79 protein-coding genes and 2 riboswitches (1 of these 81 running past the window's edge) are annotated in these 85,956 nt (G+C 71.2%); of the genes, 40 read left to right on the forward strand and 39 right to left on the reverse strand.

Features of this window, described 5'->3' with window-relative positions:
* Nucleotides 1–32 carry the 3' end of a YciI family protein gene (locus ACZ6TB_RS34845; RefSeq protein ID WP_465561800.1) on the forward strand. The gene continues 397 nt to the left of window position 1, outside the view, so the window shows 32 of its 429 coding nt (coding positions 398–429); its start codon lies beyond the left edge, outside the window; its stop codon occupies nucleotides 30–32.
* Nucleotides 33–114: 82 nt separating this feature from the next.
* Nucleotides 115–288, forward strand: coding sequence for a DUF4265 domain-containing protein (locus ACZ6TB_RS34850; protein WP_465561967.1), 174 nt, complete (start codon nucleotides 115–117; stop codon nucleotides 286–288).
* Nucleotides 289–905: 617 nt separating this feature from the next.
* On the opposite strand, the gene ACZ6TB_RS34855 is transcribed toward ACZ6TB_RS34850, so the two are convergent.
* Nucleotides 906–3,584, reverse strand: coding sequence for an AAA domain-containing protein (locus ACZ6TB_RS34855; RefSeq protein WP_465561802.1), 2,679 nt, complete (start codon nucleotides 3,582–3,584; stop codon nucleotides 906–908).
* Nucleotides 3,585–4,361: 777 nt separating this feature from the next.
* On the opposite strand from ACZ6TB_RS34855, the gene ACZ6TB_RS34860 reads away from it, so the two are divergent.
* Nucleotides 4,362–4,814, forward strand: a complete 453-nt coding sequence (locus ACZ6TB_RS34860; RefSeq protein ID WP_465561804.1) for a hypothetical protein — start codon at nucleotides 4,362–4,364, stop codon at nucleotides 4,812–4,814.
* Here the strand turns inward: ACZ6TB_RS34860 and ACZ6TB_RS34865 are convergent.
* Nucleotides 4,811–5,143, reverse strand: a complete 333-nt coding sequence (locus ACZ6TB_RS34865; protein ID WP_465561806.1) for a cupin domain-containing protein — start codon at nucleotides 5,141–5,143, stop codon at nucleotides 4,811–4,813. The two genes, ACZ6TB_RS34860 and ACZ6TB_RS34865, sit on opposite strands and share 4 nt — an antisense overlap.
* 42 nt (nucleotides 5,144–5,185) lie before the next feature.
* On the opposite strand from ACZ6TB_RS34865, the gene ACZ6TB_RS34870 reads away from it, so the two are divergent.
* The gene (locus ACZ6TB_RS34870) at nucleotides 5,186–5,779 is read left to right on the forward strand and encodes a TetR/AcrR family transcriptional regulator (RefSeq protein ID WP_465561808.1); all 594 of its coding nucleotides are present in this window, start codon (nucleotides 5,186–5,188) and stop codon (nucleotides 5,777–5,779) included.
* On the opposite strand, the gene thpR is transcribed toward ACZ6TB_RS34870, so the two are convergent.
* From thpR to ACZ6TB_RS34895, 5 genes are all read right to left on the reverse strand, one after another.
* Entirely contained in the window at nucleotides 5,776–6,237 is a 462-nt protein-coding gene (gene thpR, locus ACZ6TB_RS34875) for an RNA 2',3'-cyclic phosphodiesterase (RefSeq protein ID WP_465561810.1), read from the reverse strand. The genes ACZ6TB_RS34870 and thpR overlap by 4 nt on opposite strands.
* 11 nt (nucleotides 6,238–6,248) lie before the next feature.
* Nucleotides 6,249–7,319, reverse strand: a complete 1,071-nt coding sequence (gene sepH, locus ACZ6TB_RS34880; protein WP_465561812.1) for a septation protein SepH — start codon at nucleotides 7,317–7,319, stop codon at nucleotides 6,249–6,251.
* Nucleotides 7,320–7,501: 182 nt separating this feature from the next.
* On the reverse strand, nucleotides 7,502–8,296 hold the full coding sequence (locus ACZ6TB_RS34885) for a dioxygenase family protein (RefSeq protein ID WP_465561814.1): 795 nt from the start codon (nucleotides 8,294–8,296) through the stop codon (nucleotides 7,502–7,504).
* 34 nt (nucleotides 8,297–8,330) lie between these two features.
* The gene (serC, locus tag ACZ6TB_RS34890) at nucleotides 8,331–9,458 is read right to left on the reverse strand and encodes a phosphoserine transaminase (RefSeq protein WP_465561816.1); all 1,128 of its coding nucleotides are present in this window, start codon (nucleotides 9,456–9,458) and stop codon (nucleotides 8,331–8,333) included.
* Nucleotides 9,455–10,561 carry a citrate synthase 2 gene (locus tag ACZ6TB_RS34895; RefSeq protein WP_465561818.1) on the reverse strand — a complete coding sequence of 369 codons (1,107 nt, stop codon included), beginning with the start codon at nucleotides 10,559–10,561 and terminating at the stop codon, nucleotides 9,455–9,457. The genes serC and ACZ6TB_RS34895 overlap by 4 nt, the downstream gene beginning before the upstream one ends.
* Nucleotides 10,562–10,762: 201 nt before the next feature.
* Here ACZ6TB_RS34895 and pdxH point away from each other — a divergent pair, with 201 nt between their 5' ends.
* The 7 genes from pdxH to ACZ6TB_RS34930 all read left to right on the forward strand — a co-directional run bounded on the left by pdxH (nucleotide 10,763) and on the right by ACZ6TB_RS34930 (nucleotide 16,637).
* The gene (pdxH, locus tag ACZ6TB_RS34900) at nucleotides 10,763–11,389 is read left to right on the forward strand and encodes a pyridoxamine 5'-phosphate oxidase (RefSeq protein WP_465561969.1); all 627 of its coding nucleotides are present in this window, start codon (nucleotides 10,763–10,765) and stop codon (nucleotides 11,387–11,389) included.
* The gene (locus ACZ6TB_RS34905) at nucleotides 11,386–12,723 is read left to right on the forward strand and encodes an MFS transporter (RefSeq protein ID WP_465561820.1); all 1,338 of its coding nucleotides are present in this window, start codon (nucleotides 11,386–11,388) and stop codon (nucleotides 12,721–12,723) included. Before pdxH ends, ACZ6TB_RS34905 begins: the two co-directional genes overlap by 4 nt.
* 18 nt (nucleotides 12,724–12,741) lie before the next feature.
* A complete protein-coding gene (locus tag ACZ6TB_RS34910) occupies nucleotides 12,742–13,662 on the forward strand; it encodes an aldose 1-epimerase family protein (protein WP_465561822.1) in 921 nt (306 codons plus the stop codon).
* On the forward strand, nucleotides 13,662–14,294 hold the full coding sequence (locus ACZ6TB_RS34915; protein WP_465561971.1) for a nitroreductase family protein: 633 nt from the start codon (nucleotides 13,662–13,664) through the stop codon (nucleotides 14,292–14,294). Before ACZ6TB_RS34910 ends, ACZ6TB_RS34915 begins: the two co-directional genes overlap by 1 nt.
* A gap of 63 nt (nucleotides 14,295–14,357) precedes the next feature.
* On the forward strand, nucleotides 14,358–14,654 hold the full coding sequence (locus ACZ6TB_RS34920) for a type II toxin-antitoxin system VapB family antitoxin (RefSeq protein ID WP_014687530.1): 297 nt from the start codon (nucleotides 14,358–14,360) through the stop codon (nucleotides 14,652–14,654).
* 18 nt (nucleotides 14,655–14,672) lie between these two features.
* The gene (locus ACZ6TB_RS34925; protein ID WP_465561824.1) at nucleotides 14,673–15,845 is read left to right on the forward strand and encodes an acyl-CoA dehydrogenase family protein; all 1,173 of its coding nucleotides are present in this window, start codon (nucleotides 14,673–14,675) and stop codon (nucleotides 15,843–15,845) included.
* A 39-nt stretch (nucleotides 15,846–15,884) separates the two neighbouring features.
* Entirely contained in the window at nucleotides 15,885–16,637 is a 753-nt protein-coding gene (locus ACZ6TB_RS34930) for a DUF4230 domain-containing protein (RefSeq protein WP_465561825.1), read from the forward strand.
* 50 nt (nucleotides 16,638–16,687) lie between these two features.
* Here the strand turns inward: ACZ6TB_RS34930 and ACZ6TB_RS34935 are convergent, their stop codons facing one another.
* Nucleotides 16,688–16,876: a PspC domain-containing protein gene (locus ACZ6TB_RS34935; RefSeq protein ID WP_465561827.1), complete on the reverse strand. Its 189-nt coding sequence runs from the start codon at nucleotides 16,874–16,876 to the stop codon at nucleotides 16,688–16,690.
* Nucleotides 16,877–17,068: 192 nt separating this feature from the next.
* Here ACZ6TB_RS34935 and ACZ6TB_RS34940 point away from each other — a divergent pair, with 192 nt between their 5' ends.
* The 6 genes from ACZ6TB_RS34940 to ACZ6TB_RS34965 all read left to right on the forward strand — a co-directional run bounded on the left by ACZ6TB_RS34940 (nucleotide 17,069) and on the right by ACZ6TB_RS34965 (nucleotide 26,328).
* A complete protein-coding gene (locus ACZ6TB_RS34940; protein ID WP_465561829.1) occupies nucleotides 17,069–18,928 on the forward strand; it encodes a DUF5941 domain-containing protein in 1,860 nt (619 codons plus the stop codon).
* Nucleotides 18,925–21,087, forward strand: coding sequence for a bifunctional glycosyltransferase/CDP-glycerol:glycerophosphate glycerophosphotransferase (locus tag ACZ6TB_RS34945; protein WP_465561831.1), 2,163 nt, complete (start codon nucleotides 18,925–18,927; stop codon nucleotides 21,085–21,087). The genes ACZ6TB_RS34940 and ACZ6TB_RS34945 overlap by 4 nt, the downstream gene beginning before the upstream one ends.
* A 134-nt stretch (nucleotides 21,088–21,221) precedes the next feature.
* The gene (locus tag ACZ6TB_RS34950) at nucleotides 21,222–22,523 is read left to right on the forward strand and encodes an ABC transporter ATP-binding protein (RefSeq protein WP_465561832.1); all 1,302 of its coding nucleotides are present in this window, start codon (nucleotides 21,222–21,224) and stop codon (nucleotides 22,521–22,523) included.
* Nucleotides 22,524–22,617: 94 nt separating this feature from the next.
* Nucleotides 22,618–23,070 (forward strand): ATP-binding protein, encoded by a 453-nt coding sequence (locus ACZ6TB_RS34955; protein ID WP_465561834.1) that lies wholly within the window; start codon nucleotides 22,618–22,620, stop codon nucleotides 23,068–23,070.
* 91 nt (nucleotides 23,071–23,161) lie between these two features.
* Complete coding sequence (locus ACZ6TB_RS34960; RefSeq protein WP_465561836.1) at nucleotides 23,162–23,902, forward strand: HAD family hydrolase; 741 nt, start codon at nucleotides 23,162–23,164, stop codon at nucleotides 23,900–23,902.
* A gap of 59 nt (nucleotides 23,903–23,961) precedes the next feature.
* The gene (locus ACZ6TB_RS34965) at nucleotides 23,962–26,328 is read left to right on the forward strand and encodes a glycoside hydrolase family 65 protein (RefSeq protein WP_465561838.1); all 2,367 of its coding nucleotides are present in this window, start codon (nucleotides 23,962–23,964) and stop codon (nucleotides 26,326–26,328) included.
* A 66-nt stretch (nucleotides 26,329–26,394) separates the two neighbouring features.
* Here the strand turns inward: ACZ6TB_RS34965 and ACZ6TB_RS34970 are convergent, their stop codons facing one another.
* Nucleotides 26,395–27,438, reverse strand: a complete 1,044-nt coding sequence (locus ACZ6TB_RS34970; RefSeq protein ID WP_465561840.1) for a coiled-coil domain-containing protein — start codon at nucleotides 27,436–27,438, stop codon at nucleotides 26,395–26,397.
* A 9-nt stretch (nucleotides 27,439–27,447) separates the two neighbouring features.
* Nucleotides 27,448–27,584: riboswitch (cyclic di-AMP (ydaO/yuaA leader) on the reverse strand.
* Nucleotides 27,585–27,793: 209 nt separating this feature from the next.
* A riboswitch (cyclic di-AMP (ydaO/yuaA leader) is annotated at nucleotides 27,794–27,929 on the forward strand.
* A 3-nt stretch (nucleotides 27,930–27,932) separates the two neighbouring features.
* On the opposite strand from ACZ6TB_RS34970, the gene ACZ6TB_RS34975 reads away from it, so the two are divergent.
* Nucleotides 27,933–28,937 (forward strand): coiled-coil domain-containing protein, encoded by a 1,005-nt coding sequence (locus tag ACZ6TB_RS34975; protein WP_465561842.1) that lies wholly within the window; start codon nucleotides 27,933–27,935, stop codon nucleotides 28,935–28,937.
* 22 nt (nucleotides 28,938–28,959) lie between these two features.
* Here the strand turns inward: ACZ6TB_RS34975 and ACZ6TB_RS34980 are convergent, their stop codons facing one another.
* Entirely contained in the window at nucleotides 28,960–29,736 is a 777-nt protein-coding gene (locus ACZ6TB_RS34980; RefSeq protein WP_465561844.1) for an ABC transporter ATP-binding protein, read from the reverse strand.
* A complete protein-coding gene (locus ACZ6TB_RS34985; protein WP_465561846.1) occupies nucleotides 29,729–30,625 on the reverse strand; it encodes an ABC transporter permease in 897 nt (298 codons plus the stop codon). The genes ACZ6TB_RS34980 and ACZ6TB_RS34985 overlap by 8 nt, the downstream gene beginning before the upstream one ends.
* Nucleotides 30,626–30,806: 181 nt before the next feature.
* Here ACZ6TB_RS34985 and ACZ6TB_RS34990 point away from each other — a divergent pair, with 181 nt between their 5' ends.
* Both ACZ6TB_RS34990 and ACZ6TB_RS34995 read left to right on the forward strand, forming a co-directional pair.
* Nucleotides 30,807–31,406 (forward strand): TetR/AcrR family transcriptional regulator, encoded by a 600-nt coding sequence (locus ACZ6TB_RS34990; RefSeq protein WP_465561848.1) that lies wholly within the window; start codon nucleotides 30,807–30,809, stop codon nucleotides 31,404–31,406.
* A gap of 150 nt (nucleotides 31,407–31,556) precedes the next feature.
* The gene (locus tag ACZ6TB_RS34995; RefSeq protein ID WP_465561849.1) at nucleotides 31,557–31,913 is read left to right on the forward strand and encodes an Atu4866 domain-containing protein; all 357 of its coding nucleotides are present in this window, start codon (nucleotides 31,557–31,559) and stop codon (nucleotides 31,911–31,913) included.
* On the opposite strand, the gene ACZ6TB_RS35000 is transcribed toward ACZ6TB_RS34995, so the two are convergent.
* Entirely contained in the window at nucleotides 31,806–33,218 is a 1,413-nt protein-coding gene (locus ACZ6TB_RS35000; RefSeq protein WP_465561851.1) for an MFS transporter, read from the reverse strand. The genes ACZ6TB_RS34995 and ACZ6TB_RS35000 overlap by 108 nt on opposite strands.
* A gap of 74 nt (nucleotides 33,219–33,292) precedes the next feature.
* Here ACZ6TB_RS35000 and ACZ6TB_RS35005 point away from each other — a divergent pair, with 74 nt between their 5' ends.
* A complete protein-coding gene (locus ACZ6TB_RS35005; protein ID WP_465561853.1) occupies nucleotides 33,293–34,300 on the forward strand; it encodes a LacI family DNA-binding transcriptional regulator in 1,008 nt (335 codons plus the stop codon).
* Here the strand turns inward: ACZ6TB_RS35005 and ACZ6TB_RS35010 are convergent.
* Nucleotides 34,242–34,820: a GrpB family protein gene (locus tag ACZ6TB_RS35010; RefSeq protein ID WP_465561855.1), complete on the reverse strand. Its 579-nt coding sequence runs from the start codon at nucleotides 34,818–34,820 to the stop codon at nucleotides 34,242–34,244. The genes ACZ6TB_RS35005 and ACZ6TB_RS35010 overlap by 59 nt on opposite strands.
* Before the next feature lie 270 nt (nucleotides 34,821–35,090).
* On the opposite strand from ACZ6TB_RS35010, the gene pnuC reads away from it, so the two are divergent.
* The 3 genes from pnuC to ACZ6TB_RS35025 are packed head-to-tail and all read left to right on the forward strand — an operon-like array spanning nucleotide 35,091 to nucleotide 37,352.
* Nucleotides 35,091–35,699, forward strand: a complete 609-nt coding sequence (gene pnuC / locus ACZ6TB_RS35015; protein WP_465561857.1) for a nicotinamide riboside transporter PnuC — start codon at nucleotides 35,091–35,093, stop codon at nucleotides 35,697–35,699.
* Nucleotides 35,696–36,781 (forward strand): AAA family ATPase, encoded by a 1,086-nt coding sequence (locus ACZ6TB_RS35020; RefSeq protein WP_465561859.1) that lies wholly within the window; start codon nucleotides 35,696–35,698, stop codon nucleotides 36,779–36,781. Before pnuC ends, ACZ6TB_RS35020 begins: the two co-directional genes overlap by 4 nt.
* 19 nt (nucleotides 36,782–36,800) lie before the next feature.
* Nucleotides 36,801–37,352: a hypothetical protein gene (locus ACZ6TB_RS35025; protein ID WP_465561861.1), complete on the forward strand. Its 552-nt coding sequence runs from the start codon at nucleotides 36,801–36,803 to the stop codon at nucleotides 37,350–37,352.
* Nucleotides 37,353–37,360: 8 nt separating this feature from the next.
* Here the strand turns inward: ACZ6TB_RS35025 and ACZ6TB_RS35030 are convergent, their stop codons facing one another.
* Both ACZ6TB_RS35030 and ACZ6TB_RS35035 read right to left on the reverse strand, forming a co-directional pair.
* Nucleotides 37,361–38,896 carry a GGDEF domain-containing protein gene (locus ACZ6TB_RS35030; protein WP_465561863.1) on the reverse strand — a complete coding sequence of 512 codons (1,536 nt, stop codon included), beginning with the start codon at nucleotides 38,894–38,896 and terminating at the stop codon, nucleotides 37,361–37,363.
* A gap of 81 nt (nucleotides 38,897–38,977) precedes the next feature.
* On the reverse strand, nucleotides 38,978–39,691 hold the full coding sequence (locus ACZ6TB_RS35035) for a TetR/AcrR family transcriptional regulator (protein ID WP_465561865.1): 714 nt from the start codon (nucleotides 39,689–39,691) through the stop codon (nucleotides 38,978–38,980).
* Nucleotides 39,692–39,778: 87 nt separating this feature from the next.
* On the opposite strand from ACZ6TB_RS35035, the gene ACZ6TB_RS35040 reads away from it, so the two are divergent.
* Nucleotides 39,779–41,446, forward strand: coding sequence for an MFS transporter (locus tag ACZ6TB_RS35040; RefSeq protein ID WP_465561867.1), 1,668 nt, complete (start codon nucleotides 39,779–39,781; stop codon nucleotides 41,444–41,446).
* Here the strand turns inward: ACZ6TB_RS35040 and ACZ6TB_RS35045 are convergent.
* The 4 genes from ACZ6TB_RS35045 to ACZ6TB_RS35060 form a co-directional block, all read right to left on the reverse strand.
* A complete protein-coding gene (locus ACZ6TB_RS35045) occupies nucleotides 41,443–41,850 on the reverse strand; it encodes a rhodanese-like domain-containing protein (RefSeq protein ID WP_465561869.1) in 408 nt (135 codons plus the stop codon). The two genes, ACZ6TB_RS35040 and ACZ6TB_RS35045, sit on opposite strands and share 4 nt — an antisense overlap.
* Nucleotides 41,844–42,317, reverse strand: coding sequence for a cysteine dioxygenase (locus ACZ6TB_RS35050; protein ID WP_465561871.1), 474 nt, complete (start codon nucleotides 42,315–42,317; stop codon nucleotides 41,844–41,846). The genes ACZ6TB_RS35045 and ACZ6TB_RS35050 overlap by 7 nt, the downstream gene beginning before the upstream one ends.
* A 242-nt stretch (nucleotides 42,318–42,559) precedes the next feature.
* On the reverse strand, nucleotides 42,560–42,910 hold the full coding sequence (locus ACZ6TB_RS35055; RefSeq protein WP_465561873.1) for a hypothetical protein: 351 nt from the start codon (nucleotides 42,908–42,910) through the stop codon (nucleotides 42,560–42,562).
* A 37-nt stretch (nucleotides 42,911–42,947) separates the two neighbouring features.
* Nucleotides 42,948–43,940 carry a magnesium transporter CorA family protein gene (locus ACZ6TB_RS35060; RefSeq protein WP_465561874.1) on the reverse strand — a complete coding sequence of 331 codons (993 nt, stop codon included), beginning with the start codon at nucleotides 43,938–43,940 and terminating at the stop codon, nucleotides 42,948–42,950.
* A gap of 276 nt (nucleotides 43,941–44,216) precedes the next feature.
* Here ACZ6TB_RS35060 and ACZ6TB_RS35065 point away from each other — a divergent pair, with 276 nt between their 5' ends.
* The 4 genes from ACZ6TB_RS35065 to ACZ6TB_RS35080 all read left to right on the forward strand — a co-directional run bounded on the left by ACZ6TB_RS35065 (nucleotide 44,217) and on the right by ACZ6TB_RS35080 (nucleotide 47,819).
* A complete protein-coding gene (locus ACZ6TB_RS35065; RefSeq protein ID WP_465561876.1) occupies nucleotides 44,217–45,539 on the forward strand; it encodes a neprosin family prolyl endopeptidase in 1,323 nt (440 codons plus the stop codon).
* A 129-nt stretch (nucleotides 45,540–45,668) separates the two neighbouring features.
* Entirely contained in the window at nucleotides 45,669–46,187 is a 519-nt protein-coding gene (locus ACZ6TB_RS35070) for a sigma-70 family RNA polymerase sigma factor (RefSeq protein WP_465561878.1), read from the forward strand.
* A complete protein-coding gene (locus tag ACZ6TB_RS35075; protein ID WP_465561880.1) occupies nucleotides 46,184–46,894 on the forward strand; it encodes a zf-HC2 domain-containing protein in 711 nt (236 codons plus the stop codon). Before ACZ6TB_RS35070 ends, ACZ6TB_RS35075 begins: the two co-directional genes overlap by 4 nt.
* 37 nt (nucleotides 46,895–46,931) lie before the next feature.
* Nucleotides 46,932–47,819 (forward strand): SDR family oxidoreductase, encoded by an 888-nt coding sequence (locus tag ACZ6TB_RS35080; protein ID WP_465561882.1) that lies wholly within the window; start codon nucleotides 46,932–46,934, stop codon nucleotides 47,817–47,819.
* Here the strand turns inward: ACZ6TB_RS35080 and ACZ6TB_RS35085 are convergent.
* The 6 genes from ACZ6TB_RS35085 to ACZ6TB_RS35110 all read right to left on the reverse strand — a co-directional run bounded on the left by ACZ6TB_RS35085 (nucleotide 47,816) and on the right by ACZ6TB_RS35110 (nucleotide 58,710).
* Nucleotides 47,816–48,829, reverse strand: coding sequence for an ABC transporter permease (locus ACZ6TB_RS35085; protein ID WP_465561974.1), 1,014 nt, complete (start codon nucleotides 48,827–48,829; stop codon nucleotides 47,816–47,818). The two genes, ACZ6TB_RS35080 and ACZ6TB_RS35085, sit on opposite strands and share 4 nt — an antisense overlap.
* Before the next feature lie 2 nt (nucleotides 48,830–48,831).
* Entirely contained in the window at nucleotides 48,832–49,800 is a 969-nt protein-coding gene (locus tag ACZ6TB_RS35090) for an ABC transporter permease (RefSeq protein ID WP_465561884.1), read from the reverse strand.
* Nucleotides 49,790–51,325, reverse strand: coding sequence for a sugar ABC transporter ATP-binding protein (locus ACZ6TB_RS35095; protein ID WP_465561886.1), 1,536 nt, complete (start codon nucleotides 51,323–51,325; stop codon nucleotides 49,790–49,792). The genes ACZ6TB_RS35090 and ACZ6TB_RS35095 overlap by 11 nt, the downstream gene beginning before the upstream one ends.
* 10 nt (nucleotides 51,326–51,335) lie before the next feature.
* On the reverse strand, nucleotides 51,336–54,074 hold the full coding sequence (locus ACZ6TB_RS35100) for an AbfB domain-containing protein (protein ID WP_465561887.1): 2,739 nt from the start codon (nucleotides 54,072–54,074) through the stop codon (nucleotides 51,336–51,338).
* A 102-nt stretch (nucleotides 54,075–54,176) separates the two neighbouring features.
* Nucleotides 54,177–55,262, reverse strand: a complete 1,086-nt coding sequence (locus tag ACZ6TB_RS35105; RefSeq protein ID WP_465561889.1) for an ABC transporter substrate-binding protein — start codon at nucleotides 55,260–55,262, stop codon at nucleotides 54,177–54,179.
* Nucleotides 55,263–55,413: 151 nt separating this feature from the next.
* Nucleotides 55,414–58,710: a BTAD domain-containing putative transcriptional regulator gene (locus ACZ6TB_RS35110; protein ID WP_465561891.1), complete on the reverse strand. Its 3,297-nt coding sequence runs from the start codon at nucleotides 58,708–58,710 to the stop codon at nucleotides 55,414–55,416.
* 224 nt (nucleotides 58,711–58,934) lie between these two features.
* Here ACZ6TB_RS35110 and ACZ6TB_RS35115 point away from each other — a divergent pair, with 224 nt between their 5' ends.
* Nucleotides 58,935–59,558, forward strand: a complete 624-nt coding sequence (locus ACZ6TB_RS35115) for a response regulator transcription factor (protein WP_465561892.1) — start codon at nucleotides 58,935–58,937, stop codon at nucleotides 59,556–59,558.
* A gap of 15 nt (nucleotides 59,559–59,573) precedes the next feature.
* Entirely contained in the window at nucleotides 59,574–60,596 is a 1,023-nt protein-coding gene (locus ACZ6TB_RS35120; RefSeq protein ID WP_465561894.1) for a S66 family peptidase, read from the forward strand.
* On the opposite strand, the gene ACZ6TB_RS35125 is transcribed toward ACZ6TB_RS35120, so the two are convergent.
* Both ACZ6TB_RS35125 and ACZ6TB_RS35130 read right to left on the reverse strand, forming a co-directional pair.
* The gene (locus ACZ6TB_RS35125; RefSeq protein ID WP_465561896.1) at nucleotides 60,593–62,083 is read right to left on the reverse strand and encodes an MFS transporter; all 1,491 of its coding nucleotides are present in this window, start codon (nucleotides 62,081–62,083) and stop codon (nucleotides 60,593–60,595) included. The genes ACZ6TB_RS35120 and ACZ6TB_RS35125 overlap by 4 nt on opposite strands.
* A gap of 51 nt (nucleotides 62,084–62,134) precedes the next feature.
* A complete protein-coding gene (locus tag ACZ6TB_RS35130; protein WP_465561898.1) occupies nucleotides 62,135–62,626 on the reverse strand; it encodes a response regulator transcription factor in 492 nt (163 codons plus the stop codon).
* 163 nt (nucleotides 62,627–62,789) lie between these two features.
* On the opposite strand from ACZ6TB_RS35130, the gene ACZ6TB_RS35135 reads away from it, so the two are divergent.
* The 3 genes from ACZ6TB_RS35135 (at nucleotide 62,790) to ACZ6TB_RS35145 (ending at nucleotide 64,686) form a co-directional block, all read left to right on the forward strand.
* Nucleotides 62,790–63,053: a helix-turn-helix domain-containing protein gene (locus ACZ6TB_RS35135; RefSeq protein WP_465561900.1), complete on the forward strand. Its 264-nt coding sequence runs from the start codon at nucleotides 62,790–62,792 to the stop codon at nucleotides 63,051–63,053.
* Between the two features lie 112 nt (nucleotides 63,054–63,165).
* Nucleotides 63,166–63,669, forward strand: a complete 504-nt coding sequence (locus tag ACZ6TB_RS35140; protein WP_465561902.1) for a GNAT family N-acetyltransferase — start codon at nucleotides 63,166–63,168, stop codon at nucleotides 63,667–63,669.
* A 3-nt stretch (nucleotides 63,670–63,672) separates the two neighbouring features.
* Nucleotides 63,673–64,686, forward strand: a complete 1,014-nt coding sequence (locus ACZ6TB_RS35145) for an NADPH:quinone reductase (RefSeq protein ID WP_465561903.1) — start codon at nucleotides 63,673–63,675, stop codon at nucleotides 64,684–64,686.
* On the opposite strand, the gene ACZ6TB_RS35150 is transcribed toward ACZ6TB_RS35145, so the two are convergent.
* The 6 genes from ACZ6TB_RS35150 to pseB are packed head-to-tail and all read right to left on the reverse strand — an operon-like array spanning nucleotide 64,673 to nucleotide 70,865.
* On the reverse strand, nucleotides 64,673–65,683 hold the full coding sequence (locus tag ACZ6TB_RS35150; RefSeq protein ID WP_465561905.1) for a PseG/SpsG family protein: 1,011 nt from the start codon (nucleotides 65,681–65,683) through the stop codon (nucleotides 64,673–64,675). The two genes, ACZ6TB_RS35145 and ACZ6TB_RS35150, sit on opposite strands and share 14 nt — an antisense overlap.
* Nucleotides 65,680–66,405, reverse strand: coding sequence for a cytidylyltransferase domain-containing protein (locus tag ACZ6TB_RS35155; RefSeq protein WP_465561907.1), 726 nt, complete (start codon nucleotides 66,403–66,405; stop codon nucleotides 65,680–65,682). Before ACZ6TB_RS35155 ends, ACZ6TB_RS35150 begins: the two co-directional genes overlap by 4 nt.
* Entirely contained in the window at nucleotides 66,406–67,926 is a 1,521-nt protein-coding gene (locus tag ACZ6TB_RS35160) for a methyltransferase domain-containing protein (protein WP_465561909.1), read from the reverse strand. It abuts the gene before it with no gap.
* A complete protein-coding gene (locus ACZ6TB_RS35165; protein ID WP_465561911.1) occupies nucleotides 67,923–68,753 on the reverse strand; it encodes a hypothetical protein in 831 nt (276 codons plus the stop codon). Before ACZ6TB_RS35165 ends, ACZ6TB_RS35160 begins: the two co-directional genes overlap by 4 nt.
* Nucleotides 68,754–68,757: 4 nt before the next feature.
* The gene (locus ACZ6TB_RS35170; RefSeq protein WP_465561913.1) at nucleotides 68,758–69,882 is read right to left on the reverse strand and encodes a DegT/DnrJ/EryC1/StrS family aminotransferase; all 1,125 of its coding nucleotides are present in this window, start codon (nucleotides 69,880–69,882) and stop codon (nucleotides 68,758–68,760) included.
* A complete protein-coding gene (gene pseB / locus ACZ6TB_RS35175; protein ID WP_465561915.1) occupies nucleotides 69,882–70,865 on the reverse strand; it encodes a UDP-N-acetylglucosamine 4,6-dehydratase (inverting) in 984 nt (327 codons plus the stop codon). Before pseB ends, ACZ6TB_RS35170 begins: the two co-directional genes overlap by 1 nt.
* A gap of 178 nt (nucleotides 70,866–71,043) precedes the next feature.
* Here pseB and ACZ6TB_RS35180 point away from each other — a divergent pair, with 178 nt between their 5' ends.
* The 3 genes from ACZ6TB_RS35180 to ACZ6TB_RS35190 all read left to right on the forward strand — a co-directional run bounded on the left by ACZ6TB_RS35180 (nucleotide 71,044) and on the right by ACZ6TB_RS35190 (nucleotide 75,327).
* Nucleotides 71,044–73,290: a hypothetical protein gene (locus tag ACZ6TB_RS35180; RefSeq protein ID WP_465561916.1), complete on the forward strand. Its 2,247-nt coding sequence runs from the start codon at nucleotides 71,044–71,046 to the stop codon at nucleotides 73,288–73,290.
* 71 nt (nucleotides 73,291–73,361) lie between these two features.
* The gene (locus ACZ6TB_RS35185) at nucleotides 73,362–74,654 is read left to right on the forward strand and encodes a sensor histidine kinase (RefSeq protein ID WP_465561918.1); all 1,293 of its coding nucleotides are present in this window, start codon (nucleotides 73,362–73,364) and stop codon (nucleotides 74,652–74,654) included.
* Nucleotides 74,655–74,682: 28 nt separating this feature from the next.
* Nucleotides 74,683–75,327, forward strand: a complete 645-nt coding sequence (locus ACZ6TB_RS35190) for a response regulator (RefSeq protein ID WP_465561920.1) — start codon at nucleotides 74,683–74,685, stop codon at nucleotides 75,325–75,327.
* Between the two features lie 116 nt (nucleotides 75,328–75,443).
* Here ACZ6TB_RS35190 and ACZ6TB_RS35195 read toward each other — a convergent pair whose 3' ends face one another.
* Nucleotides 75,444–77,096 carry a methyltransferase domain-containing protein gene (locus ACZ6TB_RS35195; RefSeq protein ID WP_465561922.1) on the reverse strand — a complete coding sequence of 551 codons (1,653 nt, stop codon included), beginning with the start codon at nucleotides 77,094–77,096 and terminating at the stop codon, nucleotides 75,444–75,446.
* Nucleotides 77,093–77,908, reverse strand: a complete 816-nt coding sequence (locus ACZ6TB_RS35200) for a hypothetical protein (RefSeq protein ID WP_465561924.1) — start codon at nucleotides 77,906–77,908, stop codon at nucleotides 77,093–77,095. The genes ACZ6TB_RS35195 and ACZ6TB_RS35200 overlap by 4 nt, the downstream gene beginning before the upstream one ends.
* A 177-nt stretch (nucleotides 77,909–78,085) precedes the next feature.
* Between ACZ6TB_RS35200 and ACZ6TB_RS35205 the strand changes: the two genes are divergently transcribed.
* Nucleotides 78,086–80,416, forward strand: coding sequence for a glycosyltransferase family 2 protein (locus ACZ6TB_RS35205; RefSeq protein WP_465561926.1), 2,331 nt, complete (start codon nucleotides 78,086–78,088; stop codon nucleotides 80,414–80,416).
* On the opposite strand, the gene ACZ6TB_RS35210 is transcribed toward ACZ6TB_RS35205, so the two are convergent.
* Genes ACZ6TB_RS35210 through ACZ6TB_RS35225 form a run of 4 tightly spaced genes read right to left on the reverse strand, consistent with a single transcriptional unit; the run spans nucleotide 80,370 to nucleotide 83,010 of the window.
* Nucleotides 80,370–80,804, reverse strand: a complete 435-nt coding sequence (locus ACZ6TB_RS35210; RefSeq protein ID WP_465561928.1) for a hypothetical protein — start codon at nucleotides 80,802–80,804, stop codon at nucleotides 80,370–80,372. The genes ACZ6TB_RS35205 and ACZ6TB_RS35210 overlap by 47 nt on opposite strands.
* Nucleotides 80,791–81,537: an SDR family NAD(P)-dependent oxidoreductase gene (locus tag ACZ6TB_RS35215; RefSeq protein WP_465561930.1), complete on the reverse strand. Its 747-nt coding sequence runs from the start codon at nucleotides 81,535–81,537 to the stop codon at nucleotides 80,791–80,793. The genes ACZ6TB_RS35210 and ACZ6TB_RS35215 overlap by 14 nt, the downstream gene beginning before the upstream one ends.
* Nucleotides 81,530–82,762, reverse strand: a complete 1,233-nt coding sequence (locus ACZ6TB_RS35220) for an AMP-binding protein (RefSeq protein ID WP_465561932.1) — start codon at nucleotides 82,760–82,762, stop codon at nucleotides 81,530–81,532. The genes ACZ6TB_RS35215 and ACZ6TB_RS35220 overlap by 8 nt, the downstream gene beginning before the upstream one ends.
* Complete coding sequence (locus tag ACZ6TB_RS35225; protein WP_433300138.1) at nucleotides 82,759–83,010, reverse strand: phosphopantetheine-binding protein; 252 nt, start codon at nucleotides 83,008–83,010, stop codon at nucleotides 82,759–82,761. Before ACZ6TB_RS35225 ends, ACZ6TB_RS35220 begins: the two co-directional genes overlap by 4 nt.
* Nucleotides 83,011–83,064: 54 nt before the next feature.
* Here ACZ6TB_RS35225 and ACZ6TB_RS35230 point away from each other — a divergent pair, with 54 nt between their 5' ends.
* Nucleotides 83,065–83,583, forward strand: coding sequence for a GNAT family N-acetyltransferase (locus ACZ6TB_RS35230; RefSeq protein ID WP_465561934.1), 519 nt, complete (start codon nucleotides 83,065–83,067; stop codon nucleotides 83,581–83,583).
* A gap of 71 nt (nucleotides 83,584–83,654) precedes the next feature.
* A complete protein-coding gene (locus ACZ6TB_RS35235) occupies nucleotides 83,655–85,838 on the forward strand; it encodes an MMPL family transporter (protein WP_465561936.1) in 2,184 nt (727 codons plus the stop codon).
* Nucleotides 85,839–85,956 lie beyond the last annotated feature (118 nt).

The following is an 85,956-nucleotide window of genomic DNA, read 5'->3' on the forward strand; positions in this document are numbered from 1 at the left end:
TGGCGAAGCGGGACGCACAGGGCGTCTGGTAGGCCCACCCACCCACGCGTGACCGGTTGGACACCACGCCGTGGTTGGCCGGTGTGATCTGTTCCGGGTCCGCCGCACTGCACGATTCGGATCATCCCGTTCCCCGAAGGTGCGCTGGGCGGGTCGCGACAGCGGGTTCTTGACGCTTTCGCGCCGCTCGGCGGCACCGGCGAGGGACTCCAGCAGTTCGACCTGGTCGCCTTGGACGTGCCGCCGGATGTCGACCTGGCGGCGGCCAAGCGGCTGCTGCGCCCGTGATGGCTGGTGGGAGTAGGAGAAAGCGTGCGTCGGTGAGGTAATGGCGGGAAGCCGCGCCGGCCGATCCGGGTCAATAGGGAGAACGCCGACATCACCCAGCGGGCCGTCGCGGTTCGGGCGTCCCGCCACGCCCAGCGTCCGTCACCAGCCGGCGGCACCTGTGGACGCCCGCCTCACCCTCGTCCACCCCGGCCGCAAATTGCCCTCAGTGTCAGGGTGTGCGTGGTGCGGGTACCGCCGAAGCTGGTGGCCGGTGCCCGCAGCGGCGCCCGAGCCCGCGGCAAGTCCGACCCATCGACGCCCTGGCCATCGCCCACGCCGCGCTGTGTCGACCCGGCCTGCCGGTCGTCGCGCACGATGACGCGCCTCGCGCAAATGCTCGAGGCCCCGCCGGCGCTCAAGGCCTCGCCGGCGCTCGAGGCCCGCCAGCGCTCGAGGCCCCGCCAGCGCTCGAGGCCCGCCAGCGCTCGAGGCCCGCCAGCGCTCGAGGCCCGCCAGCGTTCCCACTCGACAATCGACGACCAGGCCTCGGGGTGCACGCGCGCGTCGGGCTGCTCTTCGTGCTCCTCCTACTCTTCCCCACCCCCTTCACTGGGTGGGGGAAAAGTACGGGCCGCCTACGACGTTTTCTTCGGGTTGTCCACAGCCTGGGCCAACTCCAGCGCGGCGCGGCGGGGGTCGGCTGACCAACGGCTGGGGAAAGCGTCCAGTAAGCGCCAGCCGGCTCGGTGCAGGGCGCGCTGGCGGTTCAGGTGGGGCTGGGCGCCGTCGGGGTGGGGGGCGCAGAAGACGCCGGTGGGGAGGTCGCCGTCGCCTATGCACAGGTCGACTGTCCAGGGGCCGACTCGGTAGCCGGGACGGACGTGGACCTCCAGGGCGGTGAGCTCGTCTGACAACTCCTTCGCCCAACCGTCGGGCGAAATAGCTGATAAATCGGATATGGAGTGCGGGGCGGAGCCGTAGGTCAGGTAGTCGCCCACCAGGCCGTCCGCCGACTCCAGCGACGTCACCACGACCAAGCGGCGGCGAGCGCGCGTGATCATGACGTTGAAGAGGTGCGGGTCGGCCACGAAACGGCGCCGGCCGGCCGCGTCGCCGGGTAGCAGGCCGAGGGAGACGACCACGACCTCGGCCTCGCTGCCCTGGAAGGCGTGGACGGTGCCGACGCGCAGGCCGAACTCCTCGATCCGCTCTACCGGGTAGGCGGCCACCAGGGCGGCCTCCAAGGTCTCGGCCTGGGGGCGGAACGGGGAGATCACGCCGATGCCGCGGTGGCCGTCGGCGATCAGGTCGCCTACGACCTTCAGGACCGTGTCGGCCTCGCAGGCGAGCGTGGCCGACGGGACCCTCACCAGGTCGATGGCGTCGGTGGCCTCGGCGGCGGGGGTTCGGGTCATGATCTCGATGCGGTCGCCGTAGAAGCGGCGGGCCGAGAAGCCGATCAGGTGGGGCGTGCTGCGGTGGTGCTCGGCCAGCCAGGTGGCGGGGGCGGCGCCGGCGGCCAGGTCGTAGGTGCTCACCCGGCGCACGTCCAGGCGCTCGTCGGCGCCGTGGCGGGCGAGGACCTCGGCCACGTCGACGTCGCTCACGAACGAGACGAACCGGAGCTGCCGCGGGTCGCCGACGATCAGGGCACGGCGGGCGCGGGCCAGCACCGGCGCGGCGCGGACCTGGTCCACATGGGACGCCTCGTCGATCACCACGAGGTCGAACATGCCGGGGGCGGCGGGGAGCAGGTCTTCGACGTCGGCGACGGTGCCGATCCACAGCGGCAGGGCGCGGACCAGCGGCGGTGCGTCCAGGCTCGCGAGCAGCTCGCGGCGGCGGTTGCGGCCCGCTCTCAGGGCGGCCGAGAGGGAGGCGGCGCCGCGGCGGGCTTGGCGGTCCCAGCGCTTCTGGCTGCGGGCGGCGTTGCGCATGGCGGCGCCGACCGCGGTGGCCAGCTCGGCCTCGGCCGCGTGCAGGGCGATCCAGCGCGGGGCGAGGTCGGTGCCGCCGGTGGCGGCGAGGTGGGCGGCGGCACGCTGCGCGGTGGCCGCGGCGATTGCTTCGGTGACTCTATTTGCGGGTACGCCGGGACGCGCCCGCAATCGCCGACGGAACCACCACCCGGCGAGTCCCTTGCGGTCGAGCCGCCGTGGGTCGAAGTCGTCGTCGAAGGCGCCCGGCACGTCCCCGGCGAGGGCGGGTAGCTCCGGTTCCCAGTGAGAGAGCGTGGCGGCCTGACTCTCCAAAGCTAGTGCCTGCTCGACTTGGGAGCGCTTTACCCGTACGGAATCCTCTGCTTGATGGACGGCCGCGACATCCACTCTGAGGTCTCCCTCGCCCGGGCCTTGTTCCGCGCCCGCCGCAAGCTCGGCCGCCAGGCTCTCCCGACGCCCGGCGTCCCCGAAGAGCACCGGCGTCGGTCCCGGATAGCGCGCGAGCAGCGCCGCCAGCACCTCGGCCGCGTGCGGCGACTGCGTGGCCACCAGCACCGAACCGCCCCGATGCACCACTTCGAGCGCCGCCGCCACCACGGTGTGGCTCTTGCCGTTCCCGGGCGGCCCGGAAACCACCGTGATCGGCGCCGTCCGCGCCCGGGCGACCACCTCCTCCTGGGCCGGGGTCAGCGGCATCGGGGAGAGCACCGGCGAGTGGTCGGGCTGGTCGGCGCGTTCCTCGCCGTAGATGGCGGCCAGCGCCGTGCCGGTCAGATCGCGCCCGGCCCAGCTGCGCAGGCTGTCCTTGAGCCCGGCGCCGAAGACGTCGCGCGCCACGAAGAGGCCGGCCTTCGCGACCAGAACGATCCGGTCGTCGGGGAGGTAGCGGTGATCGTCGACCAGGGCGTCGACTGGCAGCCCGGTCGCCTCGGCCGCCGACATCAGCCACGCCTTGCTGCCGATCGCGTCGAGCCAGCCCGGCGCGGCCAGCCCGGGAGCGGCCTCGAGCGCCGCCGCCAGGTCACGATCGGACACCAGGGGCGTGACCTCGACGTCGCCGGCGGGCGCGACCCGGTAGCCGGTCAGGCCGCGTTCGAGCCGCACGGGCTGGCTGAGCAGCGGCAGCCGGATTTTTCGGGACTTGCCCTCGATCTCGGTCTTGCCGGCCAGAAAACCCCAGCCGCGGCGCAGCAGCCGCTCCTCGCGGTGCAGGGCGTCCAGCGCGGCGAGGCGGTCGAGCTCCTTGCGGCGGGGCGCGCGCTCGGCGTCGGCCAGCCAGACCAGCGCCTGGTTGCCCCGGGTCACGTCGAGCACCCGATCCCCGCCGGCGGGCGCCAGCTCCGCGAGCACCCCGAACACCGTCGCCGCCTGCATGGCGCTCGACGGTACCCGGTGGGCGCTCGCCTTGGCTCCGCCGTGTGGCGGGGATGAGTGGGTGTCGCCGCTGCGGCGCCGGTGTCGGTCGTAGGCGTGGCCGAGGGTGCCGGTCAGTCGGGCTTGGGTGACGGCAATGCGGTGGATGGCGGGGTCGAGTTCGCTGCCGTCAACGCCGGTGGTGTCGCGTTTCGAGGGCGTTGATGCGCAGGGTCAGGGCGCGGATGTCGGCCACCAGTTTCGGCGGCCAGCCGGGCTATCAGGGTGGCGGGATGGTTGGTCAGCCAGGCTTCGAGCGTTGCGTGGTTTCGAGCGTTGTGCGGCTTCGAGCGTTGCGCGGTTTCGAGCGTTGCGCGGTTTCGAGCGTTGCGCGGTTTCGAGCGTTGCGTGACTTGGAATGCTTGCGCGGCTTCGAATGCCGGCGCGGCGGACATGGACCGGCGGGGCGACCTGGATCCGTGGCGTCGATCTGGGCGTTCCTGTCGAGGTCGATCGCGCCGATCCCCCGCCCTTGGGTGGGGCTCACCATACGAGCACGGCCCGACAATTTCTGAGCGCCGTCCACAGGGGCCGCCGTCCAGACGGGCGGCATCCTCCCGGGCGGCATCCTCCCGGGCGGCATCCACCCGGGCGGCATCCACCCGGGCGGCATCCACAGGCGGCGATGGCGGCGGGTTGCGGGAGCCGGTCGCGCGGCCCGGGGGCGGTGAAGGTTGGCAGATCGGGTCGGCTGAACGGGTATTACGATCCTGCGGCTCGGCGATTTAGCGTCTCAACGTGGCCATCGCGCACATTGTCGTGCTTTCGGCGGCGTTCCTGACGCTGCTGTTCCTGCCGTGCGTCGTGGCGGCCGCGCTCTGTGCGGACGAGCACCTTCTGCGCCGGCTGTTGACTCGGGAAGGGCGCCGCGAGCTGCGGGCTCTGCGGCGGCTCGATCGTGCGCTGCGGTCGGACGATCCGGTGCCGTCGCTGGTGGCGGCGGACGTGCCGGCGATCGAGCAGATCGCGTACGACCTGCGCCGTCTCGATCTGCAACGGCGGAGCGGCCTTACCCAGCAGTCCGAGAAATGGCGGGCCGCGGTGCTCCGGGCGTACGACCAGAGGTTGTGTCTTGCCTGTCGCTGCCTCGGGCTGAGCGAGCACCTGGAACCGCTCGAGGGCATGGACCGCGACCTCGAGCGGCTGCGTGTCGAGAGCGAGCTGCAGGCCGCCGGTCTCGCGCTGCGCTAGGGAGTCGGGCCGAGCGCGGCGCCGTTGGGGGAGGCGTCGCCGCCCTTGAGCTCGATGAAGATCGAGACGGTCTCGGTGTCGCCGATGTTTTCGCCGGCGTGCTCCTGCGCGCCCAGCCAGCGCACCTCGCCCGCGCCCAGCTCGACCTCGACGCTGCGCTCGCCGGACGAGATGCGCCGCCGGAACGAGGACAGGGTGACCATCACCGAGTCGGGATGGGTGTGCGGGCGGGTCCGATCGCCGGGACGATCCCGGTACTCCAGGACGCGGACGCGATCGTTTTCCAGCACCACGCGGTAGAGCTCGGGGCTGACGGTAACGGGATCCATGACGTCTCCTCTTCTTCGTGGGACTACGGTACCATTATGGCGATGCCAGTACCATATGAAGCCACCGGACGGCGAGATCAAAAGGCGCGCACCCGCGAGGCCCTGGTCGCCGCGACTCGTCGTCTGCTGGCCGACGGCGTGAACCCGACGGTCGAGCAGGCGGCCGCGGAGGCCCGCATCTCCCGTACGACGGCCTACCGTTACTTCCCGAGCCAGCGGACCCTGCTGCTGGCCGCCCACCCGGAGATCTCCCAGCGGTCGCTGCTGCCCGACGATGCGCCGGCCAGCGACGTCGCGGCCCGGCTCGACCTGGTGCTGCGGGAGTTCGCCCGGGTCAACCTCGACTGGGAGCCGCAGCTGCGCACGTCGTTGCGGCTGTCGCTGGAGCCGGGCGCCGAGCAGCCGGTGCTGCGGCAGGGGCGGGCGATCGACTGGATCGAGGACGCCTTGGTCCCGCTGCGTGATTCACATCCCCATCTGGACGTACGCCGATTAGCAGTCGCGATCCGAGCAGCCACCGGGATCGAGTCGCTGATCTGGCTGACCGATATCGCCGGTTTGTCGAGAGTGGAAGCCGTCGAGCTGATGCGCACCTCGGCCCAGGCGATCCTGGCCGCCGCCCTCGCCGTCGCCTAGAACGTCTGAAGAGTCTCGTAAGCGCCGTGCTCGCTCTTCACCAGGGCAAACTCGCTGACCGTCCACTCTGGCCCGTTATATCCGTCCAGAGCGGACACAACCGACGCCGACGCCCGATATGTCACGGTCAAATGTGGCTGATAGGCCCGCGAATCCGACGAAAACCCGCCATCCTCCAGTGCGGCGCGAACCTTCCGCTGAAGAGCGGATAAATCGGAAATGTCGCCAGCGACCGCCGCCCAGACCGCGGTACCGAACCGACCGCCACCCGAAAGGCGCAGCGTGAACGGGTCAAAGGGCGGCACCCCGGAAAGGACGGCGGACACCTCGGAGACCCGGTCCACGTCACCGAGGAAGACGAGCGTGACGTGCCACTTGGCGGCCGCGGTCAGGCGAGCGTCAGCGGGCAGGACGGCGCGCAACGATTGCACGACCGGTGGAGGCGGAAAGACCGCCACGAACAACCGCGTCAGGACGACTCGCGCGCCGCGGGCCCGCCGCCGAAGAGGACGTCGTCCCAGCTCGGCAGCCGCTTGCGGGGCTTGGTCTCATCGGTCTCGGCCTGCTGCTGCCCGGCCTGGCCCACCGTGCGCCGCGGCCGCAGCACCGCCAGCGACGGCACGGCCGGGATCTCCTTAGGCAGGTCGGCGTCGTCGTCGAAGGCCGAACCGGAACCGCCGCCCAGCAGGGCCGCGGCGCCGCCGGCGACGGGACGGCGGGGCTGGTCGGCGGGCTCGATGCCGCGGCCGCCACTCAGCGGGCGGTCGAGCGAGGCGAGCAGCGCGTCGCGGCCGGCGCGGATCGGGTCGCGCGTCGGGCGCGCGGCCGGGGTCTCGGCGGCGGGCAGGCCGTGACCGCCGCGGGCCGGCTCGGCGGTGCGAGCGGGACCGGGCAGACCGTGGCCGCCGCGCTCGAGGAACGTGCGCTCGGGAACGGGCTCCTGGCCGAGGATCTGGGTGGGCCGCTCGGCGCACAGGTACTGAGCCATGTCGTCGTGCGGGGAGACGACCTGGCGTCCCTTGTCGAGATCCCAGATGGCCTGCGCGGTGGCCTTGCCGGACGGCCAGGTGGCGACGATGCGCCAGGTGCCGTCCTCGCGGCGGAACGCGTCCCACGAGATCTTCTCGGTGTCGATGCCGTGCTGGGCCAGGCGGCTGTCGACCACCTCGGCCAGCGGCGCGCCCGAGTCGGAAGTCTTGAGGCGGGTGCGGCGCGCGTGCTGGGCCAGCATGGCCCGCTCCTGCAGCACCGGTCCCGCGTAGCGCAGCACCCGGTCGACCGGCACACCGGCGACGCGAGCGACCTCTTCGGCGGACTCGCCGGATCGGATCCGCGCCTGGATGTCGCGAGGGGACAGGGTGGCCATCGCTTCGGGCACCAACACGGACAGCGCACTGCCGGGCAGGCCGACGTTGGGCTCGTGGGTGACCGCACCGCTGATGCGGTCGTCGATGGGGAGGGTCAGGAGTCGACCGACCTCGTCGGCGAGCACCAAAGCCTGACCATCCTCGGAAAGGGCGACGAAGCGAACCGGCCGCATGCGTTGCCTCCGTCCCGTCGCGTTGGCCTGTGCTCCCGAGAGTCCGTTACCCGGGCGCGTTCTGGAACACGGTACGCGCCCGACTCACCCAATGGGGGGAGACACGCGGTCGTGTCGGATCGGATCACGTCACTGACCTGCGAAGATGATCTTCAACGTCAGGCCGTGATCCACCATAGCGCTCAGCGCGGGGCGGACCCGCCGGAGGGATCGATCGAGATGGCCAGCGTCGCCCGGAAACCCGCCGCGACCGAGCCGGTCACGGTGGCCAGCTCGGTGACCGCCGAGTCGTCTCCGAACACGTTGTCGGACGCCAGCGAGACCTGCTTCAGGTTCGCCACGCTCTGCGCGTAGCCGTCGGTGGCGTAGACCGCGTGCGACACGTCCTCGGGCAGCGCGATCTGCGACGTCTTCACGATCGGGCCGACCCCGGCCGTGGCCTGCTCCGCCGACCCGTACACCTCGAAGTGGATGTGCGGCCAGCGCCCCGAGTAGCAGGCCGGGAAGATGCTCGTGAAGCCGGCGGTCCCGGTCGCGTCGGTGATCTGGATGCCGCGCAGGTAGTTCTGCTCGGTCACGCCGTCGGAGTACAGCGAGTAGTTCCCGTCCCGGTCGCAGTGCCACGCGTACACGGCCGCCCCGGAGATCGCCTTTCCGGCGCGGTCCCGAATCACCAGGGAGAACTCGAGCGGCACGCCCTCGGCCACGCCCGACGCGGTGCCGAACGAGGGCCGGATGTCCTTGCGCACGATGCCGTCGAGCGTGCGCACATCCGGCCCGTTCGACCCGTCGGCCGGGAAGGGCCCGGCCGTCTCCGAAGCCACCTCGGCCGAGGAAGGAGAAGCCGAGGAAGAGGAAGCGGTGGGAGAGGAAGCGGAGGAAGAGGAAGCGGTGGGAGACGTGCAGGCGCCGAGGGCGGCCACCCCGACCATGCCGAGCAGCCGCCGCCGATCGAAACGAAAACCCTCGTCATGCATACGAGCCAGTGAAGCCGGTCGAGCTGTGCGGACCCTATGAAAGGCGTTCGACCACGTAGTCGATGCACGCGGTCAGCGCGGTGACGTCGGTCGGATCCACCGTCGGGTAGAGCGAGACCCGCAGCTGGTTGCGGCCGAGCTTCCGGTACGGCTCGGTGTCGACGACGTCGTTGGCGCGCAGCACCTTCGCCACCGCCGCCGCGTCCACGGTCTCGTCGAAGTCGATGGTGGCCACCGCCGCCGACCGCAGCGCCGGGTCGGTGACGAACGGGGTCGCGTACGACGACTTGTCGGCCCAGCCGTAGATCGCGGCCGCGCTCTCGGCGCTGCGCTTCACCGCCCACGGCAGCCCGCCCAGCGAGTTCATCCAGTCCAGCTGCTCGGCCGCCAGGAACACGGTGGCCAGGGCCGGCGTGTTGTAGGTCTGCTCGAGCCGGGACTGCTCGATCGCGGTGACGAGATCGAGGAACTGCGGGATGTAGCGGCCGGTGGCCTTGATCTCGTACGCCCGCGCGATAGCGGCCGGCGACATGAGGGCGAGCCAGATGCCGCCGTCGGAGCCGAGCGCCTTCTGCGGGGCCAGGTAGTAGACGTCGGTCTCGCGCAGGTCGACGTCGAGGCTGCCGCCGCCCGAGGTCGCGTCCGTCAGCAGCAGCGCGCCCTCGTCGGCGCCCGCGACCCGGCGCACCGGCACGGCCACGCCGGTCGACGTCTCGTTGTGGACCGACGCGTACACGTCGACGCCCGCCTCGGCGGTGAGGAACGCCGCCTGCCCGCCCGGCGCCTTGTGCACGGTCGGGGTCGCGAGGAACGGCGCGTCGGCGACCGCCTTGACGAACTTGGCGCCGAACTCGCCGAACTCGGCGAACTGGGCCTTGTCGCGGACCAGGCCGAAGGCGGCGGTCTCCCAGAACGCGCTGGTGCCGCCGTTGGACAGGATCACCTCGTAGCCGTCGGGCAGCGCGAAGAACTCGGCCAGGCCCCGGCGCAGGCGGGCGACCTGGTCCTTCACCGTCTTCTGCCGGTGGGAGGTGCCCATGTAGGTGCGTGACACCGCGGACAACGCCTCGACACCCTCGGGGCGAACCTTGCTCGGGCCCGAGCCGAACCGTCCGTCGACCGGCTTGATCGTGTCAGGGATGCGAATGTCAGTCACGGTCACACATTATGCGCGAGCCGGTCCCAGCCCTCGACCTGCTGCGGCTTGCGGGCCGCCGGTCCCACATAGCGGGCGTTGGGCCGGAAGATGCGGCCGAGTTTCTTCTGCTCGAGGATGTGCGCGCTCCAGCCGGCCACCCGGGCGCAGGTGAACATCGACGTGAACATGTGCGCCGGCACCTCGGCGAAGTCGAGCACCACGGCCGACCAGAACTCGACGTTGGTGGCCAGCACCCGGTCGGGCTTGCGCTCCCGCAGCTCGGCCAGCGCGGCCCGCTCGAGCGCCTCGGCGACCTCGAAGCGCGGCGCGCCGAGGTCGTGGGCCATCTGGCGCAGCACCCGGGCGCGCGGGTCCTCGGCGCGGTAGACGCGGTGGCCGAAGCCCATCAGCCGCTCGCCGCGGTCGAGGACGCCCTTGACGTGCCCCTCGGCGTCGCCGCTGCGCTCGACCGCCTCGATCATGTGCAGCACCCGGGAGGGTGCGCCGCCGTGCAGCGGGCCGGAGAGCGCGCCGATGCCGGAGGAGATGCAGGCGGCCGCGTCGGCGCCGACCGAGGCCGCGATGCGGGTCGTGAAGGTGGACGCGTTCAGCCCGTGCTCGGCGGCCGAGATGAAGTACGCGTCGACGGCCTTGATGTGCCGCGGATCGGGCTCGCCCCGCCACCGCCGCATGAACCGCTCGACGATCGTCTCGGCCTTGTCGATGTCCTTCTGCGGCACGGCCGGCAGGCCGAGCCCGCGCGCGGCCTGGGCCACGAACGAGAGCGCGGTGACCGACACCCGGGCGAGGTCGCGCCGCACCTGCTCATCGTCGATGTCGAGCAGCTGGGAGAGACCCCAGTACGGCGCGAGCATGGCGACCGCGGACTGCACGTCGACGCGGATGTCGCCGGAGTGCACCGGGACCGGGAACGGCTCGGCGGGCGGCAGACCGGGCCCGAACTTGCCGTCGACCAGCAGTCCCCAGACGTCACCGAAGGAGACCGTGCCGATCAGGTCCTCGATGTCGACGCCGCGATAGCGCAGCGAGCCCCCCGCCTTGTCGGGCTCGGCGATCTCGGTCTCGAACGCGATCACGCCTTCGAGGCCCGGCTTGAAATCGGACAATTAAGACAGGGCTCCCTGCGAAATACTGCGAAGAAAGGCTTTGAGTCTTTCATATTGCCCGCTTGATAGGGCCGACGCGATGTGCTCTGGGCGACACCCATCCTCGCCGAGCTGACGTAAGGTCCGCGGCGACTTACGGTCGTTGTGGCCGAAAGTATCCAGGGAGCGCTCGTGACAGTGGAACCACCCTCGCCCGCGGACATGCGGCGCGACTACACCGAGCGCGGCGCCCTTCTCGAGACCGACCTCACACCGGCCTGGACCAGCCAGTTCGCGGTCTGGTTCGCGGACGCGGTGTCGTTCGGGCTGCCCGAGCCGAACGCGATGGTGGTGTCGACGGCGACCCCGGACGGCCGCCCGTCGGCCCGGACGGTGCTGCTCAAGGACTACGACGAGCGCGGCTTCACGTTCTTCACCAACTACGAGTCGCGCAAGGGCTCGGAGCTGGCCGCCAACCCGTACGCGAGCCTGGTCTTCCCGTGGTTCGCGATGCAGCGCCAGGTGCTGGTCGCCGGCGCCGTCGAGCGGGTGTCGCGGTCCGAGACCGAGGAGTACTTCGCGACCCGGCCGCGCGGCTCGCAGCTGGGCGCCTGGGCCAGCCCGCAGTCCCGGGTGCTGGCCGATCGGGACGCGGTCGAGGCCGGGCTGGCCGCCGCGGTCGAGCGCTTCGGTGACGGGCCGGTGCCGGCCCCGCCGCACTGGGGTGGCCTGCGCGTCATGCCCGAGACCGTGGAGTTCTGGCAGGGGCGGTCGAACCGTCTGCACGATCGACTGCGCTTCCGGCGTACCGGCGAAAGATCTTGGATTGTGGAGAGGCTGGCGCCGTGAGCCAGGACGCCGTCGAGGCGGCCGAGGAGATAGCCGAGGAGCGCGAGCGCAAGTCCTGGGTGATCGACACCCGGCCGTTGAAGGTCACCGCCTACCGGCGGATGTGGATCGGCAACGGGGTCTCGTTCTTCGGCTTCCAGTTCACCTCGGTGGCCGTGCCGGTCGAGATGTACGCGATCACGCACTCCTCGGCCTGGGTCGGCCTGCTCGGCATCGCCGGCCTGATCCCCCTGCTGATCTTCGGGCTCTGGGGTGGCGCCGCCGCCGACGTGATCGACCGGCGCAAGCTGCTGCTGATCAGCTCGACCCTGGCCTGGCTCTCCACCGTCGGGCTGCTGGTCCAGGCGCTGATCGGGGTGCACAGCGGCTGGCTGCTGCTGGCCCTGACCGCCCTGCAGTCGGCCGGTTTCGCGGTGAGCTCGCCGACCCGGCAGGCGATCATCCCGCGGATCGTGCCGACCGGACTGGTCCCGGCGGCGAACACGCTGAGCTACACGACCACGACGGCCGGCGGCGTGCTCGGCCCGCTGGCCGCCGGCCTGATCTTCGGCGTCGCCAGCACCGGCGCGGGCGTCACCGTCGCGTACCTGGTCGATGCCGTGCTCTTCACGATCTCGTTCTGGGCCACCTGGAAGCTGCCGCCGATCCCGCCGATCGTGCATGCCGAGGACGAGGAGAAGCCCTCGGCCGGCGTCCGCGGCATCGTCGACGGCCTGCGGTTCCTGGCCACCCAGCCGGTGCTGCTGCTCTCCTTCGCGGTCGACATCATCGCGATGGTGTTCGCCATGCCCCGGGCACTGTTCCCCGAGGTGGCGGCCGACCGGTTCGGCGGTGGCTCGGCGGTCGGCTGGCTGTACGCGGCGATCGCGATCGGCTCGGTGGTGGCCGGCCTGACCTCGGGCTGGATCGGCCGGATCAAGCGGCAGGGCGTCGCGCTGCTCGCCGCGGTGATGGCGTGGGGGATCGCGATCGGCTTCTCCGGCTTCGCGCACTCGCTGTGGCTGATGGTGCTGCTGCTCGCCGTCGGCGGCGCGGCCGACCTGGTCAGCGCCGTCTACCGGCAGTCGATGCTGCAGACCTTCGCGCCCGACCGGCTGCGCGGGCGGCTGCAGGGCGTCTTCATCGTGGTGGTGGCCGGCGGGCCGCGCCTCGGCGACCTGCGGGCCGGCGCCACCGCGGACCTGACCGGGACCACCGGCTCGTGGGCGGGCGGCGGCTTCGTGGCCGCGGGCCTGGCCCTGGCGCTCGGCGTGGCTTTCCCGGCCCTGGCCCGTTATCGGCCCTCGGCCGAACCGCCGTCCAACCGCCCCGCCCACCACCCAAAACCGGACTGAAACGCTAGCCTGCTAGCCATGACGAGTGTCGTGCCGGCGAAATCCGGAACCCAGTGGTCGATCGAGTCGGGCGGCACCCGGGCGGTCGTGGTCGAGGTCGGTGGCACGCTGCGCCACTTCGCGGTCGGCGACGTGCAGGTCCTGGACGGTTTCGAGGCCGACGAGCTGTCGCCCGCGTCGTCGGGGCAGATCCTGGCCCCGTGGCCGAACCGAATCCGGGACGGCAAGTACACGTTCGAGGGCGAGAGCCACCAGCTGCCGCTGACCGAGCCGGCCCGGCACAACGCCATCCACGGCCTGGCCAACTGGGCGCGCTGGACGCTGGTCGAGCAGGCCGACGACGCGGTCACCCTGGAGTACGAGCTGCCGGCCCAGATCGGCTACCCGTGGTGGCTCACGCTCCGGACCCGCTGGCAGGTGTCGGCCGACGGGCTGCGGTGCGACCAGGAAGTCGTGAACAACAGCACCACCAACGCGCCGTGGGGGTACTCGGTCCACCCGTACGTCCAGCTCGCCGGCGTCGCGGTCGACGACATCCTGCTGCACGTGCCGGGCAAGACCCGCATCCAGGCCGACAACCGGCTGCTGCCGATCGGCTACGTGCCGGTGGCCGGCACCGAGTACGACTTCGTCCAGCCGCGCAAGATCGGCGACCTGGTCATGGACGTCTCGTTCGGCGAGATCGAGCACGACGCGTCCGGCGTCACCGAGGTGACCATCGCCGACCCGGGCTCGGAGCGCAAGGTCGTGGTCTGGGCCGACGACAAGTGCAAGTACTGGCAGATCTTCACCGGCGACACCCTGCACGGCGAGCGGTTCCGCCGCTCGGTCGCGATCGAGCCGATGACCTGCCCGCCGGACTCGTTCCGCACCGGCCGCGACCTGACCGTGCTGGCGCCCGGCGAGAGCTGGACCGCCGCGTGGGGAATCCGCGGCTGATGGAGTTCTCCGAGGTTGTCCGCAAGCGGCGGATGGTGCGCAACTACGACCCCGACCGCCCGGTGGCGCCCGAGGTCGTCGACAAGATCGTCAAGCACGGCCTGCGGGCGCCGAGCGCCGGCTTCTCCCAGGGCTGGGGCTTCCTGGTGCTCACCGAGCCCGCGGACCGTGACCTCTATTGGGCGGTCACCACCGGCGGCGAGGCCGAGCCGGTGTGGCGCGGCGACTGGCTCACCCGGATGCGCAACGCCCCGGTGCTCGTCGTCTGCCTCGCCAACAAGTCGGCGTACCTCGACCGGTACGCGCAGCCGGACAAGGGCTGGACCGACAAGTCGGAGAGCCACTGGCCGGTGCCGTACTGGGACATCGACACCGGGTTCGCGGCGCTGCTCATGCACCTCAGCGCCGTCGACGACGGGCTCGGCTCGTGCTTCTTCGGCATCCCGGTGCAGACGACCGAGGCGTTCAAGGACGCGTTCGGGGTGCCGGCCGAGTTCAACCCGATCGGGACCCTCACCATCGGGTACCGCGCGGTCGACAAGAGGTCTCCGTCACTGAAGCGGGGGCACCGCCCGGTGGACGAGGTGGTGCATCATGGCCGATGGGCTGAGCCGCCGCCCCGGGCCGAGTGACCACGAGGCGGCTAGGCTTTGCGTTGACTTGGGTTCGTGGGCTGGATGGGGGTGCAACCCGACGTGATCTTCAAAGCGGTCCGGGACGGAGCCCCGTATCCCGATCATCACACCACCCTCAAGGCGTGGGCCGAGATCCCGCCGCGGCCGATCCGCCTGGCCGACCTGATCACCACCAAGCGTGAGCTGGCGCTCGACAAGCTGCTCGCCGAGGACTCGACCTTCTACGGCGACCTCTTCCCGCACGTCGTGGAATATCAGGGCGCGCTCTATCTGGAGGACGGGCTGCACCGCGCGCTGCGGGCGGCCCTCCAGCAGCGCAACCAGATCCACGCGCGAGTCCTGGTGGTCGAGGGCTAACACCGTTAGTTTTAGGGCATGGCCGTAGCCCCGCTTGACCTTCTCGACCTCGACACCCTGCTCAGCGACGAGGAGCGCGACATCCGCGCGCTCTGCCGGCGGGTGGCCGACGATCGCGTACGCCCATCCGTGGCCGACTGGTTCGAGAACGGCGCCACCCCCGTCCGCGACCTCGCCGTCGAGTTCGGCAAGCTCGGCCTGCTCGGCATGCACCTGACCGGGTACGGCTGCGCCGGCGCCTCGGCCGTCTCCTACGGCCTGGCCTGCATGGAGCTCGAGGCCGCCGACTCCGGCGTCCGCTCGCTGGTCAGCGTGCAGGGTTCGCTGGCGATGTACGCGATCTGGAAGTACGGGTCGGCGGAGCAGAAGCAGCGCTGGCTGCCGGGCATGGCGGCCGGCGAGTTGATCGGCTGCTTCGGCCTCACCGAGCCCGACCACGGCTCCGACCCGGGAAACATGGCGACCCGGGCCCGCCGCGACGGGCCGGACTGGGTGCTCACCGGCGGCAAGATGTGGATCACGAACGCGCCGCTCGCCGACGTGGCGGTGATCTGGGCGCGGGCCGAGGACGGCGTGCTCGGCTTCGCGGTCCCGACCGACACGCCGGGCTTCTCGGCCCGGGAGATCAAGCACAAGATGTCGCTGCGGGCGTCCTCGACCGGCGAGATAACCCTCGATGGCGTACGCCTTCCGGAAGCGGCCCGGCTGCCGTCGGCGGCCGGGCTCAAGGCGCCGCTCTCGTGCCTGACCGAGGCCCGATTCGGCATCATCTGGGGCGCCCTGGGGGCCGCCCGTGACTGCCTGGCCACGGCGATCGACTACGCCGGCAGCCGCGAGCAGTTCGGCCGGCCGATCGCGGGCTTCCAGCTCACCCAGGCCAAGCTCGCCGACATGGCCCTCGAGCTGCAGAAGGGCTTCCTGCTCGCGCTGCACCTGGGCCGGCTGCGCGACTCGACCGGGTCGCTGCGCCCGGAGCAGGTCAGCGTCGGCAAGCTCAACAATGTGCGCGAGGCCATCAAGATCGCTCGGGAGTGCCGCACGATCCTCGGCGGGAACGGCATCAGCGGGGAGTACCCGATCATGCGGCATGCCGCGAACCTCGAGAGCGTGCTCACGTACGAGGGAACGTCGGAGATCCATCAGCTGGTGATCGGCCAGAAATTGACCGGTTTGAACGCTTTCGCCGGCTGAGCGGATGCGACTGTCGTACCCGCCTCGTACCTTATGGGTATGGCCCAGTCACCGGATGTCGACGAACCGACCAAGGAGTACCCGTCGGTTCCCGACGAGCCTGTCTCCACCCCCGAGCCCGCCACCCCCGAGTCCGAGCCCGAGCGCCGGAGCATCGTCGCTCGCGTCCTGATCTTCTTCGGCGTGGTCTTCGCCGTGATGGTCGCGGCCTGTTTCGGACTGCGCTCGCTCAACGTGCTGCCCTCTTTCGACAACCCGTTCGACAAGCAGCAGACGGACCGCAGCCAGCCGGTGCTGCTCCAATCCATGCGCGACCTGAGCCGCTACGTGGCGGCCGACGGCACCTTCCAGGTGATCGTCGACATGCAGGAGGACCGGAAATACATCCCCGACTGGCTGATCAACCGGCGCGTCCTGTTCGTCGGCTCGGGCACCGTCGAGGAGTACGTCGACTTCGGCACCCTGTCCGACAAGGCGCTCGAGGTCGACAACGAGAAGAAGACCATCAAGATCACGCTCCCGCCGCCGCAGCAGGGGCAGGTCGCGCTCGACCTGCAGCGCAGCTACGTGGCCGACGAAGACCGCGGCCTGCTGACCAGCATCGGCGACGCGTTCAAGACCGACACCGACAAACAGCAGCGGGTCTATCAGTCGGCCCAGCAGCGGATCACCGAGGCGGCCACCGCGAGCGGGCTCGACCAGCGCGCCCGGGACAACACCCAGCACATGCTGGAGAGCCTGTTCACCCGCCTCGGCTACACGTCGGTGACGATCACCTTCACCAGTCCGTGAGGCGTGGCCCGGCCCGCACCCTCGAACGGGTGTGAGCCGGGCCTCCGGCCCTACTCGTTGGGCATCAGGGCCCACAGAATGAGGTAGATGAGGAACTGCGGCCCGGGCAGCAGGCAGGAGACCACGAAGATCAGGCGGACCATGCCGGACGAGAGTCCGAACCGGCGTCCGAGGCCGGAGCAGACGCCGGCGATCCAACGGTCGTTGCGAGGGCGGGAGAGGCGGCTGGACACGGTCATCGTCTCCTTAACGGTCAGTCACGGGGAGTTCTCGCGACCAAGCTCGACGGTAAGTGCGCCGGGAACGGCTTCCCTCGGTCGCGAGGGGGAGATCGGCGGTCCGGTTCCCGTAAGGGTGACCCGTACCCGAAGGACACTCACTGTTAACCTGAACGCCGACTCCGGGACCCTTGTCAAGGCGGTGAAAGCTCCGTGACGCTTGCCGTCCTTTCCGGCAGCGGCAATGCCCTCGAACCGGCCGACGCCACCCACCTCGCGGACGATCTGGTCACGGCCCTGCACGAGGCCGGCGCGGCCGACGTCGAGCGCCTCGGCGACGACCCCGGCCGGCTGCGTGAGATCTCCCGGCGCGCGCACGACGCGGGCGAACGCCTGCTGATCTGCGCCGACGACCTGGTCGCCCACGCCGGACTGCTGCGCATCCTGGCCACCGAGCCCGGCGGCCGCAGCACCGCGCTGGTCATCGCCGACCCGGCCGGCGACCTGCGCGACGACCGCGGCAAGCTGGTGCCGGCCGAGCCCGGCGCGGGCACGGTCCGTTACCTCGGCGCCCTCTGTCTCGCCCCGGCCGACCTGGCCACGCTCGACAAGGTCGCCGACCGTCCGGACCTTTTCGCCGCTCTGCTCGACGCCGGCCTGGTGCCGGTCGCCACCCCGGTGCGGCTGCTGGCGGCCGAGCAGGTGCACACCCACGCCGAGTTGGCCCGCGCCCGCGCCGAGCTGGCCGCCGTCGACGAGGACAAGGCGCTCCTGCGGCTGGCGGTCAAGGAGAAGGACGACTTCTTCACCACGTACGCGGTGAGCTCGTGGTCGCCGATCGTGACCCGTGCCGCCGCCCGGCTCGGCCTCTCGCCCAGCGCCGTCACCTGGATCTCGGTGCTGTTCGCCGTGCTGTCCGCGCTCGCCTTCTGGCAGGCGTCCCGGCCCGCGATGATCGCCGGCGGCGTCCTGCTCTACCTCGGCTTCGTGCTCGACTGCGTGGACGGGCAGCTGGCCCGCTACACCCGCACGTTCGGCGCGTTCGGCGGCTGGCTCGACACGATGGCCGACCGCGCCAAGGAGTACGCGGTCTACGCCGGTCTCGCGGCGGGCGCCGAGCGCATCGGGCTGCCGTACGCGTGGCCGCTCGCCGTGGCCGCGATCCTGATCCAGACCGTCCGCCACATGACCGACACCTGGTACGGCGCGCTGCACGACGAGGCCGCCTCGCGACCGCGCCCGCAGGCCTCCGGCGGGGTCGGCGCCCGGCTCAGCGCCGCGTCGACCCGCGTGCAGGGCGAGACCGGCTCGGCGGCGTACTGGCTGAAAAGGATCGTGGTCTTCCCGATCGGCGAGCGCTGGGCCCTGATCGCGGTTCTCGCCATGATCTTCAACGGCCGGGTGACGCTGGTCGCGGTCGTGGCGTGCGGGCTGCTGGCCTTCGCGTACACGGGTGCCCTCCGCTCGCTGCGCTCGCTCTCGATGCGCGTCGGCGTGCTGAACACCGTGGACACCGCCCGGCACCGCGACGACGGCCCGCTGGTGCGGCACGTGCTCGCCCGGGCCTCGCTGCCCGGCCCGCTGGCGTTCGCCGCGCTCGGTGCCGCCGCCGCGCTGGCCCTGGTCGTCTCCCTGCTGACCGGGTGGCTCGAGGCGCCGGCCAAGCCCGCGCTCGCGGTCGCCGCGCTGCTCGTGCTCGGGGCCGGGCTGCCGGCCCGCGCCCGGCACGACGGCCCGCTCGACTGGCTGGTCCCGGCCGCGCTGCGGGCGGGCGAATACCTGCTGGTCGTCGCCGCCGGCCTGAGCGGCTCGGTCCCGCCGCCGGTGGTCTATCTGCTGCTGTTCACGCTGGCCCTGCGCCACTACGACCTGACCGCCCGGATGGAGAAGGGCGCGCCGGCCGGAAAGGCGGTGGGCGCGCCGATCGGCTGGGACGGCCGGGTCGTGCTGCTCACCGCGTTCGCGCTGGCCGGGGTGGCCACCGCGGGCGAGGTGCTGCTGGCCGTGGTGACCGGCGGCTCGTTCCTGTACAACGCGATCGCCGACTGGCGGGCGGGCGGCCGGAGCTCGTGACCCTGCTGAGCATCGTCCTGCCCGTCTACCGGGTGCAGGGCTACCTGCGACAGTGCCTCGACTCGGTGCTGAGCCAGTCCTTCGGCGACTTCGAGATCGTGGCCGTCGACGACTGCTCGCCCGACTACAGCGGCGTGATCCTCGCCGAGTACGCGGCCCGCGACTCCCGCGTCCGGGTGGTCACCTCGCCGGAGAACGTCGGCCTCGGCCGGGCCCGCAACCTCGGCCTCGAGCACGCCACCGGCGAGTACGTCTGGTTCGTCGACAGCGACGACTGGCTGGCCACCGGCGCGCTCGCCGCGGTGGCCGCCCGGCTGCGGGAGAGCGACGCCGACGTGCTGGTGGTGGGCTGGGACCGGGTGCACTGGGACGGCCCGGTACAGCCCGGCTCGGCGCGCACCCTGCTCGGCGACGCGCCCCGGCTGTTCTCGGTCGAGGACTGGCCCCAGGTGATCGACGTCCTGCACGTGGCGTGGAACAAGGTGATCCGCCGCGAGCTGCTGGTGCGGCTCGGCCTGTCCTTCGAGACCGGCTGGTACGAGGACGTCTCGTTCACGTTCCCGCTGCTGGTGGCCACCAATCGGATCAGCGCCCTGCCGCGCACCTGCGTGCACTACCGCCAGCGGCGGACGGGCGCGATCACCCGTACCGTCGGCGACCGGCATTTCGAGGTCTTCGACCACTGGGAGCACGCGCTCGCGCTCTGCGCCAAGTACGCCCAATCCGGCGACCTGGTGCGCGGGCTGCTGTTCCGCCGGATGCTCTGGCACCTCATGCGGGTGCTGCGGAACGACACCCGGGTGCCGCGCCGGTCGCGCCGCCGCTTCTTCGCCCGGGCGACCGAGATGTATCACAAGCACCGGCCCCCGGCGGGCTTCCCGTCGCCGGGTGGTGGCGAGGGCCTGCGCTACCGCTTCGTGGCGCACGGGTCGTACGCGCTGTTCCGCCTGGCCGAGGTGGCGATGTCGGCGATCCGGTCGGCCCAGGAGGCGTCGAGCGGGCCGCGCCGCCGCCTGTCCGAGCGCTCCCGGATGGTCGTGGGCCACCTGTACTACCGGCTCCACCTCCTGTTGCCGGTCGACCGGTCGCTCGCGCTCTACGCCGCGTATTGGTTCCGGGGCGTCGCCTGCAACCCGGCCGCGATCGCCGACAAGGCCGCCGAGCTCGCGCCCGGGGTGCGGCCGCTGTGGGTGGTCGGGCCGGCCCGGGCGGCCGCGCTGCCGCCGGGCACGCCGCACGTGGTGGCCGGCACGTTCCGGTACTACCGCGCGCTGGCCCGGGCCGGCTATCTGGTCAACAACGTCAACTGGCCGGGCTGGACGGTCAAACGCCGCGGCGCCACGCACGTGATGACCCACCACGGCACCCCGCTCAAGATGATGGGGATGGACCAGCTCGACCATCCCGCCGCGGCGCGCGGGGCCGACCTCCCGGGCCAGATGCGCCGGGCCGACAAGTGGGACTTCAGCGTGACGGCCAACGCGCACAGCACGATCGCCTGGGAACGGGCCTACCCGTGCGCGTACGAGACGCTCGAGGTCGGCTATCCCCGCAACGACCGCCTGGCCACCGCGACCGCCGAGGACGCCGCCGCGGCCCGCGAGCGGCTCGGCATCCCGCCCGGCCACCGGGTCGTCCTCTACGCCCCCACCCATCGCGAGTGGCTGCCGGCCGGCACCTTCGTGCTGGACGTCGAGCGGCTCGCCGGCGCGCTCGGCCCCGGCACGGTCCTGCTGGTGCGGGCGCACTACTCGCACGTCGGCGCCGACCAGGCCGGCCGCGCGCCCGGCGGCCCGGGCCGGCTCGTCGACGTCTCCGGCTACCGCTCGGTCGAGGATCTCTACCTGGCCGCCGACGTGCTGCTCACCGACTACTCGTCGGCGATGTTCGACTTCGCCGTGCTGGACCGGCCCGTGGTGATCTTCGCGCCGGACTGGCCGGTCTACCGCGACCTGCGCGGGGTGTACTTCGATCTGCTCGCCGAGCCGCCCGGCCCGGTCGCCACGGAGTTCGACGAGGTCGTCCGGATCCTGCGGACGGACGAGCGGGACGATGCCGCCCGCGCGGCGTTCCGCGCCCGGTTCTGCTACCTCGACGACGGCCGGGCGGCGGAGCGGGTGGTTCGCCGGGTCTTTCTGGACGAGCCTAATCTGCCGTAATCGGTCCGCTACTGTGCGCAAATGGCACGTTCACCCGATGGCGGCATATAGATACTCCTCGTCAAAGTGAGCTAGATCGCCGACCATCGTGGGATCGGGGTCATTGCGCACATTCCCGGCAGGAGGTAGAGACGGTGTCCACCGTCTTGCTCAAGGACGTCACCAAGGTTTGGCCCGATGGCACGGTTGCCGTCAATCACGTGAGCCTGGACGTGAAGGACGGTGAGTTTCTCGTGCTCCTGGGCCCGTCCGGCTGCGGGAAATCCACCATTTTGCGCATGATCGCAGGCCTTGAAGATCCCTCCGAAGGGGACATTCTTCTCAACGGCGACCCGGTGCTGGAATTGGCGCCCCGGGACCGCAGTATCGCCATGGTATTCCAGGATTTCGCCCTTTATCCGCACATGACGGTAAAGGACAACATCGGCTTTCCGCTCCGTCTGTCCGGAATGGAACAGACCAATCGACTCGAGCGGGTCGGCGACGTCGCGAGCGCGCTCGGCATCGGCGACGTGCTCGCCCGCAAGCCGAGCCAGCTCTCCGGCGGCCAGCGCCAGCGCGTCGCCATGGGCCGCGCCATCGTGCGCCGCCCCGGCCTCTTCCTGATGGACGAACCACTGTCGAACCTGGACAGTGGTCTCCGCGCCGAGCTGCGGGCCGAGATCACCGGCCTCACCCGCGAGCTCGGCGTCACCACCATGTACGTGACGCACGACCAGGCCGAGGCGCTCACCATGGCCGACCGCGTGGCGATCATGCGGAAGGGCATCCTCCAGGACGTCGGCACCCCGACCGAGGTGTACGGGCGACCGGCCACCCTCTACGTGGCGGCCTTCCTGGGCTCGCCCCGGATGAACCTGCTCGAGGCGTCCGTTTATGTGCACCTCGACCAGTACGTCGCGCTGAACTTCGGCGAGCAGGCGCTGTACCTGCCGTGGAACGACATCCGGGCCCGGGCCGTGGCGCACTACCACGGCGAGCGCATCGTGGTCGGCCTGCGAGCCGAGGCGCTCACCCCGGTCGCGCCGGACGTGCAGGGCGACATCCTGCGCGGCCGCATCCGCTACCTCGAGCACCACGGGCACGAGTCGCTGGCGTACCTCGACATCGGCGCGACCGCGATCGTGGTCGACGAGATGGGCACCGGCAAGCCCGACCCCGAGCCGGGTGGCGCGTTCAGGCGCTTCGGCGGCGCGCTCCAGAAGCTCGCGGGCCGCGGGGGCACCGGCGCCACCGCCACGGCCGTGCAGCCCCGGCCGGAGCGCGACAGCGTGCTCGACCCGGGTCGCCACCACCGCCGGCCGGCCGAGCTCGCGGTTCGCCTGGCGCCGTACCCGGCCGTCTCGCCCGGGCATCCGCTCGCCGTCGCGGTACGGATGGATGCCCTGCACTTCTTCGACGAGCGTGGCGATCGCATCGACGTCGGTTGGCGGTGACCACCTCTTCCGAGGTTGATCGCTCATGGCTGCTGCAACCGGACGACCACGACGCGTAGGCTGCACGACGGTGGAGGAGAGATTGGGACAGAGCGTGCGTTCGGCTCCCGAGGTGGAGTCGTCCGGCGACGATGCGCCCCGCTCTCCGCAACTGCTCGACCGGCGCTTCGGCCGGGACGAGATCGCCGTGGTGCGGCACGAGGTGTCCGGCCGGCTCGCCGCCGCCGGCCTGGCCGGCGACCGGTTGCAGGGCTTCGTCCTGGCCATCAACGAAGTGATCACCAACGTCGTGCTGCACGCCGGCGGGCCGGGCCGGGCGGTGCTCTGGCTGGCCGGCGGGTCGGCGTGGTGCACGGTGACCGACTCCGGCCCCGGCATCCCGGCGCAGTACCTCCACCAGCCCGACGTGCCCGGCGCGTTCGAGGTCGGCGGGCGGGGCATCTGGCTGGCATATCAGCTGTGCGACGAGGTGACGGTCGCCACCGGCCCGATCGGTACCACGATCGGGCTGCGGATCGAGTTGCCGCGCCGCCTGTCACCGGCGTGAAACAGCAGCTTGAACAGCATGTAAAGCGCTCGGAAAATGTGAAGCTGCCCTTCGGGACTCACCGCGAGCCGCATGCGACTACATTGGGCGCGTGCTCGGACTACCTCCGCATGTGACCGCATGCCTTTTTGATCTTGACGGCGTGCTCACGCAGACCGCACTCGTGCACAATGCTGCGTGGAAACAAACGTTCGACACGTTCCTCGAGACGTGGTCGGCACAGCACGGGCAAGAGTTCGTGCCGTTCGACTCCGGCGCCGACTACCACCGATATGTCGACGGCCGGCCACGCGCCGATGGTGTCCGCACCTTCCTCGCCTCTCGTGGTATCACCCTGCCCGAGGGAAGCGCGGACGACGGTCCCGACCAGCAGACCGTCAACGGCATCGGCAACAAGAAGAACATCCTCGTCCTGCAGAAGATCAAAGAAGGCGCCGTACAGGTCTACGAGGGCTCCGTGGAGTACCTGAAGGCCGCCCGTGACGCGGGACTGCGCCGCGTGGTCGTCTCGGCCAGCGCCAACTGCAAGGACGTGCTGGAAGCCGCGGGTATTGCGGACCTCATAGAGGAGCGCGTGGACGGTGTGACCGCACGCGAGCAAGACTTGCCGGGCAAGCCGGCACCCGACACTTTCCTGTATGGCGCGAAACTCCTCGGGCTTCCCCCCGAGAGCTGTGCCGTCTACGAGGACGCTCAGGCCGGCGTTGCCGCTGGCAGAGCCGGTGCCTTCGGGATCGTGGTCGGTGTGGACCGCGTCGGACAACGTGACGCTTTGCTTGAGCATGGGGCGGACATTGTGGTCACGGACCTGTCCGAACTCCTGAAGCGCTGAACACGTAACAGCGCTTATATCTTCACGACTTTCTTTACTCATTCACGAGAGGCACCACCGTGATCCGTGAACGGGCATATCCCGTGGACCCCTGGCACATCCGGGAGACCCGGCTCGACCTGGACCTGCTGGCCCAGTCCGAGTCGGTGTTCGCGCTTGCCAACGGGCACATCGGGATACGCGGAAACCTGGACGAGGGCGAGCCGCACGGCCTGCCGGGTACGTACCTGAACTCGTTCTACGAGCTGCGCCCGCTGCCGTACGCCGAGGCCGGCTATGGATTCCCCGAGTCCGGCCAGACGATGATCAACGTGACCAACAGCAAGCTCATGCGGCTGCTGGTCGACGACGAGCCGTTCGACGTACGGTATGGCGAGCTCCGCTCCCACGAGCGCGTGCTCGACCTGCGAGCCGGCACGCTCGAGCGCAGCGTCGAGTGGGTCTCCCCGTCCGGGCAGGCGATCCGGGTTCGCACCGTGCGGCTGGTCTCGTTCACCCAGCGCGCCGTGGTGGCGTTCCTCTACGAGGTCGAGCCGCTGGACGCCTCGGCCCGGCTGATCCTCCAGTCCGAGCTGGTCGCCAACGAGCAGCTCCCGCCGATGAGCAAGGACCCGCGCGTCGCGGCCGTGCTCGACCACCCGCTGCAGGCCGAGGAGATGCTCGAGCAGCGCACCGGCGGCCTGCTCGTGCACCGCACCAAGGCGAGCGACCTGCGGATGGCCGCGGCCATGGAGCACCTCATCGAGGCGCCCGGCAAGCACGCGATCACCACCGAGGGCCACCCCGACTGGCTGCGCACGACCGTGGCGAGCAAGCTCGAGCCGGGACAGAAGCTGCGTGTGGTCAAGCTCGCCGCGTACGGCTGGTCCGGGAGCCGTTCCGTGCCCGCCATCCGCGACCAGGTGGGCGCCGCGCTCGCGAGCGCCCGGCTGGACGGCTGGGAGGGCCTCGTGGAGGCCCAGCGCGAGTACCTGGACGCGTTCTGGGACCACTCCGACGTCAAGGTCGAGGGCGACCCCGAGGTGCAGCAGGCCGTACGCTTCGGTCTCTTCCACACCCTGCAGGCGGGCGCCCGGGCCGAGCAGCGCCCGATCGGCTCCAAGGGCCTCTCCGGCCCCGGCTACGACGGCCACACGTTCTGGGACGCCGAGACGTTCGTGCTGCCCGCGCTGACCTACACGCAGCCCTCGGCCGCCGCCGACGTGCTGCGCTGGCGGCACTCCACGCTCGATCTGGCCCGGGAGCGGGCGCAGACGCTCGGCCTCCAGGGCGCCGCGTTCCCGTGGCGGACGATCCGTGGCCAGGAGTGCTCGGCGTACTGGCCGGCCGGCACCGCGGGCTTCCACATCGGCGCCGACATCGCCGACGCGGTCCGCCGCTACGTGCAGGCCACCGGCGACTACGACTTCGAGCGCGAGGTCGGCCTCGAGCTGCTGGTGGAGACCGCGCGGCTGTGGCGCTCGCTGGGCCACCACGACCGGCACGGCCGCTTCCACATCGACGGGGTCACCGGCCCCGACGAGTACACGGCCGTGGTCGACGACAACATCTACACCAACCTGATGGCCCAGCAGAACATGTTCAGCGCGGTGGAGGCCTGCAAGCGGCACCCCGACCTCGCCCGCAAGCTCGGCGTGGACGACGAGGAAATGGCGTCGTGGCGGGATGCGGCGGCCGCGGTGCACATCCCGTACGACCGCGAATTGCAGGTCCATCAGCAGTCCGAGGGCTTCACCCGGCTCCAGGAGTGGGACTTCGAGAACACCCCGCCCGAGGCGTACCCGCTGCTGCTCAACTACCCGTACTTCGACCTGTACCGCAAGCAGGTGGTCAAGCAGGCCGACCTGGTCATGGCGATGTACATCCGGGGTGACGCGTTCACGCCGGAGGAGAAGCAGCGCAACTTCCTCTACTACGACGCCCGTACGGTCCGGGACTCGTCGTTGTCGGCGTGCATCCAGGCGGTGCTGGCGGCCGAGGTCGGGCACCTCGAGCTGGCCCACGACTACCTGGGCGAGGCCGCCCTGATGGACCTGCACGACCTGCACCAGAACTCGCGGGACGGCGTGCACGTAGCATCGCTGGCCGGCACCTGGATCTCGCTGGTCGCCGGCCTCGGCGGCATGCGCGACTTCAACGGCCAGCTGTCGTTCGCGCCCCGCCTGCCCAGCCGGATCAGCAACCTGGAGTTCTCGCTGCTGTGGCGCGGGCTCCGGCTGCGGGTGAACGTGTCGGCCGACGAGGTGACCTACTCGCTGCGCAACGGCGGCGGCTCGGCCCGGCTCGTGCTGATGCACCACGGCAAGGAGGTCGAGGTGACCCAGGTGAAGCCGGTGAGCGTGCCGATTCCGCCGGCCGGACCGGTGGGGCCGCCGCCGACCCAGCCGGCGGGCCGGGCCCCGGTGCGCCGGGCTCCGCAGGACTGACCGAAAACGACGAGGCCCTCCGCGATAAGTCGCGGAGGGCCTCGTCGTTTCGGCGCTTTTCGGCTCTTACAGCAGGGATACGTGCACGTGGTCCTTGTGGGCGCTCACACCGTGATAGGCGTGCCACTTGCCGGTCGCCGGGAACCAGATCTGCTGATACCAGATGACGTAGTAGATGCCCAACCGGTCGGCGTTGCGCACGAGGAACGCCATCAGGTTGTTGCCGTAATTCTTCATGTCGGCGTTGTGCGCGTTCGAGAAACCGCTCTTCTGCAGGGACCAGTCGCAGGCCCGGCCCTTCGGATGCTCGAACGGCCCGCCGTTGCGGTGACAGCCGACGAAGCGATTGAAGCCCGCCTTCTTCACCTCTTGGTAGAGGTGCAATGTACGCGCGGTGATGCAACCGTCGGTGGTGGGATCGTTGACGGTGCATTTCTCCGGGGAGAAACCGCCATCGGCGTTACGCGGGGCGGGCGCCGCGGTCTTCGACACCGCGTCGACGAAGCCGCCGGTGAGGCTCGTCCCGCCGACCAGCGTCAGCGCCTTCTCGGCCGAGTCCTTCTGCTTCTGCATCACGAGCAGGCTCGTCTTCTGCGCCTTCACCTCGGCGTCGAGCGCGGCCTTCTTGCTGTTGACCTCGTCGATCGCCGCGTTGAGCTCGTGCAGCTTCCGGTCGTGCAGCGTATTGATCTCCTCGAGGGAGACCGCCTTCTTCAGGAAGTCGCTCGACCCCTGGCTGCCGAGCAGGAAGCTCGCGGCGCCGAGGTGGCCGGTCTGGTACTGCTGCGAGGCGATCGCGTTGACCTCGGGGATCAGCGTGTTGCGCTTGGCCTCGGCCAGGTTGATCTGGACGGCCAGCAGCTTCTGGGCCGCTGTCGACTTCGTCACCGCGGCCTTCGCCTGCACGTACTTGCGGTTCGAGGACTCGAGCACGTCGTTGAGCGTCGCGTTCGCCTCGATGTCGTCATCGCCCTCGTCGGGAGTCGCCGACGTCCCTGAGGAGGTGTCGGGGTCGGCGCTCGCGGGGGCGGCCGGAGCCGCCGCCAGGAACGAGACAGCCACGAGCGGCGCCAGGGCAAGCGTGAGCCACCGGCGGGTTCGTACGGTCATCCAGCCAGGTTCCTTCCGGTTAACCGCCGACCGGGTTAGCTGACGGGTTCGGGACGGAAGCGATCCCTACCGCTCTCGCGGATTCACCCCATTGAGGAACGTTTGGTTCCCCGGCTCGCCTCGCGGCGATTAGGCGGTGGTCTGCCGGCGCCTCGGGGGCGGCGCCTTCGGCGGCAGAGCCGTCGGTGAGTTTACCCGAGAGTCGGGAACGCATCAGGGTCCAATAATCGATGAATGCAGTGAGCGGGCAAACACTTTCCGTCATGACGTGACCCATGGTCATCAATCAATCGCATACGGTACGAGAACTGTCGATCAATCGATCTTCTGGGTATCGTCGTTCCCGATCCCCGGCCGGGGATCGCCGCCTAATCGCCGCGAGGCGAGCCGGGGAACCAAACGTTTCCTCCTGGGGTGAATCCGCGCGAGCGGTAGGGAACTTCCGTCCCGAACCCGTCAGCTAACTCGGTCGGCGGCCGACGGAAGGAAAGAGTGTGCGGCACAAAACTGTCCGCCGCCGATTAGCGGCAACGCTCGCCCTGCTGATGGCCGTCGCCGGGCTCGCGTTCGCGGCCCCGGCCGCCGCGGCGCCGGGCGACAGCGGAGACGACGGCGAGGGCGGCTCCAAGACGCTGATCCAGCAGCTCGAGGCGGCCTCCAAGGGCTACCTCGTGGCCCGGGACGCGCTCGCCGCCTCGAAAACCCAGCAGGCCCAGCTCACCGCCCGGATCAAGCAGCTGGACGTCGAGGTCGCTCCCCTTCAGGCGACGGTCGACCAGATCGTCACGGAGGCCTACAAGTCCGGTCGCCTCGGGCCGATGAGCGCGCTGCTCACCGCCAGCTCGGGCGCCGGCTTCCTGGACCGGGCCGAGACGCTCGAGACGGTGGCGGTCAAGCAGCAAGCGGCGCTCTCCGACCTGCGGGCCAACCGTGACGAGCAGGCCAAGGCCAAGCTGGCGATCGACGCCACCATTCGTGACCAGCAGAAGCAGGTCAACGTGATGGCCAAGCGCAAGGTTCAGGCCGAGAGCGCGCTGAAGGCGGCCAACGCCGGGCAGGACGACCCGCAGCCCAGCGACGGCGGCAGCAGCAAGTCGGCGTCCTCGTTCTCGGGCGGCAGCGGCATGGTGGACGACCCGACCAGCGGTGGCCGCATCACCCAGCGCCTGCTCTTCGCGATGCGGCAGGCCCAGGCCGATGGGTTCACGCACTACGTGCACTGCTGGCGCGAGCAGAACAGCGGCGAGCATCCCAAGGGCCGGGCCTGCGACTTCGCGGCCGACAAGGGCGGGTTCGGCGGAGTGGCGACCGGCGCCAGCAAGACGTACGGGAACAACCTGGCCAACTACTTCATCAACAATTCCAGCAAGCTGGGTGTGCTCTACGTCATCTGGTTCCGGCGGATCTGGCTACCGTCGAGCGGCTGGAAGGCGTACAGCGGTGGCAACGGCGATCCGTCCAGCGATCACACGAACCACGTACACCTGTCGGTGATTTAGGGATTTATGGGAGTACGGGGCCTTACTTCTTCACGAAGGCCTCGTACTCCTTCATCACGTCGTCGGTCGGGCCGTCGGCCTTGATCACGCCGCTCTCGAGCCAGATGCTGCGCTCGCAGGTGTCCCGGATCGACTGCTCGCTGTGGCTGACCAGGAAGACCGTGCCGGCCTCGGCCCGCAGATCGCGAACCCGCTGCTCGCTGCGCTTGCGGAACTTCGCGTCGCCGGTGGCCAGCGCCTCGTCGATGAGCAGTACGTCGTGCTTCTTGGCCGCGGCGATCGCGAAGCGCAGCCGGGCGCCCATGCCGGACGAGTAGGTGCGCATCGGCAGCGAGCTGAAGTCGCCCCGCTCGTTGATGCCGGAGAACTCGATGATGTCGTTGACCTGGGCCTTGACCTCGGCCGGGGTCATGCCCATGGCCAGGCAGCCGAGCGTCACGTTGCGCTCGCCGGACAGGTCGTTCATCAGCGCCGCGTTCACGCCGAGCAGCGAGGGCTGGCCGGCCGCGTAGATCGCGCCGCCGGTCTCGACCGGGAGCAGGCCGGCGATCGCCCGCAGCAGCGTCGACTTGCCCGAGCCGTTCGTGCCGATCAGGCCGATGGCCTCGCCCTTGTACGCGACGAAGCTGGCGCCCTTGACCGCGTGCACCTCGCGGACCGCCGCGCTCTTGGTGCGGGTGACCAGCCGCTTGAAGCTGCTCAGCGGCGAGTTCTGCGCGGCCGAGACCGAGCCGTGGATGCGGTAGATGATGTGCGCGTTCTCGGCGATGACGGTGGGGATGCGATCTTCGTCAGCCACGGCCGTAACCCTTCTCTCCACGCCAGAAGTACGCGTACCCGCCGATGCCGACCACGAGCGCCCAGATGAACGCCTGGGTCCAGAGCCGCTGCGGCGACCCGGCGAGCGCCACGTTCTCCATCAGCGCGTGCCGCATGAGCTCGATGAACACGAGCAGCGGGTTCGCCTGGACCAGGGCCAGCTTCCAGCCGTGCAGGTGCTCGGTGAACTGGGTCACCGGGTAGAGCACGGCCGACCCGTACATCCAGACCCGCATGATGAACGGGATCAGCTGGCGCAGGTCGTGCAGCTTGGAGCCGAGCCGGCCGACGAACATCGCGAAGCCGGTGTTGAAGATCGTCTGAAGGATCAGGGCCGGCAGGATCAGCAGCCACTCGATCGTGATCGGCTCGCCCGTGAACAGCACGATCGCGATGAGCACGGCCATCGAGGCGATCATGTTGCGCGCCTCGACCAGGGCGATCGAGATCGGCAGGCTCGCCCGCGGGAAATGCAGGGCCCGGATCAGCCCGAGGTTGCCGCTCACCGCCTGAACGCCGGCCTGCACCACGGACTGGGTGTAGCCAAAGATGAAAACACCGGTGCACAGGTACGGGATGAAGTTCGTCACGCCGTGCTTGGTGTTCAGGAGCACGCCGAAGATCACGTAGTAAACGCCGGCGTTGAACAGCGGGGTCAGAACCTGCCAGATCATGCCCAGCCGGGTGTTGCCCAGCGCGGCCGAGACCTTGGCGCTCGCGAACTCCCAGATGAAGTGCCGGTAGGCCCAGAGCTGCCGGGTGTATTCCGACAGGCTGGGAAGCCGTCCGGCGGCGCCTAGTCCGTGTTTGCGGGCCAGCTCCTTGGCGGAGGGCCCGGCGTAGGACTCGACGACGGTCGTCTGAGCCATGGGGTGGTGCTCCGATCTCGTCGGCCCGACGGGGGAATCGGGTCCTGGTGCTTTCCGCGAGAACACAACTGACAAGCATGCCAAGCCGTTTGTCGACGGAACGGGTTCGTATCGACGTGCCAGGAATCTAACCGACCAAACGGCGGAACGCAACCGTTACGTCCTGGCGTATAGTGAACACGTGGCGACAGCTAAGCGAGCACCAGCCGGGGCCGCCGTGCTCCGTGGCGACATCACCGTGGCTATCCGTAACGCGGTCATGCAGGAGCTGGCCGATGTTGGATATGGCCGCCTCTCCATCGAGGCCGTGGCCCGCCGCGCCGGCGTCGGTAAGACCGCGGTCTACCGGCGATGGAGCAACAAGCTCGAGATGGTCCTCGAGATTGTCTCCGACGTTGCGGGGCGAAGCGTACCCCTTCCGGACACCGGCAGCTTCGAAGGTGATCTTCAGCTGCTCATGATGATCGTAAGCCGGGCACTCCAGCACCGGATCGCCTCGCAGATCATCCCGGACCTGATGGCCGAGGCCTCGCGGAACCCGCAGATCGCCGAGACCCTCCAGAAGGCGCTGCGCACGCACCAGCAGGCGGTCGGCGACAAGCTGATCGGCCAGGCCGTGGCGCGCGGCGAGCTGCCCTCGGGCACCGACCCCGATGTGGCGATCGACCTGATTCTCGGGCCGCTGTACTGGCGGCTCGCGGTCGCGCGTACCCCGCTCGGGGACGACTACCTCGAGAAGATGATCGCCGCGGTCACCGCCGGCCTGCGCGCGTCGAGCTGAACGCACCCCATCCGCACCCCGGTTGCACTCCGGGCCCGTTCCTTGCTGCCGATCTTCATCGCTGGTTGCCTTTGACGCGCCTTTGATTCGCTTCCGATTCGCTTCTGACTCGCTTTTGACTCGCTTCTGATTCGCTTTTGAGGAGCTGCCATGCGTTCCCCCCACGTCGATGCCGCTCTGTTCAAGCGCCTCATGGGCGGCCGTCCCGCCGAGTCCCTGCGGATCGCGCGCCCGCGGGTGCGGACCACGGCGCCGGTGGGTGCCTGGCTGAGCCAGGACGGCGCGGTCCGGCTCGACATCTTCGACGACGGTACGTACGACGGGCAGGTCGCCGGCCGCAGGCGCCACGCTCACGGCACCTACACCATCGACGGCGCCACGATGACCTTGAGCGACGAGTCAGGGCTGTACACCGCGGTGGCCCTGGGCGAGGGCCAGCTCGAGATGGCCGGGTACCGCCTCGGGCCCGCTCTTCCGGTCCAGGCGAAAGCTCAGCAGGGCCAGTAGCAGGCCGGTCGCGCCCAGCGCCACGCCGATCCAGGCCGACGACAGGTAACCCCACCCGGCCGCGATGACCGCGCCGCCCAGGCCCGCGCCCACGCTGTTCGCGACGTTGCTGGCCGACTGGTTGACCGCCGCGCCCATCAGCTGGGCGCCGGGCGCCACCGAGATGAGCCGGGCCTGCAGCGCCGGGCCGGCGAAGAGGCTGGCCGCGCCGACCAGGAACGCGCCGGCGAAGAGCCCGGCCGGGTGCCCGGCGGCGAGGCCGAAGAACGCCACCGCCGCGATGATCCCGCCGAAGCCCAGCAGCACGCTGCGCCGCAGGTTGCGGTCGGCCGCGACGCCGCCGACCGCGTTGCCGACCGTCATGCCGACGCCCATCACCGCCAGCACCCAGGGCACGGCCGAGGCGGACAGCCCGGTGACGTGCGTGGTGATCGGCGCGATGTAGCTGTTGACGGCGAAGAAGCCACCGAAGCCGATCGCCGCGACCAGGGCCGCGAGCCAGACCTGGGGCAGCCGGAAGGCCGCCAGCTCGTCCCGGGGCGAGCCGCCCGGTGCGGCCGCCACCTCGGGCACGACGAGCAGGACGGCGAACAGGGTGAGCGCGAAGACGCCGGCCACCGCCAGGTAGGCGGCCCGCCAGCCGGCCGCCTGCCCGAGGCCGGTGATCAGCGGGACGCCGAAGACGTTGGCCGCGGTCAGGCCGCCGAGCACGATCGAGAAGCCCCGCCCTTCGGTGCTCGGCCGCTCGCTGTGCGGCTGCTCGCTGTGCGGTCGCTCGCTGTGCGGTCGCTCGCTGTGCGGTCGCTCGCTGTGCGGCTGCTGGCGGGCCGGCTTCTCGCTTGCCGGCTTCTCGCGGGCCGGCCGCTCGCTGGCCGGCTTCTCGCTGGCCGGGCGCAACATGGCCGCGGCGAGCAGCCCGGCCGCCCCGAAGTAGGCGCCGTGCGCGAGCGCCGCCACGAACCGGCCGGCCAGGACGAGCTCGAACGTGGGCGCCAGCGCCGAGGCGACCGTGCCGGCCACGAACAGGCCGAGCAGCCCGACCACCAGCCGCCGGCGGGGCACCCGGGCGGTGAGGGCCGCGATCGTCGGCGCGCCGGCCACCACGCCGAGGGCGTAGACGGTGATCATCCAGCCGGCCTTCGCGACCGCGTCGGCGCTCGAATGGGCGTACTCCGCCGGCAGTAGATCGCGGGCCATGTCGGGCAGCAGTCCCATCGCCACGAACTCGGTCAGGCCCAGGCCGAAGCCGCCCAGCGCGAGGGCGGCCAGGGCCGCCCGGCGGCGGCCGGCGGTAAGTTTCTCCACGTGATGAAGGCTAGAACGTTCTAGAGCGTGGCGTCATAGAACGTTCTAGTGATCACAGGTTAAAGTTCGGTTTCATGCGAACAGGGGAGCGGCGGCCCACGCTGGCCGACGTCGCCGCCGAGGCCGGCGTCTCGGTCGCGCTGGTCTCGATCGTGATGCGGGAGGCGCCCGGCGCCGGCGCGGCCACCCGCGCGCGGGTGCTCGAGGTCGCCCGGCGGCTCGGCTACCAGCCCGACAGCCGGGCCCGGTTGCTCCGCAGCGGCGAGAGCCGGCTGCTCGGCGTGGTCTTCGGCGTCCAGCATCCGTTCCACGACGACGTGCTCACCGGCCTCTACGACGCGGCGGGAAAGGTCGGCCACGAGCTGACCCTGAGCGCCGTCACCCCGCGCCGCGACGAGCGCACCGCGATCGACGGCCTGCTCCGCGACCGCTGCGCCGCCCTGATCCTGCTCGGCCCGCTGATCTCCACCGCCGAGCTGGCCGAGCTGACGGTCCGCATGCCGGTGGTGGCGATGTTCCGCGCGATCCGGCACAAGGCCGTCGACGTGGTGCGCACCGACGACTCGCGGGGCCTGCACCTGGCCGTCGACCACCTGGTCGAGCTGGGCCACCGCCGCATCGCCCACGTCGACGGCGCCCGCTGGGTGGCCTCGGCCGAGCGGCGGCAGGGTTACCGCGACGCGATGACCCGGCACGGCCTGGCCGAGCACATCCGGGTGATCGCCGGCGGCTCGGGCGAGGAGGACGGCGCCCGGGCGGCCCGGGAGCTGCTGGACGATCCGCCCACGGCGGTCACGATGTTCAACGACCTGAGCGCGACCGGCCTGCTCGACGGCCTGCGCCGCGGCGGCCTCGACGTGCCCCGGGACATCAGCGTGGTCGGCTACGACGACAGCAGCTTCAGCCGGCTCGCCCACATCGACCTGACGACCGTCGCCCAGGACATCGACACCATGACGACGCTCGCCGTCTCGCGGGCGGTCGAGCGGGTGGCCGGCGCGAACATCGCCCACCGCGAGGTGGTCACGTCCCCGCGCCTGGTCGTCCGCGGCACCACGGGCCCGGCGGATGGTCCCGGATGATCGCCGCCACGACCGCCGTCTTGCTGTCGGTGTACGCCTTCCGATCCACCGGTCGCTGCTCGGCCAGCCTCAGCTTCACCGCCTCGTAGCGTTCCCGGGCCTCCGGGTTGCGGCCGAGGACCTCACGAAAGCGCAGGTAGGCGCGCCACTGATCGCCGTCGTGGTCGACCACGTGCAGATGGGCGACCCGATGCCAGGGCCGGCTCTCGAGCACGAAGACGTGGCCGCCGTGCTCGCCCGCATCCCCCCGGTAGATCCACCCCTCGGTCTCAAGCCGCGCCGTCACGGCCGCGAGGGCCTCCATGGTGCCGAGCCCGACGGCCAGGTCGATGATCGGCTTGGCGAGGAGCCCGAGAACCGACGAAGAGCCGACCGGCCGCACCTCCACCGCGAGGTCACCGAGGACTTCGCCCACTCGCGTCGTCAGCGCGACGCCGGCATCCAGCCAAGCCGCGGTCGTGCGGCCCAACCGAAGAGCGCCGTAGTCAAGCCCCAGACCCGCGGCGGTGAGGTTGTCCACGACCGGATCGTCCCACCTGGGGATAGCCGCCGAAAAATGTCATAGGTGCGCCGTAATCTCACCCCACCCAGTTACGGGGTGGGTTAGGTGGCGGGAGCCGGCGCCGGGGCGGGGTGGGTTAGGTGGCGGGAGCCGGCGCGGGCGTGGAGCGGGCCGGTCGGGTTGCCGGGCGGTCGCGGGGCCGGCGGTCGCGAGCGGGGCGATCGCGAGCGGGGCGATCGCGGGCGGGGCGGTCGCGGGGGCCCGCTCGACAACGGGCATGCTCGGCTGATGATCGATTGGCTGACCAGCGCCGCGTTCAGTGCGTTCGGGGCCTCGACCACCTGGGCCGAGCTGCTCGGCTTCGCGACCGGGCTGGTCAACGTGGGCCTGCTCGTGCGGCAGCACGTTCTCAACTGGCCGCTCGGCATTCTCAACGTTCTGCTGCTCATGGTCGTGTTCTGGTCGGCCGGCCTCTACGCCGACGCGAGCCTGCAGATCGTCTACGTGGTGCTCGGGCTGTACGGGTGGTGGGCCTGGCTCTACGGCGGCGAGCGGCGCGGCCGTCTCGTGGTCCGGGCGACCACCGGGCCCGAGTGGCGGGCGCTGGCCGTGGCGGGACTGCTGCTCACCGCGGGGCTCTGGCTGTTCCTCGATCGGCTCACCGGCTCGACCGTGCCGCTGGCCGATGCCGTCACCACCGCGCTGTCGCTGCTCGCCACCTATGGGCAGACGCGCAAGCTGGTGGAGAACTGGTGGCTCTGGATCGCGGCCGACCTGATCTACATTCCGCTCTACGGCTACAAGGACCTCTGGCTCACGGCGATCCTGTACGTCGCCTTCCTCGTCCTCTGCGTCGCCGGTCTGCGTTCGTGGCAAGCCGCCAAGGAGGAACGGTGACGTACGGGCACGGGCTGATCGTCGGGAAGTTCTATCCGCCGCACGCGGGGCACCACGCCCTGATCGACGCCGCCGCGAGCAGGTGCGATCGGCTGACGGTCGTGGTCGCGCCGTCCTCGGGCGAGACCGTGCCGCTCGACCTGCGGCTCGACTGGCTGCGGGCGGCGCACGGGCCGGACGTGCGGTTCGTGGGCGTGCACGACGACCACCCGATCGACTACGACGACCCGGCGGTCTGGGAGCTGCACATGACGGTCTTCCGGGCGGCGGTGGGCGCCGAGCGGGTCGATGCGGTGTTCTCCTCCGAGGCGTACGGGGTGGAGCTCGCCGCCCGCTTCCACGCCGAGCCGGTGATCGTCGACCTCGGGCGGGAACGGGTGCCGGTCTCGGGGACGGCCGTGCGGGCGGACCCGATCGGGAACTGGCGCCATCTCGGGGCCGGCGTGCGCGGCTGGCTGGCGAAGCGGGTCGTCGTGGTCGGCGCCGAGTCGACCGGGACCACGACGATGGCGCGGGCGCTGGCCCGGCACTACCGGCTGCGCGGCGGGGTCTGGTCGGCGACGCGATGGGTGCCCGAGTTCGGCCGGGAGCTGACCGAGCGCAAGCTGGCCGCGCTCGGTCCGGGGGCGACGATCTTCGACGTGAACTGGGACCGGGCGGACTTCGCGGCGGTCGCGGCGGCGCAGAACGCCGCGGAGGACGCGGCGGCCCGGTCGGGCTCACCGGTGCTCTTCGGCGACACGGACGCGTTCGCGACCACGATCTGGGAGGAACGCTATCTGGGAACAACTTCGGCGGCCGTACGCGATCAAGTCCGCCGCCCTGATCTTTATCTGCTCACGGACGACGACGGCGTGCCGTTCGAGGACGACGGTCTGCGGGACGGCGAGCACCTCCGGCGGTGGATGACCGGTCGCTTTCGTGAGGAATTGGCTGCTCACGGCGTACGACACCGGGAATTGAGCGGAAGGTTCGGCGAGCGCCTGCGGGCGGCAGTGCGGGCGACCGACGAGTTGCTCGCGGAGGGTTGGGCGTTCGCGCCGCCGCTAAGCGCTCGCGCGCCGAGGCCGATCGGAAGGTAGGGACGCGGAAAGGGGTCGCATGCGGTTCGTGCTCGCGGTGGCGGCGCTCGCCCTCCCGCTCGCGCTGACCGGCTGCGGCAGCAAGACCTCGCCGACCGCCACGCCGTCCGTGACCGCGACGCAGGCGCCCTGGGTGCTGTACGACTCGGGCAACCCCACGCCGAGCAAGGGCGCCGCGCGATTCACCGGCACGCCGCCGCCCGCCCTGCCCTCGGTGTCCTACCTGCCGACGAGCTCGGCCTGCGCGATCGGCTTTCCGGACACCGGCCTCGTGCTGATCCCGATGGTCGTCACCCCGGTAGCGGGCGGCTTCAAGGTCGAGTGGCCCTCGGCCTACGGCTCGTACTACCGCATCACCGCGGTGCCGCAGGGCCTGGTGAAGGGCCCGCAGCCGGAACCGAGCTGGACAACCGTCCCGGCCGGCGCCGGTTGCACCGTCTCCACCACCCTCACGGGCCTGACCCCGGGCGCGCCCTACATCATCTGGCTGGACGCCCCGGACACGCCGCGGGCCCCCGACAACAGCCGAAGCCTCTACAGCGGCAAGTCCGGCGTGGTGAAGCCCTTGTAGCCGAGCGGTCAGGAGGCGATGGTGTTTCGGCCGCTGAACTTGGCTGCGTAGAGGCGATCGTCGGCGGCTCGGAACAACGTCTCGCCGGTCATTTCGGGAGTCAGGGTGGCCAGGCCGACGCTCACCGTGAGGCGCACGCCCGGGATGATGTCGGATCGCTCGACCGCGGCGCGGATGCGTTCCGCCACCTCGCGGCCGATCGGGAGGTCGCCGCGCAGGAAGACGGTGAACTCGTCGCCGGCGTAGCGGACCGGCACGTCGTCGGCGCGGCACTGGGCGCGCAGGATGCGGGCCACCTCGCGCAGCGCGTGGTCGCCCACCGTGTGCGAGTACGCGTCGTTGACCGCCTTGAAATGGTCGACGTCGACCAGCAGCAGGACCAGCGGGGCCGCGAGCCGGCCCGAGTCGATGCGGTCCAGCAGCAGGTCGAAGCGGCGGCGATTGCCGAGCTTGGTGAGCGGGTCGCGCAGCACCTCGCGCTCGGCCCGGGCCCGCGCCGACTCCGCCTCCTCCTGCTGGCGAGCCTGCCGCAGCATGGCGAGCCGCTGCAGGCGCACCCGCCACAGCTCGCGGGCCTGGCCCTCGACCGCGTCGAACATGTCCCGGCTCGCCTGGCCGTCGTCCTGCTCGAGCGCGGTCAGCGCCAGCTCGAAGCGGATGAGCGTCTTTTCGTCGGGGCGGGCGCCGTACGCGCAGAGCTCGCGCGCCGCCACCAGCTCGCGCCTCGCCTCGGGCAGTGCGCCCTGGGACCGCAACGCGATGCCGAGAGCGAGATGTGCCATCCGGGCGTACTGGAAGCTCTCGGCCGCGCGCAACGGCATGATCACCTCGCGGGCCAGCTTCTCGGCCGGCACCACGTCGCCGAGCTTGGCCAGCGCGAGCGCCAACATCGCCGTCGCGCCGCTGTCGTCGGGGCGCTGGTCGACGTACCGGCGGGTGATCGTGGCACTGCGGCGCAGCCGGGTGGCGCTCTCGTCGTGCCGGCCGATGTGGTCGAGCCGGACGCCCCAGTTCAGCAGCGTGGTGGCGTGCACCAGGTCGAACGCCGAGGTGACCTCGCTCAGCTCCTCGTAGCTGTCCGACGCGATCTCGTACATCTCGGCCGCCGTCGCGGCCTCGGCGAAACTGCAGAGCGCGGACATCCGCCGGTCGCGGCCGGGGTGCGGCCCGTCCAGCAGCACGGCGGCGCGGGCCAGGTTGCGCATGGCGTCGATGTAGCGGGCGCGCAGCACGTCGAAGTGCGCGAGATCGCACAGGGTCTTGGCCTCGCCGAGCGCCGATCCGGACGCGCGGTGCATCCGCAGCAGTTCGTGGGCGAGCTCGGCGCCCTCGTGGAAACGGCCCATGTGCAGGTTGGCGTACATCTTTCCCTGCAACAGGAACGGGACCGTACGGCGATCGCCGCAGAGCCGGGCCAGGGCCAGGTACGCGTCGGCGGCCGCGAGCGCCTCGTGCCCGTGACCGGTGTTGGCGAGCCGGTGCACCCGGAGCGCGTACAGATGAAGTGGTCCGAACGCGGTAGCCGGGACCGGCAGGCCTTCCATCGAACCAGTATCAACAAAACCGTGCAGATCAACTATGGGTGACGACCAGGCATTGTCGATGTTGAAGACGTCGTTGATCGCTCATTTCGTGACATATTTGTCGAGGCCGTCGACGAGCAGCGCCAGCCCGAGCTCGAAGCGCTGCTCGTTTCCGCCGCCGACCATGTCCCGCGCGTACCTCTTGAGGTTCGGATATTGCTCCGCGGGGAGCTGCTCGAAGTACGCCGTGAGGTCGTCGCTGAGCGCCTCGACGAACGAGTCCTTGTCCGAGCCGATCTCCTGGACCGTGCCGCGCCAGATCGACATCTCGTACGCGTCGGCGGTGATGTAAAGGAAGATGCGGTCCATCGCCCAGGCCGCGATCTTGGGCGGGACGCCGCCGCCGATCATCAGCCCGAGCATGAAGTCGGAGACGCGCATCGCGTTGGGCCCGGTGGGGATCGTGGCGAGCGCGGCCCGGGCCAGGTCGTAGTGGTCGAGCAGCACCTCGTGGCCGGAGCGGGCGATCTGGCGGATCTGCTCCTTCCACCGCGCGGGGTCGGCCTCGGGCAGCTCCATGAGGCCGCACATCTCGTCGAACATGAGCTGGAGCAGCTCGTCCTTGCTCGTCACGTGGGCGTAGAGGCTGGACGGGCCGGTCTCGAACTCGGCGGCGAGGCGCCGCATGCTGACCCCGTCGATGCCCTCGGTCTTCACGATGCGCAGGGCAGCCTGCACGATCTCGGCACGGCCGAGCGGGGACTTGGCGGGGCGCTGGGGTTTTATCGCCCGCCGCAGGAACGGCGACTCTTTCATCGTCGCCCAATTTACCTTGACGCGAACACCGTTCGCCAGTAGAACAGTGTTCGTAGATAACGAACACTGTTCAAACCGGGGGTACCCATGGAAGCCGTACTGGAGAAGACGGCAACCGCTGCGACCGCGTACCGATATCGCTGGGTCGCGCTCTTCGTGATCCTGGCCGTCGAGGTGATGGACCTGCTCGACGCGCTGGTCACCAACATCGCCGGGCCGTCGATCCGCACCGAGCTCGGCGGGTCGTACAGCCTGATCCAGTGGCTCGGCGCGGCGTACACGCTGGCCATGGCCATCGGCCTGCTCACCGGCGGCCGCCTGGGCGACATCTACGGCCGGCGCCGGATGTTCCTGATCGGCGCGGCCGGCTTCACGCTCGCCTCGCTGGCCTGCGGCATCGCCCAGACGCCGGTCGAGCTGATCGCCGGGCGGGCGGTGCAGGGCTTGTTCGGCGCCGTGATGCTGCCCCAGGGCCTCGGCATGATCAAGCAGATGTTCTCGCCGGCCGAGCAGGCCAAGGCGTTCGGCGCGTTCGGCCCGGTGATGGGCCTGTCCTCGGTGGGCGGCCCGATCCTGGCCGGCTGGCTGGTCGACGCCAACTACTTCGACGCCGGCTGGCGGATGATCTTCTTCATCAACCTGCCGCTGGGGCTGTTCGCGGTCTTCGGGGCGGTCAAGTTCCTGCCCGAGTTCAAGAGCGAGCGCGCGCCCCGGCTCGACCTGCTCGGCGTCCTGCTGGCCGCGGTCGGTGCGTTCCTACTGCTCTACCCGCTGGTGCAGGGCCGCGAGCTGGGCTGGCCGGTGTGGTGCTTCGTGCTGCTGGCCGCCGGCGTCATCATCTTCGGCCTGTTCGCGATGTACGAGAACCGGCGCGAGCGCAACCACCTCGACCCGCTGGTCACGCCGAGCCTGTTCCGCAAGCGGGCGTTCTCCGGCGGCCTCGCGGTCGGCCTGGTGTTCTTCGGCGCGCTGATCGGCACCGGCCTGGTCTTCACCTTCTACCTCCAGATCGGTCTCGGCTACTCGCCGCTCAAGGCCGGCCTCACCACGCTGCCGCAGGCGCTCGGCACGGTCGCCGGCTTCGTCGCGGCCGGGGCCGGGCTCGCCGAGAAGCTCGGTCGCAAGCTGCTGCTGTTCGGCACGGTCGTGATGATCGTGGGGACGGCCGGCTTCGCGCTGACCGTTCGGCTCGCGGGGGCGGACATCACGCCGTACCAGCTGATTCCGGCGCTGCTGTTGAACGGCGCCGGCATGGGCCTCGCGATGGCGCCGTTCTTCAACATCGTGCTGGCCGGCGTCGAGGACGAGGAGACCGGCTCGGCGTCGGGCGCGCTCACCTCGGTGCAGCAGCTCGGCGGGGCGTTCGGCATCGCGGTGCTCGGCACGATCTTCTTCGCGATCCTGCCCGGCCAGGTGACGTCCCATGTGGACGGCACGGCGAGCGAGCTGCGCACGGTGCTCACCACGGCCGGGGTGCCGGCCGACGCGCAGCCCGCGGTGGCGGCCGGCCTGCGGGACTGCCTGCGCGACCGCACCGCGGAGAACGACCCCGACAAGGTGCCGTCGAGCTGTCAGGGCGCCGGGGCGCCGGCGCCGCAGGTGCAGGCCTACGCCCAGGAGCAGGTGCGCGGCGGCTTCCAGGACGCGACGGTCCGGACCACGGGCGTGACGATGGTGCTGCTGGCGCTCGCCTTCGGCCTCGCCTTCCTGCTGCCGAAGAAGGCGCGGCCGGAGAACGAGGAACAGCCGAGCTAGATGGTGGGGAGACCGGCCTCGCGCCAGGCTTTGAAGCCGCCCGCGAGGTCGGTCGCCCGGCTCAGGCCGATGTCCTGCAGCGCGGCGGCGGCCAGGCTGCTGGTGTAGCCCTCCTGGCAGGTCACGATCACGTGCAGGTCGAAGCGGTCGGCGAACGGCAGCCGGGCGCCGCTGCGCGGGTCGAGCCGCCACTCCAGGACGTTCCGCTCGATGATCACGGCGCCCGGGATCTCGCCGAACTCGGCGCGCTGGGCGGCCGGGCGGATGTCGACCAGCACGGCGCCCTCGCCGATCGCGGCGGCGGTCTCGAGCGGGCCGAGGCGGCGCAGGCGGGCGCGGGCGCCGGCCAGGATCTCGTCGATGCCGGTCGAGCCGGGCGGGGGCGTCAGGACGGCGGTCACCACTGCACCCCGGCCTGCTCGACGGTCAGCACCTCGAGGCCGCCGGCGCCGAAGCGGTACCGGGTCATCGTGGACAGCGCCGGGCCGTACACGTGCACGCTCACCGCGGGCCGGGACGAGCGGTTGGTGATCCGGTGGATGTGCCGGGTGCCGAACCGGCGGCCGGCGCCCTCGCCGAGCTCGCGGCCGGTGATCCGGGCCGGGCCGCCGGCCGGGATCGCGACGGTGTCCTCGGTGAGCGTGCCCGCGAAGACGTGGAACGCGCCGGCCGAGCCGCCGTGGTCGTGCAGGTCGGTGCCCTGCCCGGGCAGCCAGGTGAGCAGCCAGACCTCGTGGTCGTCGGCGATCGCGAGACGGTGGTACCAGCGGTCGACCGGGTTGAAGCGCGGGGCGACCGGCCAGTCCTCGGGGGTCGCGGCGTAGCGGGCGGCGATGGCGAGGTGGTCGAGGCGAAGGTCGACGGCGGTCACGGAAGCTCCTCGATTTGCATACATTGCCCATCAGTCCTATAGGTTTACCGCCACAACGCGGCCAAGGGTAGCGCCTGGCTCGGCGGGTCGGGCGGAAAGTCGGCGTAACAGTGCTGTAAAACTCGAAAGCGCTGGTCAGCCAGGACAGCAAGCGCTGGCGCAGTGCGCCAGATCGGTCGCCAGGTCGGCGACGAGAGGGATACCCGTCCGCTGCATGACGCCCATGGTGACCGGAATGGTGATCAGTGGTCAAACTCGTTCCGAGATATGGGAGCCCGGCCACGCCAGAGGCGGCCGCAGGTACGCGGAGCCGGCAGCCGGGGAACCGCCGGGTGGGCGACGCCGATGGCCCGGGCCCGCGGCGAGGGCCATGGATGCTCCACGACGATCCAGCTGCGGTCGTGCCACCGGACGGCGTTGAAGACCTTCGCTGGCGAGCACCGCAGCCGGGCCGCGACCGCCTTCACCGGGTCGCCCGACTCGACGATCGCGACCGGGCGCCAGAGCAGCTCGTCCTCGGCCAGCCAGACCTTGCCGGCGTCGTGCTCGTCGATCACTTCGATCAGCCGGTAGCGCCCGTCAACAGCAGTCATGCCCGCTGTTCGGTGCGGTGGGCGGCACGGATGGGTCCTACCACCAACCCCGGCGTTTGGCCCAGGTGAGCAGCAGCGCCGACATGACGGCCATGACGATCAGGACGGCCAGCAGCTCGGGGACCTTGGTGTGGCCGTTGACGATGATGTTCATGCCGTAGATCGAGGACAGCGCCGTGATCGGCAACGTCACCACGGCGATCACGGCGAGGCGCTCGGCCGCCACCGTCATCTTGGTCTCGGCCCGCGCGCGGTAGAACTCGATCACGCCCTGGAGGTACTCCCGCTCGCCGTCGGCCAGCCCGCGGATCCGGTTGAGCTGGTCGACCACGTCGTTGACCAGCGGCAGGTCGTCGGCCGGGACGCGGGCCTCGAGGGCGGCGATCCGGCCGTACACCTCGGCGCCGAGCGCCCCCATCGTCCGTACGGCAAGAAGGCCGTGCCGCGCCTGGAACAGCTCCTCCAGGAACTCCTCGGGGTTGCCCATGTGTCCACCGGTGACCCGCTGCTCGAGAAGCCACACGTCACTGGTGATCTCCTCGATGAACCCCTCGAGTCGGTGGATCAACGCGGAAGTGATCGCATAGGACAGTTCATAAGGTGAATCCGGACGTAACCGGCCCGTTTCCAGGCGGCGCCGAACACCGTCCGTCTCGCGCAGAGCGACTTCGAGGGAAAGCGCCGGATTGATCGGCCCGTGGACGGTCACCAGATACTTTTCCCCGATTATCTGATCGAGTTCGAGGTAGTGGATATGACCGGATGGTCCCCGCTCCGGACCGTGAAGGATCAAGAGCTGCTGATGCGGATAAATCCGGACACGGGGCACGCGATTCCGTTGCATACAGTCGCGGACCGCCAAGGGGTGGCAGTCCAGCACGTCGGTGAGCAAGGAGATCGCCTCGTCACTGCACTCCGGAACGTCCACCCACACCAGTGCGTCCGGCCGATCCAGCAGGCCCGCGACCTCGGCTACCGTGTGCGTCTCGACTGTGCCGCCGCTGAGCGACAGGACCCGGATCCCGCCCATGGCCTCACGCTAGACCTGAAAGAAGCTCGTAGCGCTTTGCCTCTTTCCGAACAACGCGTGAAAATCGGCCCTGAGCGATCGCACGGACACGCTCTGTGGCGGAAATTGAGCTTTCAATCACCGGATCGGCTTCGGGCCTCAGCCGTTAAGGCGGAAATCAGGTCGGCAGGGTCACCTCTAATCGAGAAAGCTATATGGTGACGTGCGCCGCCGAGAACCGGTGCCGGAGGCTACCTCGCCCATACCTCCGACCCCACGATCAACGAGGACGGACACGTGTTGAAGTCACGCCGCGGTCTTCTTGCCGCCGGCCTAGCTGTCGCCGTGGTGGGCGCCCTGGGCGTCGCCTCGACCCTGAACGCGGGTGCGGAACAGATCACGGGTGGCGCGGGGCAGCCCGTGGCCGAGGCCGCGCCGGCCGACCCCAACGCGATCGCCGGCACGGCGACGCCGCCGACCGCTCTGCCGTGGGGGCAGCGGCCCGAGCGCATCCGCAAGGGCCGGGCCGGGGCGACCAGCCGGACGCTGCACGCCGAGGGCGTCGACGCCGCGGCCAACGACACGAGCGGGTCGACGCAGCCGCGGGGGCGGTACGCGCCGAAGGGCCGCTGGGCGAAGAACTCGTACCTGAAGACCGAGGTCACCGACATCGCGCCGCCGGAGCCGCCGGCCGGCGCCAGCCCGTCGGCGGAGGCGGACCCGACCGAGGACCCGACCACCGAGGCGACGACCGAGGCGACGACCGACCCGACCACCGAGGCGACCGACGAGCCGACGGCCGAGACGACCACCGACCCCGCCGCGGACCCGGAGGCCACCGAGTCGACCGAGGGCGGGCCGGGCGAGGAGCCGGAGCCGACCGCGAGCTCGTCGGGGCACGTGGCGCCCGAGCCGAGCGGCGCGTCGACCACGACCGAGAAGGCCTACTTCCACTACAACACCGGCATGCAGTTCGCCGAGACCGACGGCTTCTACACGACGGTCTCGATCGCCAAGCCGACCCTCGACCGGGGCGACTACCACACGCTCGGCGAGCTGGCGCTGCAGTCGGCCGACGGCCGGCAGATCGTCGAGGTCGGCTGGAACGTCGACCGCCTCGTCAACGGCGACGACGACCCGCACCTGTTCGTCTACCACTGGGTCAACCGCGTTCCGAGCTGCTACAACGGCTGCGGCTTCGTGCAGTACAGCAAGAACGTCAAGCCCGGTGACACCCTCGCCACGGACTCCATGAAGAAGTTCGGCATCCAGTACTTCAACGGCGCCTGGTGGATCGCGTTCGACTCGGAGTGGATCGGCTACTTCCCCGAGCAGCTCTGGAACGACTCGGGCGTCAAGTTCAGCCGCTCCGGCCTGATCCAGGTCTTCGGCGAGGTGGCGGCCTCCAGCCTCGAGCCGTGCAGCCAGATGGGCAACGGCGTGTCGATCAACCCGGACAAGCCGGCCGACGCGAGCAACGCGGCCTACATGGCGAGCGTGGCCTACCTGAACGGCCCGCCGGTGAACCTGACCTTCCAGACCACGAACGCGAGCCGGTACCCGATCGTCGGGCGAAGTTCTCGAACGTTCCAGTACGGCGGTCCGGTCAAGGCCTGCTGAAGTATTGCGTGACGCGATGCCCGGTCCCGGCGAGGGGGACCGGGCATCGCCCTTTTCCGTGAGCTGGTCGAACCGACTTCACCTCGGCGGTGTACAAGTGGTGGAGACCGGAAGCAGGCGGAGGCGCGGATGAGGGGACACAGCCCCGACGAGGAGCTGATGACCGCGCTCTACACCGAGCACTACGCGGTCCTGCTCAGCTTCGTCCTGCGATACGTGCACGACCGGCACCGCGCCGAGGACATCGTCCAGGAGACGTTGCTGCGGGCCTGGAAGCACATCGACCACCTCGACACCAACCAGGGCCGCACCCGGTCGTACCTGCTGACCATCGCGCGCAACGTGGTCACCAATGCGTGGCGGGCCGAGCAGCGCCGCCCGCACCTGGTCGCCGACGAGATCGCGGTCAACACGATGCCGGTCGAGGACAACGTCGATCAGATGGTCGAGGGCTGGCTGGTGGCCGAGGCGCTCGAGCGCCTCTCGGTGGATCACCAGGCCGTCGTCCGGGCCATGTACTACGAGGGGCAGAGCGTGGCGGAGGCGGCGCGACGGTTGTCCGTGCCGGAGGGAACGGTCAAATCCCGGGCCTATTACGCCGTCCGGGCACTGCGCACCGCCTTCGAGGAGATGGGGGTGCTGCGGTGAGCGCCGATCACGACGAGCTGCGCCGGCTTCTCGGCGGCTATCTTCTCGGCGGCCTCGACGAGGGGGACACCGATCGGCTCGACGCGCACCTGCGCGACTGCGACGACTGCCGCGACGAGCTGGATCGCCTGGCGCCGGTTCCCGAGCTGCTGCAACGCCTTCCCGACGGGCGGCGGGCCGGCAGCGAGGGCGCGCAACCGCTGATCAGCATGTCCGCGCGGCCCAGCCCGGAGAACATCGAGGGCCTGCTGCGCCGCATGCGCGCCGAGCGAAACCGGGAGAACCGCAAGGCACGCGTACGGTGGCTGGCCGCCGCCGCGGTCGTGCTGGTGGCCGCCGTCATCGGCGTCGGCGTGATCCGCAGCAACCGGGAGACCGAGCCGCCGCAGGCGTTACCGAGCCCGCAGCTCGTCACCGCTCAGTTCGAGCCGGCCGAGGGCAGCGGGCTCTCCGGCGAGGCGGTCCTGACCCCGAAGACGTGGGGGGTGTCGGTCGCCCTCGACGTGACCAAGCTGCGCGGCCAAGGCCCGTTCCTCTGCCAGGTGCACAGCACGGAGGGGGCGACCGAGCAGGCGGCCACGTGGGGACCGACGCCGAGCGGAAACGCGAAGGTGATCGGGGCGAGCTCGATCCAGCTGCGTGACGTCCGCTCGGTGAGCGTCGCCGACCACGACGGCCACCTGCTCGGCACGGCCAGCCTCGACTGAGGCGTTCTTGTCGTACCCCTCTGCCAGCCTCTCCCCCATGACCGGACAGCGGGTAGCGGTGGTGACCGGCGCGAGCCGGGGCGTGGGCAAGGGGATCGCGCTGGCGCTCGGCGCGGCGGGTTGGGTGGTCTACGTGACCGGCCGGTCGACCGGCGACCGGGTGACCTTTCCGTCGGTGGGCGGCACGGTCGACGACACGGCCCGGGCGGTGACCGCGGCCGGCGGCACCGGGGTGCGGGTGGTCTGCGACCACGCCGACGACGAGCAGACGGCCGCGCTGTTCGAGCGCGTGCGGGCCGAGCGGGGCGGGCTGGACCTGCTGGTCAACAACGTGTGGGGCGGCTACGCCGCGTACCACGAGGACCGCCCCGCCGACATGCAGGGACCGTTCTGGGAGCAGCCGCTGCGGGTGTGGGACGACATGTTCACGTCGGGTGTGCGCGCACACTACGCGGCCACGGTGCTCGCCGTGCCGGTGCTTCGGCCGGGCGCGCTGGTCGTGACGGTGTCGTTCTTTCCCGGCAGTTATCTCAGCGGGACGGACCAGGTGGCGTACAGCGTGGCCAAGGCGGCCGACGACCGGATGGTCGCGGTGACGGCCGCTCAGCTGGCCGAGCGTGACGTCACCGCGGTCGCGTTGTACCCCGGGCTGGTGCGTACCGAGAGCGTGCTGCGGGCGGCGGAGTTCTTCGACCTGTCCAACTCGGAGTCGCCCGAGTTCGTGGGCCGGGCGGTCGCGGCGCTTGCGTCCGATCCCGGCGTGCGGCGGCACACCGAGCGCTGCCTGGTCGCGGCCGAGCTGGCCGATGAGTACGGCTTCACCGACGTGGACGGCGCCCGTCCCTCGTCGATCCGGTCGTCCTTCGCCGGGCGCGGCAGCCGCGGCCCGGACGGCCGCGGCGGCGAAACGAACGACGGCGGCTAGTTGACGCGTCTGAGCTTGACCAGGTAGGTCTGGGCCACGACGACCAGGGCCAGGAACGCGCCGCTGATCACCTGCTGCCAGTTGCTGTTGACGTTGCCGACCTGGTTGATCAGGTTTTGGATCACGCCGAGCAGCAGGACGCCGGCCACGGTGCCGGCGATCGTGCCGGCGCCGCCGGTCAGCAGGGTTCCGCCGATCACGACGGCGGCGATGGCGTCGAGCTCCATGCCGGTGCCCAGCACGGTCACGCCGGAGCCGAGCTTGGCCGCGTTGATCGCCCCGGCCAGGCCGGCGAGCAGGCCCGACATCACGTAGACCAGGACCTTGATCCGGCGTACCGGCACGCCCATCAGGCCGGCCGCGTCCTCGCTGCCGCCGACGGCGTAGACCGAGTGGCCGAACCGGGTGCGGGCGAGCAGCACCATGCCCAGCAGCACCAGCGCCACGACCAGCCAGACCTGATAGCCGATGCCGAGGAACGACCCGTTGCCGAGCTTGCGGAACGCGTCGCTCTTCACCAGGTAGGTCTCCGAGCCCTCGTCGCTGATCGCGCGCATCAGGCCCCGGGCGCCGAGCAGAGCCGCGAGGGTGACGATGAAGGGCGCCATTCTCGTGTACGCGATGAGCAGGCCGTTCGCGAGCCCGATGGCGCCACAGACGAGGAGCGGGGCCGCGAACGCCGCCACGAAGCCGTACTGCGAGGCCCAGGCCGCGAGCACGCCGCCGAGCACGTAGAGCGAGCCGACCGAGAGGTCGATCCCGCCCGTGATGATCACGAAGGTCATGCCGAGCGCGATCAGCATCGGTGGCGCGGCCGCGACCAGGATCGTGGCCGTGTTGTCGAAGCTGCGGAAGTTCGGGAAGGCGAGGAACGAGATCAGCACCACGACGATCAGGACGGCGAGCGCGCCCTGACGCTGCACGGCCCCGACGATCCGATCGGTGCGCTCGGCCCGGCGGACGTCCTCGACCACGGCCGCGGGCGTCTCGGGATCGGCGGCGATTCCCATGGTCACCGGGTCTTCCTCTCTCGCGCCACGTACACGGCGATCAGGATGATGACGGCCTGCGCCATCTCGGTCGTGGACGGTGGCAGGTTGTGCTTGATCATGGTGGCGATCACGAGCTGCATGAGCAGGGCGCCGGCGACCGTGCCGAGCACGCGCACCCGGCCGCCGGTGAGCGGCGTGCCGCCGACCACGACCGCGGTGATCGCGGAGAGCTCGATCAGCAGGCCGACCGCCGAGGCGTCGCTGGACTGGATGCGGGACACCGAGAGCAGGCCGGCGATCGAGGCGAGCACCGAGCAGAGCACGTACACGGTGATCAGCACCCGCTTGACCGGGAGGCCGGCCAGCTCGGTGGCCGGGCGATTGCCCCCGATCGCCAGCAGCCGCCGGCCGAAGACGGTGCGGCGCACCAGGAACGTCACGACGAGCACCAGCACGGCCGCGATCCACACCAGCACCGGAATGCCGAGCAGCTCACCGGACCCGAGGTAGAGGAAGCTGGGATCCCGTACGTCCTTGAGCTTGCCCTCGGAGATGACCACCGCGAGCCCGCGCCCACCCACGAAGAGCGCGAGGGTGGCGACGATCGGCTGCAACCCGACCTTGGCCACGAGCGTGCCGTTGATCAGGCCGACCACGACGCCGGCCCCGATCGACGCCAGGATCGCGGCCACCACCCCGTACCCCAGATAGAGCGGGATGAGCGCCGCCGCGAGCGCCATGACCGAGCCCACCGAGAGGTCGATGCCCTCGGTGCCGATCACCAGCGCCATGCCCATCGCGACGATCACGATCGGCGCCACCTGGATCAGCTGGATGCGCAGGTTGCTCCAGGTCAGGAAGTACGGCGTGAAGAAGATGTTGTAGAGGACGAGCAGGACGATCGCCAGGTAGACGCCGTACTTGGGCAGCCACGCCTTGAACCGGCTCAGGTCGATGCTCGGCCGGGCGGCCGCGGTGTCAGTGGTCATCTTCGGTCTCCGATGGTGCGGCCGCGGCGATCGTGGCCATGAGGTCCTCGGTGGTCACTTGGTCGCCGGTGAGCGTGCCGACGACGACGCCGTCGCGCAGCACCACCACCCGGTCGGCGCCCTCGATCAGCTCCTCGGCGTCCGAGGAGACCAGCACGACGCCGAGCCCCTCGGCCGCGAGCTCGTCGATCAGCGACTGCACCTCGGCCTTGGCGCCGACGTCGATGCCGCGGGTCGGCTCGTCCAGCAGCAGCACCTTGGGGCCGGTGGCGAGCAGGCGGGCCAGCAGCACCTTCTGCTGGTTGCCGCCGGAGAGGTCGCCGACCAGCTGGTCGGGGCTGGATGCCTTGATCCGCAGCCGGGTCATGTACCGCTCGACGATCTCGTCGATCTTCGAGTCCGAGACCAGGCCGAGGCGGGACACCCGGGGCAGCACGGCGAGCGCGATGTTCTCCCGTACCGACAGGCCGGCCACGATGCCCTCGGCCTTGCGGTCCTCGGGCTGCACCGCGATGCCGGCCTTGACCGCCCGCACCGTGGTCGGCTTCTTCAGGTCGACGCCGTCCACCTCGACGTCGCCGCCGTCCAGCGGGTATGCGCCGCCGATCGCCTTGATCGTCTCGCTGCGGCCGGCGCCGAGCAGGCCACCGAGCCCGACGACCTCGCCGGGCTTGACGTCGAAGCTGATGTCGTGGAGTTTCCGGCGGCTGGTCAGGCCCTCCACCCGGAGGACCGGCGCGGCGCCGGTGTCGCCGGTCGCCGCGCCGCTGAAGGCCGTGGAACCCTCCCGTCGCACCTCGGACATGTCCCGGCCGAGCATCAGCGAGACCAGGCGGATGCGCTCGAGGTCGGCGAGCTTTCCGGTGTGCACCACCTTGCCGTCGCGCAGGATCGTGACGGCGTCGCAGATGCGGTACAGCTCGTCGAGCCGGTGGCTGACATAGATGATGCCGATGCCGCGGGCGTGCAGCTCGCGGATGACCCCGAAGAGCGTCTCCACCTCGCGCGGTTCCAGCGAGGAGGTGGGCTCGTCCATGATCACGACCTTCGCGTCGATCATGACGGCCCGGGCCAGGGCGACCATCTGCTGGGCGCCCAACGCCAGGGTGCCGAGCGGGCGGCGGACGTCGGTCGTCACCCCGTACGCGGAAAGGATCTCCCGCGCCTCGCGGTGCATGCGCCCCTCGTCGAGAAGGCCCAGCCCGTTGCGCGGCTCGCGGCCGAGGAACAGGTTGTGGGACACGCTCATCAGCGGGATGAGGTTGACCTCTTGGTAGATGGTCGAGATGCCGGCGTGCTGAGCGTCCATCGGCGTCCCGAACTGCGCCGGCTGGTCGGAGTACCGCAGCTCACCGGCGTCCGGCTGGTAGACGCCGGTGAGCACCTTGATCAAAGTGGACTTGCCGGCGCCGTTCTCGCCGACCAGGGCGTGCACCTCGCCCGCTTCCAGGCGGAAGGAGACTTGGTCGAGGGCACGCACCCCCGGAAATATCTTGGAGACGTCGACGACTTCGAGTAGCGCCATGTTTCTCTCTTTATGCGAGGGGAGTGGAGTTCGCCCAGGTCGCGTCCGCGTTGTAGCTGCCGGACGCGTCCCAGGTGTTGCCGCCGCCGTTGGTGGCGATGTAAACGGCCTCGGCGTAGTGCCGCCAGTAGTAGCCGGGGTAGTTGAAGGACTCGAGGGAGACGGTGCCGCCACCGTTGAGCCCGGGCTGCGCGCAGAAGGTCGCGTCCTGCTGGAACGTCGTCGTCCCGTCGTTGCTCGCCTTCTGCAGCCGGTAGTTCGCGTGCCGCAGGTACTGCCCCGGGAAGTTGACCGACTCGAACGTGTAGCAGCCGTTGTCGGCCAGCCCGGCCCGGACCGTGAAGGTCGCGTCCTGCCGGTCGGCGAGCGCGCTGCCGGTGGTGATCACGTCGGTGCGGGCCACGCCGTCCCGGTGCCGCAGGTAACGCGTGTCGTAGCCGGGGGTGGTGACCCGGAACGACCGGTTCTGCCCGACGGTCAGGTCGGCGCCGCTGCGCCACAGCGGCGCGACCACGGCCCAGGTCGCGTCGTCGTTGAACGACCCACCCGTGTTCTGGTCCATCCAGATCTCTTCGCTGCGATGCCGCAGGAAGTAACCGGCCATGTTGGACGCCTCGAGCGACGTGCCGCCGCCGGAGAGGCCGGGCCGGGCGCAGAAGGTGGCGTCGGCGTTGTACGTCGAGCCGCCGTCGTTGCCCTCCCGGTAGACCCGGTAGCCGCGATGCCGGAGGTACTGACCGGGGAAGTTGCGCGACTCGAACGAGTAGCAGGACGCGTTGGCGAGACCGGGCCGTACCCAGAACGTTGCGTCCTGACGGTCGCCCTGGGCCGCACCGATCACGTCGGTGCGAGCCGCACCATCACGATGCCGGAGATAGCGCGTCGTATAGCCGGGCGTGGTCACCCGCAGCGAGACCAGCTTGCCGGTCGTCAGCGTGGCGCCGGTCGCGGCGCCGAGCACCCGGAGGTTGACCTCGCGCACGCGGGACAGGTCCATCTTGGCCACCTGCCGGTCGTACGTGTAGAAGCCGTTGAGCTCTTCCTCCACGTCCGTGGGCTCGGTGTAGACCGAGCCCGAAAGGCCGTTCGACCCAATAAGGTCGACCAGCCTGCTGGTTATCTGGACATAGCGGTTGGTGAGGGCCGTGCTGTCCGGTAGCCACTCATAGGCGAACTTTCCGGCGGTGGGCCATTCGTGACTGGTCCGGAGACCGAGGCCGCCGTACTCGCCGTTGACCGCGAACCGGGTCGCCGTGGGCGGCCGGGTGATGCCCGGGCCGACGTAGACGTGGTCGTCGATGACGTCGCCGTTGCCCGGGTCGGGGTCGGAGTCGCAGCAGTTCGAGCCGGAGTCGTGGTTGACCATCCGGGTCGGGTCCCAGCTCTTGACCAGGTCCGTGATCCGGCCGGCGTCGTACTCGCCCCAGCCCTCGTTGAACGGGACCCACTGCACGATCGAGGTGATCCCCTTGTGCTGGTCGACCATCGCCCGCAGCTCCTTCTCGAAGCGCGTGCGCCCGGCCGCCGACGGCTCCTTGCCGCTGGCCAGCGCCGGCATGTCCTGCCAGACCATCAGCCCGAGCTTGTCGGCCCAGTAGAACCAGCGGTCGCTCTCGACCTTGATGTGCTTGCGGACCATGGTGAAGCCCATGGCCTTCTGCTGCTCGAGGTCGAATCGCAGCGCGGTGTCGGTCGGCGCGGTGTAGATGCCGTCCGGCCAGAAGCCCTGGTCGAGCGTGCCGAGCTGGTAGACGAACTTGCCGTTCAGCGTGGGCCGCAGCACCCCGCCGAGGGTCGCCTTCCCGAGCGAGCGCATCCCGAAGTAGCCGCCGACGGTGTCGGTCCCCAGGCTCACCCGCAGGTCGTAGAGAAAGGGATCGTCCGGCGACCACAAATGAGCATTAGGCACGGGAATTCGGATATTCCCGCCCACGGTCCCGGTGGCCGAGGCAATGACCGCGCCGCCGCTCAGCACCTGTGCCGTGACCGGCTGACCATTCCCGTTGGCCGCCTGCACCACCAGGTCGAGGGCGCCGGCCGCGACGTTCGGCGTGGTGTCGAGGCGGGTGATGTGCGCGGCGTTGGTCGGCTCGAGCCAGACGGTCTGCCAGATCCCGGAGGACGGGGTGTAGAAGATGCCGCCCCGGCTGATCCGCTGCTTGCCGACCGGGATGTCCTGGGTCTCCACCGGGTTCCAGGCGCCGACGATGATCTCGTTGCTGCCGGATCTGAGGGCATTTGTTATGTCGTACGAGAACTTGTCGTACCCGCCCTCGTGGGTGCCCAGCAGCGTGCCGTTGACCCACACCTTCGACTGCCACATCACGGCGCCGAAGTTGAGCTGCACGTTCCGGCCCGACCAGCCGGCCGGCACGGTGAACGTGCGCCGGTAGAACGAGTAGTCCTGCCGCCGCATGATCCCGGAGAGCGCGCTCTCGATCGGGTACGGCACGCGGATCTCCTCGCCGAGGTTCTGGCCCGTCGGCGGGGTGTTGATGTTCGAGGCGCCGGCGAACTGCCAGATGCCGTTGAGGCTCTGCCAGTCGGCGCGGGTCAGCTGCGGCCGGGGATATTCCGGCAACGGGCTGGTGGTCGAGACCTGACTCGTCCAGGGCGTCGTCAGCGGCGGCGTTTTCGGGGCGAAGGCCGCGGCCGGGGCGGTGGTGGCGACGAGGATGCCGGCCGTGGCCGTCAGGGTCGCCGTTCCCGCCGCGAGGAATGAAAGAAACCGTCGATGATGTGCGGTCACGTTCCGCTCCTTCGAGGGGTGGAACCGAGGATGGCAACACAGACAGACGGGAACGAACATTTCCCGGCGACGCCGCGCGCCGCCGGGAAATGCCCATGGGGATCAGTACGCGCTGTTGAGGTCCGCCTTGGCGTTGTCCGTGCCGTACTGCCGGTCCTGGATGATGATGTCCTGCTCGACCGGGTCGCCGGCAAAGAACTTCTGCGCCGTGGCGAAGGAGAGTGGCCCGAAGCGCGGGTTCGACTCGATGACGGCGTTCGCCCAACCGTCCACAATGGCCTGGACCGCGCCCTTCGTGCCGTCGATCGACACGACCTTCACGTCGCCGGCCTTCTTGCCGGCGCCTTTCAGCGCGGTGATGGCGCCCAGGGCCATCTCGTCGTTCTCCCCGTAGATGCCGTTGATGTCGGGGTTCGACTGCAGCAGCTGCTCGGTGACTTTCTGCCCGTCCTCGCGGGCGAAGTTGCCCGTCTGTTCAAAGACGATCTTGATGTTGGGCGCGGTCTTGGCGATCTCGTCCTTGAATCCGCTGGTACGGAGCGTGGTCACGTTGTTGCCGGGCGCGCCCAGCAGGATCGCGACCTTGCCCTTGTTGCCCATCGCCTTGGCCATCTCGTCGGCCGCCCGCTTGCCCTGCTCGGCGAAATCCGACCCGATGAAGGTCAGGTAGTCCTTGCACGGGGTCGCGTTGATCTTGCGGTCGATCGTGATGATCGGGACCTTCTTGGACGAGGCCTTGGCGAAGACCGAGTCCCAGCCGTCCGAGTTCAGCGGCGCGATCACGAGCAGCTGAACGCCCGAGTCGAGCATCTGCTCGACGTCGCTGATCTGCTTGTTGAACTGGGAGTTCGCGTTCGTGGTGGTGAGGTTGGTGATACCGAGCTTGGCCGCTTCGTCCTTGATGGACTGCGTCTCGGCGATGCGGAACGGGTTGGCCTCCTTCTCCGACTGCGAGAAGCCGACCTTCGCCGTCTTGAGGTCGATCTTGGTGCCGCCGTACTGGCTGAGCGTGCAGGTCGCCGCTCCGGGAGCGGCCGACTGGGCCACCTGAGCGGCGGCCGACGCGGGCGCGGCCGGCGTGTTCGAACTGTCGTCCTCGGACTTGGCGCAAGCGCCCGCACTGAGAATAAGCAGTGCGGCACCGAGGGTAGCGGCCGCAGGCCGCAAACGACCCGGGTATGTGCTCATGATGTTGTGCTCCTTAGCGGTGATGAGTCATCGGGGAGTAACCGCCTGGAAACACATTCACGCACTATCAAACTTTTCCTGTCAAGGTCCTCCACCAGAATCAATCAGAAACGCACGCGGAGCACGTCTCGGAAGGGCGCCTGGAGAGGTATTAAACGACAGCAGTCGATGTGCGCGCCACGTCCCAGCGGGCCGACATCGATGCGTAGATGCGCAACGCCTCGTCCGGGCGCTCGCCGCTGATCAGCGCGGCATCCTCGAGGGCCGCGGCGAGCTCGAACGGGCGGCCCACCCGTCGGTAGTGCTCGGCCGCCTCGCGGGCCGGGGCCGGATCGCCGCTCTGGAGCGCCTGACAGCGCAGGTGGGCGGCGTGGGCGCGGGCCGGCCGCACCTCCTTGGCCGCCTCGTCGGCGCAGATCGCGGCGGCCCGGTCGGCGATGTCCATCCGGGACTGGCCGCGGGCCAGCCGCAGCACGTCGGGCAGCCACTGGTGGCGGAGCATCATCGGCGCGTACGAGGGCTGGAGCAGCGGCGCGAGCAGGTCGAGCGCCTCGGCCGGCCGGCCGCGCTGCTCGGCCCAGAGGGCCCGGGCGACCAACAGGAAGTCGCAGTTCTCCCGTTCCGCCTCGCTGGCCGGCACCGCGTCGGCCGCGTCGAGGTGCGCTGCCGCGAGGTCGCGCGCGTCGCGGTGCAGGGCGATGAGCGCGGCCACCCCGTGCAGCAACATCGTCACGGCGCCGGGCTCGCGCATGCCGTGCAGCGTGATGCCCGGACCGTCCTCGGTCACCGCCGACACCTCGGCCAGCGCCTCGTCCCAGCCGCCGCGCCAGTAGTCCTGCACGGCGGTGGCGACCTGCATGCCGGCCGGCAGCCGGTGCTCGGCCGCGAACTCGGCGGCCACCCGCAGGGTGCTCTGCGCCTCGTCGAGACGGTCGAGATTTTGCAGCGAGAACAGGCGGTTGTCGAGCAGGTCGAAGTACGTGCCGGCGAGCTCGGCCCGGCCGGACACCACCTCGAGCGCCCGGTCGACGTGCCGCAGCGCGCGCTCGTGGTCGCGGCGGATCGAGCTGGTCAGCCAGATCGTCTGGAGGGCGAACGCGGTCTCGTACGGCTGGCCGGCCGCCTCGGCCTCGGCGTGCACGGCCCGCGCCCGGTCCTCGGCCCGGTCGAGGTCGTCGAGGTCGCCGCGCCGGAAGTTGGCCAGCAGCACCCGGTGCCGGGATCGCCAGATGGTCGGCACCCGCGAGTCGTCGATGGCGTCGCGCAGCATCGCCACCGCCACGGCCGCATCGCCCTTGCGGTAGCGCATCGTCGCCAGCAGCTGCCGCATCTCGGCCCGGTCGGCCGGATCGGTGGCGAGGCTCATCGCCTCCTCGGCCTCGGTCATCGGGTAGCGGTCGCGGCGGAACTCGAGCCGGGCCAGCGCCACCAGCAGCACGCCGCGCTGGGCGGCCGCCGGCAGGTCGGTGCGCAGCGTGCGGCGGATCAGGTCGCCGGCGATCTGCGGCGCCCGGCGCACGACCTCGGCGTGGTGGGCGAGCAGCCAGTTCAGCACCCAGGTGTCGACCGCCGGGGTCTCGGCCACCAGCTGCTCGGCGACCCGGGTGACCGGGCTGCCGCCGGCCGCGAGCACCTCGGCCGCGTGCCGGTGCAGGCCCGCCCGCAGCGCCTGCGGCACCGTCTCGACCAGCGCCTGGCGCAGGTAACCGTGCCGGAACGCGAGGTCGGTGCCGCTGTCCACGAGCACGGTCGCGGCCAGCGCCTCCTCCAGCGCGCCGACCAGCTCGAGGGCCGAGCGGCCGGTCACCGCGACCACCTCGCTGACCGAGAACTCCGAGCCGAGCAATGCGGCCAGCCGCAACACCTCACGGGTCGGGCCGGAGAGCAGGTCCAAAGTGGCGTGCACGGCGGCCATCAGCGTGCGCGGCGGCTCGACCGTCACCTCGGGGCCGATGTCGGCGCGGCCGCCGGCGACCTCGATGACGTCGCGCTGCCGCAGCGCGCCGACCAGCTCGCGGGCGAAGAGCGGGTTGCCGCCGGAGCCGGCCACCAGGGCGCGCAGGTTGTCGCCGGGCGGGGCACCGACCAGGGCCGTCACCAGGCGGTCGAGCTCGCCGGCGGGCAGCGGCCGCAGCCGCAGCGCCCGGGCCGGGGCGGCCCGGTCGCCGGGGCGGGAGGACGCGACCAGCAGCAGCGGCAGCCGGCCGAGCAGGCCGCGCAGCCGCTCCCAGACCCGCAGCGTGGCGCTGTCGGCCCACTGCATGTCGTCGACGATCAGGATCAGGGGCGCGGCCGCGCAGGCGGCGCGGACCGAGGCGACGATCTGGTCCTCGGCGACGTCGGGCTCGGCCAGCGGGCTGCGCGGGCGCCGGGACGCCGTCTCGAGGCCGAGGGCGCGGGACAGCACCTGCAGCGGCACCCGGGAGCCGAGCTGGTCGGCCGCGCCCCAGGCCACCCGGCAGCCGCAGCGGGCCGCGTCGGCGAACGCGTGGGTGAGCAGCTCGGTCTTGCCGATGCCGGGCTCGCCCTCGATCCAGACCTCGTCGCCGGCGCCGGCCGCGACCCGTCGCACCAGGTCACGCATCTGATCGATCTCGGACTCGCGCCCGAACCAGTCGCGCGCCGCGAGGCCGTCGCGCAGGGCCTTGGCGACCGGGGTCGGCACCACCGTGCGCAGCGGCTCGGGCACCGGCAGGGCGGCCGGCTGCTCGGCCGAGCCGGCCAGCACCTGGCGCTGGAGCTCGCGCAGCGCCGGGCCGGGCTCGATGCCCAGCTCGGCGACGAGCGTGCGGCGGGCGCCGCGGAAGACCTCGAGCGCCTCGGCGTGCCGGCCGGCCCGGTGCAGGGCCCGCATCAGCAGCTCGTGCAGGGGCTCGTGCAGCGGGTTGTCCTTGACCAGGCCGGTCAGCTCGGCGATCAGGCCGTCGTCGCCGCCGGAGTCGAGCAGGATGCGGGCGCGCTGCTCGGCGGTGGCCAGGCGCAGCTCGGCCAGGCGCTGGCGATCCAGCTCGAGGAAGGGGCCGGCCAGCGTCGCGTACGCGTCCCCGCGCCACAGCGCCAGCGCCTCGTCGAGCCGATCGGCCGCGGACCGGTTGTCGCCGGCGGCCAGCAGCTCGGACGCCGCCGATCGCAGCTGGCCGAACCGTTCGACGTCGAGCTGGGCGGCGGCGACGTGCAGCAGGTAACCGCCGGAAGCGGTGGTGAGCAGGCCCGGGTTCAGAGCGCGGCGCAGGCCCGAGACGTACGTGTAGACGCTCCCGGCCGCGGTGGCCGGCGGCGAGTCACCCCAGATCGCCGTGATCAGCTCGTCCCGCCCGACGAGCCGGCCGGCGTGCGCGGCGAGGACCGCGAACACCGCCCGCTGCCGGGCGGCGCCCAGATCGATCTCCCGCTCGCCGATCCAGGCACGGACCGGCCCGAGCACGCCTACGCGCAGTACTTCCGGCACGCTGCCTCCCGGGTCGGTGAACCCAACTTCGAGGGAGACGGGCCGGGTGTCAATGGATAACACAAACCGCACGGACGGGCACACCTCAGCCGTACCCCTTCCATGCCGAAACGCACCTCTGCTGAACTGGCCTATCGGTCCCTCTTCGGCGATGAAGGATCTCTGAAGAATTCCTGAAGAACCTTCTCCGACACTTGCTCCACGTCGCGTAGGAAGGGGCCGCCGTGGAACAGGTCAGGGTCGCGTTGCAGGCGATGGATCCGGTCAGCCACGCCGGGCTGGCCGCGTTGTTGCAGTTCCGCGGTGACGTCGCGGTGCTGCGCACCGCCCAGCGGGCGGATGCCGAGGTGCTGGTCGCCGCCGCCGAGAGATTGACGCCCGACACCGTGGCGGCGCTGCGCCGGGCCGGCGCCGAGACCGGCGCGCCGATCGTGCTGGTCTGCCAGGAGGTCGCCGAGGCCGAGCTGATGACCGCCGTCGAGTGCCGCGTCGTGGCGATCCTGCCGCGCTCCGCGGTCACCGCCGAACGACTCGCGCACAGCGTGCGCGCGGCCGCGGCGGGCGGCGGGGTGATGCCGCCCAACCTGGTCGGCGAGCTGCTCAAGCAGGTCGACCGGATGCAGCGGGACGTGCTCGCCCCGAACGGGCTGAACGCCTCCGGGCTCACCCCGCGGGAGATCGACGTGCTGCGGCTGATGGCGGACGGCTTCGACACCAACGAGATCGCCGGGAAGCTGTGCTACTCGGAGCGGACCGTGAAGAACGTGATCTACGGGGTCACGCACCGGCTCAAACTGCGCAATCGCTCGCACGCGGTCGCATATGCGTTGCGGGCGGGCATGATCTGAGGCTCAGATAGGGGCATGAAACTGAAGCCTGGCGACCGCGTCGCCGTCGTCTCGCCGGCGTTCGCGGCGCCCGCCCTCTATCCCGCCACGCACGAGCTCGGCCTGACGCGGATCCGGGAGCTTCTCGACCTCGAGCCGGTCGAGTTCCCGACCACGCGAAAGCCGGGCGCGTCGGCCGCCGAGCGGGCCGCCGACCTGATGGCGGCCTACGCCGACCCGTCGATCCGGGCCGTCTTCGCCACGATCGGCGGCAGCGACCAGATCACCGTGCTGCCGCACCTCGACCCGAAGCCGTTCGTCGCCGACCCGAAGCCGTTCTTCGGCTACTCCGACAACACGAACGTGCTGAACTGGCTCTGGCTGCACGGCGTGCCGGCCTATCACGGCGGGTCCACGATGGTGCACCTCGCGCGGGGCGGCGGCGTCGAGCCGGAGCACCTGGCCTCACTGCGGGCGGCGCTGTTCGAGTCCGGGGACCTGGAGATCACGCCGGTCAAGGAGTTCAGCGACGAGGAGCTGAGCTGGGCGGACCCGGCGTCGCTGACCACTTCCGGACCGAAGGTGGCCAGTCCCGGCTTCGCGTGGCACAACGCCGACCGGGTGGTGACCGGGCCGACGTGGGGCGGCAACCTCGAGATCCTGCACTGGAACCTGGCCGCGAACCGGTGGATCAAGCCGTCCGCCGACTACGCCGGGTCGATCCTGCTGCTGGAGACGTCGGAGGAGCTGCCACCGGGCGAGGAGGTGTTCCGGATGCTGCGCAACGCGGGGGAGCGCGGCCTCCTCGAGCAGTTCCCGGCGGTGCTGGCGGCCACCGCCAAGGCCAGCAACTTCGACAACCGGCCGGCGCCGGAGGACCGGGCGCGGTTCCGCGACGAGCAGCGTGAGGCGGTGCTGCGCGCGCTTGCCGACTACAACCCGTCGGCGCTCGCGGTCTTCGGTGTCGATTTCGGTCACACGGCGCCGCAGTGGATCCTCCCGTACGGCGGGCGGATGACCGTGGACGGCCCGGCGCGACGGATCGTCGCGCACTTCTAGGCCGTCGGGGTGCTCTCCGCCGGCTCGGGCCTGAACGCCGGCGGGGAGCACGGGTCGCAGAAGTTGCGTGGCGGCGTGGGCTTGGTCAGCTGGGTCGGGATCAGGAAGAACGCCAGCACCCCGCCGACGACCATCAGCCCCGCGCAGAGCAGCATCGCGTGGCGATAGACCGGATGCAGTTGAGCGGCCACGGTCAGGCTGCCGGCGCCGAGCCCGGCCGCCAGCGGCAGGATCGCGACCGAGAGCAGGCCCGCGGCTCGGGCCACCGCGTTGTTCACGCCCGAGGCGATGCCGGCGTGCATGTCGTCGAGCGAGCCCAGGGCGGTCGCCGTCAGGGGCGCCACCAGCGCGGACAGGCCCAGTCCGAAGACGATCACGGCGGGCAGCACGTCGGTCAGATAGGACGAGTCCGCGCCGATCATCGCCATCATCAGCAGGGCGACCGCGCAGACCAGCGGGCCGACCGTCATCGGTATCCGCGGGCCGATCCGGGCGCCGAGCGCGCCGGAGCGGGCCGACAGCAACAACATCAGGATGGTGGCCGGCAGCATGGCGGTGCCCGCCGCCAGCGGGCTGAACCCGGCGACCACCTGAAGGTTGATGACGAACAGGAAGAAGACGCCGCCGTTCGCCGCGTAGACCAGCAGCGTGACCAGGTTGGCGCCGGTGAACGCCTTGTGCCGGAAGATCTCCAGCGGGACCATCGGCTGCGGCGAGCGGCGCTCGGCCAGCACGAACGCGACCAGGCCGGCCACGCCGACGGCCAGCGAGATCAGCACGACCGGGTCGCCCGGGCCGCGCATCGGCCACGCCGTGAAGCCGTAGGTGAGGCCGCCCAGGCCGATCGCGCCGGTCACCGTGCCGGCCACGTCGAAGTGGCGGGCCGCCCCCGGGTTGCGCGACTCCGGCACGTGCCGGGCCGCCACCAGCAGCACGACGATCGCCACCGGCACGTTGATCAGGAAGATGTAGCGCCAGCTGCCGGCCTCGACCAGCCAGCCGCCGAGGAACGGGCCGAGCGCGCCGCCGACGCCGCCGAGGCCGGACCAGGCGCCGATGGCGCGGGCGCGGTCGCCCTTGGTGAACGACGCCTCGAGGATGGCCAGCGAGCCGGGGGTGAGCAGCGCGCCGCCGACGCCCTGGAGGACCCGGGCGGCGATCAGCAGCCCGATGCTCGGGGCGAGGCCGCAGAGCAGGGAGGCGACCGCGAACCAGCCGACGCCGATCATGAAGATCCGCTTGCGGCCGAACCGGTCGCCGAGCGAGCCGCCGAGCAGGATCAGCGCGGCCAGGCTCAGCGCGTAGCCGTTGACCGTCCACTGGAGGCCGGCCGCGTCGGCGTCGAGGCTGCGGCCGATCGACGGCAGCGCGATGTTGACGACGGTCGCGTCGATGAAGGCCAGGCTGGAGCCGAGCACGGTGGCGAGCAGCACCCATCGGCCCCGCGCGGTGTGATAGCGGACCTGGGTGTCCTCGGCGGCGGTCATGGGCCGACCCTACGCCCAGCTGATCACCACCGGGGATCCGTCACATGACGGTCAGGCGGTGCGCCGGCTACGCGGTTCCGGTGTGTGGACGGCGGCGTCCAGCAGGACGCGGGTGGCGGCCCGGGTCGCGGCCGCGGCGGCGGTGGTGGCGGCGACCGACTGCCTGGCCGCCGACGGCTTGCGCAGCATCAGGTTGTCCAGCCGGGCGCAGAGCTCGGCCCGGTGGAACGGCTTGGTCATGTAGTCGTCGGCGCCCGCGTGCAGGGCCGCGACGATCTTCTGGTCGTTGACGTCGGCGCTGATCAGCATCACCGGCAGCAGCGCGGTGGCGGGCTCGGCGCGCAGCCGGCGGCACAGCTCGATGCCCGACTCGCCGGGCATCCGCACGTCCAGCAGCGCGGCGTCGAACGAGCCGGTGAGCAGCGCCCTCATCGCGCCGTCCGCGTTCTCGGCGGCGACCACGTCGTGCCCAGCGCGGTGAAGGGCGAGCGTGAGCAGCTCGCGATGGTCGGCGTCGTCATCGGCGATGAGCACGGTTGACACGGAAGCCTCCAGAGGCTGAGGGCGGACACAGACCTGTTCGGCAACCCGTTGGAGCCCGCTGAGCACTTTTTCGGGTTGCGTACGTACGTGCACATTCGCGTCATCGTGCGCGTACGTGCGCAGTGGCTAGAGTGTGCACGTACGCGCACCGTGGAGGATGTCGTTGGAACTGCGGAACGCTCGTGAGCTGGGTGAGTACGTTCGCGAACAGCGTCGTGCCGCGAGCCTCAGCCAGCAGGAGCTGGCCGTGCGCGCCACGGTCAGCCGGCGGTGGCTCTCGGACCTCGAAGCGGGAAAGCCCACGGCCGAGATCGGTCTGGTCTTCAAGGTGATCTCCGCGCTCGGGCTCACCATGGACGCCCGGCCGTCTCCGAAGCCGGCGGTCGACCTCGACGCGTTCCTCGACGGGATGGGCGGTGACCGGTGAAGGCGCTTGCCGGTGCGTGCCTTCGCCCAGGGCTGCGCTCGGCCCCGCCGGAACGGCTCGCCGGCGCGATCGCCGCGCACGTCGCCACCGGTCGGAAGGCGTGGGAGGACGGATGATCCGGGCGGCCGGGGAGGCGGACATCCCGCTGATGATCGCGATCGAGGCCGCGGCCGGGCGGCTGTTCGCCGACGTGGGCATGGAGTTCGTGGCGGACGACGATCCGGGGACGGTCGAGGAGCTGCTGCCGTACGTGCGGGACGGCCGGGCCTGGGTGGCGGGTGATCCACCGGTGGGCTACCTGATCGCCGAGTGGGTCGACGGCGTGGTCCATGTCGAGCAGGTGTCGATCGACCCGGCGTACGGCCGAAAGGGAATCGGGAAAGCGCTCGTGGAGCACCTGGCCGGATGGGCCCGCGAGCGTGGATCGCCGGCGCTCACCCTCACCACCTACGCCGAGGTCGCCTGGAACGGGCCCTACTACGAGCGGCTCGGCTTCCGGCGTCTCTCCGACGCCGAGCTCACCCCGGGCCTGCGCCGCATCCGGGCCGCCGAGGCCGCGTACGGGCTGGATCGGTGGCCGCGGGTGGCGATGCGCCGCGAGCTGACTAGCGTGTGATCCATGCGAGCTGCCGTTTTCGAAGAGCCCGGACCCGCCGCCGTCCTGCAGATCGTCGAGCGGGAGACCCCGCCGCCGGGAGCCGGCGAGGTCCGCGTCCGGATCGTCCTGTCCGCGGTCAACCCCACCGACACCGGCACCCGGTCCGGGCGCGGCGTGCCGGACGGGGTGAACCCGCCGCGCGTGCCCAACCAGGACGGCGCCGGCGTCGTCGACGCGGTGGGCGAGGGCGTGACCGGGCTCGAGCCGGGTGACCGGGTCTGGGTCTGGGACGCGAGCTACGGCCGGGCCGACGGCACCGCGCAGGAGTACGTGGTGATTCCCCGTCGCCAGGTCGTGCGGATGAACGAGGAGGTGCCGTTCGAGGTCGGCGCCGCGCTCGGCATCCCGGCCCTGACCGCGCACCGCTGCCTCACGCTGGCCAGCGACGGCCCGGCCCGGCTCGCGCCCGGCGCGCTCGAAGGCCGCACGGTGCTGGTCGCCGGCGGCGCGGGGGCGGTCGGCAACGCCGCGATCCAGCTCGCCAAGTGGGCCGGCGCGACCGTGCTGACCACGGTGAGCTCCAAGGACAAGGCCGACCTGGCCACGGCGGCCGGCGCCGACGCGGTGATCAATTACCGCGAGGAGGACGTGGTGGCCCGGGTCAAGGAGCTGGCCCCGGACGGCTGCCGGATCATCGTCGAGGTCAACACCGAGAACCTGCGCACCGACCTCAGCGTGGTCGGCGCCGGCGGCAACATCGCGATCTACGTCGGCGGCGAGGTGACGATCCCCAGCTTCAAGGCGATGCTCAAGAACGTCAGCCTCGACTTCGTGCTGACCTACACGACCACGACCGAGGAGAAGGACAACGCGGTCGCGGCCGTCGCCGAGGCGGTCAACACCGGCGCCTTCCGGGTGGGCGAGGAGGCCGGACTGCCGATCCTGCGCTACCCGTTCGAGCGGGTCGCCGACGCGCACGAGGCGGTCGAGCAGAACGCGGTCGGCAAGGTCGTCATCGAGGTCACCGAGCCGTAACCCGGTCGAGCAGCGCGTCCGCCACCCGTTCCACGCCGCGTCCGTCGACGGCCGCCCACGCCCGGGCGGCCAGGTCGGTGCGCCGGCCGGCGTCGGTGAGCAGGGCGCGCAGCGTCGCCACCGACTCGGCGCCGAGGTGGCCGAGCTGTCCCAGGCCGGCCGCGTAGCCACGGGCGATCGTCCGGTCGTACCCCAGGATCTGGTTGTCGACCACCCAGACCAGCGCCGAGGGCAGGCCGAGGCAGAGGAGCTCCCAGGTCGAGGTGCCGCTGGCGCTGACCGCGAGGTCGGCGCCGGCGAGCAGCTTCGGCAGGTCGTCGGTGGGCGCGATGATGTCGAAGCGCTGACCCGGTCCGGCCGGGATCCCGCCGAGTTGCTCCCGCAGTTCCTCGTCGGCCCCGATGATCGTCGCGTCGAAGGGCACGCCGGTCTCGGCGAGGAGCGCGGCCACCTGCGGCGCGGCGCGGTAGGCGTCGGTCCCTCCGAAAAAGGCGACGACCCTGGGCGTACGCCCGGAGCTCGCGACCGGCGGCGAGAGCGGTCGCAGCTGCCGCACCGACCCCCGCAGCAGGGCGTAGTCGAGCCCGGCCAGCCCGACCGCGTCCGGGGCGTCGATCACCGCGTCGAGGTTCTGGTCGACGTAGATGTCGGCGGTCTGGCCCCGGAAGTCCCCGTCCACGATCGCCAGCACCGGCCGGCCCGTCCGGCGGACCGCCGCGCTGTGCGGTGCCGGCAGCGTGTACGAGTCGATCACCACGGCGTCGATCTCCAGCCGCTCGACCGCCGCCACGAACCCGACCGGGTCGAACGGCGGCGGATGCCAGGGCAGGCCGCGCTGGGTGAGCTGAGCGGTGGCCCACTCGACGCCGCCCAGGTCGGCGAGGAACCGGACGCCGATGCCGCGGGCCACCAGCTCCTCGGCCAGCGCGACACAGCGGACCAGATGCCCGACGCCGGTGCGGGCACCGGCGTCGCAGCGAATACCGACGATCGTCACGCCTCTACGAGCGCCTTCTGCAGCACGTGCGCGTTCAGCTCCACCAGCTCGGGCCGGGCCGCCAGCCAGGAGGTGAGCTTGCGGTAGCCGACCGACTCGTCGCCGAACTCGTCGACGATCGCCTCGATCAGCTTGAGGTCGTCCTCGGTGTCCAGCGTGAGCCGGAGGTGCGAGAGGTCGGGCTGGAGCGTCAGGCCGATCACGTCGAAGTCGTCGGCGTGGGTGTAGATGTACGACGTCACGTGCACCCGGTGGTGGTCGGTCGCGAGCGCGTCGACCGCGCGCAGCACCGGCGTCCGGACCATCTCGACGTCGAGGCCGCGCGGCAGGGTGTGCGCGATCGACGTGGTCAGGTAGTCGGCGCCGCTGGCCACGAAGACCCGGTGCGCCCGGGCGATCACCTCGGGGTCGATCAGCGGGTTGTCGGCGGTGAACCGCAGCACGATGTCGCTGTCGTGGTCGTCGAGCACGCCGAGGAACCGGGCGAGCACGTCGTCGACCGGACCGCGGTGACAGGGCACGCCGATCCGCTCGCACTCGGCGACGATCGCGTCGTCGCCGGCCTCGACGGTGGTGGCCACCACCAGGTCGTCGACGACCCCGCTCTGCTGGGCCGCACGCACGACGCGCTCGAGCACGGTGCGGCTGCCGAGCTTGCGGAGCACCTTATTGGGGAGGCGCGAGGAGTCCATTCGCGCCTGAATTATGCCGAGGGATGTCATTTAGTTCCTTTTGTGAAGGCGCTTTCTTGCCTTACGAGCTACTCCATACCCAAGCCTCGCGAGGCGGTAGCCGAAATTACCGCTGAAGGCCGAGATCTGGACCCGGGCCTTGCGCAGCTCCTCCTCCCGCTTGGCGAGCTCCTGCTCGTACCACTGAGCGCGGGAAGCGGCGTCGGCCAGCCGGCGGTCGAGGGCCCGCAGCTGTTCCTCATGTTCTCTACGGGAATCCGGCAGCGGCGGATCAGCGCCGGCCGGGGTCGCCGCGACGTCTCCGGGCAGGCCGGCGGCGCCGTGCAGGATCGCGGTCAGCGCCTGCAGGTCGGTGGCGGCGGGCCACGGGTGCGCGTACCCGCCGGTGAGCAGCGTCCGGGCGAACTCGCGGAGCACGTCCGCGGTCGCCGGGGCGCTCGGGTCGAGCTCGGTGAACGTGTCGCCGGCGACGACCACGTTGCCGGCGGTCGCCTCGGGCCGGGCCGCGATCCAGCCGGTCAGCAGGCGCCGCACGGCCGGGAGGTCGTGGCGCAGGCAGGCGGCGAGCAGCAGCTCCTCGAGGAGGCGGCCCGGGGGGAGGGGCCCGTCGAGCGCGGACAGGTCGCGGCCGGGGACGCTGCGGAGCACGCGGCGGGACCAGATGCCGTCCGAGCCCGGCGCCAGTTCGAGCACGGCGCCCTCGCCGGCGGCCGACGTGAGCAGCACCGGGGGCAGGCTCAGCGCGGCGGCGGCGTGGGGTGCTTGATGGGCGACGACCAGCCAGGATGCGGCGAGCTCCGGTCCGAGACCACCACGAACGGCGGCGGCGGCGAGCCGGCGAGGGTCGCTGAGGACACTGCGATTCGCGTACGCCACGCCGGCCGCGCCCGCGGCGAGGGCGGCCAGAGCGTCGGCGGGGCCGTCCTGAAGTGCGTCCGGCGTCGCGATCAAAGTCGGGCAGCCGGGCTCGGGCCACGCCGCGCCGAGCCAGTCGACGGCCAGGCCCTCGGACGCCAGGCGCGCGGTCAGCCGGGCCGGGGTGCCGGGCCTGGTGTCGTCGAACTCGCCGAGCGGCCGCCACGCGTCATCGGTCTGCGCCGCGGTCGCGGTCGCCGGGTCGACCAGGCGGTGCACGCCCAGCTCGTTCTCGACGGCGAGCAGCAGGGTGCCGCCGGGGCGCAGCGCGCGCTTCAGCGCCACCAGGCTCTCGGCCCAGTCGAGCTGCGGGCCCTCGGCCGAGCACAGCCGGTCGAGGCCGTCGAGCGCGACGATCACGTCCCAGCGGTCGGCCTCGGTGAGTTTCGCGAGCGTGCCGCACAGCACGTCGAGGCCGCGCGCGTCGAGCTCGATCGCCTCGGGCTGGGAGCGAACGAGGCAGGTGACCGAGGTGTGCGCCGCGAGGGCGTCGATCAGGGCGTCCTCGTGCGGGCCGGCGACCAGCACGCTCGCGCCGGCCGGCAGCTGGGCGGCCAGGTAGCCGAACAGCGCGCCACCGGCCGCGGGCCGGTTCTCCGTGAAGCCGGGCATCTCGCCCCCGATCAGCCGGATCACGCCGGCACCGCCACGCGGTCGCCGGACCAGCCCAGCAGGGCGCGCAGCTCGGCCGGTGAGGCCAGGTAACCGGCGCCGAGCTCGGCCATCGCGACCGGCACCGCGGTGGCCGGGTCGGGATGCTTCCCGTGCAGCTCGGGCCACTGCCGGCGGATGCGCTCGGCGGTCGGCCGGTCCTCGTTCTCCAGACGCATCGGGTCACCGTAGACGGCCGGCCGGCAACCCGCGGCAACCCCGTAGAAGATGGCACTGCTCAGCCGGTTGGAGGCCACCCGGCGGTGCCGGCGCAGCTCGCCGAGCTGGTTGTGGAGGAACCGGATGTCGGTGTCCTGCCACTTGAAGCCGCGATAGCCGTGGCACACGACCCGGCCGGCCTTCTCGTACTCGGCGCGGGTGCGGTCGTTGCGGTACTCGTTCCAGTAGAGGCAGAACGTGACCGGGCCGTCCTCGGTCGACATGATCTCGTCGATGAGCCGGCCGTGGCTGCCCCGGACCTGCTGACTTTCCCAGCCGTGGAACGGGTACCAGATCGTGCCCTCGCGCTCGGCCGGCGGATCGGGCTCGGGCTCGATCTCCAGCAGGTAGAGGAAGGGCGCGCCGATCACCGTGGCCTGCCGGCGGCCCATCGACCAGGCGCGGCGGCGGGTCTGCTCGGACCAGACGAAGATGGGCCGGCCCGGCATGTACGGCGTGCCGGCGCCGAGCCCGTCCACCACGTTCCACCCGTGCTGCACGTAGCCCTCGATCCGGGGCGGGTGCTCCGGGTCGAGGCCGCAGTACTGCGCGAGCACGTGCGCGTGGCCGTAGAAGTGGTTGGCGTGGTGCACCGGGCTAGCTCCCGAGAATTGTCCGCAACGCTTCCACGACGCGATCCTGATCGGCGTCGCTGAGGTCGACGAAGAGCGGTAGTGACAGCTCTTCAGCGTAGAAGGCCTCCGCCACGGGGCACATCCCCCGCCGGTAGCCCAGGTCCTCGAACACCGGATGCCAGTAGACCGGGATGTAGTTGACCTGCACGCCGATCCCGGCCTCGCGCAGCCGGTCGTACACCTCACGGCGGCGACCATCGAGAACGCGTACGGGATAGAGGTGGCGCATCGGGTCGACGCCCTCGCGCTGGATCGGCAGCCGCAGCCCGGGCACGTCGGCGAGCAGCTCGTCGTAGCGGGCCGTCAGGTATTGCCGGCGAGCCTTGAACTCGGCGAGCCGGCTCAGCTGCGAGCTGCCCAGCGCGCAGAGCAGGTCGGGCAGGCGGTAGTTGTTGCCGAACGACTGGACCTCGTACCACCAGCCGCCCTCGTCCGGGTGGCGCAGCTGGTCCCGGTCGCGAACCATGCCGATGCCCTTGAAGGTGCGGGCGCGCTCGAGCAGGTCGGCCCGGGTCGAGGCGACCGCGCCGCCCTCGGCGGTGGTCAGGTTCTTGGTCGGGAAGAAGGAGAACGTGGTGAGGTCGGCGAGGGTGCCGACCGGCCGGCCGTGATAGGTCGAGCCGATCGCGTGCGCGGCGTCGCCGATCACGACGGCGTCGTTCGGCTCGGCCAGCTTGCGCAGCGCGTCGTACTCGGCCGGGTGCCCGGCGTAGTCGACCGCCGCGATGGCTCGCGTGCGGGGCGTCACCAGGGCCTCGACCGCGGCCGGGTCGAGGTTGGCGGTCTCGTCCTCGACGTCGGCGAAGATCACCGTGGCGCCGAACAGGGTGGCGCCCGACGCGGTGGCCACGAACGTCATCGGCGTGGTGATGACCTCGTCGCCGGGGCCGACGCCGGCCGCCGCGTACGCCGTGTGCAGCGCCGTCGTGCCGTTGGTCACGGTGACGGCGGGCGCGCCGGCGACGGCCTCGATGTCCTTCTCGAACTGCGCGACCCGGGGGCCGGTGGTGAGCCAGTCGCTGCCGAGCGCGGCGACGACCGCCTCGACATCGGAATCGTCGATGGACTGCCGCCCGTACGGCAGCATCAGCTCTCCTTTGCGAGCAGCTCGCGCATCTCCTCGATGCCCAGCCAGAGGTCGTTGTTGTCGGAGCGGTAGTTGAAGCCGTCCTCGACCTCCTCGCCGCCCTTCGGGGTCTGGTAACCCCAGCTCGCGGCAACCGGCTGCACGACGTAACGGTCGGGGAAGCGCAGGGTGCGGCGGCTGTCGTCGGAGGCGATCATTTCCTCGTGCAGCTTCTCGCCGGGGCGGATGCCGGTCTCGTGCGTCGGCGAGCCGGGCGCGACGGCCTCGACCAGGTCCATGATGCGCATGCTCGGGATGCGCGGGACGAAGAGCTCGCCGCCCTCCATCTTGTCGAACGAGTCGACCACGAACTTGACGGCCTGGGGGAGCGTGATCCAGAAGCGGGTCATCCGCTTGTCGGTGATCGGCAGGCTCTTGCCGTCGGCGGCCAGCTTGCGGAACAGCGGGACGACCGAACCGCGGCTGCCCATCACGTTGCCGTAGCGGACCACGGCGAACCGGGTCGGGTGCGTGGCGGCGTAGTGGTTGCCGGCGATGAACAGCTTGTCGGCGACCAGCTTGGTGGCGCCGTACAGGTTGATCGGGCTGGACGCCTTGTCGGTGGAGAGCGCCACGACCCGCTTCACGCCGGCGTCGATCGCGGTGTCGATCACGTTCTGCGAGCCGTTGATGTTGGTGGCGACGAACTCGGAGGGGTTGTACTCCGCGGTGTCGACCTGCTTGAGCGCGGCGGCGTGGACCAGGTAGTCGACGCCGTGCATCGCGCGCGCGAGGCGGTTGCGGTCGCGGATGTCGCCGAGGAAGAAGCGCAGGCGCTTGTCGTCGCCGAACATCTGGCGCAGCTCGTACTGCTTCAGCTCGTCCCGGGAGAAGACGACGATCCGCTGCGGGTCCAGGTGGGTGAGGGCGTACTTGAGGAACGCCTTCCCGAACGATCCGGTGGCACCGGTGACGAGGATCGAGGATCCGCTGATTTCAGACACGATTGAACTCCCGAGGGGTGGGCAGAACGCAGTACGAGGGCGAAGCATAACCACCATCGGGTGCGATTCCACGGCCGACGGAAAAGGACAACGCTCGTTCAACCCTAGTTAAACCGGGATTGGTCGAATCGTCCACAACACTGCTGAAAATAGGACTCCTCTGTCCTACGGTCATCCCGTGATCGAGGCGGTTCTGGGGGCCGGGCCCGAGATCGGGCCGATATCGGCGCCGCGCCGCCGGCTCGCCCCGGCGCTGCCCTGGCTCGTCCCGGCCGTGGTGTTACTCACGTTTTTGCTCGCGACCGGCACCCCGCCCGGGGCCGTGCTCCGCTACGCCGTCTACTTCCCGGTCGCCGTGCTGCTGCCCGGCACGCTCGTGCATCGGCTGGTGCGCGGCAGCTCCGGCAACCTCCCCGAGGACCTCGGTCTCGGTGGCGCCACCGGCCTGCTCCTGCTGATCGCCGGCTGGGCGCTGGCCGCCGCCACCGGTCTGCAGGCCCTGCTCCCGGCCTGGCCCCTGCTGATCGTCGCGCCGTTTCTGGCCGTGCCCGCGCTCCGCCGGCACTGGCGGATCGCCGACCCGCGGCCGTTGCCGGCGGCCTGGTCCTGGGCGCTCGCCGGGGCGGTGACGCTGGCCGTGCTGGCGCTCGCGCCGACCTGGCACGGCACGCCGCTGCCGCCGGCCGGGGCGTCCTGGTACCAGGATCTCGACTACCACCTGGCGCTGGTCCGCGAGCTGATGCGCTCGATGCCGTTCCAGGTGCCGCAGGTGGCCGGCGACGGCCTGCGCTACCACTACCTCTCCGACGCCGACATGGCGACCGCCGCGATGGTCACCCGGATCGACCCGGCGACGGTGCTGCTGCGGCTGTGGCTCCCGCCGATCATCGCGCTGACCGCGCTGGTCACCGCCGCCCTGGGCCGCCAGGTCACCGGCACGTGGTGGGCCGGCGCGCTCGGCGGCGTCCTCGCGGTGGCCGGCCTGCCGCTGGTGCTCGGCTCGCCGATCACCGCCCCCGGCGGCGCCGCCATCAGCTACCTCAGCCCCTCGCAGAGCTACCAGCTGCCGCTGACCGGGCTGCTGCTGGTGATCGCCGTCGACGCCGTGCGCGGTGTGGCGCTCGGCCGGGCCTGGGTGCTGGTCTTCCCGCTCGCGCTGGCCTGCGCCGGGGCCAAGTCCAGCGGGCTGCCCCCGATCGTGGCCGGGCTGGCATTGGCGATCCGGCGGCGGCGCACACTCGTCCTGTTCGGCCTGGTTCTGGCCGCGATGGTGGTCGGCTACGGGCTGTTCGCGGGCGGCGGGGCGGGAACGCTGGCCGTCCGGCCGCTGGCGATCCTCTTCACGTTCCTGCCCTACCGGCAGACGCTCGGCGCGTACGACCTGAACGACGGCGCCGTGCCGCTGGGCATCGCGCACGCCTCGGCCGGCGGCCTGGCCTTCGTCGCGGCCCTGGTCGTCTGGTGGCTGGTCATGCAGGTGAGCCGGCTGGCCGGCCTGGCCCTGCTCGGCGACCGCCGGGCCCGGCGCGACCCGGCGGTCTGGCTGCTGGCCGGCGTCACCGCGGCCGGCGCCGGCGGCATGTGGCTGTTCTGGCACCCCTCGGCCAGCCAGTCCTACTTCTGGCTCGGCGTCCTGCCGTTCGCCGGCGTGCTCACCGTCCGGCTGCTCGCCGACCGGGCGCCCGGCCGCCGCACGGCGCTGGGTGGGCTGCTCGCCGGGGCGGTCGGGGCGGCGCTCCTGCCGCGCCTCGGTGGGGCGCCCGCGCGTACGGTCATCTCCTGGTCGCTGGCGCTGATCGGGCCCGTGCTGCTGAGCGCGGCGCTCGCCGCCGCCGTGGTGGCGGTGATGGTGCTGGCCCGGCGTGGGCCCGCCGTCCCGGCCGCCTTGCTCGCCGCCGTGCTCGGCGCGAGCGTCGGCGGCTACGCCCACAACGTCGCCGCGCACCTGCGCTTCCGGGCGCCGGCCGGGCCCTTCGCCGTCGGCCGGGACGAGATGGCCGCCGCGAGGTGGCTCGACCGGCACGCCGGCGCCGACGACGTCGTGGCCACCAACGTGCACTGCCAGCCGCCCGGCCCGCGCGGCGGGTGCGATGCCCGCGCCTTCTGGGTGGCGGCGCTGACCGGGCGCCGGACGCTCGTGGGCGGCTGGGGATACTCCGACCAGGCGATGGCCGCCGACGGCGCGGGCGGTAAGCGGTACTACCTCCAGCCGGCGCCCTACCCCGCCCGGTTCGCCCTCAACGAGCGGGTCTTCCGCCGGGGCGACCCGGCGGACGTGGCCGCGCTGCGCGACCGGTGCCACGTGCGCTGGCTCTTCGCCGACGGCCGCGCGGGCCCGGTTTCGCCCCGGCTCGGCGAGATCGCCGCCGAGCGGCACACGGCCGGTCCGGTGCGGATCTACGACCTCGGCCCCCCACGACCGTAGGGTTAGCCCTACTCTCGATCCGGCAGGCAGCGGGATCGGATGGGAGGGCGCCGATGCCTAGCGTCGATGACATGACGACGACCTCCGCCCCGGCCCGAGCTACCGGCCCGTTCCGTAAGCTGGGCATCGACACTCTTTACGTGCTGGTCGGCTTCCCGCTCGGGATCCTGACGGTCGTGCTCTGCATGACCCTGTTCTGGGTCGGCGTCGGCACCAGCATCATCTGGGTCGGCCTGCCCATCCTGATGGCCGCCATGTACGTGTCCCGCGGCTTCGCCGCCCTCGAGCGCATGCGCATCGGCCCGGTGCTCGGCCGCGAGGTCCGCCGCCCCTATTACAAGGCGACCCGGCCCGGCGCCGGTCCGTTCCGCAAGATGCTGAACCCGCTCAGCGACGGGCAGAGCTGGCTCGACCTGCTGCACGGGATGTTCCGCTTCATCCCCAGCACGATCTCGTTCGCCCTCGTGGTGACCTGGTGGTCGGGCGCCCTCGGCGGGCTCAGCTGGGGCCTGTGGGGCTGGTCGCTGCCCGACGGCCCGGACAACCAGGACCTGCCCGACCTGCTCGGCTTCGACAGCAGCTACGGCACCAAGGTCGCCTTCTACCTCGCCGTCGGCGTCTTCTTCGCCGGCACCCTGTTCTGGGTCGTCCGCGGCGCCGCGCTGCTCGAGGCGTACTTCGCCCGCGGTCTGCTCTGCGGCGTCAACGAGCTGCGTGAGCAGATCGCCCAGGCGGAGGCGGCCCGCGAGGTCGCGCAGCAGCAGAAGGCCGCCGCCGTCTCGGCCGAGGCGACCGCGCTGCGCCGGCTCGAACGCGACATCCACGACGGCCCGCAGCAGCGCCTGGTCCGCCTCGCGATGGACCTCGGCCGGGCCGAGCAGCAGTTCGCCACCGACCCCGAGGCGGCCCGCGCCACCGTCGCCGAGGCGCTCACCCAGACCCGGGAGACCCTCGACGAGCTGCGCGCGCTGTCCCGCGGCATCGCCCCGCCGATCCTGGTCGACCGCGGTCTCCAGGCCGCGCTGACCGCGCTCGCCGGCCGCTGCACGGTCCCGGTCGACCTCGACGCGCCGCAGTTCGAGCGGCTCGACCCGGCGGTCGAGTCGACGGCGTACTTCGTGGTCGCCGAGGCGCTCACCAACGTGGCCAAGCACAGCTACGCCAGCGAGGTGCACGTCAGCGTGCAGCGCAACGCGACCGGCCTGATGGTCACCGTGGCCGACGACGGGAAGGGCGGCGCCAGCCTGGCCAAGGGGCACGGCCTCGCCGGGCTCGACGACCGGGTCCGTGCGGCCGGCGGCGTCCTCTCGGTGGAGAGCCCGGTCGGTCAGGGGACGGTGCTCACGGCGGCCCTGCCCCTCTAGCGAGCGCCGGATCTGACAGCATGGCGGCATGCGGGTGGTGATTGCCGACGACGCGGTGCTGTTGCGCGAGGGTCTGATTCGGCTCGTCGAGGAGAACGGCCACACGGTGGTGGCGGCCGTCGGCGACGGGCCGTCTCTCGTCGCCGCGATCGCCGAGCACAAGCCGGACGTGTCCATCGTGGACGTCCGGATGCCGCCCACCCACACCGACGAGGGGCTGCGCGCCGCCGTGGAGGCGCGCTCCCTGGTGCCCGGCAGCCCGATCCTGGTGCTCTCCCAGTACGTCGAGGTCTCGTACGCCGACGATCTGCTCGCCGACCGCCTGGGCGCGGTCGGTTATCTGTTGAAGGACCGGGTCTCCCAGGTCGCCGAGTTCCTCGACGGGCTGCGCCGGGTGGCCGGCGGCGGCACGGTGCTCGACCCCGAGGTGGTCAGCCAGCTGCTCGTGCGTCGCCGGCGGGACGACCCGCTGCGCAACCTCACCCCGCGCGAGCGTGAGGTGCTGAGCCTGATGGCCGAGGGCCTGTCGAACACGGCGGTCGCCCGCAAGATGGTGGTCACCGACGGCGCGGTCGAGAAGCACGTCCGCAACATCTTCACCAAGCTCAACCTCCACCAGGACGAGGAGCAGCACCGCCGGGTCCTCGCCGTGCTGGCCTACCTCCAGGGCTGAGCCCGCCCGCCGCCTTCCAAGGCTGAGCGCTCCGGCCGCCTTCCAAGGCTGAGCGCGCCCGCCGCCTTCCAGAGCTGAGCGCGCCCGCCGCCGCACCGGCGGCGGGCGGTCGAATGTCAGCCGCGGATCTTGCGGGCGATCTGCTTGGCTCGCCGCAGGCGCCTCTTGACGGCGCGGCCGATCCGCTTGGCGCCGGGGGGTGCGGCCTGCTTGAGCCGGTTGGTCAGCCGGGCGTTGTCGGCCCTCGCCACCTCCCGGTACGCCCGGCGGGCCTTGTCGACCTCGGCCCACGCCGTCGCGAGCTGCGTCTCCGTCGTCTTGAGCTTGGCCTCGAACCAGCGCGCCCGGGAGGCGTTGGACTCCTCGAACCGCTCGGTGGCCGCCGCGACGGCGACCGGTACGCCGGACACCGCCGCGACCGGCCGGTCCAGCCCCGCCTCCGCGACGACCCGCCGCACCGTCTCGTCGGGCACGAGCGTGCCCCGCATTGCCGCGACCCAGGCGACCGCCTCGGCCGGCGTCAGGTGCGAGGGCCAGGTGCGGCGGTAGCCATGACGCTCGACCCGCAGCACCAGGTCGGCCACCGCGATCAGCAGTTGCTCGTCCGCCGTCTTGGCCACCGGCGCCGGCCCCAGGTCGCCGAGCGCCAGCAGCCGGTGCACGCCGCCGGCGTCGAGAACGACCCGCCCGGCCGCGGCCGGGGACACGTCGCTCAGCGTCGCGAGCCACTCGGCGTACCCCCGGATCGCCGACCGCAGGGCCGCCTGGTCGGGAGCGACGACGGCCTGCGCCAGCACCTCCGAGAGCAGCCGGCCCGCGGGCACGGCCGAACCGTCCGGCAGCACCGGGTGGCCGTCGGCCAGCCGGATCTGCTCCGCGCCCAGCCACGCCACCACGTCGTCCGATGCCGGTCCCCGGTCGTCGCCGGGGCCGGCGACGACCAGCCAGCCGGCGGCGAACTCGGGCAGCCGTCCGGACCGCCAGACGCGCCGCATCAGCGACGCCGCGTCGGCCGACGGGCGGGCACGCTCGAGCGACCGCGCGGCCGCATCGGACAGCGCCGCCAGCAAGCCGGCGTGCTCGGTGCGGTCCACCGACCCGGCGGCCGCGCCCCACGCCACCACCGGCGCCGACGGCACGGGGTAGACCGGCCAGATCACGGCGCCGGGCCCGAACCGCTCGGCGAGGTCGGCGACGCCCCGCGGGCGGGTGTCGTCCGCGTCCGCCGGCCGGCTCCAGGCCGCCCCGGACTCGTCGGCCTCCGGCTGGACCTCGGCGGTCAGCCGGTGCACGCCCAGCTCGTTGCCCACCATCACGACCAGCACGCCGTCCGGGGTCAGCAGCCGGCGCAGGTCCGCCAGCGCGGTGCCGAAGGCCGGCTCCGGGCCCTCGGTCGAATAGAGCCGGACGACGTCGTCGAGGGCGACCACCGCGTCGTACCCGGTCTCCTCGAACCGGTCGAGGCTGCCGCAGAAGACCCGGACCCGGCTCTCGTCCTCGGCGTCGAAGGCCTCGCCGACCAGCCGCGCGTCCGGGATCGAGCGGACCAGGCAGGTCAGCTCGCCGTCGACGGCGCCGGCCAGGGCGGTGAGCAGCTCGGGCTCGTGCGGCCCGGCGACCAGCACGCGCGACCGGCCGGCCAGGGCGGCGAGCACGATCGGGAGCTGGGCGCCACCGCGGGCCGGTTCCCAGGCCGACGAGACGTCGGACCAGCTGGGCATCTCGCCGCCGAGCAGCCGTACGCGGGCGGGCAGGTCCTGATCGGTCATGCCATGCTCCATCCGAGCTCGTAGCTCAGTTCCTGCGGGCTCAGTAACTCATCCATCCCGAGCTCGGCCCGGGCCACCTCGTCGAGCACCTTCCGCTCGATGGACTCGCCGTGCAGTTCGGGATGCAACCGCACGACCAGGTCCTTGCCGTCGAACCCACCGCGGTCCTCGACGAAGTCCATCTGCGGGCCGTAGACGCCGGCCTCGCATCCCACCGACGCCCCGTAGAAGATCGCCGTGGTGAGCCGGTTCGACGCCACCCGCTTGTGCCGGCGCAGCTCGGCGAGCTGCTTGTAGAGGAACTTGGTGTCGGTGCCCTTCCAGTACGTGCCGCGCTGGCCGTGGCAGATCACCCGGAAGCCGGCCTTCTCGTACGCGCTCCGCACCTCGGGCATGTCGTACTCGATCCAGTACAGGCAGACCGTGACCGGCCCGGGCTCGGTCGCCTTGATCCGGGCGATCAGCTCGCCGTGGTCGCCCTCGATGCTGCCCTGTTCCCAGGTGTGGAACGGGTAGAAGATGGTGCCCTCGCGCTCGGCCGGCTCCTCCGGCTGCTGCGCCACCAGGTAGGCCCAGGGCGAGCCGATCACCGCGTAGTCCCGCCACCCGATCAGGTGGCCGCGGCGGCGCGAGACGTCGGACCAGACGTACTTGAGGAAGCCGGCGGGCGGTTCGTGGCCCGGGCCGAACCCGTGCAGGATGTTCCAACCGTGCTGCACGACGCCGTTGATCCGGGGCGGTTTGGCCGCGTTCTTGCCGCAGTAGGCGGCGAGGATGTGGGCGTGCCCGTACCAGTGATTGCTGGAGTCCATGAAGCTCGCATTCAGCGTCGGCCCGCGATGTCGCGCGCATTCTACTTCGACGCCGGTTTCCGCCGGACGGGCTCCGGTGGACCGGCTTCCGGTGCGTCGGGCCCTGTGACGGGGCGCACGCAGGGTCAGGGTACCCGTCACTTCGAAGGTCATTTGCCGTTGATAACGTCTCGGATTGTGAAACCCCGGCTCAGTGTGGTCGTGCCGTTCTACAACGTCGAGGACTACATCGGCGACTGCCTTGACTCGCTGGTCCGGCAGACGTTCGGCGACTTCGAGGTGATCCTCGTCGACGACGGGTCACGCGACGGCAGCGCCGTGGTGGCGAAGTCCTTCTGCGATCGGGATCCCCGGTTCCGGGTGGTGACGCAGGAAAACCAGGGGCTGGGCCCGGCCCGCAACACGGGAGTCCGGCACGCCGAGGGCGAGTACGTGACGTTCGTCGACAGCGACGACCTGGTCGCCCGCCACGCCTACGAGATCATGGTGCGGTCCCTGGACGAAACGGGGTCCTCGTTCGTGGCCGGCGGCGCCCGGCGGTTCAACAACACGAACGGCGTCCGCCCGTCCTGGTCGCACCGGATCGCGTTCCTGAAGGACCGGCCGGCCACGCACGTGTTCGAGTTCAAGGCCCTCGCGCTCGACCGGATGGTGTGGAACAAGGTCTACCGGCGGTCGTTCTGGGACCGGTTCGGCTACGCGTTCCCGGCCATCCGGTACGAGGACTACCCGGTCACCCTGAAGGCACACATCGACGCGGTCACCGTCGACGTCCTGTCCGCGCCCGTCTACTACTGGCGGGAGCGCGAGTCGGGCGAGTCGATCACCCAGTTGAAGTTCGAGTACGCGAACCTCTACGACCGGGTGGTCTCGGCCGAGATGGTGCTCGACCTGATCGACGAGCAGGCGCCGGAGCTGCGCGGCGAGGTGCACAGCGTGCTCGCGGAGATCGACCTCACGTCGCTGGTGCTGGCGTTCGGCTCGGTGCCCGAGCACGAGAAGGCCAAGCTGGTCCAGCTCGGCCAGCGCCTCGCCCGCCGCCTGGACGGGCACCTGCTGCGGAAGTCGACCCCGTACCAGCGGCTCGAGTACCGCGCCCTCCAGACCGGCGACGTCGACCTGCTGTGCCGCCTGGCGCAGTTCCGGTTCGACGGGGGTCTGCGCGGCGGCGCGCTCGCCCGCCGGCATCCCGTGCTGCCCTGGCGGTTCGAGAACCAGTACCCGGGCCTGGAGGACCATCCCCGGCCGCTGCCGCGCCGGGACTACCGGCTGCCGCGCCCGGCGATCGAGCTGCACAACTCGGTGACCTCGGTCGGCTGGGCGGACGGCGATCTGGTCGTGCGGGGCACGGCGGAGATCCTCCACCTGGCCAACGACCAGAAGTCGGCACTGCGGGTGTGGCTCGTCCGCGACGATCGGAAGGTCCCGCTGCCGATCCACCGGTTCGAGGATTTCGACCTGCAGGGAAAGCAGTCCGAGGTCGGCTTCGAGGCGCGCGTGCCGCGTTCGGTGCTCGCCGGCTTCCCGCAGGACGGGGCGCTGGCCCACTTCCAGCTCGAGATGCGCCAGGGCCTGCTGCGCCGGCGGTCGAAGCTGCGGAACATGCGCCCCGGCAACCCGCAGTTCCCGGCCGGCGCCTGGGTCACCGACGACGTCTGGATCCAGCCGACCCGCGCCAGCAGCGGCCAGTTGATGCTGATGCAGATGATCCGGCCGTACGAGTTGAGCTCGGGCCGGGTCGAGGAGGGCGCGTTCGTCCTGTCCGGCCGGCTGCCCGGGGCGACCGACGGCACCCAGTTCCGGCTGAGCCGGTCGTCGGGCGACGCCCCGGTGCCGATGCGGATCGACCGTGACGACCACGGCGCGACCTTCACGGTCCGGCTGCCCTTCGAGACGATCGTCGACGCCGCCAACCCCGACGACCCGTTCACGCAGCGCACGGTCCGGGTGCCCAGGGTCGGCAACGGCGACCAGGACTGGCTGCTGGCGACCGGCCTCACCCGATCGGTGAAGGCCGTGCACGAGGGCCGTCTGCTCATGCTGACCCGCTCACCGGCCAACTACGTCAACCTTCACGAGGGGCCGGTCCGCCCGATGGCCGAGACGCTCGAGGCCACGGCCGGCGCCGGCGGCCCCCGGCTGACGGTGGGCGGCCCGCAGCTGGAGACCGGTGGCACCCGCTACGTCTGGCGTCGCTTCTTCGCGAACTCCAACGACTACGTGGACGCCGAGTGCCAGGTCGATGACGACGGGGACGGGTACTGGTCGGCCGGCATCGACATCGCCGACCTGCTGCCGTCGCCCGACATGATCGTGAGTTCGTCGGTCGACCCGCTGACCGGCCTCGTCGACTGGACCCTGTTCGCGGAGCCCGCCGGCGGCCATTCGGCGTACGCGGTGCAGCACGACGTCTTCCTGGTCGACCGGCTGCCGATCGACATTCAGGCCGGTGACCGGCGGGTCAGGGTGCAGCCGCGGGCGGGCACGATCCACCTCGAGGTCTTCTGATCGGGGCGCAGGCCACGGAGACCGTCAGGTCGCCGATGGCCAGGGTCCGCCACGCCGCCGGCCGGTCCCGCGGGACCTCCAGGCCGTAGCGGCGCAGCCAGAGCAGGATCGGCACGTCGTACGCCTTGCACAGGCTCTCGGCCCGGGTCCACCGCGCCCAGAAGTCGGTGGCCCCGAATCGGCCGGCCAGCGCGGGCGGCACGGCGGCGTCACGCAGCTCGGCGTCGACGGCGAGGCGATGGCCGGCCGGCGCCGGGCCGTACCAGCCGACGGTGCGGGAGTCGGCGGTGTGCGAGCGGGTCAGCGCGCCGTCGCCGCCGTTCACCCGCAGATGGTCCTCGGCCCGGTCCAGGAGCTCCCGGACGCCGGCGGGGTCAGATCGAGGCACCGCCGTCGACCTCGAGCACCTGGCCGTTGATGTTGGTGTTCTCGCAGAGCAGCATGCGGATCACCGGCACGACGTCGTCGGGGTCGGTCAGGTGGCCGGTCGGCGTCCGCCGGGTGATCTGGTCGAGCTGGGTCTGGCCGAGCACGGCCGACATCTCCGAGGCGAAGAAGCCCGGCGCCACCGAGTTGGCCAGCACCCGGCCGTTGAGCTCGCGGGCGATCGTCCGGGTCGCCGAATCCATCCCGCCCTTGGTGGCCGAGTAGGCGACCAGGCCGGAGTAGCCGCGCTGGGCGCAGATCGACGTCACGTTGACCAGCCGGCCGCGCAGGCCCTTGGCGAGCATGCGACGCAGGAAGAGCCGGGTCAGCACGAGCGGCGCGGTCAGGTTCGTCTGGATGATCTTCTCGATCTGGTCGACCGAGGTGTGCACGTGCAGCGAGTCCTGCCCGATGGCCGCGTTGTTGACCAGGCCGTCGATCGGACCGAGGCGCTCCTCGGCCTCCTTGACGAACGCGGTGCAGGCCTTGAGGTCGGTGATGTCGACCGAGCCGATGTGCAGCTTGCCCTCGTACTTCACGGCCAGGTCGCGCAGCTCGGGCGTCACCGTGCGGGCGAACGCCGCGACCTTCAGACCCTCGGCCAGGAGGCCGGAGACGATGGCGAGCCCCAGCCCGCGCGAGCCGCCGGAGACGAGCACGACGGTGGAGGGCGGGATCACAGCAACATCAGACATCGCTTTTCAGGGTCTCCTTGACCGGGATTTCGTCCAGGAAGCGGATGCGGCGCGGCACGCCGTAGTCGGGCAACCGCTCGCCACTCCACTTTACGAGCGCGGCCTCGTCTACCTCCGCGCGGTCGGCGGTGGGCGCGAGGACCACCTCGGCCGCGACCATCCGGCCCACGATCGGGGCCTTGCGGGAGGTCACGCGGGCCCACGCCACCTGCGGATGGGCGGTGAGCACGTGCCGGACGAGCCCGGCCGAGATCTTCGAACCGCCCACGTTGATCTCGTCGCTGTTGAGCCGGCCCACGATGTGCACCCGGCCGTCAATGATCTCGACGCGGTCGCCGGTGCGCACCGCGCCGGTGAGGCCGACACCGTGGTACGGCGACTTGATCACCAGCTCGTCACCGTCGACGGAGATCGCCGGCCGGTCGGGCGCGGCCCGGTCGAGCCACTCCCGCGGGAAGCCGGCGCGGCCGTCGTGCACCACGATCGAGGCGCCGAGCTCGGAGGAGGCGTAGATCCACGAGATGCGCGCCGCCGGGAAGGTCTCCCGCAGCTGGTCGAGGATCGCCTGGTCGACCGGCTCGCCGCCGAGCGTGACCTGCCGCAGCGGCACCCGGGCCAGGGCCTCGCCGTCCCGGTAGATCGCCTGACGCCAGAACGTCGGCGTGCCCGAGGCGGCCGTGACGCCGTGCTCGCTCGCGATCCGCGCCCAGTTGTCGAGCTCGCTCGGCTCGATGACGACAAGGTCCTGCCCCGGCTGGGTCAGCGAGAGCGTCACCACCTGCCACCAGGCGTACGTGCCCGGCGAGTACGGGCACAGCCAGACCCGTGGTTCCTGGGCGCCGCGCACGGTGGTCAGCGAGTCGAGGGTGTGGCCGACGCGCTTGGGCCGGCCGGTCGAGCCCGAGGTGAGCAGCCACAGCCGACCGGGCTCGGGGGCGCGCTCGCGCCCCTGCTCGAGCACCGTGACCTCGCCGCCGTCGAGCCGGACGACGGTGAAGCCGGCCTCCACGAGCTCGTCACGCAGCTCGGCGTCGACCCGGGACGGGGTGCTGAGCACCAGCTCGGTCCCGTGCACGGCGTGCTGCCGGGCGGCGATCAAGGCGTCGAGGCCGGTGGCCGCGAGGACGGCGACGGGCGACGGCAGGTCGGCGGCCGGAAGCTCGTCCCAGGTCAGTTGCCGCCCGCTCGCGACGACGTGGTTGCCGCCGCCGTTCAGCTCGCTCATTCCGACTGGAGCTGCACGAGGAAGTCGAGAACGTCACCGACCGTGGCGATCTGCCGCAGGCCGGGGGCGTCGAAGTTCAGCTCGTCGCCGGTCTCGTCCTCGACCCGCAGGGCCAGCTCGGAGAAGTCGAGAGACCGGAAACCGATCTCGCGGAGATCGGCGCTGTCGTCGTCCGGGAGCACCTTGCCCTGGTTCTTCATGACCTGCGCCATCAGGTCGCGCACCTGGGAACGACTGAGCGAATTCATGGTGCGGAAGCATACCCGGCGCTCTGTAGCGTGCAGGCGAACAGCGATGAAAGGGTGAGCGATTACATGCTGCGACCGGCGACCGACGACGACCTGGACGCGATGCGGATGTGGCGCAACCAGCCGCCCAACCGCGAGGTCAGCATCAACAGCCACGAGATCACTCCCGACGAGCACGCGGCGTGGTGGTCCAAGACGCGTGCCGACCCGTCGCGGCAGGTGCTGATCTATGAGCGCGAGGGCGTGCCGTCCGGGGTGGTCAACTTCTTCGACCTGGCGCCGGACGGCACCGGTTCCTGGGGCTTCTTCCTCGACGCCGACGGCCTCGCGCGGCGCGGCGAGACGCTGCCGGCCTGGCTCGAGGTGATGCGTGAGGCCGCCGACCACGCCTTCGACACGCTCGGGCTCGAGGAGCTCAACGGCGAGGTGCTCGAGGACAACGTGGTCGTACGGCAGATGAACCGGCGGTTCCGGTTCGTCGAGGGCGAGCCCGAGCCGCGCGCGGCGGACGGGCGGACGATCTCGGTGATCCCGATCTCGCTGAAGCGGGAGAACCGGCGTCGCCGGGGGTAGGGCTAGCCCTACCCCAAAGACGGGCGCCAGCCACATCGATCGGAATCTCCGTTCTTCATAGCGTCTTTGCCATGAGAAGCGGGGAGAACGTCAAGGGGATCGCGGCCCGGGCCGCGATGTGGAGCGCCCGTCACCGGACGCTCGCGATTCTGGGCTGGGTCGTGTTCGTGGTCGGCGTGACCGTGCTCAGCATGCAGATCGGCACGCGGGACGCGGTCGACTCCGACTACGGCCACGGCGACTCGGGGCGGGCCGAGCGGATCGTCGAGCAGGCCGGGTTCCCGGTCGAGCCGTCGGGCGAGATGGTCATCGTGCAGAACCGGGCCGGCGCCGATCGGGCCAAGGCGGTCGCCGACCTGACCAAGCAGCTCAAGACCACGGCGAACGTGACCGGCGTGAAGCCGGCCATCGAGTCGCCGGACAAGCGGTCGTCGCTGGTCACCTTCTCCATCACCGGCGACCCCGAGACGGCCAAGGACCGGGTCGGGCCTGCGCTCGACACGGTGGCCCGCGTGCAGGCCGCGCACACCGACCTGTTCATCGCCGAGGGCGGTGACGCCAGCGGCGACAAGCTGATCGGGGACGACCTCGACAAGGGGCTGAGCCGGCTCGGGATGCTGTCCATCCCGGTGACCCTCGGCATCCTGCTCGTCACCTTCGGCGCGGTGGTGTCGGCGCTGCTGCCGGTGCTGCTGGCGGTCACCGCGGTGGTGGCGGCGATCGGGCTGCTCGCGGCGGCCAGCCGGTTCGCGCCGGCCGACGAGACGACGATGCACGTGATGCTGCTGGTCGGCCTGGCGGTGGGGGTCGACTACTGCCTCTTCTACATCCGTCGGGAGCGCGACGAGCGGCGGGCCGGCGCCGACCCGCACCGGGCCCTGGTGATCGCGGCGCAGACCTCGGGCCGGTCGATCTGGGTCTCCGGCCTCACCGTGATCGTGGCGATGGCCGGCATGTTCTTCACCTTCGACACGACCTTCGTGAGCTTCGCGGTCGGCACGATCCTGGTCGTCGCCACCGCCATCCTCGGCTCGCTGACCGTGCTGCCGGCCATGCTGTCGGCGCTCGGTGACCGGGTCGACGCGCTCAAGCTGCCCGGGCTGTACCGCCGGCGCAGCGACGGCCGGGTCTGGAACGCGGTCCTGCGGGTGGTGCTGGCCAAGCCGCTGATCTCGGCGGTCGTCGCGGTCGGGGCGCTGGCCGTGATCGCGTCGCCGGTGCTCGACCTGCGGACCAAGGGGACGGGCATCGAGGACTTCTCGCCCAAGGCGCCGATCGTTCAGGCGTACAAGGCGGTCGACGAGGCGTTCCCGAGCAAGACGTCGCCGGCCAACGTCGTGGTCAAGGCGTCCTCGGTGCGCGGCGGGGAGTTCGGCAAGCAGCTCGCGAGCTTCAAGACGGCGGTCACCGGCAGCGGCGGCAAGCTGACCGGCCCGGTCGACGTGCGGGTCAACCCGGCCGGCACGGTCGCGATCGTCTCGGTCGGCCTGGTCGGCGACGACGCCCTCGGCCTGCTGCGCCAGACCGTGGTGCCCGCCACGTTCGGTCACCTGGCCGGCGGGACCGCGCTGGTCACCGGGGACAAAGCGGAGAACGCCGACTTCAACGCCCGCCTCGACGCGAGCCTGCCGTGGGTGTTCGGCTTCGTGCTCGGCCTGGCCTTCGTGCTCCTGCTCGTCTCGTTCCGGTCGGTCGTGGTCGCCATCACGGGCGTGGTCCTCAACCTGTTCTCGGTCGGTGCCGCGTACGGGATGCTGGTCTGGGTCTTCCAATACGGCCACTTCGAGAAGCAGTTGCAGTTCCAGGCGGCCCCCGGGCTGACGAACTGGATGCCGCTGTTCCTGTTCATCATCCTGTTCGGCCTCTCGATGGACTACCACGTGTTCGTGCTCAGCCGGATCCGCGAGGGTTACGACCGGGGCCTGTCGACCCGGCAGGCGGTCCGCGAGGGCATCGGTCGCACGGCCGGCGTGATCACCAGTGCCGCGGTCGTGATGATGGCGGTGTTCGCCCTGTTCGCGACGTTGCCGCTGGCCTCGACCAAGCAGCTCGGCGTCGGCCTGGCCGCCGCGGTCCTGCTCGACGCGACGATCATCCGGGCGGTCCTGCTGCCGGCCGTGATGGCGCTGCTCGGCGACAAGAACTGGTGGCTGCCGCGCTGGCTGAACTGGCTGCCGCAGATCGCCCACGAGCCCGCCCCGGCGGCCCCGGCGGGCGAGGCGCCGCACGGCGAGCGGGAGCTGGCCCGGGTGTGATCCCGTGCGCTGGGGGGGGGGCGGGGGGGGCCAGGGGGGATGCTCGACGAGGGTTCGGGGGGGGCGGGACGCCCGAGGGGCTGGGGGGGGGGGCCAAAGGTGGTGCGGGGGGGGGAAC

This window comes from Actinoplanes sp. NPDC051537 (assembly GCF_055586105.1).

Excerpts from the sequence above, each read along its gene's own strand:
- ACZ6TB_RS34855 (WP_465561802.1), bottom strand. The coding sequence starts at position 3,584 with ATGCAGGCGGCGACGGTGTTCGGGGTGCTCGCGGAGCTGGCGCCCGCC.
- ACZ6TB_RS34865 (WP_465561806.1), bottom strand. The coding sequence starts at position 5,143 with ATGGATCCCGTTACCGTCAGCCCCGAGCTCTACCGCGTGGTGCTGGAA.
- ACZ6TB_RS34870 (WP_465561808.1), top strand. The coding sequence starts at position 5,186 with ATGCCAGTACCATATGAAGCCACCGGACGGCGAGATCAAAAGGCGCGC.
- sepH (WP_465561812.1), bottom strand. The coding sequence starts at position 7,319 with ATGCGGCCGGTTCGCTTCGTCGCCCTTTCCGAGGATGGTCAGGCTTTG.
- ACZ6TB_RS34885 (WP_465561814.1), bottom strand. The coding sequence starts at position 8,296 with ATGCATGACGAGGGTTTTCGTTTCGATCGGCGGCGGCTGCTCGGCATG.
- pdxH (WP_465561969.1), top strand. The coding sequence starts at position 10,763 with ATGCGGCGCGACTACACCGAGCGCGGCGCCCTTCTCGAGACCGACCTC.
- ACZ6TB_RS34910 (WP_465561822.1), top strand. The coding sequence starts at position 12,742 with ATGACGAGTGTCGTGCCGGCGAAATCCGGAACCCAGTGGTCGATCGAG.
- ACZ6TB_RS34915 (WP_465561971.1), top strand. The coding sequence starts at position 13,662 with ATGGAGTTCTCCGAGGTTGTCCGCAAGCGGCGGATGGTGCGCAACTAC.
- ACZ6TB_RS34925 (WP_465561824.1), top strand. The coding sequence starts at position 14,673 with ATGGCCGTAGCCCCGCTTGACCTTCTCGACCTCGACACCCTGCTCAGC.
- ACZ6TB_RS34930 (WP_465561825.1), top strand. The coding sequence starts at position 15,885 with ATGGCCCAGTCACCGGATGTCGACGAACCGACCAAGGAGTACCCGTCG.
- ACZ6TB_RS34935 (WP_465561827.1), bottom strand. The coding sequence starts at position 16,876 with ATGACCGTGTCCAGCCGCCTCTCCCGCCCTCGCAACGACCGTTGGATC.
- ACZ6TB_RS34970 (WP_465561840.1), bottom strand. The coding sequence starts at position 27,438 with ATGACCGTACGAACCCGCCGGTGGCTCACGCTTGCCCTGGCGCCGCTC.
- ACZ6TB_RS34985 (WP_465561846.1), bottom strand. The coding sequence starts at position 30,625 with ATGGCTCAGACGACCGTCGTCGAGTCCTACGCCGGGCCCTCCGCCAAG.
- ACZ6TB_RS34995 (WP_465561849.1), top strand. The coding sequence starts at position 31,557 with ATGCGTTCCCCCCACGTCGATGCCGCTCTGTTCAAGCGCCTCATGGGC.
- ACZ6TB_RS35005 (WP_465561853.1), top strand. The coding sequence starts at position 33,293 with ATGCGAACAGGGGAGCGGCGGCCCACGCTGGCCGACGTCGCCGCCGAG.
- pnuC (WP_465561857.1), top strand. The coding sequence starts at position 35,091 with ATGATCGATTGGCTGACCAGCGCCGCGTTCAGTGCGTTCGGGGCCTCG.
- ACZ6TB_RS35025 (WP_465561861.1), top strand. The coding sequence starts at position 36,801 with ATGCGGTTCGTGCTCGCGGTGGCGGCGCTCGCCCTCCCGCTCGCGCTG.
- ACZ6TB_RS35030 (WP_465561863.1), bottom strand. The coding sequence starts at position 38,896 with ATGGAAGGCCTGCCGGTCCCGGCTACCGCGTTCGGACCACTTCATCTG.
- ACZ6TB_RS35035 (WP_465561865.1), bottom strand. The coding sequence starts at position 39,691 with ATGAAAGAGTCGCCGTTCCTGCGGCGGGCGATAAAACCCCAGCGCCCC.
- ACZ6TB_RS35040 (WP_465561867.1), top strand. The coding sequence starts at position 39,779 with ATGGAAGCCGTACTGGAGAAGACGGCAACCGCTGCGACCGCGTACCGA.
- ACZ6TB_RS35055 (WP_465561873.1), bottom strand. The coding sequence starts at position 42,910 with ATGACTGCTGTTGACGGGCGCTACCGGCTGATCGAAGTGATCGACGAG.
- ACZ6TB_RS35060 (WP_465561874.1), bottom strand. The coding sequence starts at position 43,940 with ATGGGCGGGATCCGGGTCCTGTCGCTCAGCGGCGGCACAGTCGAGACG.
- ACZ6TB_RS35070 (WP_465561878.1), top strand. The coding sequence starts at position 45,669 with ATGAGGGGACACAGCCCCGACGAGGAGCTGATGACCGCGCTCTACACC.
- ACZ6TB_RS35080 (WP_465561882.1), top strand. The coding sequence starts at position 46,932 with ATGACCGGACAGCGGGTAGCGGTGGTGACCGGCGCGAGCCGGGGCGTG.
- ACZ6TB_RS35085 (WP_465561974.1), bottom strand. The coding sequence starts at position 48,829 with ATGGGAATCGCCGCCGATCCCGAGACGCCCGCGGCCGTGGTCGAGGAC.
- ACZ6TB_RS35090 (WP_465561884.1), bottom strand. The coding sequence starts at position 49,800 with ATGACCACTGACACCGCGGCCGCCCGGCCGAGCATCGACCTGAGCCGG.
- ACZ6TB_RS35095 (WP_465561886.1), bottom strand. The coding sequence starts at position 51,325 with ATGGCGCTACTCGAAGTCGTCGACGTCTCCAAGATATTTCCGGGGGTG.
- ACZ6TB_RS35105 (WP_465561889.1), bottom strand. The coding sequence starts at position 55,262 with ATGAGCACATACCCGGGTCGTTTGCGGCCTGCGGCCGCTACCCTCGGT.
- ACZ6TB_RS35120 (WP_465561894.1), top strand. The coding sequence starts at position 59,574 with ATGAAACTGAAGCCTGGCGACCGCGTCGCCGTCGTCTCGCCGGCGTTC.
- ACZ6TB_RS35125 (WP_465561896.1), bottom strand. The coding sequence starts at position 62,083 with ATGACCGCCGCCGAGGACACCCAGGTCCGCTATCACACCGCGCGGGGC.
- ACZ6TB_RS35140 (WP_465561902.1), top strand. The coding sequence starts at position 63,166 with ATGATCCGGGCGGCCGGGGAGGCGGACATCCCGCTGATGATCGCGATC.
- ACZ6TB_RS35145 (WP_465561903.1), top strand. The coding sequence starts at position 63,673 with ATGCGAGCTGCCGTTTTCGAAGAGCCCGGACCCGCCGCCGTCCTGCAG.
- ACZ6TB_RS35155 (WP_465561907.1), bottom strand. The coding sequence starts at position 66,405 with ATGACATCCCTCGGCATAATTCAGGCGCGAATGGACTCCTCGCGCCTC.
- ACZ6TB_RS35170 (WP_465561913.1), bottom strand. The coding sequence starts at position 69,882 with ATGCTGCCGTACGGGCGGCAGTCCATCGACGATTCCGATGTCGAGGCG.
- ACZ6TB_RS35185 (WP_465561918.1), top strand. The coding sequence starts at position 73,362 with ATGACGACGACCTCCGCCCCGGCCCGAGCTACCGGCCCGTTCCGTAAG.
- ACZ6TB_RS35190 (WP_465561920.1), top strand. The coding sequence starts at position 74,683 with ATGCGGGTGGTGATTGCCGACGACGCGGTGCTGTTGCGCGAGGGTCTG.
- ACZ6TB_RS35195 (WP_465561922.1), bottom strand. The coding sequence starts at position 77,096 with ATGACCGATCAGGACCTGCCCGCCCGCGTACGGCTGCTCGGCGGCGAG.
- ACZ6TB_RS35200 (WP_465561924.1), bottom strand. The coding sequence starts at position 77,908 with ATGGACTCCAGCAATCACTGGTACGGGCACGCCCACATCCTCGCCGCC.
- ACZ6TB_RS35215 (WP_465561930.1), bottom strand. The coding sequence starts at position 81,537 with ATGTCTGATGTTGCTGTGATCCCGCCCTCCACCGTCGTGCTCGTCTCC.
- ACZ6TB_RS35220 (WP_465561932.1), bottom strand. The coding sequence starts at position 82,762 with ATGAGCGAGCTGAACGGCGGCGGCAACCACGTCGTCGCGAGCGGGCGG.
- ACZ6TB_RS35225 (WP_433300138.1), bottom strand. The coding sequence starts at position 83,010 with ATGAATTCGCTCAGTCGTTCCCAGGTGCGCGACCTGATGGCGCAGGTC.
- ACZ6TB_RS35235 (WP_465561936.1), top strand. The coding sequence starts at position 83,655 with ATGAGAAGCGGGGAGAACGTCAAGGGGATCGCGGCCCGGGCCGCGATG.